102 protein-coding genes, 1 tRNA gene and 1 pseudogene (2 of these 104 cut by a window edge) are annotated in these 112,670 nt (G+C 69.2%); 64 read left to right on the top strand and 40 right to left on the bottom strand.

The window, feature by feature from the left end; genetic code table 11:
• Positions 1-431, bottom strand: the beginning of a protein-coding gene (gene carB, locus VIL76_RS07050) for a carbamoyl-phosphate synthase large subunit (RefSeq protein WP_332044292.1). Its footprint begins 2,860 nt before the window's first position; 431 of the gene's 3,291 nt are visible here — the first part of the coding sequence; it begins with the start codon at positions 429-431; the stop codon falls past the left edge of the window.
• A 262-nt stretch (positions 432-693) separates the two neighbouring features.
• On the opposite strand from carB, the gene VIL76_RS07055 reads away from it, so the two are divergent.
• The gene (locus VIL76_RS07055; RefSeq protein ID WP_332044293.1) at positions 694-918 is read left to right on the top strand and encodes a hypothetical protein; all 225 of its coding nucleotides are present in this window, start codon (positions 694-696) and stop codon (positions 916-918) included.
• Between the two features lie 33 nt (positions 919-951).
• A complete protein-coding gene (locus VIL76_RS07060) occupies positions 952-1,365 on the top strand; it encodes a cupin domain-containing protein (protein WP_332044294.1) in 414 nt (137 codons plus the stop codon).
• Positions 1,366-1,423: 58 nt separating this feature from the next.
• Here VIL76_RS07060 and VIL76_RS07065 read toward each other — a convergent pair whose 3' ends face one another.
• The gene (locus VIL76_RS07065; protein WP_332044295.1) at positions 1,424-3,466 is read right to left on the bottom strand and encodes an alpha/beta hydrolase family protein; all 2,043 of its coding nucleotides are present in this window, start codon (positions 3,464-3,466) and stop codon (positions 1,424-1,426) included.
• Between the two features lie 313 nt (positions 3,467-3,779).
• On the opposite strand from VIL76_RS07065, the gene VIL76_RS07070 reads away from it, so the two are divergent.
• From VIL76_RS07070 to VIL76_RS07090, 5 genes are all read left to right on the top strand, one after another.
• Positions 3,780-6,731, top strand: coding sequence for a TonB-dependent receptor domain-containing protein (locus tag VIL76_RS07070; RefSeq protein ID WP_332044296.1), 2,952 nt, complete (start codon positions 3,780-3,782; stop codon positions 6,729-6,731).
• Between the two features lie 152 nt (positions 6,732-6,883).
• A complete protein-coding gene (locus VIL76_RS07075; protein WP_332044297.1) occupies positions 6,884-7,399 on the top strand; it encodes a sigma-70 family RNA polymerase sigma factor in 516 nt (171 codons plus the stop codon).
• Positions 7,396-8,118: an anti-sigma factor gene (locus VIL76_RS07080; RefSeq protein WP_332044298.1), complete on the top strand. Its 723-nt coding sequence runs from the start codon at positions 7,396-7,398 to the stop codon at positions 8,116-8,118. Before VIL76_RS07075 ends, VIL76_RS07080 begins: the two co-directional genes overlap by 4 nt.
• Positions 8,119-8,196: 78 nt before the next feature.
• Positions 8,197-8,763, top strand: coding sequence for a fasciclin domain-containing protein (locus tag VIL76_RS07085; protein WP_332044299.1), 567 nt, complete (start codon positions 8,197-8,199; stop codon positions 8,761-8,763).
• A gap of 74 nt (positions 8,764-8,837) precedes the next feature.
• Positions 8,838-10,598 (top strand): DUF885 domain-containing protein, encoded by a 1,761-nt coding sequence (locus VIL76_RS07090; protein WP_332044300.1) that lies wholly within the window; start codon positions 8,838-8,840, stop codon positions 10,596-10,598.
• On the opposite strand, the gene carA is transcribed toward VIL76_RS07090, so the two are convergent.
• Positions 10,595-11,767: a glutamine-hydrolyzing carbamoyl-phosphate synthase small subunit gene (gene carA, locus VIL76_RS07095; RefSeq protein ID WP_332044301.1), complete on the bottom strand. Its 1,173-nt coding sequence runs from the start codon at positions 11,765-11,767 to the stop codon at positions 10,595-10,597. The genes VIL76_RS07090 and carA overlap by 4 nt on opposite strands.
• Positions 11,768-11,877: 110 nt before the next feature.
• Here carA and VIL76_RS07100 point away from each other — a divergent pair, with 110 nt between their 5' ends.
• The 14 genes from VIL76_RS07100 to VIL76_RS07165 all read left to right on the top strand — a co-directional run bounded on the left by VIL76_RS07100 (position 11,878) and on the right by VIL76_RS07165 (position 24,013).
• Complete coding sequence (locus tag VIL76_RS07100; protein ID WP_332044302.1) at positions 11,878-12,309, top strand: DUF1330 domain-containing protein; 432 nt, start codon at positions 11,878-11,880, stop codon at positions 12,307-12,309.
• A 51-nt stretch (positions 12,310-12,360) separates the two neighbouring features.
• On the top strand, positions 12,361-12,603 hold the full coding sequence (locus VIL76_RS07105; protein ID WP_332044303.1) for a DUF1272 domain-containing protein: 243 nt from the start codon (positions 12,361-12,363) through the stop codon (positions 12,601-12,603).
• A gap of 80 nt (positions 12,604-12,683) precedes the next feature.
• Complete coding sequence (locus VIL76_RS07110) at positions 12,684-13,271, top strand: TetR/AcrR family transcriptional regulator (protein WP_332044304.1); 588 nt, start codon at positions 12,684-12,686, stop codon at positions 13,269-13,271.
• Positions 13,271-13,987 carry an MBL fold metallo-hydrolase gene (locus tag VIL76_RS07115; RefSeq protein WP_332044305.1) on the top strand — a complete coding sequence of 239 codons (717 nt, stop codon included), beginning with the start codon at positions 13,271-13,273 and terminating at the stop codon, positions 13,985-13,987. The genes VIL76_RS07110 and VIL76_RS07115 overlap by 1 nt, the downstream gene beginning before the upstream one ends.
• A gap of 33 nt (positions 13,988-14,020) precedes the next feature.
• Positions 14,021-14,716 (top strand): HAD family hydrolase, encoded by a 696-nt coding sequence (locus VIL76_RS07120; protein WP_332044306.1) that lies wholly within the window; start codon positions 14,021-14,023, stop codon positions 14,714-14,716.
• A 55-nt stretch (positions 14,717-14,771) separates the two neighbouring features.
• Complete coding sequence (locus VIL76_RS07125) at positions 14,772-15,152, top strand: hypothetical protein (protein ID WP_332044307.1); 381 nt, start codon at positions 14,772-14,774, stop codon at positions 15,150-15,152.
• Between the two features lie 2 nt (positions 15,153-15,154).
• Complete coding sequence (locus VIL76_RS07130; RefSeq protein ID WP_332044308.1) at positions 15,155-15,706, top strand: hypothetical protein; 552 nt, start codon at positions 15,155-15,157, stop codon at positions 15,704-15,706.
• A gap of 10 nt (positions 15,707-15,716) precedes the next feature.
• On the top strand, positions 15,717-16,607 hold the full coding sequence (sigJ, locus tag VIL76_RS07135) for an RNA polymerase sigma factor SigJ (RefSeq protein WP_332044309.1): 891 nt from the start codon (positions 15,717-15,719) through the stop codon (positions 16,605-16,607).
• A 340-nt stretch (positions 16,608-16,947) separates the two neighbouring features.
• Entirely contained in the window at positions 16,948-18,213 is a 1,266-nt protein-coding gene (locus VIL76_RS07140) for a hypothetical protein (RefSeq protein ID WP_332044310.1), read from the top strand.
• 1 nt (position 18,214) lies between these two features.
• Positions 18,215-19,351, top strand: coding sequence for a DUF892 family protein (locus VIL76_RS07145; RefSeq protein WP_332044311.1), 1,137 nt, complete (start codon positions 18,215-18,217; stop codon positions 19,349-19,351).
• Between the two features lie 36 nt (positions 19,352-19,387).
• Positions 19,388-20,458: an aldo/keto reductase gene (locus tag VIL76_RS07150; protein WP_332044312.1), complete on the top strand. Its 1,071-nt coding sequence runs from the start codon at positions 19,388-19,390 to the stop codon at positions 20,456-20,458.
• A gap of 108 nt (positions 20,459-20,566) precedes the next feature.
• Entirely contained in the window at positions 20,567-22,471 is a 1,905-nt protein-coding gene (gene dnaG / locus VIL76_RS07155; protein WP_332044547.1) for a DNA primase, read from the top strand.
• A gap of 100 nt (positions 22,472-22,571) precedes the next feature.
• Positions 22,572-23,108, top strand: coding sequence for a peroxiredoxin (locus VIL76_RS07160; protein WP_332044313.1), 537 nt, complete (start codon positions 22,572-22,574; stop codon positions 23,106-23,108).
• 68 nt (positions 23,109-23,176) lie between these two features.
• Positions 23,177-24,013 carry an alpha/beta hydrolase gene (locus VIL76_RS07165; RefSeq protein WP_332044314.1) on the top strand — a complete coding sequence of 279 codons (837 nt, stop codon included), beginning with the start codon at positions 23,177-23,179 and terminating at the stop codon, positions 24,011-24,013.
• On the opposite strand, the gene VIL76_RS07170 is transcribed toward VIL76_RS07165, so the two are convergent.
• Positions 24,010-24,570: a phosphatase PAP2 family protein gene (locus VIL76_RS07170; RefSeq protein WP_332044315.1), complete on the bottom strand. Its 561-nt coding sequence runs from the start codon at positions 24,568-24,570 to the stop codon at positions 24,010-24,012. The genes VIL76_RS07165 and VIL76_RS07170 overlap by 4 nt on opposite strands.
• A 635-nt stretch (positions 24,571-25,205) precedes the next feature.
• Here VIL76_RS07170 and rpoD point away from each other — a divergent pair.
• Both rpoD and VIL76_RS07180 read left to right on the top strand, forming a co-directional pair.
• Positions 25,206-27,146, top strand: coding sequence for an RNA polymerase sigma factor RpoD (gene rpoD / locus VIL76_RS07175; protein WP_332044316.1), 1,941 nt, complete (start codon positions 25,206-25,208; stop codon positions 27,144-27,146).
• Positions 27,147-27,193: 47 nt separating this feature from the next.
• Positions 27,194-28,828, top strand: a complete 1,635-nt coding sequence (locus VIL76_RS07180; protein ID WP_332044317.1) for a M28 family metallopeptidase — start codon at positions 27,194-27,196, stop codon at positions 28,826-28,828.
• 86 nt (positions 28,829-28,914) lie between these two features.
• Here the strand turns inward: VIL76_RS07180 and VIL76_RS07185 are convergent, their stop codons facing one another.
• Positions 28,915-29,535 carry a TIGR02466 family protein gene (locus VIL76_RS07185; RefSeq protein WP_332044318.1) on the bottom strand — a complete coding sequence of 207 codons (621 nt, stop codon included), beginning with the start codon at positions 29,533-29,535 and terminating at the stop codon, positions 28,915-28,917.
• A gap of 132 nt (positions 29,536-29,667) precedes the next feature.
• On the opposite strand from VIL76_RS07185, the gene VIL76_RS07190 reads away from it, so the two are divergent.
• Together VIL76_RS07190 and VIL76_RS07195 are read left to right on the top strand one after the other, a co-directional pair.
• Positions 29,668-30,531, top strand: a complete 864-nt coding sequence (locus VIL76_RS07190) for a hypothetical protein (protein ID WP_332044319.1) — start codon at positions 29,668-29,670, stop codon at positions 30,529-30,531.
• Positions 30,532-30,673: 142 nt separating this feature from the next.
• Positions 30,674-31,129 (top strand): DUF6152 family protein, encoded by a 456-nt coding sequence (locus VIL76_RS07195; protein WP_332044320.1) that lies wholly within the window; start codon positions 30,674-30,676, stop codon positions 31,127-31,129.
• A gap of 79 nt (positions 31,130-31,208) precedes the next feature.
• On the opposite strand, the gene VIL76_RS07200 is transcribed toward VIL76_RS07195, so the two are convergent.
• Together VIL76_RS07200 and VIL76_RS07205 are read right to left on the bottom strand one after the other, a co-directional pair.
• Positions 31,209-31,685 (bottom strand): hypothetical protein, encoded by a 477-nt coding sequence (locus VIL76_RS07200; protein ID WP_332044321.1) that lies wholly within the window; start codon positions 31,683-31,685, stop codon positions 31,209-31,211.
• Positions 31,686-31,774: 89 nt separating this feature from the next.
• Positions 31,775-31,996, bottom strand: coding sequence for a flagellar hook protein FlgE (locus tag VIL76_RS07205; RefSeq protein ID WP_332044322.1), 222 nt, complete (start codon positions 31,994-31,996; stop codon positions 31,775-31,777).
• Between the two features lie 63 nt (positions 31,997-32,059).
• On the opposite strand from VIL76_RS07205, the gene VIL76_RS07210 reads away from it, so the two are divergent.
• Positions 32,060-32,425: a hypothetical protein gene (locus VIL76_RS07210; protein WP_332044323.1), complete on the top strand. Its 366-nt coding sequence runs from the start codon at positions 32,060-32,062 to the stop codon at positions 32,423-32,425.
• A 6-nt stretch (positions 32,426-32,431) separates the two neighbouring features.
• Here the strand turns inward: VIL76_RS07210 and VIL76_RS07215 are convergent, their stop codons facing one another.
• The 3 genes from VIL76_RS07215 to VIL76_RS07225 all read right to left on the bottom strand — a co-directional run bounded on the left by VIL76_RS07215 (position 32,432) and on the right by VIL76_RS07225 (position 34,727).
• On the bottom strand, positions 32,432-32,653 hold the full coding sequence (locus VIL76_RS07215) for a hypothetical protein (RefSeq protein ID WP_332044324.1): 222 nt from the start codon (positions 32,651-32,653) through the stop codon (positions 32,432-32,434).
• 61 nt (positions 32,654-32,714) lie between these two features.
• Positions 32,715-33,959 (bottom strand): serine hydrolase domain-containing protein, encoded by a 1,245-nt coding sequence (locus VIL76_RS07220; RefSeq protein ID WP_332044325.1) that lies wholly within the window; start codon positions 33,957-33,959, stop codon positions 32,715-32,717.
• A 210-nt stretch (positions 33,960-34,169) separates the two neighbouring features.
• Positions 34,170-34,727: a YbhB/YbcL family Raf kinase inhibitor-like protein gene (locus tag VIL76_RS07225; RefSeq protein WP_332044326.1), complete on the bottom strand. Its 558-nt coding sequence runs from the start codon at positions 34,725-34,727 to the stop codon at positions 34,170-34,172.
• A 269-nt stretch (positions 34,728-34,996) separates the two neighbouring features.
• Here VIL76_RS07225 and panD point away from each other — a divergent pair, with 269 nt between their 5' ends.
• Together panD and VIL76_RS07235 are read left to right on the top strand one after the other, a co-directional pair.
• Entirely contained in the window at positions 34,997-35,353 is a 357-nt protein-coding gene (panD, locus tag VIL76_RS07230) for an aspartate 1-decarboxylase (protein ID WP_332044327.1), read from the top strand.
• Positions 35,354-35,384: 31 nt separating this feature from the next.
• On the top strand, positions 35,385-35,822 hold the full coding sequence (locus VIL76_RS07235; RefSeq protein ID WP_332044328.1) for a hypothetical protein: 438 nt from the start codon (positions 35,385-35,387) through the stop codon (positions 35,820-35,822).
• Here VIL76_RS07235 and VIL76_RS07240 read toward each other — a convergent pair.
• Positions 35,812-36,552, bottom strand: a complete 741-nt coding sequence (locus VIL76_RS07240) for an SIMPL domain-containing protein (protein WP_332044329.1) — start codon at positions 36,550-36,552, stop codon at positions 35,812-35,814. The genes VIL76_RS07235 and VIL76_RS07240 overlap by 11 nt on opposite strands.
• A 106-nt stretch (positions 36,553-36,658) precedes the next feature.
• Between VIL76_RS07240 and VIL76_RS07245 the strand changes: the two genes are divergently transcribed.
• Both VIL76_RS07245 and VIL76_RS07250 read left to right on the top strand, forming a co-directional pair.
• Positions 36,659-36,734, top strand: a tRNA-Ile gene (locus VIL76_RS07245).
• 237 nt (positions 36,735-36,971) lie between these two features.
• Positions 36,972-38,489, top strand: coding sequence for a phospholipase D-like domain-containing protein (locus VIL76_RS07250; protein ID WP_332044330.1), 1,518 nt, complete (start codon positions 36,972-36,974; stop codon positions 38,487-38,489).
• 246 nt (positions 38,490-38,735) lie between these two features.
• Here VIL76_RS07250 and VIL76_RS07255 read toward each other — a convergent pair whose 3' ends face one another.
• A complete protein-coding gene (locus tag VIL76_RS07255; RefSeq protein ID WP_332044331.1) occupies positions 38,736-39,914 on the bottom strand; it encodes an acyl-CoA dehydrogenase family protein in 1,179 nt (392 codons plus the stop codon).
• Positions 39,915-39,988: 74 nt separating this feature from the next.
• Between VIL76_RS07255 and VIL76_RS07260 the strand changes: the two genes are divergently transcribed.
• The 3 genes from VIL76_RS07260 to VIL76_RS07270 are packed head-to-tail and all read left to right on the top strand — an operon-like array spanning position 39,989 to position 43,429.
• On the top strand, positions 39,989-40,852 hold the full coding sequence (locus VIL76_RS07260) for a hypothetical protein (protein ID WP_332044332.1): 864 nt from the start codon (positions 39,989-39,991) through the stop codon (positions 40,850-40,852).
• Positions 40,853-40,865: 13 nt separating this feature from the next.
• Entirely contained in the window at positions 40,866-42,815 is a 1,950-nt protein-coding gene (locus VIL76_RS07265) for a beta-galactosidase (protein ID WP_332044333.1), read from the top strand.
• Complete coding sequence (locus VIL76_RS07270) at positions 42,812-43,429, top strand: helix-turn-helix domain-containing protein (RefSeq protein ID WP_332044334.1); 618 nt, start codon at positions 42,812-42,814, stop codon at positions 43,427-43,429. The genes VIL76_RS07265 and VIL76_RS07270 overlap by 4 nt, the downstream gene beginning before the upstream one ends.
• On the opposite strand, the gene VIL76_RS07275 is transcribed toward VIL76_RS07270, so the two are convergent.
• From VIL76_RS07275 to VIL76_RS07290, 4 genes are read right to left on the bottom strand one after another with little or no spacing between them, the layout of a single operon-like run.
• Complete coding sequence (locus tag VIL76_RS07275; protein ID WP_332044335.1) at positions 43,426-44,205, bottom strand: alpha/beta hydrolase; 780 nt, start codon at positions 44,203-44,205, stop codon at positions 43,426-43,428. The two genes, VIL76_RS07270 and VIL76_RS07275, sit on opposite strands and share 4 nt — an antisense overlap.
• A gap of 49 nt (positions 44,206-44,254) precedes the next feature.
• The gene (locus VIL76_RS07280) at positions 44,255-45,217 is read right to left on the bottom strand and encodes an aldo/keto reductase (protein ID WP_332044336.1); all 963 of its coding nucleotides are present in this window, start codon (positions 45,215-45,217) and stop codon (positions 44,255-44,257) included.
• A gap of 22 nt (positions 45,218-45,239) precedes the next feature.
• A complete protein-coding gene (locus tag VIL76_RS07285) occupies positions 45,240-46,214 on the bottom strand; it encodes a phytanoyl-CoA dioxygenase family protein (RefSeq protein ID WP_332044337.1) in 975 nt (324 codons plus the stop codon).
• Between the two features lie 55 nt (positions 46,215-46,269).
• Positions 46,270-47,712, bottom strand: coding sequence for an MFS transporter (locus VIL76_RS07290; RefSeq protein ID WP_332044338.1), 1,443 nt, complete (start codon positions 47,710-47,712; stop codon positions 46,270-46,272).
• Between the two features lie 180 nt (positions 47,713-47,892).
• On the opposite strand from VIL76_RS07290, the gene VIL76_RS07295 reads away from it, so the two are divergent.
• Entirely contained in the window at positions 47,893-50,232 is a 2,340-nt protein-coding gene (locus VIL76_RS07295) for a TonB-dependent receptor (protein ID WP_332044339.1), read from the top strand.
• Positions 50,233-50,596: 364 nt separating this feature from the next.
• Here VIL76_RS07295 and VIL76_RS07300 read toward each other — a convergent pair whose 3' ends face one another.
• The 5 genes from VIL76_RS07300 to VIL76_RS07320 all read right to left on the bottom strand — a co-directional run bounded on the left by VIL76_RS07300 (position 50,597) and on the right by VIL76_RS07320 (position 56,095).
• Positions 50,597-50,905: a hypothetical protein gene (locus VIL76_RS07300; protein WP_332044340.1), complete on the bottom strand. Its 309-nt coding sequence runs from the start codon at positions 50,903-50,905 to the stop codon at positions 50,597-50,599.
• Positions 50,906-50,930: 25 nt separating this feature from the next.
• Positions 50,931-54,329, bottom strand: a complete 3,399-nt coding sequence (locus tag VIL76_RS07305) for an acetyl-CoA carboxylase family protein (protein WP_332044341.1) — start codon at positions 54,327-54,329, stop codon at positions 50,931-50,933.
• Positions 54,330-54,347: 18 nt separating this feature from the next.
• Complete coding sequence (locus VIL76_RS07310) at positions 54,348-54,539, bottom strand: hypothetical protein (protein ID WP_332044342.1); 192 nt, start codon at positions 54,537-54,539, stop codon at positions 54,348-54,350.
• Positions 54,536-55,186, bottom strand: coding sequence for a TonB-dependent receptor plug domain-containing protein (locus VIL76_RS07315; RefSeq protein ID WP_332044343.1), 651 nt, complete (start codon positions 55,184-55,186; stop codon positions 54,536-54,538). Before VIL76_RS07315 ends, VIL76_RS07310 begins: the two co-directional genes overlap by 4 nt.
• 255 nt (positions 55,187-55,441) lie before the next feature.
• The gene (locus VIL76_RS07320; RefSeq protein WP_332044344.1) at positions 55,442-56,095 is read right to left on the bottom strand and encodes a TetR family transcriptional regulator; all 654 of its coding nucleotides are present in this window, start codon (positions 56,093-56,095) and stop codon (positions 55,442-55,444) included.
• Between the two features lie 211 nt (positions 56,096-56,306).
• On the opposite strand from VIL76_RS07320, the gene VIL76_RS07325 reads away from it, so the two are divergent.
• Together VIL76_RS07325 and VIL76_RS07330 are read left to right on the top strand one after the other, a co-directional pair.
• A complete protein-coding gene (locus tag VIL76_RS07325; protein ID WP_332044345.1) occupies positions 56,307-57,323 on the top strand; it encodes an alpha/beta hydrolase in 1,017 nt (338 codons plus the stop codon).
• Between the two features lie 9 nt (positions 57,324-57,332).
• A complete protein-coding gene (locus VIL76_RS07330; protein WP_332044346.1) occupies positions 57,333-59,180 on the top strand; it encodes a PQQ-binding-like beta-propeller repeat protein in 1,848 nt (615 codons plus the stop codon).
• A 17-nt stretch (positions 59,181-59,197) separates the two neighbouring features.
• Here VIL76_RS07330 and VIL76_RS07335 read toward each other — a convergent pair whose 3' ends face one another.
• The 3 genes from VIL76_RS07335 to VIL76_RS07345 form a co-directional block, all read right to left on the bottom strand.
• Positions 59,198-60,559 (bottom strand): MFS transporter, encoded by a 1,362-nt coding sequence (locus VIL76_RS07335; protein ID WP_332044347.1) that lies wholly within the window; start codon positions 60,557-60,559, stop codon positions 59,198-59,200.
• Positions 60,560-60,588: 29 nt separating this feature from the next.
• A complete protein-coding gene (locus VIL76_RS07340) occupies positions 60,589-61,416 on the bottom strand; it encodes an SDR family NAD(P)-dependent oxidoreductase (protein WP_332044348.1) in 828 nt (275 codons plus the stop codon).
• A 73-nt stretch (positions 61,417-61,489) separates the two neighbouring features.
• Positions 61,490-63,898 (bottom strand): TonB-dependent receptor, encoded by a 2,409-nt coding sequence (locus VIL76_RS07345; RefSeq protein ID WP_332044349.1) that lies wholly within the window; start codon positions 63,896-63,898, stop codon positions 61,490-61,492.
• A gap of 291 nt (positions 63,899-64,189) precedes the next feature.
• Here VIL76_RS07345 and VIL76_RS07350 point away from each other — a divergent pair, with 291 nt between their 5' ends.
• Complete coding sequence (locus VIL76_RS07350) at positions 64,190-66,310, top strand: CaiB/BaiF CoA-transferase family protein (RefSeq protein WP_332044350.1); 2,121 nt, start codon at positions 64,190-64,192, stop codon at positions 66,308-66,310.
• Positions 66,311-66,316: 6 nt separating this feature from the next.
• On the opposite strand, the gene VIL76_RS07355 is transcribed toward VIL76_RS07350, so the two are convergent.
• From VIL76_RS07355 to fahA, 3 genes are all read right to left on the bottom strand, one after another.
• On the bottom strand, positions 66,317-67,870 hold the full coding sequence (locus tag VIL76_RS07355) for an acyl-CoA carboxylase subunit beta (RefSeq protein WP_332044351.1): 1,554 nt from the start codon (positions 67,868-67,870) through the stop codon (positions 66,317-66,319).
• A gap of 3 nt (positions 67,871-67,873) precedes the next feature.
• The gene (locus VIL76_RS07360) at positions 67,874-68,095 is read right to left on the bottom strand and encodes an acetyl-CoA carboxylase biotin carboxyl carrier protein subunit (RefSeq protein ID WP_332044352.1); all 222 of its coding nucleotides are present in this window, start codon (positions 68,093-68,095) and stop codon (positions 67,874-67,876) included.
• Positions 68,096-68,179: 84 nt separating this feature from the next.
• The gene (fahA, locus tag VIL76_RS07365; RefSeq protein WP_332044353.1) at positions 68,180-69,490 is read right to left on the bottom strand and encodes a fumarylacetoacetase; all 1,311 of its coding nucleotides are present in this window, start codon (positions 69,488-69,490) and stop codon (positions 68,180-68,182) included.
• A 130-nt stretch (positions 69,491-69,620) separates the two neighbouring features.
• Here fahA and VIL76_RS07370 point away from each other — a divergent pair, with 130 nt between their 5' ends.
• The gene (locus VIL76_RS07370; protein ID WP_332044354.1) at positions 69,621-71,816 is read left to right on the top strand and encodes a TonB-dependent receptor; all 2,196 of its coding nucleotides are present in this window, start codon (positions 69,621-69,623) and stop codon (positions 71,814-71,816) included.
• Positions 71,817-71,838: 22 nt separating this feature from the next.
• Here VIL76_RS07370 and VIL76_RS07375 read toward each other — a convergent pair whose 3' ends face one another.
• Complete coding sequence (locus VIL76_RS07375) at positions 71,839-72,516, bottom strand: TetR/AcrR family transcriptional regulator (protein WP_332044355.1); 678 nt, start codon at positions 72,514-72,516, stop codon at positions 71,839-71,841.
• A gap of 146 nt (positions 72,517-72,662) precedes the next feature.
• Between VIL76_RS07375 and VIL76_RS07380 the strand changes: the two genes are divergently transcribed.
• From VIL76_RS07380 to VIL76_RS07415, 8 genes are all read left to right on the top strand, one after another.
• A complete protein-coding gene (locus VIL76_RS07380; RefSeq protein WP_332044356.1) occupies positions 72,663-73,454 on the top strand; it encodes a cyclase family protein in 792 nt (263 codons plus the stop codon).
• Positions 73,447-74,709, top strand: a complete 1,263-nt coding sequence (locus VIL76_RS07385) for an MFS transporter (RefSeq protein WP_332044357.1) — start codon at positions 73,447-73,449, stop codon at positions 74,707-74,709. The genes VIL76_RS07380 and VIL76_RS07385 overlap by 8 nt, the downstream gene beginning before the upstream one ends.
• Positions 74,706-75,248 (top strand): cupin domain-containing protein, encoded by a 543-nt coding sequence (locus tag VIL76_RS07390; protein WP_332044358.1) that lies wholly within the window; start codon positions 74,706-74,708, stop codon positions 75,246-75,248. The genes VIL76_RS07385 and VIL76_RS07390 overlap by 4 nt, the downstream gene beginning before the upstream one ends.
• A 274-nt stretch (positions 75,249-75,522) precedes the next feature.
• Positions 75,523-76,968: a GAF domain-containing sensor histidine kinase gene (locus tag VIL76_RS07395; protein WP_332044359.1), complete on the top strand. Its 1,446-nt coding sequence runs from the start codon at positions 75,523-75,525 to the stop codon at positions 76,966-76,968.
• Positions 76,968-77,354, top strand: coding sequence for a response regulator (locus VIL76_RS07400; protein ID WP_332044360.1), 387 nt, complete (start codon positions 76,968-76,970; stop codon positions 77,352-77,354). The genes VIL76_RS07395 and VIL76_RS07400 overlap by 1 nt, the downstream gene beginning before the upstream one ends.
• Entirely contained in the window at positions 77,351-78,448 is a 1,098-nt protein-coding gene (locus VIL76_RS07405; protein ID WP_332044361.1) for a YaiO family outer membrane beta-barrel protein, read from the top strand. Before VIL76_RS07400 ends, VIL76_RS07405 begins: the two co-directional genes overlap by 4 nt.
• A gap of 2 nt (positions 78,449-78,450) precedes the next feature.
• The gene (locus VIL76_RS07410; RefSeq protein ID WP_332044362.1) at positions 78,451-79,497 is read left to right on the top strand and encodes a HEAT repeat domain-containing protein; all 1,047 of its coding nucleotides are present in this window, start codon (positions 78,451-78,453) and stop codon (positions 79,495-79,497) included.
• Positions 79,497-80,921: a glycosyltransferase family 2 protein gene (locus tag VIL76_RS07415; protein WP_332044363.1), complete on the top strand. Its 1,425-nt coding sequence runs from the start codon at positions 79,497-79,499 to the stop codon at positions 80,919-80,921. The genes VIL76_RS07410 and VIL76_RS07415 overlap by 1 nt, the downstream gene beginning before the upstream one ends.
• On the opposite strand, the gene VIL76_RS07420 is transcribed toward VIL76_RS07415, so the two are convergent.
• The 4 genes from VIL76_RS07420 to greA form a co-directional block, all read right to left on the bottom strand.
• The gene (locus VIL76_RS07420; RefSeq protein WP_332044364.1) at positions 80,908-81,174 is read right to left on the bottom strand and encodes an Hpt domain-containing protein; all 267 of its coding nucleotides are present in this window, start codon (positions 81,172-81,174) and stop codon (positions 80,908-80,910) included. The two genes, VIL76_RS07415 and VIL76_RS07420, sit on opposite strands and share 14 nt — an antisense overlap.
• A complete protein-coding gene (locus VIL76_RS07425) occupies positions 81,171-81,548 on the bottom strand; it encodes a response regulator (RefSeq protein ID WP_332044365.1) in 378 nt (125 codons plus the stop codon). Before VIL76_RS07425 ends, VIL76_RS07420 begins: the two co-directional genes overlap by 4 nt.
• Before the next feature lie 163 nt (positions 81,549-81,711).
• Positions 81,712-82,089, bottom strand: a complete 378-nt coding sequence (locus tag VIL76_RS07430; RefSeq protein WP_332044366.1) for a hypothetical protein — start codon at positions 82,087-82,089, stop codon at positions 81,712-81,714.
• A 312-nt stretch (positions 82,090-82,401) separates the two neighbouring features.
• A complete protein-coding gene (greA, locus tag VIL76_RS07435) occupies positions 82,402-82,884 on the bottom strand; it encodes a transcription elongation factor GreA (RefSeq protein ID WP_332044367.1) in 483 nt (160 codons plus the stop codon).
• Positions 82,885-82,998: 114 nt separating this feature from the next.
• On the opposite strand from greA, the gene VIL76_RS07440 reads away from it, so the two are divergent.
• From VIL76_RS07440 to VIL76_RS07465, 6 genes are all read left to right on the top strand, one after another.
• On the top strand, positions 82,999-83,328 hold the full coding sequence (locus VIL76_RS07440) for a hypothetical protein (protein ID WP_332044368.1): 330 nt from the start codon (positions 82,999-83,001) through the stop codon (positions 83,326-83,328).
• 133 nt (positions 83,329-83,461) lie between these two features.
• The gene (locus VIL76_RS07445) at positions 83,462-84,463 is read left to right on the top strand and encodes an NADP-dependent oxidoreductase (protein WP_332044369.1); all 1,002 of its coding nucleotides are present in this window, start codon (positions 83,462-83,464) and stop codon (positions 84,461-84,463) included.
• Positions 84,464-84,497: 34 nt separating this feature from the next.
• A complete protein-coding gene (locus VIL76_RS07450; RefSeq protein ID WP_332044370.1) occupies positions 84,498-85,640 on the top strand; it encodes a zinc-binding dehydrogenase in 1,143 nt (380 codons plus the stop codon).
• A gap of 9 nt (positions 85,641-85,649) precedes the next feature.
• Positions 85,650-86,327: a nitroreductase gene (locus tag VIL76_RS07455; RefSeq protein WP_332044371.1), complete on the top strand. Its 678-nt coding sequence runs from the start codon at positions 85,650-85,652 to the stop codon at positions 86,325-86,327.
• A 241-nt stretch (positions 86,328-86,568) separates the two neighbouring features.
• The gene (locus VIL76_RS07460; protein ID WP_332044372.1) at positions 86,569-86,880 is read left to right on the top strand and encodes a hypothetical protein; all 312 of its coding nucleotides are present in this window, start codon (positions 86,569-86,571) and stop codon (positions 86,878-86,880) included.
• A gap of 83 nt (positions 86,881-86,963) precedes the next feature.
• Entirely contained in the window at positions 86,964-88,766 is a 1,803-nt protein-coding gene (locus tag VIL76_RS07465; RefSeq protein WP_332044373.1) for a hypothetical protein, read from the top strand.
• Here VIL76_RS07465 and VIL76_RS07470 read toward each other — a convergent pair whose 3' ends face one another.
• Entirely contained in the window at positions 88,767-89,258 is a 492-nt protein-coding gene (locus VIL76_RS07470; RefSeq protein WP_332044374.1) for a hypothetical protein, read from the bottom strand.
• Positions 89,255-90,262, bottom strand: coding sequence for a LacI family DNA-binding transcriptional regulator (locus VIL76_RS07475; RefSeq protein ID WP_332044375.1), 1,008 nt, complete (start codon positions 90,260-90,262; stop codon positions 89,255-89,257). The genes VIL76_RS07470 and VIL76_RS07475 overlap by 4 nt, the downstream gene beginning before the upstream one ends.
• A 104-nt stretch (positions 90,263-90,366) precedes the next feature.
• Here VIL76_RS07475 and VIL76_RS07480 point away from each other — a divergent pair, with 104 nt between their 5' ends.
• The 7 genes from VIL76_RS07480 to VIL76_RS07510 are packed head-to-tail and all read left to right on the top strand — an operon-like array spanning position 90,367 to position 97,763.
• Positions 90,367-91,590 carry an MFS transporter gene (locus VIL76_RS07480; RefSeq protein ID WP_332044376.1) on the top strand — a complete coding sequence of 408 codons (1,224 nt, stop codon included), beginning with the start codon at positions 90,367-90,369 and terminating at the stop codon, positions 91,588-91,590.
• A gap of 16 nt (positions 91,591-91,606) precedes the next feature.
• Positions 91,607-92,542 (top strand): sugar phosphate isomerase/epimerase, encoded by a 936-nt coding sequence (locus VIL76_RS07485; protein WP_332044377.1) that lies wholly within the window; start codon positions 91,607-91,609, stop codon positions 92,540-92,542.
• Positions 92,539-93,657: a Gfo/Idh/MocA family oxidoreductase gene (locus VIL76_RS07490; protein WP_332044378.1), complete on the top strand. Its 1,119-nt coding sequence runs from the start codon at positions 92,539-92,541 to the stop codon at positions 93,655-93,657. Before VIL76_RS07485 ends, VIL76_RS07490 begins: the two co-directional genes overlap by 4 nt.
• Complete coding sequence (locus VIL76_RS07495) at positions 93,654-94,715, top strand: sugar phosphate isomerase/epimerase (protein WP_332044379.1); 1,062 nt, start codon at positions 93,654-93,656, stop codon at positions 94,713-94,715. Before VIL76_RS07490 ends, VIL76_RS07495 begins: the two co-directional genes overlap by 4 nt.
• A gap of 1 nt (position 94,716) precedes the next feature.
• On the top strand, positions 94,717-96,444 hold the full coding sequence (locus VIL76_RS07500) for a GMC family oxidoreductase (RefSeq protein WP_332044380.1): 1,728 nt from the start codon (positions 94,717-94,719) through the stop codon (positions 96,442-96,444).
• Positions 96,445-96,993 carry a gluconate 2-dehydrogenase subunit 3 family protein gene (locus VIL76_RS07505; protein ID WP_332044381.1) on the top strand — a complete coding sequence of 183 codons (549 nt, stop codon included), beginning with the start codon at positions 96,445-96,447 and terminating at the stop codon, positions 96,991-96,993. It begins immediately after the preceding gene.
• Positions 96,990-97,763, top strand: a complete 774-nt coding sequence (locus VIL76_RS07510) for a DUF1080 domain-containing protein (protein WP_332044382.1) — start codon at positions 96,990-96,992, stop codon at positions 97,761-97,763. Before VIL76_RS07505 ends, VIL76_RS07510 begins: the two co-directional genes overlap by 4 nt.
• Here the strand turns inward: VIL76_RS07510 and VIL76_RS07515 are convergent, their stop codons facing one another.
• From VIL76_RS07515 to VIL76_RS07540, 6 genes are all read right to left on the bottom strand, one after another.
• Positions 97,764-98,444, bottom strand: a complete 681-nt coding sequence (locus VIL76_RS07515; RefSeq protein WP_332044383.1) for a DUF1080 domain-containing protein — start codon at positions 98,442-98,444, stop codon at positions 97,764-97,766.
• On the bottom strand, positions 98,444-99,073 hold the full coding sequence (locus tag VIL76_RS07520; protein WP_332044384.1) for a gluconate 2-dehydrogenase subunit 3 family protein: 630 nt from the start codon (positions 99,071-99,073) through the stop codon (positions 98,444-98,446). Before VIL76_RS07520 ends, VIL76_RS07515 begins: the two co-directional genes overlap by 1 nt.
• Positions 99,070-100,779 (bottom strand): GMC family oxidoreductase, encoded by a 1,710-nt coding sequence (locus VIL76_RS07525; RefSeq protein ID WP_332044385.1) that lies wholly within the window; start codon positions 100,777-100,779, stop codon positions 99,070-99,072. Before VIL76_RS07525 ends, VIL76_RS07520 begins: the two co-directional genes overlap by 4 nt.
• A gap of 62 nt (positions 100,780-100,841) precedes the next feature.
• Positions 100,842-101,984, bottom strand: coding sequence for an N-acetylglucosamine-6-phosphate deacetylase (gene nagA, locus VIL76_RS07530; RefSeq protein ID WP_332044386.1), 1,143 nt, complete (start codon positions 101,982-101,984; stop codon positions 100,842-100,844).
• Entirely contained in the window at positions 101,984-102,991 is a 1,008-nt protein-coding gene (locus VIL76_RS07535; protein WP_414695419.1) for an SIS domain-containing protein, read from the bottom strand. Before VIL76_RS07535 ends, nagA begins: the two co-directional genes overlap by 1 nt.
• A gap of 71 nt (positions 102,992-103,062) precedes the next feature.
• Positions 103,063-103,809, bottom strand: a complete 747-nt coding sequence (locus VIL76_RS07540; protein WP_332044387.1) for a GntR family transcriptional regulator — start codon at positions 103,807-103,809, stop codon at positions 103,063-103,065.
• Between the two features lie 254 nt (positions 103,810-104,063).
• Here VIL76_RS07540 and VIL76_RS07545 point away from each other — a divergent pair, with 254 nt between their 5' ends.
• From VIL76_RS07545 to nagE, 5 genes and pseudogenes are all read left to right on the top strand, one after another.
• A complete protein-coding gene (locus VIL76_RS07545; protein WP_332044388.1) occupies positions 104,064-106,727 on the top strand; it encodes a TonB-dependent receptor in 2,664 nt (887 codons plus the stop codon).
• A gap of 91 nt (positions 106,728-106,818) precedes the next feature.
• Positions 106,819-108,912, top strand: a complete 2,094-nt coding sequence (locus VIL76_RS07550; protein ID WP_332044389.1) for a beta-N-acetylhexosaminidase — start codon at positions 106,819-106,821, stop codon at positions 108,910-108,912.
• Positions 108,909-109,358, top strand: a pseudogene (locus tag VIL76_RS19745) (PTS sugar transporter subunit IIA); the annotation flags it as partial. The gene VIL76_RS07550 and the pseudogene VIL76_RS19745, both read left to right, overlap by 4 nt.
• Before the next feature lie 27 nt (positions 109,359-109,385).
• Positions 109,386-111,431: a phosphoenolpyruvate--protein phosphotransferase gene (gene ptsP, locus VIL76_RS07555; protein WP_414695420.1), complete on the top strand. Its 2,046-nt coding sequence runs from the start codon at positions 109,386-109,388 to the stop codon at positions 111,429-111,431.
• On the top strand, positions 111,428-112,670 hold the 5' portion of the coding sequence (gene nagE, locus VIL76_RS07560) for an N-acetylglucosamine-specific PTS transporter subunit IIBC (protein ID WP_332044391.1). Its footprint extends 431 nt past the window's final position; the window shows 1,243 of its 1,674 coding nt (coding positions 1-1,243); it begins with the start codon at positions 111,428-111,430; its stop codon lies off the right edge, out of view. Before ptsP ends, nagE begins: the two co-directional genes overlap by 4 nt.

A 112,670-nucleotide genomic window follows, 5' to 3' on the forward strand; every position in this document is an offset into this window, starting at 1 on the left:
GGGCTCTCCAGCCCGATGGCGTCCATGGCGTCGCGGAATTTCTGGCGGTCCTCGGCCTTGTCGATCACGTCGGCCTTGGCGCCGATCATCTCGACGCCGAACTTCTCCAGGACGCCCATCTTCTCCAGCGCCAGGGCGGTGTTCAACGCGGTCTGGCCGCCCATGGTGGGCAACAGGGCGTCCGGCCGCTCCTTCTCGATGATCTTGGCCACCATGTCGGGCGTGATCGGCTCGATGTAGGTGGCGTCGGCGATCTCCGGATCGGTCATGATCGTCGCCGGGTTGGAGTTCACCAGCACGATCCGGTAGCCCTCGGCGCGGAGCGCCTTGCAGGCCTGGACGCCCGAGTAGTCGAACTCGCACGCCTGGCCGATCACGATGGGGCCGGCGCCGATGATCAGGATTGAGGAGATGTCGGTGCGTTTGGGCATCTTTTCTCGCGCGCGACGGCGGCCGCGCCATGGAGCGCGCCCGATGCCGGTCAGACCTGCAGGTTAAGCCGCCCGTTTAGAGAGGGAGTCACGGGCGCGCAAGCGGCGTCCTCGACGCCTCCCCCAAAGCGGGCCCGCCCGAACCATCGGATGTGAAAAAAAACAGGGCCTTCCCGCAACTAATCCGCTGCTTAGCCATATTGGACAGGTGAGGCGGCGCTTAGTGCGTTCAGCCGTCCCCGCAGTGGAGAGCCAAGCGTCCATGTCCCTGATCGAAAAAATCCCGACGATGAGCGACGAAGAGGTCATGAACCTGCTCGCCAATGCTCGCCGGCTACAGGCCCAGGGCGACGAGAAGCAGCAGGCGGCCGCGGCCGATCTGCTCCCCACCCTCGAAGAGGTCGCCGCCGAGCGGCGCAGCGCCCGGCAGCAGGCGATCCAGGCCAAGCGTGCGGCCGCCCGACGCCCGAAGAAGGTGGCCGCCTAGCGGCGGCGCCGAAGCGGCGCCATGGTGCGCCGCATGAAGGCTTATCTGATCATCGCCGCCGTTGTCGCGGCCACGCCCGCGGCAGCCCAGGCGCCCGCGCCCGTCTCCCGTCAGATCTCGGCCCAGGCGCGGACGATGTCCGGCCAGCCGATCCTGCTTCCGCAGGGACCGGTCCAGGTCACCTACACCGAGACCGTCGTGCCGCCGGGCGGCGCGCTGCCTCCCCACAAGCATCCCTATCCGCGCTACGCCTTGGTGATGTCGGGGCGGCTGAAGGTCACCAACCTGGTGACCGGGACGGTCTCGGAGGTGAAGGCCGGCGAGCTTGCCATCGACGCCATTGACCAGTGGCACGAAGCCGTCGTGCTGGGCGCCGAGCCCGTGCGCATGCTGGTGATCGACCAGGCGCCGCCGGGCGTGGTCAACACCGTCCGCCGCGACCCGTAGATGCGAAAACGCCCTCCACGCCGGAGCGGGGAGGGCGCCATTCGGCTCTGGGGGGAGACTAGAGGCCGCCGGGGCCGCAGTCGTTCTTCAGCCAGTTCTCCACCGTGGTCAGGACGACCTTGGCGTTGTCCGGGCTCCAGGTGTTGTAGGTGTGGCCCATGTCCGGGAGCTCGACGAGCTTGTAGTTGCGCCCGGCGCCCTTGAGCTTGCCGACCATGTCGACCGTCTCCTTGTACGGCACGATCTGGTCTCGGTCGCCGTGGTAGATGAACAGCGGGATCTCGATCTTCGAGACCTCCTTCATCGCCGACAGGCCCTTGATCGTCGGGCTCTGGAACTCGCGCAGCAGCGGATTGTCGTAGGTGCTCCGCTGGAAGTTCGCGGGCTCCGCCACGCCGGCGCCGGCGATGGTGCACTGGTAGAGGCCGTTCGGCCGCACCGCCGCGGCATAGGCCGCGTAGCCGCCGTAGGAGTAGCCATGCACGGCGATGCGGTTCGGCGCCGCCAGCCGCTGCTCGATCAGCCACTTGGCGCCGTCGTCCAGGTCGTCCTGCATCTTCTGGCCCCACTCGGCGTCGCCGGCGCGCCAGATCTTCTGGCCCCACCCCAGCGAGCCGCGGAACTGCGGCTGCAGGACCACGTAGCCGCGCGAAGCGAAGTACTGGGTCCAGCCGGTGACGTCCCAGCCCATCTCGTCGCGCGACCACGGACCGCCGTGAGGCACGATGATCGCCGGGTGCGGACCCTGGCCCGCCGACGCCGGGGGCGTCGTGAGGAAGGCGGGGATCACCAGGCCGTCGCGGGCCTTGTACTGGACGAGCGTGGTGTCGCCGAGCGAGCCGGGATCCACGTCCTGGCGCGACTTGCCCAGCAGGGTCAGCTTGCCGTCGGCCAGGAGGTAGTACTCGGGCGGCTGCCGGGGCCCTTCCTTGATCGCGAGGATCTTCGACAGGTCGTCTGACCAGCCGATGATGCGGGTGTCGAAGCCGTCGGCCACGTTGAAGGTGGCCGTCTGGCCGGCGCCGGGGTCGGTCCACTGGACGGGCCGGGTCTTCACGCCGAGTCCCTGCCGGATCGCGCGGTCTGCGGCGGCAAGCTTCTCATCGACCCAGAAGGTCTTGGTCGTTTCGGCGTTGTAGGCGAAGCCGAGCACCCGGCCACGATCGCCGGCGGCCTGCGAGAGGATCACGTCCTCGGCGTCGAACAGCTTGTGCTCGAACACCGGCTCCAGGATCTTCCGGTCCTTGATCGAGTATTCGTAGATGGCCGTCTTGTCCCGGCCCCGGTTGGTGGCCAGGTAGGCGATGTTCGGGTCGGGCGTGAAGCCGACGATCGACATCGGCTCGCGGTCCTTGGCGAACCAGCGGAAATGTTCTTCCCAGCGGTTGTTGGCCGGATTGCGGATCCACTGGGCGATGTAGGCGCGGCCGTCCTGATAGCTCAGTTCCTGCCGGGCGCGGACCTCGCCCTGCAGGTCGACCTGCTCCTCGCCGAACTTGCCCGAGCCCAGCGCCTGGCGCGAGGCCGTGCCGGTGTAGACGTCGACCTTGTAGATGTCGCGGCCGGAGGGGCCGCTGTCCTGCACGAGGATGTAGCGCGGATCGTTGGGGAGCGTGTCCACCAGGCCCGGCGGGCTCAAGGCTTCGGCGAACTCGACCTGCTCCGAACGGCTGTTGGTGCGCGGCAGCAGCGGCTTCACGTCGGAGCCGTCGAGGCTCATCAGCAGCGGCCGGATGAAGTGGGTGCGGGTGCGGCTGCCCTGGAACGAATAGTCGACCAATTGCTGCACGCCGACGATCAGCCGGTCGTTCTTCACGAAGTCCAGGAACCACAGCTCCTGCCCCTTGCCGGACGGCGTCAGCTTCGGCGGCTGGTTCGGGTTGCTGGTCTGCCAGACGGCCACGAAGGTCTGCTTGCCGTCCGGAGAGACGATGCCGGCGATGTGCTTGCCATCGGGCGACAGCTGCAGGCTGGTGACGGCAGGGCGGTTGGCGAACACCTCCGCCGCCGGCGGTGCGGCCGCTGCGGGCGTCGTCATCGCGAGCGAGGCGCATGCGGCGAGCGCCACTGCCGCTGCGCTGGAGATCAGTCTCTTGAGCATGGTCTACTCTTTTCGCGCGCATCGCGCGTCTGGGGCTGGGTTCAAGGTCGCCTCGCAGGAGGCGTTGCATCCGTTGTAACGGGCTGAGCCTCCCCGGCGTCAAGTGCTCGATTTCGCCGCGGATTTTTCAGCCATGCAATCATTTGCCGGCGCATTTTTCGATCGGCGTTACGCTTAGATGTGACGAAAATGTCGCAACTCTGGCGAGAATTGGACAAAATCCACCGAACATTGCGTCTGCTTGTCGCAGAGGGGGTGCAGGCTTGGCCGGACAGTGATTGGTTGCCGCCACGCCTCCATCCAAGGGATTCCCATGACCTCTACGAAGTCCAAGCTGCTTGCCGGCTCGCTCTTCACCAGCATCGTGCTGGCCGCGTCGGCCGCTTCGGCTCAGACGCCGGGCGAACGCCAGCCGGGCCCGCCTCCGGGGCAGCCGCCCGCCGCAACCGCCGTCGACGAACTGATCGTCACCGGCTCGCGCATCCGCCGCAACGAATACACCTCCGAAGCGCCGCTCACGGTCGTGACCTCGGAGAGCGCGACCCTGCAGGGCCTGGTCGACACCGCCCAGCTGCTGCAGACCCAGCCCATCGCCTCGGGCTCCGGCCAGACCAACAACATGCTCACCGGCTTCGTCGTGAACGGCGGCCCGGGCGTGCAGACCGTCTCGCTGCGCGGCCTCGGCGACCAGCGCACCCTCGTCCTGCTGGACGGCCGCCGGCTCGGCCCGGCCGGGGTGCGCGGCACCGTCGGCCCCGTCGACCTGAACGTCATCCCGCAGTCGATCATCGAGCGTATCGAGATCCTGAAGGACGGCGCCTCGTCGATCTACGGCTCGGACGCCGTGGCCGGCGTGGTCAACTTCATCACCAAGAAGCGCCTCGATGAGGGCATGCTCTCGATCTACGCCAGCCAGCCGTTCGACAACGGCGGCGAGGAGTACAAGGTCTACGGCTCGTGGGGTAAGACCTTCGACCGCGGCTTCATCAGCGCCTCGGCCGACTACACCCGCACCAACCCGCTGGCGCTGAGGGACCGCGACTTCACGGCCTGCGCCGAAGACCGCGCCTACGACCCGCAGACCTTCCAGCGCCTCGACCACATCGACCCGCTGACCAACGCCCCGAAGTGCTACAACGTGCTGACCAACGCGGCGATCGCCGCGGTCACCTACGGCGGCATCTTCCAGTACTCGGTGCCCGGGATCACCTACCCGGGCGCGGCGCAGGGCAACAACATCGCCACGATCATGCCGGGCCCCGCGGCCCTGGGCTTCGTCCGAGCCGCGCGCGCGGGCCAGCCGGCCACCTTCCCTTATGCCAACTACGACAGCCCTTGGTACGGCCGGACGACGGCGATCAGCCCGTCGGACCGCTTCACGTTCTTCGTGAACGGCGGCTTCAACCTGACCCCGGGCATCGAGCTCTACGGCGACCTGCTGCTGAACCGACGCGAGTCCGAACAGCGCGCCTTCCAGCAGATCTTCCCCACCGTCGCGGGCAACAACCCGAACAACCCCTTCATCGACAACACCGGCGCCCGCATCCCGATGCTGCCCGTGATCGCGGTGAAGAGCGACGGCGCCCAGGAGGTCAACTACTATCGCGCCGTCGGCGGCGCGCGCGGCAAGCTGCCCGACCTTCCCGTCGTGAGCGGCTGGGACTGGGACATCTTCGCCCAGTACTCGAAGTCGGACGCCAAGTACCAGGTGGACTACGTGCCGCTCGATCGCCTCGAAGCGGTGACCGCGTTCTCGACCGCCTGTAACCAGGCCTGGATCACCGAGAACCCCGCGACCTGCCCGGCCGGCGGCATCCCGTTCTTCAGCCGCCGCGTCCTGGGCGGCACCTTCACCCCGGAAGAGGCCGACTTCCTGTTCGAAGTTGCCCACGGTACGACGGAGTACACCCAGGTCGCCCTCGAAGGCTCTATCACCGGCGACATCATGCAACTGCCGGCCGGTCCGCTCTCCGTGGCCGTCGGCTTCCACATCCGTCGTGACGAGATCGACGACACGCCTGACGAGCAGGAGCAGATCGGCAACCTGTACAACCAGACGGCCGCTGGCCGGACGGCGGGCAAGGACACCGTGAAGGAACTGTTCGCCGAGCTCAGCGCCCCGGTGTTCCGCGGCACTCGGGTAGGCGACTTCGACATGACCGTCTCGGGCCGTCTCACCGACTACGACAGCTATGGTTCGAACTCGACCTACAAGCTGGGCTTCAACTGGCAGGTGATCCCTGCGTTCCGCATTCGCGGCACGCACGGCACCTCGTACCGCGCTCCGGCGCTGTACGAGCTGTTCCTGGCTGACCAGACGGGCTTCCTGTCGCAGACGGCGATCGATCCCTGCATCCGCTACGAGAACTCGTCGAACCAGACGCTGCGGACGAACTGCGCGGCCTCCGGCGTTCCCGAGGGCTACGCGGGCGGCGGCTCGGGCGCCACGATCTTCACCGGCGGCGGGATCGGCCGCCTGGAGGCGGAGACCTCGAAGGCCAGCACCTTCGGCGTGATCCTCACCCCCGACTTCTCGACCTTCGATTTCTCGATCGCCCTCGACTATTTCGACATCGAGATCAATGAGGAGGTCCGGCGGTTCGGGGCGCGGAACATCATCACCCAGTGCCTGCTGCGGGAATTCCCGAACGGTCCGTTCTGCGAGCTGTTCGAGCGTGACCCGACGACGGACGCCATCCTTACCGTTCAGAACAACTTCATGAACGTGGCGAACCAGGTGAACCGCGGTCTCGACCTGAACATGCGCTACCAGCAGGAGTTCGGGTTCGGCACCCTGACGGTGGACACCGAGGCGACCTGGCAGTTCGAGGACGTCACCCAGCTGCTGGGCGAGTCCGAGCCGGAAGACTTCAACGGCTCGACCACCGAGTCGGACTTCACCGCCCAGGTGGAAGCCCGCCTGCAGCGGGGCGACTGGACCGCCTACGTGGCCGTCGACATCATCAGCAAGGCCTCGGACTCGGACCAGGAAGCCTTCCAGTTCACCGACGTCCACCCTTCGAACGTCTACGGCGTCGGGCGGCCGGTGTACTACAAGCAGTTCACCGAGTTCCAAACCTACACGCACATCAGCGTACGGAAGATCCAGGACAAGTGGACCTTCTGGGCCGGCATCCGGAACCTGTTCGACGACGATCCGCCGGCTCTGTCGGGCAATGAAGGCTTCCGCATCGGCTACGGCGCCATCGGCCCGTTCGACTTCCGCGGCCGCCGGGCGTTCATCCAGATCGACCGGACCTTCTAAGTCCGGGCGACCGGAACGAGCTGGGGAGGGCGGCCTTAGGGCCGCCCTTTTCATTTGGGGTGCATCCGCCACCGCGGCTTCGACGTAAGCTACCTCGTAGCTTCCGCCGCGAGACGCCGTTGCCCGCAGCCCCCGCCGACCTGCAGCCCTTGATGACGCGTATCGCCGCCGGCGATCGCGCGGCCCTGCGCCAGCTCTACCAAGCGACCTCCGCGAAGCTTTTCGGCGTCGCCCTGCGTATCCTCTCCGACCGTGAGGAGGCCGAAGACGTGCTGCAGGAGGTCTATGTCACCGTCTGGCGCCGCGCCGACCGCTACGATGCGGCGAAGGCCGGCGTGATGACCTGGGTGGCGACCATCGCCCGCAACCGCGCCATCGACCGCCTGCGGGCGCGCGGTCCGATGGCCTATGCCGAGCCGGTGGAGGACCTGCAGATCGCTGACGGCGGGCCCGGCGCCGAAGCCCTGCTCGAGGCGGCCGGCGACGCGGCGCGGCTGCAGGGCTGCCTCGGCGAGCTCGACGGGCGGACACAGGCGGTGATCCGCACTGCCTTCTTCGAAGGCGTCACCTACGAGGCGCTCGCGCACCGGATGTCCGAGCCCTTGGGCACGGTGAAGAGCTGGATCCGCCGCGGCCTGGCCAAGCTCAAGGGGTGCCTGGAGCGATGAGCGAGCCCCACGAGCTTTCCGAGCTGGAGGCGCTGGCGGCCGAGCACGCGCTGGGAGTGCTCTCCGCGCGCGAGCGCGCGGAGGCCGAGGCGCGCATGGCCAGCGACCCGGCGTTCGCGGCCATGGTCGAGGCCTGGCGCGGGCGTATGACGCCGCTGCTCGACGCGGCGCCTGAGGTGGAGCCGCCCGCGGAGCTGTGGCCGCGGATCGAGCGCAGGCTGCCGGCCAACGACGACGTGCGGGCCGTGGGCCGCCTGCGGTTCTGGCGCGGCGCGGCGATCGGCTCGCTCGGCCTGCTGGCCGCCAGCCTCGCCGCGGTCGTGTTCCTGGCCAGCCAGGTTACCGGCCTTCAGACGCCGGTTCAGCCGGCGCCGATCCTCAACGCCAGCCTGACCCCCGGCGCGGCCGGCGCCCAGCCGCTGTTCGTCGCCGCCTTTGACCCCCAGCGGCAGGCGCTGATCGTCACCTCGCTGGTCCCGCCCGGCGCCGATCCGCTGCACGTCCACCAGCTGTGGCTGATCCCGCAGGACGGCAAGCCGCGCTCGCTCGGCTTCGTCGAGCCGGGCGCCTCGCGCGCGCTGCCGATGCCCCAGACCATCGCCCAACTCGCCGCCGCCGGAACCTCGCTCGCGGTGTCGGTCGAGCCGCCCGGGGGCTCGACCAACCCGGAAGGTCCCTCTGGCCCGATCGCCGCGTCCGGCAAGCTCACGCCGATCTGAGGCTGCATCCGCGGCGGGAAAGCGTCCGTACCTTCGCCGCCGCCAAGCCTGGCGGCCACAACAAGGGACGCAAATCTCATGCGCAAGCTCATCTCGGCCGCCGTGCTCGGCGCCATCCTCGCCGCCTCGGGCGCCACCGTCGCCGGCGCCGGCATGGCGAAGGAAAAGACTGTCACCGTCGGCGGTGCGCCAATGTATCCATCGAAGACCATCGTGCAGAACGCGGTGAACTCGAAGGACCACACCACCCTGGTGGCGGCGGTCAAGGCCGCCGGCCTGGTGGACACGCTCTCCAGCGCCGGGCCGTTCACGGTCTTCGCCCCCACCAACGCGGCTTTCGGCAAGCTGCCGGCCGGCACGGTGGACACCCTGGTGAAGCCCGAGAACAAGGGCGCGCTCACCAACGTGCTGACCTATCACGTGGCCCCCGGTCGCTACTCGTCGGCCGACCTGATGAAGGTGGCCAAGATGGGCGGCGGCAAGAACACCCTGAAGACCGCACAGGGCGAGACCCTCACCATCAAGGCGCAGGGCGGCGCCATCTGGGTCATCGACGGCAAAGGCGGCATGTCGCGGGTCACGATTCCGAACGTCAACCAGTCCAACGGCGTGATCCACGTCGTCGACACCGTGCTGATGCCGTAAGGCTCGAGCGAGCCCCGGGCGCGTCGTGCGCCCGGGGCTCGCGCCCGCCTGCGGGCCGTGCTTCAAACGCGGCCATGCAGACCCCGACCCTGACCCGCCGCGCGCTGACGGCGCTGGGCTTCGCCCTCCTCGCGACCCCGGCCGCCGCCGCCTCGGCGGCCGACGGCCGGTTCGCGCGGCTCGCCGCCCGCTATGTCGACCAGCTCGGCCGGCTTTCGCCCATCGGCGCCACCACCCTCGGAGACCACCGCTTCGACACCGAGCTCACCGACCTCTCCGCCGCCGGCCGCGCCCGGGTGCGGGCCGTGACCCGGGGGCTGCTGCGCGAGGCCGACGCCATTCGGCCCGGTGACCTCTCCCGCGAGAACCAGGTCGACCTGGCGCTGCTCCGGAACCAGCTCCGCTACGACCTCTGGACGGACGAGGTCCTGCAGTCCTGGGCCTGGGACCCGCAGATCTACAACGGGGCCGCCGGGGGCGCGCTCTACGGCCTTATGGCCCGCGAGTTCGCGCCGCGCCCCGCCCGCCTGCGCTCGGCCATCGCCCGGATGGAAAAGCTGCCGGCGCTCTTCGCCCAGGCGCGCAGCGAGCTCGTGCCGGCCCGGGTGCCCCGCGTCCACGCCGAGACCGTGTCGCGCCAGAACAAGGGCGTGCTGGCCATCGTGGAGGAGATGATCCTGCCGCACGCCGGCGAGCTCTCCGCCCCCGACCAGGCGCGGCTGAAGGCCGCCGACGCCAAGCTCCGGGCCGCCGTCGCCGAGCACCAGGCCTGGCTCGACAACACCCTCGTCCCGCAGGCGAAGGGCGACTTCCGCCTTGGGGCCAGGCTCTACGACCAGAAACTGGCCTTCGCGCTCATGTCGCCGATGTCGCGCGCGGAGATCCGTGCCGCCGGCGAGACCGCGCTGAAGGCCGCGCGGAGCGAGATGTACCGGCTGTCGCGGCAGGTGACCGGGCAGGGGCCGGAGACGCCCGACGCGGCCACGGAGCAGCGGATCATCGAAGCGGCGCTGGAGCGTTCCTATCGCGACCACGCGCCGCGCAACGGCATCGTCGAGCAGGCCCGCGCCTCGATCGGCGAAGCCACTGACTTCGTGCGCCAGAAGGACCTGATCACCCTGCCGGACGCGCCGGTGGACATCATCCTGATGCCGGAGTTCCAGCGGGGCGCCGCGGTCGCCTATTGCGACTCGCCCGGGCCACTGGAGCGCCACCTGAAGACCTTCTACGCCATCTCGCCGATCCCCGACGATTGGAGCGCCGAGCAGGCCGAGAGCTTCCTGCGCGAATACAACCGCCGCATGGTGCACGACATGAACGTGCACGAGGCCATGCCCGGCCACTTCGTGCAGATCTGGCATTCCAACCGCCATCCCTCGACCCTGCGCGCGGTGCTGGGCTCGGGACCGTTCGTGGAGGGCTGGGGCGTCTATGCCGAGGACCTGATGGCGCGGTCCGGCTTCCAGGGCGGCGACCCGCTCTATCGACTGACGCAGCTGAAGATGCGGGTGCGCTCGATCACTAACGCGATCCTGGACCAGATGGTGCACGTGGACGGCGCCTCTGAAGCCGAGGTGATGCGGTTCCTGACGGTGACGGCGTTCCAGCAGGAGCGCGAGGCGGCCGGCAAGTGGACGCGGGCCAGGCTCTCGTCGGCCCAGCTGCCGAGCTACTTCGTCGGAGTGGCGGAGCACGACGCGCTGCGGGCGGAGACCGAGCGTCGGTGGGGCTCGACCTTCAGCCAGAAGCAGTACCACGACACGGTGATGTCGTTCGGGTCGCCGCCGGTGAAGTACGCCCGCGCCCTGATGCTGGACGAGCCGATCCCGGCCTAGGCCTTGGCCTTGTCCATGAAGCCGGCGAAGCGTTCGAAGAGGTAGAGGCTGTCGGTCGGGCCGGGCGAGGCTTCCGGGTGGTGCTGGACGCTGAACACCGGGCGGTCCTTAAGCGCGATCCCGGCGTTGGTCCCATCGAACAGGGAGACGTGGGTCTCCACTACCGGCGCCGGCAAGCTGTCGCGGTGTACCGTGAAGCCGTGGTTCATGGAGACGATCTCCACCTTGCCGGTGGTCAGGTCCTTCACTGGGTGGTTCGCCCCGTGGTGACCCTGGTCCATCTTCACGGTCTCTGCGCCCAGCGCGCGGGCGAGCATCTGGTGGCCCAGGCAGATGCCGAACACAGGCGTCCCGCTCTCCACCAGCTTCTGGATCTCAGGGACGGCGTACTCGCCGGTGGCGGCCGGGTCGCCGGGGCCGTTGGAGAGCAGGATCCCGTCGGGCTTGCGGGCGAGGATGTCCTCGGCGCTGGTCGAGGCCGGGACCACGGTGGCGCGGGCGCCGACCGAGGTCAGGGCTCGCAGGATGTTGCGCTTCACGCCGTAGTCCAGGACCACGACCTCGTACTTCGGCGGGTCGCCGGGCCTGGCGTAGCCGTTCGGCCAGGCCCAGAGGCCCTCGTCGTAGGTGAACGGCTGCAGGCAGGAGGCGTCCTTCGCCAGGTCGAGGCCGACCAGGCCGGACCAGGCGCGGGCCTTTTCGACCAGGGCGTCGAGGTCGAACCGGCCGTCGGGCGCGTGCGCGATGACGCCGTGCGGCATGCCGTGCTCGCGGATGCGGCGGGTGAGCGCGCGAGTATCGACGCCGGCAAGACCCACGACGCCGCGGCGGGCCATCCAGGTCTGCAGGTCGGCGTCGGCGCGCCAGTTGGCGGGCTTGGTCGGCACGTCGCGGAAGATGGCGCCGCGGGCAGCCGTCTCGGCCGAGCCCGACATCTGCTCGATGTCCTGCACGTTCGTGCCGACGTTGCCGACGTGTGGGAAGGTGAAGGCGACGATCTGGGCCATGTAGGAGGGGTCCGTGAGGATCTCCTGGTAGCCGGTCATGGCGGTGTTGAAGCAGACCTCGCCCACCGCATCGCCGACGGCGCCCACGCCGATGCCCTGCAAGATGGTCCCGTCGGCGAGGGCCAGCACGCCGGTCGCGCCGGGCAGCAGGTCACGGCTCATGGGCGGCTCCTTGGGGTCGGGAAACTGAGGCGAGATGCGCCCGCGCAAACGGTCGCGTAGGTAGTGAGTCACGCCCATGCGGTCAATGCGGCGAGAAGGGGAGGGAGTCCATGGCCCACATCGATCCGGACCGTGAGGCCTGGGAGCTGTTCAAGTCGCTGCCGAGGGACCAGCCGATCCAGATGCTCAACCTCATCCGGCTGAAGCCCAAGGCCGAGTACCCGCCCGACCATCCGGACCACGGCAAGGGCCTGTCGGGCCTGGACGCGTACCGCGCCTACGGCCGGACCACGGCTCCGATCTTCGGCCGGCTGGGTGGGCGGCAGGTCTGGGCCGGCAAGCCGCAGGTGATGGTGACCGGGCCAGCCGAGGAGCAGTGGGACCTGGCCTTCATCGCCGAGTACCCCTCCGCCGACGCCTTCATGGCCATGGTGCGCGATCCCGACTACCGCGAGTTCGTGAAGCACCGCACGGCGGCGGTGGCGGACTCCAGGCTGCTGCGGCTGGCGCCTCTGACGCCGGGCGAGGGCTTCGGCGAATAAAGAAGGGAAGTTGTCATTGCAGCGAGGGTCGTCCGGCGCGAGCCTGGCTGCATGCTGAACCTCAAGCCCAACTGCGAGTGCTGCGACCGCGACCTGCCGCCCGGGGCGGAGGCTCGCATCTGCAGTTTCGAATGCACCTTCTGCCCGGACTGCGCGGAGGCGCGGTTCGCCGGGACCTGCCCCAACTGCGGAGGCGGACTGGTCGCGCGGCCGGTGCGGCCGGCGGGCCTGCTGGCGAAGTATCCGCCATCGACGGAGCGCTTCACCAGGCCCCACGCGGCCTGCGCCGCCTGATCGGACCCTTCCCAAACAGCTTGACCGTCCTGGCTTCACCAATTAATTGAACGAACGTTCAGTCAAATATGGGGAGCAGCTTGGCTCGCGGCTATGAGCAGAAAAAGCGGGGCGAGGCGGCGGAGGAGACCCGCCGCCGGATCGTCCAGGCGACGTTCGAGCTGCATTGCGAGCAGGGGGTGGCGGCGACGACTATGAAGCAGATCGCAGAGCGCGCCGGCGTCAGCGTCGGCTCCGTCTATCACCACTTCCCGACCTACGACGACGCGATCCAGGCCTGCGGCGCGCACGCCTTCTCCCTGGCGCCGTCGCCGGAGCAGGACCTGTTCGGAGGGATCCCGGACCGGGGCGAGCGCGTCCGGCGGCTGGCCCAGGCGCTGTTCGGCTTCTACGCCCGGGTGCGCGGCTTGGCCTATGTCATCGCCGAGCAGGACCGGATGCCTGTGCTCAAAGCTTTCGCCGATCAGGAGCGCCAGGTGCGCGCCCGCCTCGCCGGGGCCGCCGTCGGCGACGAGGGCGGGGCCAAGGTCGTGGCGGCCCTGCTGGACTACCGGACCTACGACGCCCTGCGCGATCAGGGTTTCGATCCCGACTCGGCTGCCGCCAGGGCGGCCGAGGTCGCCAATGCCTGGCTCGACCAACCTCCAGAACGGAAGGACCCCCACTGATGGAAACGCGTGTCCATGAGATCGCCGACGGCGTCTACCGGCTCTCGACCTTCGTCGACGCCGTCACGCCCGAGGGCTTCACCTTCAACCAGTTCCTGATCGACGCGGACGAGCCGATGCTGTTCCACACCGGCATGCGGGGGCTGTTCCCGCTGGTGTCGGAGGCGGTGAGCCGGGTGATGCCGGTCGAGCGGCTGCGCTGGATCGGCTTCGGCCACGTGGAGGCCGATGAGTGCGGCGCGATGAACCAGTGGCTGGCCGCGGCGCCGCACGCGCAGATCGCCTATGGCCAGCTTGGTTGCGACGTGTCCCTGAACGATCTGGCCGACCGGCCGCCGCGGGCGCTGGCGAATGGCGAGGTGCTGGACCTCGGCGGCCGGCGGATGCGCTGGATCGACACCCCGCACGTGCCGCACGGCTGGGAGGCGGGCGTGTTCTTCGAAGAGGCCGAGGGTGTGCTGTTCGCGGGGGACCTTCTCACCCACGGCGGCGACCCGGCGCCGGTGACGGAGATGGACGTGATCTCCCCGGCCTTGGCGATGGAGGAGGCGTCGAAGTCCATGACCATGGCGCCGGCCACGGTGCAGACCCTGCGCGAGCTGGCGGCGCTGTCGCCGAAGGCGCTGGCGCTGATGCACGGGTCCTCGTTTCGGGGCGACGGGGCCGGACAGCTGCGGGCGCTAGCGGACTGGTGCGAAGGCAAGGTGCCGGCCTAGCGGGCGGCGGCGGGCGGGCTTAAGAGCCCGCCCATGCGCATCACCACGGTCGGCCTCGATGCCGACGACACGCTCTGGCACAACGAGACCATCTTCCGGCTGACCCAGGACCGGTTCCGCGGCCTGATGGCCGAGGTGGCGCCGCCCGAGCAGCTCGACGCCAAGCTCGCCGAGATCGAGAAGCGCAACCTGCGGCTCTACGGCTACGGGGTGAAGGGCTTCACCCTCTCGATGCTCGAGACCGCGATGGAGCTCACCGGCAACGAGCCGCCCGGCCGGCTCATCGCCGAGATCCTCGCCGCGGGCCGCCAGATGCTGACCGAGCCCGTCGAGCCGCTGCCGGGTGTGGAGAAGGCGCTGGCCGAGCTCTCCCGCGACTACCGGCTGGTCCTGATCACCAAGGGCGACCTGCTGCACCAGGAGCAGAAGCTGGCAGCCTCGGGGCTCGGCGATCTCTTCGCCGCCGTGGAAATCGTCAGCGAGAAGGACGCCTCGACCTACGAGCGCGTCTTCGCCCGCCATGGGACCGGCGCGGCGGAGGCGGTGATGTGCGGCAACTCCATGCGCTCGGACATCCTGCCGGCGCTGGAGGCGGGCTGCTTCGCCGCCCACGTGCCCTATCCGCTGACCTGGGCGCACGAGATGGCGGACGCGCCGGAGGGCCATCCCCGGTTCGCCGAGCTGCATTCGATCGGCGAGCTGCCCGGCTGGATCCAGTCGCTGGGCTGATGTCACAAACGCGGCGGCTCGGCCGTCCTGGTCTCAGAAGATCGGGAGTGGGAGCATGTCGCGGATCATAGCCGCCATCCTGGCGCTGCTGCTGGGGGCCAATGCGGTCTTCCAGCTCGTCCTGCCGCTCGACTGGTACGACGCCGTGCCGGGCGTGCCCGCGACGGGGCCATTCAACCCGCACTTCGTGAGGGACATCGGCGCGGCCTACCTGGTCGCGGCGGCCGGGCTCGCCTGGTTCGCGTGGCGCCCGCGGGAGGGCTGGCCGGCGCTCGCGGCCGGCGCGCTGTTCCTGACCTTGCACGCCGCGATCCACGTCTACGACGCCGCCTGCGGGACCAAGCCGCTGGCCGACGTCACTCGCGACTTCGTGGGCGTCTACCTGGTGGCCGCAGTCGCCCTGGTGCTCGCCCTTCGCCGTCCGAAGGAGACCTGAACATGCTGGAAGGCTTCATCGACCGCTGGCTCGACAGGTTCGAGGCGCAGTGGAGCTACGACGCGAGCTACATGCGGGCCGTGGCGCGCGCCAGCCCGGCGAGCTTCGTGAAGTTCGCCATGGGCACGCGCTCGCCGGACGTGAAGGCCGCGCCGGCCGAGGCTCTGGTGGCGGCGGGGCTGGTGGGGACCCTGGCCGAGGACTGCGGGCCGTGCACCCAGATCGGGGTGGACATCGCCACCGCGAACGGCGTGCGGCCGGAGGTGCTGCGGGGCATCCTGGCCGGCGACGAAGGCCAGATGGGCGAGAAGGCCTGGCTCGCCTACCGGTTCGCGAAGGCCAGCCTGGCGCGTGACATGGAGACCTGCGACCCGCTGCGTGACGAGATCGTCGCCCGCTGGGGCGAGAAGGCGCTGGTGGCGATCAGCCTCTCGCTGATGGCGGCCCGGATGTACCCGACGCTGAAGTACGCCCTGGGCTACGGCAAGGCCTGCTCGAAGGTGGTGGTGGCCGGCGAGGCCACGCCGGTCGCGCACCTGGCGCAGGCGGCGTAGGCTGAAGGTCATGGACGCGGTCCTCACCGACGCCTTCGAGGCCAACCGGCCGCGGCTCAAGCGGCTGGCCTACCGGATGCTGGGCTCGGTGGCGGAGGCCGAGGACGCGGTGCAGGACGCCTGGCTGCGTTGGACCCGGGCGGGGGAGGGCGTCACCGACCCCGCCGCCTGGCTGGTGCGGACCACGACGCGGCTGTGCATCGACCGGCTGCGGGCGGCGAAGGCGGAGCGGGAGGCCTACCGCGGGCCGTGGCTGCCGGAGCCGCTGATCGAGCCGATGACCGAGGATCCGGTGGAGCGGGCGGAGGACGTCTCGGTGGCCTTCCTGCTGGCGCTGGAGCGGCTCTCCCCGCTGGAGCGCGCGGTGTTCCTGCTGCACGAGGTGTTCGAGGAGGACTACGCCGCCGTCGCCGACACCCTGGGCCGGTCCGAAGCGGCGGTGCGCCAGCTCGCCAGCCGGGCGCGGGAGCATGTCCGCGACTCCAGGCCCCGGTTCGCGGTGAGCCAGGAGAAGGTGCAGGAGCTGGCCGGCGCGTTCCTCGTGGCCTCGGCGACGGCCGACTTCTCGCGGCTGAAGAGCCTGCTCGCGGAGGACGCCGTGCTGGTGACCGACGGCGGCGGCAAGCGCAAGGCGGCGCTGCGGGTGCTGGTCGGACGCGACGACATCGTCCGGCTGATCGAAGGACTGATCTGGCGCGGCGGGATCCCGGAGACGCTGGACCTCAAGCCGGCGCGCATCAACGGCCTGCCGGGCTTCGTGCTGGTGCGCCCGGACGGACCCGAGACCATGGCGTTCGAGCCGGGCGCCGACGGGCTGATCACGGCCATCTACCAGGTGCGCAACCCCGAGAAGCTGGCCCACGTGGCCCACGCGCTCGCGGCCCAGGCGACGACGGGCTGAGCGACATCGGATGACAGGCTTCCGCGCGAGCGCGCACCGCGCGCGCAGGCGTGCGGGCGTGTGTGCGAGAATTCACTAGTCAAAGAGCGAGCGACACGTGGCAGGCGGTATCAGCCTAAGGTCGCTCCTGCCGATACTCCAAAAAATTGCGGGGCCTATTTTTTTTGCGGCGCCGCTTGAGCATTCGTCCTCCGGTAATGCACGCATATTGCGGAATGTTACTTTCGCCGAAGCCGCGAACTTGGTTCCTGATCAATTGAACAAAGTCGTCTCACAATAAGCTGACAGCCGTTGGCAAGCATACGGGCTATGATCAACGCTTCCCCGGAGGTCGTGTCGCATGTCTTTCAATCCGTTCCAGGAGCGTGGAATCCCGCTCGAGGACCAGCTCCGCAACTGGTCGGAGCTGAACGTCCAGCCGTACCGGAAGGAGGAGATCCATCCCTTCAGCCGCGCGCGGGCGATCCTGGCCAACGGTGTGGAGGTGGAGAGCGTGCTCTTCTCCCACAACATGGCGCGCAACACGCTGGACCCGGACCTGAAGAAGCAGCTCGCCTTCGTCCGGCGCGTCGAGCACCAGCAGCAGCGGACGATCAACTGGCTGATACCGGCGGACGAGACCACGCTGGAGGTGACCCTCGGCTACGAGCAGATCGCCGTGGAGATGACCGCCTGGGTCGCGCAGAACGAGCCCGACCCGTACCTGCGGCAGGTCTACGAGTTCGGCGTCCTCGAGGACTTCGACCACCTCTACCGGTACGCGAACCTCTACGACATGATCGAGGGCAAGAAGGCCGAGGCCATCGTCGGCCATCTCACCGAGATCACGCCCGGCCGCCCGACCATCTTCGAGCACCGGCACCCCTACGACGAGGTCCGCCGGCCGATGACGGCCCTGGCCGCCGATCCGCAGTCGCTGGTCAACAGTCTTACGGTGCTCTGCGCCGAGCAGCAGGTGCTCAACTACTACAACACCATCGGCAACCGCTTCCAGGAGCCGCTGGCCCGCGCGCTCTACTCCGAGATCGCCGAGGTCGAGGAGCAGCACGTCACCCATTACGAGTCGATCCTCGACCCCACCTCCACCTGGCTGGAGAACTGGGTGCTGCACGAGTTCAACGAGTGCTGGAACTACTGGTCCTACCTGCAGGAGGAGCCGGACCCGCGGATCCGTTCGATCTACGAGCTGCACCTCAACATGGAGATCGAGCACCTGCGCATCGCGGCCGAGATGATGCGCAAGATCGAGAAGCGCGAGCCCGAGGCGCTGATGATGGCGGGCGAGCTGAAGCCGCTCTCGATCCGCGAGAACAAGGCGTGGATCCGGCGCATCCTGGCGACCCAGGTGGACCTGACCTCGAAGGATTCCAACTTCGTCGCCGTCACCGAGCTCACGCCGGAGGACCGCTATTTCGCCTACAACCGCAAGGTCAACGACCAGTGGGTTCCGAGCGAAGAGGTGATCCGCGAGCACAAGGCCGCGCAGGGCGACGAGTACCGCGACGAGACGGACGGCCCCAACCCGGTGCCCGGCCTGCGCGGCGAAGAGGCCCGCGACGGCCAGTCCACCGCCTATGCCGATCGCATCCAGCGGCAGGCGGCCTGAGATGCGGCACGAGAAGATCATCGTGGCGGACCGGGGCGCGGCCGAGCCGATCTCGTTCGGCGCCTCCGTACGGGCCGGCAAGAAGGTGCGGCCCGACGCCATCGGCCTGCTGGTGCTCGACCACGTGGAGGCCATGGCCTTCTTCGACCGCTACGAGCGCTCGGACGACCCGGCGGAGAAGCTCTCGGTGGTCGAGCGGCTGTGCATGCTGCTCATGGCCCACATGCAGGTGGAGGAGGAGATCTTCTACCCCGCCGCCGGGTCGGCCACCGGCGACGAGCCCATGGTCGACCATGCCCGCGACGAGCACCAGGAGGCCAAGGGGGTGATCGACGCGATCCGCGCACGCTCCGAGGCCGACAGCCAGATGGACGAGCTCGTGGCGACCCTGCGCCTCGCCATCCAGCACCACGTCGAGGGGGAGGAGACCAGCCTCTTCCCGGAAGTGCGGCAGGCCGGCCGGGTCGACCTCTACGACCTCGGCGCGCACCTGGCTGCGCGGCGCGTGGAGCTCCTCTTCCATATGAACGGAATGACGCCCAGGGAGGGCGCGATGCAGACCAGCAGCGACATGGACGTGGCGACCACCGGCAACCTGGCCGCGGAGACGATGGCGCAGCCGGTCTCCCCCGAGGAGGCCCGCAAGATGTTCCTGGTCGGCCTGAGGAACGCGCACGCCACCGAGCAGAACTGCCGCACCATGGTGACCCGGCAGATCCAGCGGCTGGAGAACTATCCCAAGCTGAAGGCCCGCCTGGAGCAGCACCTGACGGAGGTGGAGGCCCAGATCGCCCGGCTTGACGTGATCCTCGAGCGCATGGGCGAGGACCGCTCCGGACTCAAGGACGCGGCCATGTCGATGATGGCCAACATGAGCTCGATGATGAACGCGGCGGCCGGCGACGAAATCCTGAAGAACAGCTTCGCCAATGCCGCCATGGCCCAGTTCGAGATCGCCGCGTACAAGTCCCTGCTGATCATGGGCGAGGCCGCCGGCGAGACCGAGGCGCTCCGGCCGCTGCAGCAGTCCCTGAACGAGGAGCGGGCGATGGCCGCCTGGCTCGAGGAGAACCTGCCGGGCACGGTGATCGGCTACCTGCAGCTTCGCAGCCAGGGCGGCGTGGACCCCAGCCACTAGGGAACGCGTCCTCCCTTGTGGTAGCCGACGCGGCGGGTGCAGATCACCCCCGCGGAGGACGCCATGAAGTACAAGCAGCTCGGCCGGACCGGCCTGTACGTCTCGGAGATCTGCCTCGGCACCATGACCTTCGGCGGGACCGAAGGGAGCATGTGGCGGGCGATCGGCGCGCTGCAGCAGGGCGAGGTGGACGCCATCGTCGGGCGCGCGCTCGAGGCCGGGGTCAACTTCATCGACACGGCAGACGTCTATTCGTTCGGGGAGTCCGAGCGGCTGACGGGACAGGCGCTGAAGAACCTGGGCGCAGCGCGCAAGGACGTGGTGATCGCCACCAAGGTCTATGGCGAGATGGGGCCGAAGCCCAACGACCGCGGCGCCTCGCGCGGGCACATCATGGACAGCGTGCAGGCCAGCCTGGAGCGGCTGCAGACCGACCACATCGACCTCTACCAGATCCACGCCAACGACCCGGTGACGCCGATCGACGAGACGCTGCGGGCGCTGGACGACCTCGTGCGTCAGGGGCTGGTCAGGTACGTGGGCGTCTCGAACTGGCAGGCCTGGAAGATCGCCAAGGCGCTGGGGATCAGCGAAGCGAAGGGATACGCGCGTTTCGAGACCCTGCAGGCCTACTACTCCATCGCCGGCCGAGACCTGGAGCGCGAGCTGGTCCCGATGCTGATGTCCGAGGGGCTGGGGCTGATGGTGTGGTCGCCGCTCGCCGGCGGGCTGCTGTCGGGGAAGTTCGGGCCCGGCTCGAACAACCCGGAGGACGCGCGGCGCACCAACTTCGACTTCCCGCCGGTGGACAAGGACCGCGCCTGGGCCTGTGTGGCCGCCATGCGCGAGGTGGCCGAGGCGCACGGCGCCTCGGTGGCGCGGGTGGCGCTGGCCTGGCTGCTCGCCAAGCCGCACGTGATGAGCGTGATCATCGGGGCCAAGAGCCTGGAGCAGCTCGACGACAACCTGGCGGCGGCGGAGCTGACCCTGAACGCGGAGGAGGTCGCGAAGCTCGACGAGGTCAGCGCGCTGCCGGCGGAGTACCCCGGCTGGATGATCGGCCGCCAGGGCGCGAACCGCGTGCCGAAACCGTTCGTGAAGCGATAGCCGGGCCCAGCGACCGCATTTGTCGCAGAATCCGTCCACAGTCCCGCGCGATGCATCCACAGCTTCCACAGGGCTGATGCGGCTGGGGCAGGCTACCGGTTCATGGCCATGCGGTTCGACGAACGCTTCCTGGACGAGATCAAGTCGCGGCTTCGGCCGAGCGACGTGATCGGCAAGACCGTGAAGCTGCGCAAGCAGGGGCGGGAGTACGTCGGGCTGTCGCCTTTCACCAAGGAGAAGACGCCGTCGTTCTACGTGAACGACGACAAGGGCCAGTTCTTCGACTTCTCGTCCGGCAAGACCGGCGACCTGATCACCTTTCTGCAGGAGACCGAGCGGCTCTCGTTCTCGGAGGCCGTGGAGCGGCTGGCGGCGGAGGCCGGCGTGGCGCTGCCGGCGGTGGATCCGCGGGCCGCGGAGGTGGAGAAGAAGCGCCAGGGGCTGGCGGACTGGCTGGAGCTGGCGGCGCAGTGGTTCGAGGCGGAGCTGAAGCGGCCGCCGGGGCGCGAGGCCCGGGCCTACCTGGAGAAGCGCGGCCTGCCTGAGAAGGAGTGGGCGCGGTTCCGGATCGGCTTTTCGCCGGGCGGGCGGACGGCGCTGAAGGACCACCTGGTCACCAAGGGCGCGCGGCCGGCGGAGCTCGTGGACACCGGGCTGCTGATCGCGCCGGAGGAGGGCGGGGCGCCCTACGACCGGTTCCGCGACCGGATCATCTTCCCGATCCTCGATCCGCGCGGGCGGGTGGTGTCGTTCGGCGGCCGGGCGATGGATCCGCAGGCCCGTGCCAAGTACCTCAACGGCCCGGAAACCAGCATCTTCCACAAGGGCCACCACCTCTACGGCCTGTCGGAGGCGCGCAAGCTGCTGGCCGCGGCGCCGGCCGGCGAGGAGCTGCCGCTGCTGGTGGTCGAAGGCTACATGGACGTGATCGCCTGCATCCGGGCGGGCGTGCCTGCCGTGGCCCCGATGGGCACGGCGCTGGGCGAGGACCAGATGGAGATGCTCTGGCGGCATCACCCCGAGCCCACCCTGTGCTTCGACGGCGACCGGGCCGGCCGGCAGGCGGCGGCCAGGACCATGGACCGGGCGCTGCCGCTGCTGAAGCCCGGCAAGAGCTTCAAGTTCGCGATAGTCGAGGGCGGCAAGGATCCGGACGAGGTGCTGCGCGAGCAGGGGCCGGCGGCGCTGAAGGCGCAGGTCTCGAAGACCACGCCGTTCGTCGAGGCGCTGTTCATCCGCGAGCGGGACCTGGAGCCCTACGACACGCCGGAGCGGAAGACGGCGTTCAAGGCGCGGCTGCGCAAGGCCGCGGCGGCGATCGCCGACAAGGACCTGGCGCAGGCCTACAAGGAGGACCTGCTCGCCCGCTACGAGGCGCTGTGGCCGACCCGCGAGCCGGTCTACACGGTGGGCGCGGCGGCGCGGGAGATGTCGCGGGCGCGCTGGGACAAGCGCAAGCCGGTCAAGGCCGGGGCGACGCCGGAAGCCAAGGCCGCCACCGAGAAGATGCGCCGCTCGCCCAAGCCGCTGGCCGCCGCCCTGGCGATCGCGGCAGTGCGCGACCCCCACGTGCTGGACGACGCCATCGAGCTCGTGGACCGGCACGGGTTCGGCGACGAGAAGCTGGACGGGTTCGCCCAGGCCCTGGTGCGCCTGCGCTACGAGACCGACCACCTGGAGATGGACGTGGCCGTCCGCCGGCTGCTGGCCCAGGGCATGGACCCGTCGTTCCTTGCGACCCTGGAGAAGGACGCCTCGCGGGCCGGCGTGGCCGCGCCGTTCCTGGAGGGGCCGGTGGACCGGGCGCGGGTCCTCTGGCGCGAGGCCTTCGACCTGCTGATCCGGCTGGAGAGCCTGGAGCGGGCGGTGGAGGAGGCGACACGGGACCTCTCACGCGACCGCGACTCCTCGACCCTGATCACGCTGAAGTCCGAGCGCGACCAGCTGCGCAAGCTGATCAACTCCGACTGGTCCAGCGGCGACCCGGACGCGCGGCCGCCCCTGCCGCACTAGGGGAGGCGGTCGGCGCCCGTCACACCGGAACCCTCGTCGCGGCGCTCCGTTGGGCCATCGCCGCCCGGAGGGGGCGGCTTCCTCGAACGGAGCATCATCCATGGAAGGCCGGACGGTCCCCGACGTCGTCTTCAGGACGCGGGTTCGCGACGAGAGCGTGGGGGGCGACAACCCCTTCCGGTGGGAGGACCTGGCCTCCCGCGACCTGTTCGCGGGCCGGCGCGTGGTCGTCTTCTCCCTGCCAGGCGCCTTCACGCCGACCTGCTCCAACGAGCAGTGTCCCGCCTTCGAGCGGCTCTACGACGAGATGCGGGAGGCCGGCGCCGACGAGGTGGTCTGCATCAGCGTCAACGACGCGTTCGTCATGTACCAGTGGGGCAAGCACCTCGGGATCGAGAAGGTGCGCCTGATCCCGGACGGGTCGGGACACTTCACCCGCAGGCTGGGGATGCTCATCGACAAGGACCACCTGGGCTTCGGCTACCGTAGCTGGCGCTACATGATGGTCGTGAACGACGGCGTGATCGAGCGATGGTGGCAGGAGCCCGGCATCAACGACGAAGGGTCGGACGACGACCCCTATGTCGAGACCCTGCCGGAGAACGCCATCGCCTACCTGCGCGGCGCCGGCGCCTAGGGAGGCGCAGCCTGCCGCAAAGCGGCCGGATCTGGGGAACATCCGCGGGGCCGGCGGCTTTCGGCACGATGCTCACCTACAACCACGATAGCGTCGGCCTCGGCGATGCCGCGCGGGTGGCCTTTACCCAGACCGGGGCCGGCGCTGACGTCGTGCTGATCCATGGCGCCTTGGCGACACGGGAGGACATGCTGCTGTCCCTCTGTCCGGCGCTCGCGCCCGAGTTTCGCGTGACGGCGGTCGACCGGCCTGGTCACGGCGGCTCCACGCGCAGCGGCTGGACCGGCTCGCCCTGGCGCCAGGCGGCGGCGGTGCATGAAGCTTCCGAGCGCCTCGGCCTTCGCCGGCCGGTCATCGTTGGCCATTCGCACGGTGGCGCGGTCGCGCTCGCCTATGCGCTGCAGTTCCCGGCGGATGTGGCCGGCGTCGTCGCCCTTGCGCCGATCACCTTTCCCGAGTTGCGCCTGGAGCACGTACTGTTCGGGCCGCGCGGGGCGTGGCCCGCAGGGCCCGTGCTCAACCAGGTCGTGTCGTCGACCTCGGACCCGGTGCTGCTTCCCTTGCTGTGGCGCGCGATGTTCCTGCCGCAGGCGATGCCCGCCAGATATGCGGCGGTCTTCCCTTTCGCGGAGGCGGGAAACAGCGCCCACATGGAAGCCGAGGGCGAGGACGCCATCCTGCTCAACCTCGGGCTGGCGCGCAGCGCCATGATGTACGGCGCGTGCAGCGTCCCGGTGCGGATATTCGGCGGCGACCGGGACCTGGTCGTGAACAACGCCCTGCACGGCAGGCTGGCGGCGAGCCTCATCCCGGACGGACATTATGCTTCGCTCCCCGGGCTAGGGCACATGCTGCATCACTTCGCCCAGGAGCCCATCGTCGAGGCCGTGCGCGGACTGGCCTAGCGGCTGCGGATGGCGCGGTTCGGCTGCAAGCGGCGGCCTGCGCTGGCCACCAGCCTTGCCGTCGCAGTCTCGGCCATCAGCCCGATCGCCGCGCCCGCCGCCACGTCGAGCGGCCAATGGGCGCCCTTGCTGACCCGGCTGACCCCGAGCGCCGCCGCTGTCAGAGCGCCATATGGCGTCGTGCCCGGAAAGCTGCGCGCGATCGCCGCCGCCGCGGCCGTGGTCCCGGCCATGTGCCCGGACGGAAAGGACTGGGCGGGCTTCTCGTCGGAGCCGCCCGGGCCCATCTCGTAGCGGCCTTCGTCCAGGAGCACGTTCGGGCGCGTACGCGTCAGGCTCTTCTTGAGGGCGCTCTTCGCCGCGTCGGCTGCAGCGACCGCAAGGCCCACGCGAAGGCCGGCCATGGCCAGACCGGGCCGCCTCGTGACGGCGCCCAGAAGGACGAGGCCGGCCGCCAGGGCGTAGAGCGGCTCCTGATCCCCAAGCTTGCCGGCCTGGGCGGCGAGCCTGGACAGGGGATGGTCGCGGGTCTGGGCCAGCCGGCGACCGACCCTCACGTCGGCGCGTTCGACGGCGTGTGCGGCAGAGCTGAGGGTCGCTGCGAGCGGCTGAGATTCCATCCGGCCGCAACGCCGCCGGCGCAGCGAGGTTCGAGCTTGGCTGTCCCGTGGGGGCTCGACCGAGGTCGTCGCGGGCGCGGAGCGGAACGGCGCCGACGGCCTGGCGGAACACCGTTGCGACAAATTCGCGTGAGCATTTCAAGACGTTAGATAGGACGTATTGCGACCTACGGGGCCGGCTCGCCTTGACAGAGGCCATGTCGAACGCCATCTGGCGTTTGCGGATTTAGCGCGCTTTCGACAGACATCATTGGGCCGCCGCGAAATTCGGGCGCGCCCCCCACGCGGATGAAGATGTCTCCCTCGCTACGCGGAAATCCAGCGGTCGCGCGGTTGCGCCGGCTTCAGGGCTGGCGGCCGGACGAGGCCATGGCGCTGCGGAGGGCAACCTTCGCGGTTGTTTTTCCATGGACACGTCCGCAGTGCGCAGGCCGCTGAGAGCATGACCAGAACGGGAACGAATTAGGGGCACGACGGGTCGTATCGTCGCAACCACATAGCGACCGGCCGTCAGACACCAATTTCTCGGCCCGCGCCTTGCAGGGGCGCGGATGCCGATTTCGGAGAATTCGATGAGCACCAACACGGCCGAAGCGGAAACCCCCGAGACCACCGGTGGCGATGGCCCGCTGCTCGACCTGACGGATGCGGCCGTCAAGAAGTTCATCAAGCAGGCCAAGGCCCGCGGCTACGTCACCATGGACGAGCTGAACAAGGTGCTGCCCAGCGAGGAAGTGACCTCCGAGGCCATCGAAGACACGCTCGCCATGCTCTCCGAGATGGGCGTCAACGTCGTCGAGGCCGAAGAGGACGCCGAGGGCACCGAGGTAGCGACGCGCGAGGAAAGCGCCGTCGTCGAGACCACCAAGGAGCCCGCCTACGATCGCACCGACGACCCCGTGCGGATGTACCTGCGCGAGATGGGCTCGGTGGAGCTGCTGTCGCGCGAGGGCGAAATCGCCATCGCCAAGCGCATCGAGGCCGGCCGCGACACCATGATCCGCGGGCTGTGCGAGAGCGCGCTCACCTTCGAAGCCATCATGGTGTGGCGCGACGAGCTGGCGAGCGGCCGCATCCTGCTGCGCGAGGTGATCGACCTCGAGCAGACCTATGGCGGCCAGGTGGCCGGCGCCGCGGAAGGCGCGCTTGCCGAGACCCAGGCCGAAGCGGCCGAGGAGAAGGAAGAGGCCGAGGCCGTCGAGGGCCAGCCGGAAGGCGAGAGCGACGACGACTTCGACGACGGCGCCGGGCCCACCATCAGCGCGATGGAAGCCGAGCTGCGCGAAGGCGTCATGGCCACCCTGGACGCCATCGCTGCGGAGTTCGAGAGCTTCCGCCTGCTGCAGGAGAAGCTGGTCGCCCAGAAGCTGAAGGGCGAGGACCTGTCCGACAAGGACCGCAAGGCCTACACGGCCGCCACGGGCGCCATCGTCCAGCACCTGAAGACGCTGAAGCTGAACAACAACCGCATCGAGGCGCTGGTCGAGCAGCTCTATGCGATCAACAAGCGCCTGATGGGTCTGGAAGGCCGCCTGCTGCGCCTGGCCGACAGCTACGGCATCAGCCGCACCGAGTTCCTGAAGGCCTACATGGGCCAGGAGATGCGCCCGGACTGGTCCGAGCAGGTGAAGCCGCTGGGCGTGCGCTGGACCAAATTCGCGGAGAACGACGGCGGCCAGATCGCCGAGATCCGCAGCGAGATCGCGGGCCTGGCGCAAGAGACCGGCGTGCCGATCGACGACTACCGCCGCATCGTCCAGACGGTGCAGAAGGGCGAGCGCGAGGCGCGTCAGGCCAAGAAGGAGATGGTCGAGGCCAACCTGCGCCTGGTGATCTCGATCGCCAAGAAGTACACCAACCGCGGCCTGCAATTCCTTGATCTCATTCAGGAAGGCAACATCGGCCTGATGAAGGCGGTGGACAAGTTCGAGTACCGCCGCGGCTACAAGTTCTCCACCTACGCCACCTGGTGGATCCGGCAGGCGATCACCCGCTCGATCGCCGACCAGGCCCGCACCATCCGCATCCCGGTGCACATGATCGAGACGATCAACAAGATCGTCCGCACCAGCCGCCAGATGCTGCACGAGATCGGCCGCGAGCCGACGCCGGAGGAGCTGGCCGAGAAGCTGGCCATGCCTCTGGAGAAGGTGCGCAAGGTGCTGAAGATCGCCAAGGAGCCGATCAGCCTCGAGACGCCGATCGGCGACGAGGAGGACAGCCACCTGGGCGACTTCATCGAGGACAAGAACGCGATCCTGCCGATCGACGCGGCCATCCAGTCGAACCTGCGCGAGACGACTACGCGCGTTCTGGCGTCCTTGACGCCTCGCGAGGAGCGCGTGCTGCGCATGCGCTTCGGCATCGGCATGAACACCGACCACACCCTGGAAGAGGTCGGCCAGCAGTTCAGCGTGACCCGCGAGCGGATCCGCCAGATCGAGGCCAAGGCGCTCAGGAAGCTGAAGCACCCGAGCCGCTCGCGGAAGCTCCGGAGCTTCCTCGACAGCTAACCTGCCGATCTTCTAAGACTCCCCGGCCGCAAGTCCGGGGAGTTTTCATGAGTCCGTCCAAGGTGATCGCCGCCGCTCTTGCCGCGGGCCTTGTGGCGACCGCCGTGCAGGCTCAACCGCTCGACCGTTCCGCCGAGAACATCCGGGCGCACATGGCCTTCCTGGCCAGCGACCTCCTGGAAGGCCGCGAGGCCGGCAGCCGGGGGTACGACATCGCCGCCGAGTACGCGGCCGCGGAGTTCCGCAAGCTGGGGCTGAAGCCGGCCGGCGATGGCGGGACCTATTTCCAGCGCGTGCCGATGGTCTCCTACCGGGCCGCCGACAAGGGCCAGTTCGTGCTGAAGGGCGCCGACGGCCGCTCGATCGAGATGGTCTGGGGCGAGGACCAGGTGGTGAGCCGCAACGCGGCGCAGGCCGAGACCCGGGTCTCCGCACCGCTGGTGTTCGTGGGCTATGGCGTCGTGGCGCCGGAGCGCGGGCGCGACGACTACGCCGGCCTGGACGTCCGGGGCAAGATCGTGGTGGCGCTGGACGGGGCGCCGCGCGGCTACCAGACGGAGGAGCGGGCCTACTACCGCTCCGGGCGCACCAAGCGCCTGGAGGCCGAGAAGCGCGGGGCCGTGGGCTTCATCTCCGTGGAAACGCCCACCAGCGAGAAGCTGTCGCCCTTCGCCAACATGACCCGCAGCTGGCAGAGCTGGAGCATGAGCTGGCGCGAGCCGTCGGGCGCGGCCTTCGTGATCGCGCCGGCCACGCCGCAGCTGGCGACCGTCAGCGTCAAGGGCGCGGCCAAGCTGTTCGCCGGCGCGCCGGTGGGGCTGGAGCAGGTCTATGCGGCGGCCGAGAGCGAGGCGGGGGATCCGCCGCGCTTCGCCCTGCCGCGCACCGCCGAGGTGGTGATGCGCACCGAGCGGCAGGACAGCGAGAGCCGCAACGTCGCCGCCCTGCTGGAGGGCTCGGACCCCAGGCTGGCGCGCGAGACGGTGGTGCTCTCGGCGCACCTCGACCACGTGGGCGTGCGCCGCGGCGAGGAGGCCGACCGGATCAACAACGGCGCGCTGGACAATGCGGCGGGCGTGGCGACCACCTTCGAGGCGGCGCGGGCGTTCGTGGACTCCGGCAGGCGGCCGAAACGCTCGGTGCTGTTCCTGCTGGTGACGGCGGAGGAGAAGGGGCTGGTGGGCGCGGAGTACTTCGCCCGCAACCCCACCGTGGCGCGCGAGGGCATGGTGGCCAACGTCAACCTCGACATGCCGATCCTGACCTACGACTTCGTCGACGTGGTGGCGTTCGGCGCCGACCGCTCGGCGATCGGTCCGGCGGTCCGGCGGGCGGCCGGGCGGATGGGGGTGAAGCTGTCGCCCGACCCGATGCCGGAGGAGGGGCTGTTCACCCGCTCGGACCACTACCGGTTCGTGGAGGCCGGCGTGCCCTCGACCTTCCTGATGACCGGCTTCGGGAACGGCGGCGAGGCGCAGTTCCGCGGCTTCCTGGCCAAGTGCTACCACAAGCCCTGCGACGACCTCTCCCAGCCGATCAGCTACGCGGCCGGGGCGAAGTTCGCGAAGATCAACTACGAGATCGCCCGCGAGCTCGCCGACGCCCCGCAGCGCCCCGTCTGGAACCCCGGCGACTTCTTCGGCGAGAAGTTCCGGCGCCGCGGGCAGGCCGCCGACCGCTGAGCCACGCAACCGGCGGTCACGAGATTGGCGGCCGCGGTCATGGCGGCTCGCCGCGGGCTGGCTAAGCTGGCCCCATGTCCGAGCGCTCAGCGCCAGCCGTAGTTGAAGCTCACCGAGATCCGCGGCTTGCGGGCGCGGTTGGCCGGCACCTCGTGCCTGAGCCAGCTCTCCCACATCAGCACCGTGCCGGGCGCCGGCTGCAGGTAGACGAAGCTCTGGGCGGCCTCGGGCGCGTCCGGCAGGCGAGGGGGCGCGGCCATCATCATCGGCAGGCGCGGGTCCTCGACCTTCAGCGCGCTGGCGCCCTTCGGCGTCGAGACGTAGACCGTGCCGGAGATCACGCTGTGCGGGTGGATGTGGCCCGAGTGTCCGGCGCCGGGCGCGAGCACGTTGACCCACAGGCTGTCGAGCCGCAGCCGGCCGCGGCGAAGGTCGAGGTGCAGCTGTTTCGCGAACGTTGCGGCATGCTTGTCGAGCTTCTTCTTCAGCTCGGCGAAGACCGGGTCGCGGAGGGGCAGATCGTCCAGCGAGGCGTAGGATGTGTAGCCGCCGTAGCTGTGTTCGCGGCTCCAGGCCTGGCCCGCCGCATCCTCGTCCGCCAGCATGCGGCACGCAGTTTCCAATTCGACGTTGAAATTTTCGAACAGAGGGTGCGTGCTAAGCGTCGCCTCGTAGATCGCAGTGGGAAAGAGAAGCCTCAGCGCCATGGAGCGGCGCTAATCGTCCCGGGCCGGAATGTCAAAGCGGCTTCACGGCTGGCGCTGCGGACGAACGATTGTTAGACAGTGATTTGAAAAGACGGCCCGCCGAGTGAAGGCGCAGGCCCGGGGGAGCGAAGAATGATCAGGACTGTTGCGGCGCTCGCCGTGGTTGGGATGGTGCTCGCGGGTGCGGGCCAGGCGGAGGCGCAGGCGCGCCGACCCGCGGCGGCGGCCTACAAGGCCCCGCGTGGCCCGGACAAGGTGCACCCCGACCTGAACGGCGTGTGGCAGGTGATGAACACCGCCAACTGGGATATCGAGCCTCACGCGGCGCGCGCTGCGCTGCAGATGCGCCCGGGTCCGGTGGTGCCGGTGCCGGCGAAGGAAGTGGTCGCCCTGGGCGCCGTGGGCTCGGTCCCGGCCGGCCTGGGCGTCGTCGAAGGCGGCGAGATCCCCTACACGGCGGAAGCCCGCAAGATCCGCGACGAGAACCGTCAGGACTACCTGAAGCGCGATCCGGAGGTGAAGTGCTACCTCCCGGGCGTCCCGCGCGCCAACTACATGCACCTGCCCTTCCAGATCTTCCAGTCTGAGAAGGCGATGCTGATCGCCTACGAATACGCCGGCGCCGTGCGCAACGTGCTGTTCAACGACCCGGGCCCGGCCCCGGTCGACAGCTGGATGGGCCAGTCGGTCGGCAAGTGGGAAGGCGACACCCTGGTGGTGACCGTGACCGGCCAGCTGGACCGGACCTGGTTCGACCGGGCGGGCAACCACCACTCCGACCAGATGAAGGTCGTCGAGCGCTGGACGCCGGTCGGCCCCAACCTGATGCGCTACGAGGCCACCATCACCGACCCGGGCACGTTCACGCGGCCCTGGAAGATGAGCATGAACCTCTACAAGCGGCAGGGCGAGGATGCCCGCCTGCAGCAGTTCAAGTGCGTCGAGTTCGTCGAAGAGCTCATGTACGGGCACCTGCGCAAGGAGCCGCTGAAGTAGGACGCGAGGCGCCCGGGACCCCCGGGCGCACCTTTCCGCTCAGGTTTCAATGTTGTAGAAACGGTTTCGAACGGACTCAGGAACGGTTCATCCCGGCCCAGTCATCTTAAGAAACTGAGATAGTCCGCGCTGGAGGCGCTCCATGAATTTTCGTCGGTTTATCGCTCCTACCCTCATCGGCGGCGCCCTGGTCGCCGCAGCCGCTCTCGGCGTGCAACAGGCTTCGGCCCACCACGCCTTCGCGGCCGAGTTCGACGGCAAGTCGCCAGTGCTGCTGCGCGGCAAGGTGACCAAGGTCGAGTGGATCAACCCGCACGCCTGGGTGCACATCGACGCGGTGACGCCGAACGGCGTCCAGAAGTGGATGGTGGAAGGCGGCACGCCGAACACCCTTCTGCGCTCGGGCATCAACCGTGACTCGCTCAAGGCCGGCACCGAGATCGTGGTGCGCGGCTACCAGTCGAAGGACAAGGCCTGCACGCCCATCTGCAAGGCGAACGGCCGTGACGTGACCTTCCCCGACGGCCGCAAGCTGTTCATGGGCTCGTCCGGCACCGGCGCGCCGAAGGACGGCTCGGACCCGACCGAGAAGAAGTAGGCTCGGCGCACAGCCAGATACGAAGAGGCCCCGGAGAGCGATCTCCGGGGCCTTTTTCGTCTTCGCCGAAGGGGCCGGGCTATTTCTTCTCCGCCGCCTCCTGCGGGGCGATGATGAACTGCTGGTGGCAGGCGACGCAGACCTCGTAGAGGCGCCCGCCGGTGTCGAACACGCCCTTCTTGTCCTTCGCCTCGGCGGCCTTCTTGGCCTCCAGCGCGCGGACCGTCATCAGCTTGGCGTGCCTGTTCCAGTCGGCGACGGGTTCGCGCGCCCGGTCGGGGAGCATCAGCAGGTTGCCGGCCTCGGCGACAATCACCGCGCCGTCCTCGACGACCTTCCAGCCCTCCTCGGTGGTGGGGGACAGGTCCCGCTCGCCGGCCTCCGTCACCTCGGTGCCGGCCCCGCGCCAGACCATGAAGGCGCCGGGGTCGACGACGTGGGCCATCAGCTCGGCCATGTCGACGCTGGAGGTGTCGTACTGGGTCTTCTCGGCCTTGGGCGAGCAGGCGGCGAGCGCGAGAACGGCTGCGCCGGCGAGCAAGGGCAGGATACGCATGTGGGCTTCCCCTGGACGGACGCGCGTGACCCGCGTCTTCAAGGCGGCGATTTTGGCCTGCGCCGTATGCGGGGTCCAGCCCCGCGGCCTCACCGCGACTGGATCGCGAGGAGCGCGCGCCACATGTCGTCGGCGAAGCGGATGACCTGCAGGTTGGCCCGGAACTCCTGCTTGGCGGTGACCTGCTCCACGGCCTCGTGCACGTAGTCGACGCTCTCGTCGAAGCCCATGCGCGAGACGCGCTCGGCCGAGGCGGCGAGGCGATTTCCGGCGGCCACGAGGCCGCGACTGGCGGTTGCGAGCACGTCCATGATGCAAGCCTGCCGCAATGGGGTTAAGGGTTCGCGTCGAGGGATGGTGAACGGAGACGAGCTATGAAGCCTTGGACGCCCCTGGCGCTCGGGCTGGCGCTGACCGCCGGCGCCGCCTATGCCCAACCCATCAACGAGAACCCGCCGACCACAACGATCCAGTGCATCGACGTGAGCGGCCGCAGCATCCCGGCGCGCTGCCAGGTGCCGGCGAGCCGCATCGACCAGCGCGAGGACATCTGCCTCTGCGACGACGGCCAGCGGGTAGAAGCCTCGATCTGCCCGGCCGGGGTCAGGGAGCCGGCGGAAGGCGTCGCCCTGATGCGGGCGCGCCGCGAGGCCCTGCGGACGAACCGCAGCCTGGTGGGCGCGACCTTCCGCGGCCAGCCGATGTGCGTGGCCCCGCGCCAGAACGGGACGCGGCGCTAAGCGCAGCTAGGGCCGGTCGGCGTGGCTGGTCTCGCCGCGCTTGCGGCCGCCAGGCGCGGGCTTCTCCTTGTGGACGGTGGTGCTGCCGGCGGGGTTCGCGCCGGACGCGCCCGACTTGCCCTTGCCGCCGCCCGCGCCGGCCGACTTGGCGTTGCCGCCGCCGGTCTGCGCCGCCTTCTTCGAACCACCCTTGGTGGGGGTGTCGGGGGAATCCTTCCGCTGAGCCATGCGCTCGCCTCCTCGAATGGGTTCGAGGGACAAACCGGCGAGCACGCGGGGCGTTCCGCGGCTACTGCCCGAGCGCGGCGTAGACCTGCTTCTGGAACATCGGCAGCAGCATGCGCCCGTTGGGCCGCGCCTGGCTGGCCATCTGGGTGACCGCCTCGGGCCCCAGCGGCATGGAGTCCTGGATCAGGTAGATCGCGACGACCTCGTTCACCGGATCGGCCTGCCACCAGGTCCCGAAGGCCCCCGGCCAGCCGAACGAGCCGGCGGGGCCCGCGCCGAAGAAGCCGATGTTGGCGGGATCGAGGATCATCGACACGCCGAGGCCGAAGCCCTGGGCGGTCCAGAACGGCAGGCCGAGGAAGGGGATCTGGCGCTGCGCTTCGGTGAGGCGGTTCTGCGCCATCAGCTCGACCGTCTCGGCCTTCAGCAGGCGCACGCCGTCCTTCTCGCCCTTGCCCAGCAGCATGCGGGCGAACTGCAGGTAGTCGTCGGCCGTGGAGATCAGGCCGCCGCCGCCGGCTTCGAAGGGGATCGGCTGCTCGGCGTGGGGGTAGGAGACGTCCTTCAGCCCGTGCTCGCCCAGCTGGTACAGCTTCGCCAGGCGCTCGCGCTTCTCCGGCGCGATCCAGAAGCCGGTGTCCTTCATGCCGAGCGGGCCGAAGATCCGCGCCTGCAGCACCTCGCCCAGCGGCTTGCCCTCGATCCGCGCCACCAGGAAGCCCAGCACCTCGGTGGCGTGGCTGTAGTGGAAGCGTTCGCCCGGGGGATAGGTGAGGGGCAGGGAGCCCAGCGCCGCGAGCCATTGGTCGACGGTGAGCGGCGTGCCGAGCGGCGGGCCCAGCGCCTCCTCGTGGGCGTGAGCGATGGGGCCCTCGGAGGTGAAGGCGTAGGCCAGGCCCGCGCGGTGGGTGAAGAGGTCCTCCACGGTGATCTCGCGAGGGGAAGGGTAGGTAGCCTCCACCGGACCGGTGGGGTCCTTCAGGACCTGCATGTCGGCGAACTCGGGGAGCCACCTGGTGATCGGGTCCTCGAGCCGGAGCTTGCCCTCCTCGATCAGCATGAGGGCGGCCACCGAGGTCACCGGCTTGGTCATGGAGGCGATGCGGAACAGGGTGTCGCGCTGCATCGGCGCCTTCGTCTCGACGTCGCGATAGCCGGCGGTGTTGAGCTGGACGATCTGGCCCTTGCGCCAGAGCAGCGTCACGACGCCGGAGAGCGCGCCCTGGTCCACGAACCCCTGCAGGGTCGGCGGGATCTGCGCCAGTCCTTCGGGCGTGAACCCGCCCGGAGCGTCTTCGCCGTACATGCTGCCTCCTGATCGTCGTTCAGGAGGAGCATGCGCAGGGCTGACGCAGGGGCGTCAAGCCGGGCGTTCCCCACGGCGGCGCCAGCGGCGAAGCCGTTCTTCAACACGAAGACCACAAAGGACACGAAGAGCACGAAGGCGCCCCGCGCGCCTTCGTGAGCTTTGCGGTCTCCGTGGTCTTCGTGCCCGGTTGCGCTGACGCGCGGCGGTTCACTGCTCGGTGGGCGCCTCGTAGGTGGCCATCATCTCGCCCTTGGCGATGGTGCGGGCCTTGAGCGCATTGAGCAGCTCGTTGTGCGGGGTGTCCGGGCCCATCGGGATGGTGTCGTTTAGCGCGAAGACCTGGAAGTAGTAGCGGTGCACGCCGTGGCCGGCGGGCGGGCGTGGGCCGAACCAGCCGTGGCCGCCCATGCCGTTGCGGCCCTGCACGGCCGACTGCGGCGAGACCAGCTCGCCGTCGTTGGCGAGGCCCTCGGGGAGCGCCGTGACCTCGCCGCGGATGTTCCAGATCATCCAGTGGATGAAGGGCAGCTCCTGCGGGGCGTCAGGGTCCTCGACGATGATCGCCCAGGCCTTCACGTCCGGGACGTTGGTCCAGTTCAGCGGCGGGGAGATGTTGTCGTGATAGGCGGAGTGGCGGTCCTCCAGCCGCCCGTCCGGCCGCTGGGCGGTGGAGGTCACGACGATCCCGGTGTCGAGGATCGGGTCCACCCGCATGATGGTCAGGGACTCGCCGGAGTGCTCCGGATGATGCTCCTGCTCGCTCATCGCCGTCTCCCTTGTCCGAGGCTTGCCCGCAAAACCGGCGGGCGAGGGGAGAGGTTTCGCGCGCCGTCTCGCGCGGCGTGCTGCGGCGCAACGGGGCCTTGGCGAGGGCAGGGCCATGTGAGCGCCGAACCGCTTACGACATGAGGCGTTGAACCCTCGGACTGACGCAAGGTCAAGATTGTTGCGGCGCGACATTGAACGCCGCCGCCGCCGTGCGTATATGCGCCCGATCCGGCCCGGGGGCCGCCGACGACGAGGATCTCGCCGCCATGCTCTTGACCCTCATGAAGGCCAAGCTGCACCGGGCCACCGTCACCCAGGCCGACCTGGAGTACGAAGGCTCGATCGCCATCGACCGGGACCTGCTGGACGCCTCCGGCATCCTGCCGCACGAGCAGGTGGACGTGCTGAACATCACCACCGGCGCGCGCTTCACCACCTACGCCATCGAGGCGCCGCGCGGCTCGCGCACCATCGGCGTCAACGGCGCCGCCGCCCGTCTCGTCCAGAAGGGCGACAAGGTGATCGTCGTGACCTATGGCATGCTGCCGGCGGAAGAGGCGCGCAACTATGCGCCGACGGTGGTGTTGCTGGACGATGGGAACGAGATCAAGAAGGCGGCCTGAGGGCCTCATCCCGCTCATTGCGGCCGGCGCCGTGGCGCTCGCCGCCTGCTCCCCCGGGGCGCCGGAGGGCGTAGATCGCGCGACCCTCGACGACGCGATCTCGCGGGCGATCGGCCTGCCCAACACCTGCCTGATGATCGCCGAGCTCGACGGCGGCGACGTCGTCTACCGCTACAACTCGGCCACGGCCTGCGCCAACGCCTGGCCGAGCTGCGAGCCCGCGGGCGGGACGCGGAAGCTGAAGGACCTGCTGGAGCAGACGGTGAAGGACCGCCAGCCCAGGACCGCCTCCTGCGACAGCCGCGACCCGGCCCGCAACGTGGCCTGGGCCGCCGGCCCCATCGCCGGCAAGCCCCTGGTCTACGCCGCGGTGATGGAAGGGGAGCCGGAGCGCACCTTCCCCGGCATGATCATGGCCGACCGGATCGCCGCCGCCTTCCGCCGCGCGAAGCTCACCCCTAGCGGGTGACCTCGTAGAGGCCGGTCACGTCGACGCGGACCTTCATCTCGCCGGCGGAGACCACCGTGTCGGCCTTCTCCATGCGCATGGCCGCGACGGCGCCCACCGCCATCGGCGGGGGCATGGGGTAGGAGGCCGTGCCTTCCGACAGGGTCACCAGGCGGGCCACACGGTGGCCCGTGGCGCGCGCGTAGAGCTCGGCCTTGGCGGCCAGCGCCTTCACGGCGGCCTCGCGGGCGGCGTTCTCGGCGGCGGTGGGGTCGTCGAGGCCGAACTGGATGCCGTGCACCTGGTTGGCTCCGGCGGTGACGGTGGCGTCCACCGCCTTGCCCAGGCCCGTCAGGTCGTGGACCGTGACGGTGACCATGTTCTGCGCCTGGTAGCCGGTGAGCCGCGGCGGCTGGTTCTGCTCGTAGGCGTACTGCGGGTTGAGGTTGAGCCCAGAGGTCTGGATGTCCTTGGCCGCGATCCCGGCCCGCTTCAGGGCCTCGACCACCTGGGTCATCTTCAGCGCATTGGCCTGCATGGCGGCCTGCGCGGTGCGGCCGGAGGTCATGACGCCCAGCGAGATGGTGGCCATGTCCGGCTGCACGCGGGTCTCGCCGTAGGCGGCGAGGTTCAGGGTGGTGGCGCGGAACATGGTCTCGGCGGCGGGCGGCGGGGCCTGGGCGAGCGCCGCGGCGGGTGCGGCGCAGGCCAGGAGCGCGGTGAGCGCCGCGGCGCGCATGAGGGTGTTCATCGGGATCTCCCAGGAGGACGGTGATCCCAGGGTGGCAAGCTGGACCTGAACGCAAGCTTTAAGGGCCGTGCAGCCCATGGTAACCGCCGGTGCGCCTTCGCTGCTGGGGCCTGTAGCTCAATGGTTAGAGCCGGCCGCTCATAACGGTCTGGTTGCAGGTTCGAGTCCTGCCGGGCCCACCAGCGTACCTCGCCCCAAGCGCCGCGGCCGGCCTCCCAAGAGAGCAGCTCGCGCCAGCTTGTTGCGATGCCTTTGCTGTTCGTCGCACTGCGTCGGGCGAGGAAGCGTGCTGGCGTGAGCACATCGAGCAGCACTCGAGCGGTGCGATCGTTGATGGACCGACTGGCGCCGCTGGTGCGCGGGTTCGGAACCCCTGAGCGGCCTGTGGCATTCCAAGCTTCGCCATAAGGAGACGTGGATTGCTACTGGAGCCCGGGACGACGTGCTGGCGCGTTGAGCGCACCCCACGCGCCGCGGTGATCATCGACATGGCGGACTACTTCACCGCCGCCAAGGCGGCGATGTTGAAGGCGCGCCGCTCCATCTACTTCTTGAACTGGGCTTTCGATCCTGACACCGCCTTCGATCCGCAGCCGGGTGGCGAGAATCCCGAGAGCGATCTCATCGGGGCGTTCCTGAAGCAGCTGGCCGAGACGAAACCGGAGCTCGACATACGGCTGCTCTGCTGGAAGGCCTCGCTGCCGATCTCAGCAACCCAGAACTTCTTCACCTTGAAGGACCGAAAGTGCTTCGTCGGGACCACGGTCTCGATGAAGCTGGACGGCAGCCTGCCGCTTGGCGCCAGCCATCATCAGAAGATGATCGTCATTGACGACTGCTTCGCCTTCTGCGGGGGCGGCGACATCGTCCCGGACCGTTGGGACACGCCATGCCATGAGGACGGGGATGCTCGACGCTTGCAGAAGAAGCGCAAGTGTTACCCCTCGCGCCATGAGCTGATGAGCGCCGTGGAGGGTCCGGCGGCCAGGGCGCTGGGCGAACTATTCCGTGAGCGATGGAAGCGAGCCACAGGAGAGGAGATCGCGCTGCCCGAGAGGCCCCTGAGGTACTCTCCCTGGCCTGCCTGCCTCAAGGCGAACCTCGGACCTGTCGCCGCCGGGATCTCGCGGACCCAATCTGCCTATCGGGATGCGCCAGAGCTGCGGGAGAATGAGGCGCTGTTCCTGGCGATGATCGCCCAGGCCAGGAAGCTCATCTACATCGAAAACCAATACATGACCTCGCCGATCATGGCCGAGGCCCTGGCCGCGCGGCTGGAGGAGCCCGATGGGCCCGAGGTCGTGCTCATCTCGACGCTGCACTGTCCAAGCTGGTTCGACCAGATGACGATGGACCGGACGCGGAGCGCCTTCCTGAAGCGCCTTGAGCTCTCCAACAAGCACCGGCGGCTGCATGCGTTCTGCCCCGTCACGGCGGGGGGCAAGATCATCATCGTTCACGCCAAGCTGGCCATCATCGACGACGACGTCGTGCGCATCGGGTCCACAAACCTCAACAACAGGTCCTCCGGGTACGACACCGAATGCGATCTGACGCTGGAGGCGTCTGCACCAGGAGCGGCCACTGCTCGGCTCCAGATAAAGGCGCTCCGCAACCAGGAGATCGCCCACTGGCTGGGAGTCCAGGCCAAGGACGTGGAGGCCGCGGTAGCCAAGGGGGGAGGCCTGGGACCTGCGATCGCCCTGCTCCAAGCGGGCGGCGCGCCGCGTCTGCAGCGGCTGGAGCCGCAGCCCCTTGGGCCGCTCGCGACTTTCATCGCGGCGCATCACATAGGCGATCCGATCGAGCGCGCAGACGCGTGGCGCCCTTGGCGACGAAGGCGCGCCATGGCTGCGAAGCTAAGGGCGCAGAAGCGGAAGCTCGCGTCCGCTGGTCTGCGCACACCGCGTACAGGAGCAATCAAGCGGGTCGTCTGATCCTGGCGCGGCCAGTTGGTCAACCGGTCGTGAGCTGACATGGACCCGCTGATCTAATCCGGACCTCGGGCACCCGGGCGTCGACTTGAGGGGCGTGAAGCGCGACCGCCGCGTCCGATAATCCACCGGGATCGCGGCCGAGCCGTTCTGAATCGCTTCAGGAACTCGGCACGGTTCGACCCGTGCCAGCGCCCACGCGTAGCTCAGGGCCTTGCGGCGCTCGCGAAGCCCGCAAGCCTCGTCGGATCAGAGTCGCAGGACGTGCTTGGCGATGATGTTGCGCTGGATCTCGTCCGATCCACCGGCGATGCTGGCGGCGCGGCCCTCCAGGTAGCGAACCGTTTCCGGCTGGGCCCAGTCCGGCCCCACAGTCTCCGGACGCCCCGTTATTTCAGGAAACCAGGGGGCGGCGTACGGGCCTGCACACTCGACGAAGAACTCCGTCATGCGCTGGACGATGTCCGTCCCTTTGAGCTTGAGGAGGGAGGATTGGGCTCCCGGCGCGGCTCCCGCCTCGACCTCGGAGAGCGTGCGAAGCTCGGTCATGGCCAAGGCCTCAAGCTCGATCTCCGCCCAGGCCAGCCGGGCGGCGAAACCCGGATCGTGCAGCAAGCTACCCTCGCCACGGCTGCCGGGTAGCCCCGCGGCCGCCTCGCGGATGCGCCTCACCAGGTCGAGTGAGAGGGAGACGAACGCCTGGCCGGTTCGCTCGTGGGTGAGCAGGCCCTTGGCGACGGTCCAGCCTTCTCCCTCCCGGCCAACCCGGTTCTCGAGCGGTACGGCGACGTCGTCGAAGGTCACCCGGTTGAACATGTGCCGGCCGTCGATGGAGACGATCGGATGCACCTCGACGCCTGGGCTATGCATGTCGAGGAGCAGGAAGGTGATCCCGGCCTGCTTCTTCGGCTCGTCCGACGTCCGCGTGAGGCAGAACATCCAGTCCGCCTGGTGCGCGTTGCTCGTCCAGATTTTCTCACCCGTCACCAGGTATCGATCACCCTGCAACACGGCGCGGGTGCGCAGGGAAGCCAGGTCGGACCCCGCTCCCGGTTCGGAGTAGCCCTGGCACCAGCGGACCCGGTTGTGGAGGATGTCGGGAAGGAAGCGCGCCTGCTGCTCCGGCGATCCATAGGCGAACAGGATGGGCGCCAGCATTCCCATGCCCATCCCGCCGACCTGCGACGGGAGGCCGGCGGCGGTCGTCTCCCGTTCCCAGATGAAGTGCTGGGTGGCTGTCCAACCCGGGCCGCCGAACTCCACGGGCCACTTGTTCGCCGCCCAACCGCGGGCGAGCATCGCGGCGTGCCAACGCGCTTCGTGTTGCGATGTGCCCTCGTACGCCTCGCCGTCCGGGAAGGTCTCGACGATCAGCTCGCGCACCTGGGCGCGAAAGGCCAGGTCATCGGCGGAGAGGCTAAGGTCCATAGACGAGGTCGCTCGGTTATTTTATAAGTCGTCAATAGGCGCTTGCGCGCCGTGGTCAAGACAGGAGCGGGCCCATGAGCGCCACTGAAGCGTTCGCTGCGGAGGAGCTCGACGGGGTCCTCGTGGGGCCGGTCAGGCGCCCCGTGAACGTCTCCCGGGCCGACAAGGGGTCGATCCACGACGACGACACGGCCCAGGCGCTAGGCTTCCGGGGTGGCACGGTAGCGGCCAATATCCATTTCGAGCAGTTTCCGCCTCTGTTGCTGAAGCGCTTTGGACCGCAGTGGTGGCGCACCGGTGGACTGTCGCTGCACTTCCTCAGCCCGACGACGCACGGGGAGCCCGTCAGGGCATTCGTAGGTCCCTCCGAAGCGGGCCAACTGCCGCGCGCGACCGCCTGGATGGAGACGGCCGAAGGCGTACCTGTCTGCGAAGGCACAGCCTGGGCAGGGGGCGACGATCCCAATTCGGCCCTCAGGCAGCGGCTGGCTGGCCTTCGGCCCGCCGCCGATCTGCGGATGCTCGCCGCCTCCAAGGTGGGTGACGAGGTCCACGACGTGCCAAGCCGCCTGGACAGTGTCCGCGCGCTGGCCCGCCTTGAGGGCATCACCGAACCCCTGCCCGAATATCGGGAGCGAAAGGTGGCCGCTCCGGCCGTTGCGATCGATGCGCTGCGCGCGGTCGAAGGCCCGCTATTCCGCTCCGACGCGGAGGCGGTCGGCATGTTCGGCGCGATCGAGCTGCAGTTTCTCGATGGCCCGATCCGGCTGGACCACGACTACCTCGCCGATGGCCGCGTCGTGGGCCTGTCGGAATCGCCGAAGACCGAGATCGCCTGGTACGAGAGCGTTCTTCGGGAGGCCTCCACCGGCCGCCGCGTCGCGCGCCTCCTCATGATGAGCCGCCTGCTCAAGGCCTCCTCGCCGCTCTGGGCCTGAGCGAGGCGCGGCGATGAAGCTTGGCGTCTGCTACTATCCCGAGCACTGGCCGGAAGAGCTCTGGGCCGATGACGCGGCCCGCATGGCGCAGCTCGGGATCTCCTGGGTCCGGATCGGCGAGTTCGCCTGGAGCCGCATCGAGCCGCAAGCGGGACGCTTTGACTGGGATTGGCTGGACAGAGCCGTCGACACGCTGGCTTCAGCCGGCTTGAAGATCGTCATGTGCACGCCGACAGCCACGCCGCCCAAATGGCTCGTCGACAGGCATCCGGACATGCTGGCGGTGGACGCGCAGGGGCGACCGAGGCGGTTCGGTTCGCGGCGCCACTACTGCTTCTCGAGCGAGGCCTATCGCGCGGAGTGCAAGCGCATCACCGAGGCCGTCGCGGGCCGCTACGGCCGCCACCCCGCAGTCGGGGCCTGGCAGACCGACAACGAATTCGGGTGCCATGACACCACCATCAGCTACTCGGCTCATGCGGCCCAGCGGTTCCGCAGCTGGCTCAGTCGGCGCTACCAATCCGTCGACGCCCTGAACAGGGCGTGGGGGGCGGTGTTCTGGTCGCAGGAGTACCGCACGTTCGAAGAGGTCGATCCACCCCTCCTGACGGTCACGGAGGCCAATCCCAGCCATCGGCTGGATTACAACCGCTTCGCCTCCGAGGAGGTGGCGAGCTTCAACCGGCTTCAGGTGGAGATCATCCGCCGCCTGTCTCCAGGGCGCGACGTCACCCACAACTTCATGGGCTTCTACACGGAGTTCGACCACTTCGACGTCGGCCGCGACCTCGACGTCGCCACGTGGGACTCCTACCCGCTCGGATTTCTGGAGCAGTTCTGGTTTTCCGCCGACGAGAAGCAGCGCTACCTGCGGCAAGGGCATCCCGACATCTCGGCCTTCCATCACGACCTTTATCGCGGCGTCGGCCGCGGCCGGTGGTGGGTGATGGAGCAGCAGCCCGGGCCCGTGAACTGGGCGCGGTACAATCCCGCGCCGCTGCCCGGGATGGTGCGGGCCTGGACCTGGGAGGCTTTCGCGCACGGCGCGGAAGTTGTCTCCTACTTCCGTTGGCGCCAGGCCCCCTTTGCGCAAGAGCAGATGCATGCGGGCCTGAACCGACCCGACAACGTGCTCGACCAGGGCGGAGTCGAGGCGAGGGAGGTAGCTGCGGAGATCGCAACGCTGGGTTCGTCCGGGGCTTCGCGCCGTGGCCATGTGGCCCTGGTCTTCAGCTACGAAGCCGATTGGCAGTTCAGCATCCAGCCACATGCGCAGGGGTTCAGATGGCTGCAGCTGGCGTTCGAGATGTACGCCGCGTTGCGGCGCCTCGGTCTCGACGTGGACATCCTGCCGCCGGAGGCGGACTTCAGCGGCCATGCCTTGGTCGTGGCGCCCTCGCTGCCCATCCTCGACGATCAGACCCTCGACGCCCTTGCGGCGTCCGGCGCGGTGGTCCTTTTCGGGCCGCGGACCGGCTCCCGCACCCGGGAGGGGCACATCCCGCAGACCCTGCCGCCCGGCCCGCTGCAGCGCCGGCTGCCGCTGCGTGTCGTCCGGGTCGAAAGCATCAGGCCCGGTGCAGGCCCTACAGTCGAGCATGGAGGCGCCGAGTATGGCGCGCGGCTGTGGCGAGAAGTGCTGGAGTGCGATCTTCCGGCCCTTGCGATGTTCACAGAGGGCGGCGTGGCATGGACGCGCAGCGAGTCGTGGCATTATCTCGCCACCTGGCCGGAGACCGCCTTGCTCGACATCGTCATCGCCACCGTCGCACAAGAGGCCCGCCTTCCCCTGCAGCGGCTGGAGGAGGGCGTCCGGCTGCGCCGGCTCGGCGATGTGCAGTTCGCTTTCAACTTCGCCCCGGAGGCGCGCCGCACGCCGGCTCCGGAGGACGCGAGCTACGTTCTGGGTGGACCCGAGCTGCCTGTCGCCGGGGTCGCGGCGTGGCGGGTCGAGGCGGCATGACGGCGGCGCAGGCCCGCAAGCGCACGCGGCTGGCGCCGGAGGCGCGACGCGAACAGATCCTCGACCAGGCCGCGCGGGTCATTCTCGAAGAAGGACTCTATGCCGTGAGCATGGAGCGCCTCGGGCGTGACCTGGGGATCAGCAAGGGGCTCGTCTACAACTACTTCCCGACCCGCGACGCGCTGCTGACGGCGCTGCTTTCCCGCGCACAGGCGGAGCTGCGCGACCGCGGCATGGAGAGCGCGTTGCAGGCCGAGAGCTATGTGGACCTAATTCGTCAGACGACCCGGCTGTACCTGGAGCAGACCCGTGATCGCGGAGCCCTCATCGCCGCCCTGCTGTCCGATCCGTCCGTGGCCAACCTGATGGAGGCGGAGAGCCGCGCGGACCGGGACCGGACCATGCGCTACTTCGTGAAGGCGACGCGCGAGGCCTACGACCTGCCGCGCCCGCTGGCTGTGGCCGCTGTGGAGATGCTGTCGGCGGTCACCGATCGCGCCGGCAAGCTGGTGGCCGAGGGGCAGATCGACGTCGACGCGGCCACCGAGCTTTGCGTCGAACTCATCACCTCGGGGCTGTCCGGCCTGAACCGAGACCGCCCCCTCAAGGGCTAGGCCGACGACGCGACGCCGAGGAAGGCGCGCACGGCGGCCAGATAGTCCGGGAAATTTTCGCGACGCACGTTGTGGCTCGCGCCCGCGATCTGCACCGCGCGAATGTTCGGGTTCAACGCCAGGGCCTCGGCTGCCGCAGACGCCGACACCAGACTGCCCAATGCCGGTTCGCCGTGGATCAGCAGGGTGGGAACGGCGATGCGATCGATCTCCGACTGCCAGGGCTGCGTGTAGGTGGGCATGGCCTCCGGATCGACCTGACGCTTCGCGGCAGCCCACGCAGGGAAGTCTTCCGGGCTCCAGCTTGGAGAGGTGGCCTGGCCGCCGGCGTAGATCTCGGCCTCGGTCATCGACTGGAAGCGCGCGACCTGTGCGCGGAACTTGCGATCGCGGGTTTCGACCTCCTCCGCCGAGGCAAGGGGGAGCAGGGGCGGGTCCTCCAGGATCACCTTGGCGACTTCGCCGGGGTGGCGGTTGGCGTACGCGGCCGTGGCGCGGGCGCCGACAGAGTGGCCCATGACAATGGGCGCCTGCAGGCCCAAGCCCGCGACGGCGTCGGCGATGTCCTGTGCAGGATCGCACGACGCGGCCGTCGAGATGCGGGAACTGTCACCGTGCCCTCGGGCGTCCAGCATCACGATGTCGAACTCGGCCTCCAGCGCAGCGGCCAGGCGGGTCCAGCACAGCCCGTTATCGGTGAGCCCGTGGGACAGGACCAGAGGAGGCAGGTCGCCGCCGGTGCGGTGATAGGCGAGGAAGCCGCTCTTGACGGGCACGAGGCCCTTCAGCCACGGCCTCATGAGCTGAGGGGCGAAAGCGTGGCGGCTACCAAGCGTAGGCCTCGGGCGCGGGTCCGCAGCCGGGGAAGATCTCCTCGATCGCGGCGACGGTCTCCTCGTCCAGGCAGACCTCCGGGACGTGAAGGACAGAGGTGAGCTGGGTGAGGCTAGCCGGCCCGATGATGGTGGCGGTGACGCCCGGTTGCCGCAGCAGCCAGGCCAGCGCAACAGCGCCGGGGGGCTCGCCGAGCCTTTCGCAGAGCTCGCTGAACCTGGCCAGTTGAGGAGCCAGGGCGGCGGCGGATTGCAAGGCGCTTTCCGATCGCCGCCGTCCGCCCCCCTCCGGCGGGCCCGCGAGGAGGCCGCCCGCCAGGGGGCTCCAGGTGATCACCCCGACGCCGTAGGCGCGGCAGGCGGGGATCACTTCGAGCTCCGCGCGGCGCTCGATCAGGTTGTAGAGGCTCTGTTCCGAGACGAGGCCCAGCCTATGGCGGGCGATAGCCTTCTCGTTGGTCCTGGCGATCGCCCAGCCCGGGAAGTTGCTCGACCCGACGTAGGTGATCTTTCCCTGGGCGATCAGGGTGTCCATGGCCTGCCAGATTTCCTCGACCGGCGCTGAGCGGTCGATGTGATGCATCTGGTAGAGGTCGATGTGATCGACCCCCAGCCGCTGAAGGCTGGCGTCGCAGGCTTTCTGGATGTGGCGGGCGGACAGGCCTCGGTCGTTGATATCGTCCGACATCGGCTCGTAGGCCTTAGTAGCGAGCACGATCCGATCGCGCCGGCTTCGGTCCTCTGCCAGCCAGCGGCCGAGAAGGCTCTCCGTCGTTCCCACGCCCAGCTGGCCGCCGTACTGGTCGGCGGTGTCGACGAAGTTGATCCCGGCATCCAGCGCAGCGTTCAATATGGCGAAGCTGTCCTGCTCCGATGTCCTGGGCCCGAAGTTCATCGTGCCGAGGCAGAGCTCGCTGACCTTCAGCGCGCTGCGGCCGAGCTGCCGGTATTTCATGCCAAGCCAGTCCCGAGGCGCATTAGGGCGCCCTCAGCGTTGGACCCGTGACCAGCGTCTCGCTGGAATCCGCCACGCAATGACGCACGATACGCTGTGCGTGCTCAGAAAGCCGCTTGTAGTCGGCATACGAGATGCCCGGCACGATCGGCTCCCGGAACCACGGCGCATAGAATTCCAGGTTCGGGATTGAGCGTATGGCGTCGGAAACGTTCGGCGTGCCCCCGTGCCAGGCCCTTACGTCGCGCACCATGATGGCGCCCGCTGGGGCCGGACAGACGGTGCTCAGGCGCATCCATTCCGGCTCTTCCTCGAGCGTCGGAATGCGGGTGCGGGAGTGCTGCGTGCCGGGAATCTGCCGCGTCGGGCCATTCAGGCGGGTGACGTCCTGCGGCAGGAAGTTCACGCACACATAGGGGCACGGGAGGTCGCGCACGGTGACTTGACCCCGTGGGTCATGGAAGGCGCTGAACGGCGTGGTGGTCTTGTCACGCCAATCGCCGACGTCGGAATGCAGCGGCTGATATTCCACCGCGCCTGGAAGACAGAAGTCGCCGCTCGCGGCCCGCAGCACATAGTCCGGCGACCCGAAAATTGCGCTGACCACCTCGTGCACCACGGGCACGTCGAGGAGCATCTGCCACTCGGGGCGGTGCAACTGGCTGCGGGTGAGGCTGGATCCGCCGAACGAGTAGCGGTGCGAACCGCGGTTGCCGCGGCGCCCTTCGTCGAGAGCGAGGATATCTCCGGCGACGGCAGCGCAGCCGTTGGCGAGGATCTCCACTTGTGCGCTGTCCAGCACGTCGGCGATCACGACGAAGCCGTCCCGGCGGAAGAGCTCCACGGCGTGGCGGACGTCGCCCGGCTCGAGGATGTCCAGGCCGCGGATGCCGTTGTTCGCCTCCAGGTAGGCCTGGAGCGCGGCGATATCCCGCTCATTTGTCGAGGCGTCTGCCGCCGGCATCGGCTTCAAGGGGCTCTCCATGATCTCGCTCATGATGCAGACTTCAACACGCTATTATACAATCCGTCAATAGTAGCCGACGTTACCGTTAGACGGCCGCCTCCTCACCTTCGGCGATCCGCTTCTCCCGTAGCGCGGCGGCGATCTCGGCGTGCCTCGCCCGCGTGATGCGGTAGGACCAGAAGATCACCATGGAGATGACCGCGACAATGGCGGGGAAGGGGCCCCAGACGAGGACGAGGCCAACCTTCACGTCATGCGGCAGCGCCGCGCCCACCTTTTGTCCAATGTCCTCCGGGAAGCGGATGATATCGAGGGCGACGCCCGCCAGGAGCACGCCGACGCTGACCGCCGCCTTGTTGGCGAAACCCAGGCCGGCGAAGTAGAGCCCTTCGCGCCGACGGCCGAACAGATGCTCGTGTTCGTCGGCGGCGTCGGCCATCATCGAGGGATAGGCGACGCTCACGAAGCCCAGTCCGATCCCGGCGACGAACGAGTTGAATTGCATCGGCCCGAGCGCCGCCGCTCCCGTCGGCATATAGAGACCGAGCAGCCAGGACCCCTGCATCACCAGCCAATTCGCGATCAGCAGCGACAGGCCGATCAGAACCACGCTCTTCTTCTCGAGCCGCAGCTGGATCTTCGGCGCCAGGCCGACGCCGATCAGCAAACCGACCACGAAGGCGTAGGTGATGAACTGGATGCTCTCGCTCTTCAGCAGCCACACGAACACGAAGGAGTGGCTGTTCAACGTCGCGTTCAGGCCCTGCGCGACGTAGGTGATCACCGCCGAAATGAAGAGCAGGCGGAACGAGCGGTTGGCGAAGATCTCCCCGACCTCGCCCGGCAGCCGCCGCCACATCGGCTGCGGAATCTGCTCCGGCTGGGGCAGCGACGGGGCGTAGCGGCGCAGCCCAATGCAGCAGGTCGTCATGCAGACCAGGATGATCGCTGCGGCAGTCCAGCCGAAGCCGGGATAACCCTCCGCACGCTGCAGCCCGCCGTCGGCGAAAAACGCCGAGAACCCGAGCGCGGTGATGGCCAACCCGGCGAGTATGCCAGCCGCTGACCGGTAGACGACGACGCTGGTCCGCTCGGCGTAGTCGTCGCTCAGCTCGGCCCCCAGGGCGACATAGGGGACGTGGAAGAGCGAAATCGCGCTGCGCGCTGCGATGGCCAGCACGGCAAGCCAGGCGAACAGCAGAGGCTTGCTCAGGCCGGCCGGCGGCGAGAACAGCAGGCCGACACATACGGCCGTAAGCGGGATCGCCAGGATCATCAGGGGCAGGCGCCGGCCGAGCCGGGATTTGATGTTGTCCGACCAGGATCCGATCACCGGGTCCACCCCGGCGTCGAAGGCCAGGCCAAGTGACAGCGCCGCGCCGACCAGCGTGCCGGGCAGACCGAGCACCACCGAGTAGTAGAAGAAAAGGAATCCTACAGCGGTGTCGAAACCGCCCGACTGCGCTGCCTGCCCGAGGCTGTAGAAGATCTTGTGGCCCACCGTTGGGCCGGCCGCGGGTCGGGACACACGAACGCGAAGGTCCGTTGCGGCTTCGCTTGCAGGTGTCGCCACGGCGCTGCTCCCCTTATTGACGGATATTATAATTGAGGCTTGACGCCCCGCCTAGCGCCGCTTTAGCTATTGACGATAGTTAAAATAAAACGGCCGGCGAGCAAGGGAAAACCCCGCCGGCTCCTGGAGAGCAAGATGAGAGCCTGCCGTTTCAGCGCCATGGCCGCAGCGTCCACCCTCGCCCTGCTGGGGGCGTGGCCGGCGGCGGCGCAGGCCACCAACGAGCTCGAGGAGCTGGTCGTCACCGCGCAGAAGCGCGAGCAGAACCTGCAGGACGTGCCGATCGCCGTCAGCGCGTTTTCGGAAGCCACGCTGGACCGGGTGCAGATCGAGGACGCCACCGACATCCAGCTGTCGATCCCCAATGCCGTGCTCACGGGCAATGACCGCTTCACTCTGCGCGGCGTCGGCAACAACGCCCTGGGTGCGGTGGACCTCGGCGTGCCGTCGTTCGTGAACGGCGCAGCCATCGGCTATCCGCCGCAGAATGAGTTCTTCGACATGGCGCGGATCGAGGTGCTGCGCGGGCCGCAGGGCACGCTCTACGGGCGCAACACGACGGGCGGCGCCATCAACTTCATCACGCGCAAGCCCGGGAAGACCTTCGGCGGCGACGTCAGCGCGCAGTTCGGGAATTTCTCGAACGTCCGTTTCGGTGGGGCTGTGGACATTCCGCTGGGCGAGCGGGTGGCCGTCCGGCTGGCGGGCTACAGCCTCGACCGCGCCGGCTACACGGAGAACGTCTCGACCGGCAACGACGTAGATGGCCGCAACCAGTGGGGCGCCCGCGGAACCGTGACCTTCGACCTGGGGCCGGCGACCAGCGCTACTCTCGTGATGAGCAAGTTCGAGGAGGACAGCTCGCGAGCCCGTGAGGGGAAGCGGCTGTGTAAGGCGCACCCGGTGCTGGGCTGCGACCCCAACGTGCTGGGCTTCGACTCGCCGAACGCCAACACCACCATCCTGCAGACCCTGTCGCGGTTCTTCACCCCGTTCCCGGCGGGCGGCAACATCTATGCCGGTGCGCCCAACCCAACCGATCTGCGCAAGATCGCCGCCGACACCGACCCCACCTACATGTTCGACCAGAGCACGGTGTCGCTGGACTTCGAGCACAACTTCGGTTCGCTCACCCTGTCGGCGATCGCGGCCTATTCCGAGTTCTCAACGGAGCAGAACACCGACTGGGACAACGCCGACCTGCCGTTCCGCTTCAGCCAGCCGATCACTTACTTCAAGGATCGCGACACCCAGGTCACGACTGACCGGCTGCTCACCACCGACAGCTACACCTCGCGCGGCACCACCAAGACCGGCGAACTGCGGCTCGCCTCGCAGTTCGAGGGCCGTTTCGACTTCCTGCTGGGCGCATTCTACCTCGAGGGCACGGGCGGGGGCGGCTTCGAAACCTGGCACCCCGCGATCGAAGCCTTCCAGAAGGCGCAAGGCCGGCCGCAGGAGAGCTGGCGGGTGTCGACCCTGTCGCGCAACGGCAAGAACGCCACCTGGGCGCTGTTCGGCGAAACCTACCTGGAGATGGCCGAGAACCTGCGCCTTACCCTGGGGGCGCGCTATACCGACGAGGAGCGTTCGGGGGAGACCCGCTCCATCGTGCTGTCGCCCGTCGGCCCCTGGATCTTCTCCAGGTTCGAAGGCAACAAGGCCACCTACAAGGTCGCGGCGGACTGGACGCCGGACCTCGCCTTCACCGAGCAGACCCTGGTCTACGGATCCATCGCCACCGGCTACAAGGGCGGCGGCCAGAACTCAGGGGCCGCAACGGGGTTTGGGCCAGAGACGGTCACGGCCTACGAGATCGGGACCAAGAACACACTGGCCGGGGGCGCCGTGCAGGCGAACCTCACGGCCTTCTACTATGACTACACCGGCCTGCAGCTGGGCCAGCGGATCAACGGCGGGGTCGTGACCCGCAACGCCGACGCGACAATCTATGGCCTGGAAGGGGAGTTCCTCTTCGCGGCGGGGGAGCACTGGCTGTTCGACGCCAACCTGTCTTACCTGCACACCAGTATCGGAACCTTCTTCAGCGAGGACGCCGCCAACCCTGCGCAGAGCCTGACCGCGACCACGCCTCCCGTGCAGATCAACCTCGAGGGCAATGAGCTGCCGCACTCGCCGAACTTCAAGGCCAAGCTCGGCGCCCAGTACCAGACGAGCCCGCTGCGCGGAGACTGGACAGCGACCTTCCGGGTGGACGCGACCTGGCAGGACTCCTACTTCGCGCGGGAATACAACACGCCCACCGACAGGATCGACTCCTGGGGCGTCATCGACCTTCAGCTTCGGCTCGAGAACGACCCGGCTGGCCTTGGCGTGCGCTTCTTCGTCAAGAACCTCACCGACGACGACAACATCACCAACATCATCATCGAAGACGCCCTGATTGGCCGCTACCGCAACGCGCGCCTGCTTGAGCCGCGGACATTCGGTGTGATCTTGCAGAAGCGGTTCTAGGCCTTCTTCGTCGGCCCGGCCTTTGGCGGCAAAGGTTTGCCGCCAGGCCGCTCCGAGTGGGGCTGCTCCGGTCAACGGATGACCCAAGCCACTGACGTAGTTTCGCGATCCCCGAAAGTGTTGGTACGGTTGTTGGTAGGTGCTTGGTCTGCCAGTGCTAAGCGCTGAAATTTTCAGTAGTTCTTAGCGAGATTTAGGTCCTGCCGGGCCCACCAGCCAACATCGCGCGAGGTTCGCGCGAGGACGAGCACGCCGACATTTTGGTGCTGCAGCAGCCAGTTGGCGCCGGCGCGCGTGGAGCCTCAACTCGTCGTCCCCTCGTCACGGCGGCCGAGCGCCAGCCGTTCGGGGGCGCCGCACGGGCCTAGTCCGAGGACGGCAGCTTCTTGGCGTCCTTCGCTCCGATCGCCTGGGCGTTGACCGAGATCGAGCCGGCCCCGCCCTTGGAGCAGAGCACCTCCAGCCCGCTCTCCTCGTCGGAGAACCGCTTGCCGGGCTGCGTGCCGGCGGAGTGGTCGGGCGACAGTGCGAGCCCCTCCGGCTTGGCTTCGGTGTGGGCCAACACCGGATGGCCGCCGACCTCCAGGCTCACCGGCGCCTTGGGCGGGCGGACCACCACCAGCTCCGTGTCGCAGACGGCGCTCTTCCAGCGCGATCCGGGCTTCAGCTCCATGCGGTGTCTACTCCTTCGCTGCGGGCTACCAGGTGTCGACCCACGCGTGCTTCTTGCCCGCGCGCGGCGGCGGGGGCGGGACGGACTCCAGCCCCATGGCCAGCCAGGCCCGCGTGTCGGCGGGGTCGATGACGTCGTCGACCTGGTTGATGGTGGCGTGGTTGAGCGCCTTGGCCCAGCTGTAGGCCTCGGCCACCAGCTGCTCGTAGCGGGCACGGCGCTCCGCCAGGTCGGTGATCGCCAGCAGCTCGGCGCGGCGGCCGAGCTTGATCGAGCCTTCCAGCCCCATGCCGGCGAACTCGCCGGTCGGCCAGGAGATGGTGAAGAAGGTCTCGTTGAACGCGCCCGTCGACATCGCCAGCGCCCCGAGGCCATAGGCCTTGCGCAGCACCACGGCGAACAGCGGCACGGTCAGGTTCGCGCCGGCGACGTAGAGGCGGGCGTTGTGCCGGATGAGGGCGGTCTTCTCGGCGTCGGGGCCGACCATGTTCCCGGGCGTGTCGATCAGGGACAGGATCGGAATGTCGAAGGCGTCGCACAGCTGCATGAAGCGGGCGGCCTTGTCCGACCCATCGGCGTCAATCGCGCCGCCGGTGGGTGAATTGGAGTTGTTCGCCACGACGCCGACCGGGCGGCCCTCGATGCGGACCAGGGCGGTGACCATGGACAGCCCGAAGCGGCGGCGGAGCTCCAGGACCGATCCCGCGTCGGCGAGGGTCTCGATGACCTTGCGGATGTCGTAGACCGCCCGGCGGTTCTCCGGAACGGCGTGGCGCAGGATCCGCTGGTCGTGGGCGCGCCAGCCGGTCGTGCGACCCTGGAAGTAGGAGAGGTAGGTCTTGGCGACGGAGGTCGCCTCGGCCTCGTCTTCGACGACGATGTCGATGACGCCGTTCGGCTCCTGTACGGACACCGGGCCGACCTCGGCAGGAGCATAGGCCCCGAGGCCACCGCCCTCGATCACCGCAGGCCCCCCGACGCCCAGGCTGGAATCCTTCGTGGCGATGATCACGTCGCAGGCGCCGAGCAGGACGACGTTGCCCGCGAAGCAGTAGCCGGAGTTCACGCCGACGAGCGGGACGAGCCCCGACAGCTTGCCGAGTTCCCGCCAGGTGGGCACGTGCAGCCCCCCCGTACCCACCGGCCGGCCGCCTGGCCCGGGAACGCCGCCGGTGCGGCCGCCGCCGCCCTCGCTGTAGAGCACGACGGGGAGCTGTGACTTGTACGCCAGGCGCAGCATGCGGTCGGTCTTGTCGTGGTTGCGCGACCCCTGGGTGCCGGCGAGCACGCTGTAGTCGTAGGACAGCACGGCGCAGCGCGCGCGCTCCGGCCCGAACAGCTCGCCGTTCACCCGGCCGATTCCCATCACCATGCCGTCGGCCGGGGTCTTGAGGAGGCGGGCCTCCAGCTCCTCCGGCGTCTCGTCCCGGTAGCGGACCGGCGTCACGATCGGGCCGAATTCGACGAACGATCCCGGGTCGCAGAGGTCGGCGATGTTCTCGCGCGCCGTCCGCTTGCCGGCGGCGTGGCGCTTCTCCGTCGCAGCCTTGCGCGCCTCGTCCCGGGTGAGCTGGTGGTAGTGGAGGACCTCGGCCACGTCGCGACGCAGAGCGTCGAGGTCGATCTGCGTGTCTTCGCGGTAGACGCCGCCTTCCACCTCGGCGGGTTCGACGAACAGGATCGGCGTGCCCTCGTAGATCACGTCCCCCACTTCGAGCACGATTTCGCGGACGACGCCTGCCTCGGGGGCCGGCACGACGTGCTCCATCTTCAGGGCTTCGAGCAGAGCCACCGGCTGGCCCTGCCGCACGGTGTCGCCCGCCTTCACCTGGATGGCGTTGATGATCCCCTGTAGCGGCGCCTTCACCGCGACGGCGCCCGGCGGCCCCTCGGCGATCTCGGGCTCGGCGGCGGGTTCGGCCTCCTGCGGCGCAGCGGCCTGCTTCAGGTCGAGAACCGCGAGGGGATCCAGGGTGTCCACCCGCCGCCCGGCGGTCCGCGGCTTGTTGGCCGCCGGTTCGAAGTAGCGCGGCGGGTCCGGCTCGTCGGCGAGCAGGTCCGCGATATGCTCCTCGACATAGCGGGTGTGGAGCCGGCCCTCGCCAAGCGCCGGGCTCTTCAGGATCGCCTGCAGGAAGGGGATGTTGGTCCGCGGGCCCGCGATCTTGAACTCGCTGAGCGCGCGCCGCGTGCGCGCCACGGCGGACGGCAGGTCGTCCGCATGGACGATCACCTTCGCGAGCAGGGGGTCGTAACGGACGCTGGTGGCGTAGCCGGGGTAGCCGAAACCGTCGACCCGGACGCCCGGGCCGTCCGGTGGCTCGTAGGCGGAGAGCACGCCGCCCTGCGGACGCGGCGAGCCGTCGTAAGCCATGGTCTCGAGGTTGACGCGCGCCTGTATGGCGACCCCGCGCGGCTCGGGCGGGGCGCGATCGAGGCCCAGCTCGCGAAGCGTGGCCCCGTCTGCGATGCGCAGCTGGGCCGCCACCAGGTCATGGCCGGTCACCGCCTCGGTGACTGTGTGCTCCACCTGCAGCCGCGCGTTGGCTTCGATGAACACCCATCTGGGCGTCCCATCGGCGCTGGCGTCGACGAGGAACTCGATGGTGCCCAGGCCGCGGTAGGCCGCGGCCTGGGCCAGGCGCGTGGCCGCCGCCAGCATCTCGTCGCGGATGTTGGGCGGGAGGCCGAAGGCGGGCGCGATCTCGATCACCTTCTGCCGCTGGCGCTGCAGGCTGCATTCCCGATCCCACAGGTGGCTCACCGCGCCCGTGCCGTCGCCGATCACCTGCACCTCGATGTGGCGGGCGAACGGGAAGAACTCCTCCACGTATAGGGCGCCGGAGCCGAAGGCGTGCTCCGCCTCCCGGCTGCAGGTTGCGAAGGCCGCCTCAATGTCCTCGACGCGGGTGACCGGACGCATGCCCCGCCCGCCCCCGCCGCCAATGGCCTTGAGCATCACCGCGCCGCCGGGGCCGAGGCTCTGCAGGAAGCCGCGGGCGTCCGTGGCGGACACCGCCTCGCTGATCCCGCGCATGACGGGGATTTCCAGCCGCTCGGCCATGGCGCGCGCCTGCGCCTTGTCGCCGAACAGGCTGAGCGTTTCGGATCGGGGGCCGACGAACACGAGTCCCGCCGCTTCGCAGGCCTGGGCGAAGGCGGCGTTCTCGCTCAGGAACCCGTAGCCCGGATGGATGGCGTCGCAGCCGGCTTCGGCCGCGAGCCGCACCACCTGGGCGATGTCGAGGTAAGCGGCAGGTCCCGAACCCTCCAGCGCCAGCGCGCGATCGGCGCGGCGCGTGTGAAGGGAGGCTACATCGTCCTGCGCAAAGATGGCCGTCGTCTTCAGCCCCAGGTCCGAGGCGCTGCGCGCGATGCGGATGGCGATCTCGCCGCGGTTGGCGATCAGCAGGTCCTCGATCATGCCGGCGGACAACCTCGACTAAAGCGGCGGCAGAGCGCCATCGGGCGCCGTGGCCACGGCGTCGACGCGTAGGCCGCCGTCCGCCTCGGGCCACCCGAGGATGAAGACCTTCACGCCGACGCGGATGTTCTCGCGCCCTTCGTTGCTTATCAACACCACAGGCGTGCCGTCCGGCGCCACGATGTGGCGTTTCCCGCCAGGATAGGTCACTTCGAACTCGTGACCGCGCCCAGTGCGGGTGACCGGCCCGATGTCTCCGGATGTGAGGGTCGAACCGGGCGGACGGTCCCAGGGCTGGCGGCCGTCCCCCATCCGCACGCCGGGCTGGAAGCGGTGGATCTCGTGCGCGCGTCCGACACCCGCGTCGCGAACCCTTCGAATTCATTGGTCGGAGCGTTGGTGATGAAGTTCACCGCCCCGGCGGTGGCGTTGCGGCCGTAGAGCGTGCCCTGGGGGCCGCGCAGGACCTCCACGCGCGCCAGGTCCACCTGCGAGAGCGCCGTCTGTAAGCTGCGCGCCTGGTAGACGCCGTCGACGTGCATGGCGACGCCCGGCTGCCCAACGGTCTGGCCGACGTCGCGGATGAACAGGACGGTGGTGTTGAAGCCGGTGCCGGCCTGCAGGCTCGGCACCTGGTACTGCAGGTCCTGAGCGGTGCGGATGCCGCGCTCCTGCAGGGCATCGGCCCCCAGCGCCGAGATCGCGCCCGCCACGTCGAGCAGCGACTGCTCGCGCTTCTGCGCGGTCACGATCAGTTCCTCCACCGTGCCGTCGGTCTGCGCCAGGGCTGCCGGCGCCGAGAAGGCGAAGGCGGCGAACGCCGTGGTGGCGCAAAGCGCAGTCTTAGAGATGCCCATGTGTCGTTTTCCCCCTCGGGATTCCACGTCCCGAACGACATCAGCCTATGCCCAAGTTTGGGATCAATCAATCAGCTGATTGATTAAAGAGCGCGGGCGGGCCGGTGAGGCCCGCCCGCCAGTATGTAGGGAGGAATTGAGAGCTGCGCGTGCTTGCCGGCCATCACGCCGGCGTCAGACAGGCATGGTTCAGCGCTCCCGTTCAATCAATCAACTGATTGAGTACGGGTCAAGTATTGGGGCGGCGGTGATTCCCTACGGGGCGATCGGTCCGCAGAGGCGCTCGAAGCCGGCGGCAGCGTAGGCGACGGTGTCGCCGATCGCCTTCGACATGAAGAGCGGGTCCAGGCTGCGCTCACCCAGTCGGATCGGCGCGATCGCCATGTGCGCCACCGCCATCCGCAGCAACTCGTGGATGCGTCGGCGCGATACCTCAGGGAACAGCGGGTGCAGGGCGTCCACATAGCGCCTGCGTACCGGCCGGACCGCGGCGTCGAACAGTGCGGTCCCAGCATCCCAGACGCTCACCTGCACGGAGGCGAGGATGCGGGCGTAGTCGTAACCGTCCGGGGTGGTGGCGAGCTCCAGGTGCGGCGCGAGGTAGGCGTGAAGCAACCGCTCGAGCCGCTCGCGCCCGGTAAGGTTGGCCGGGATCTCCGCCAGCCGCGCCATCCGCTCGGCCTGGATCCGGTCCAGGAAGGGGGAGATCACCTCCTGGTAGAGGGCCTCCTTGGTGCCGAAGTAGTAATGCACCGTCGCCGGATTGACCTTCACCTCGCGCTGGATGGCGCGCACGCTGGTGCCGGCGAAGCCGTGCTCCGCGAAGTGGCGCGCAGCCACCTTGAGCACCCGCGCCCTGGTGTCCGGGCGGCGTTCTTCAGCGGGCGGATCGGCTTTCTTGACGGCCATTCTCTGCACGTGAGGTCCTGGAGAGGTAGGGTGCGCAGCAGGTCTGAGGCTGATGCAGGCGGTAGCTGCCCGTCCTGTCAACGCGCACCGTCTTCCTATGCCGTTGCACCGGAGCAATCAATCAAGTGATTGACATGCGCGCGCCAAGACGTGCGTAGTTCTTCCGTGCGAAGGGCGAAAGCCGCGCGCCAAAGAAGAAATGGAGGGAACGATGCGGAGACGAGGGATCGCAGTCCTGGCGTGGCTGATCGGCGTGACGCTAGTGGGCCATGCTGCGGCCCAGCCCGCCTCGCCGCCGCGGCAGCCTGATCCTGCGCGGGTCGTCCAGCAGGTGCGCTCGGCGGACTACAAGGCGCCCGCCGGCGTCAACTTCCGCTCAGTGACGATCATCTCCGAAGGGGTCCGGCTTCACGGCGAGGTGTTCACGCCCGCGAACGCCCCGGCCGGGCGCAAGCTGCCGGCCGTCGTGATGGCGCACGGCTGGGGGGGGACCGCCGCCGGGTTGCGCAACGACGCCGCCGACATCGCTCGTGCCGGGTACTTCGTCCTGACCTTCGATTACCGGGGCTGGGGCGAGAGCGGCTCCAATGTGGTGCTCTTGGATCCCGAGCCGCTGCACACGCCCGGCGAGGCCGAGCCGTTCAGCGCCCGGGTGAAGCCGCTGCGTGAATACGTCAATCCGCTGGAGCAGGCGGAAGACTGGTTCAACGCTCTCGACTGGATCATGGGCGAGCCGCAGGTCGACCCCAACCGTGTCGGCGTGCGTGGGTCGAGCTATTCCGGTGGCCACGTCATCTACGTCGCGGCCCACGATCCCCGCGTGAAAGCGGTGGTGAGCCAGGTCGCGGGTACGGATTCGCGGCCGCGTCCGGGCCAGGAAGGCCCAGGCCGCGAGATGGCGACCCGGATGGCCCGGGGCGAGATCGGTTACCCAGCGCCCCGCGCGCAGGCGATCCGCGGCCTCACCGGCTCTCCGATCGGCCGCAAGGGTGAGCGCTACGCTCCGGTCGTCGCGGCCGAGAAGGTGACCGCGCCCACGCTCATCCTCCTCGCCGAGAGTGAAGAATACGGCGGCAACCCGGCCGCGGAGACCGCCTTCAAGTCGCTTAAGGGCCCTAAGGAGCTCTACGTGATCCCGGGAATCACCCACTACGCGGTCTATTCGACCCACCGGGACGAGGTGATCCGGCGCGCGGTGGCCTGGTTCGACAAGTACCTGAAGCGGTAGGGCGCACCCATGATCCGCTATGGCTGGCTGCTGCTGAGCTTGATCGTCCTCGCGGCGCCGGCCGTCGCCATCGCGCAGGCCCCGCCGTCCCGGGCCGAGATGCAGGCGCGCGGGGAGGCGGTCTATAAGGCCCGTTGCGCGTCGTGCCACGACCGTGCGCAGGACCGCACGCCGGACAAGGGGCAGCTTGCGTCGCGGTGGGGCGACGAGATCGTGAAGGCGCTGACCCACGGGCCAATGGCGCCGATGGCCGTTGGACTCTCGTCCGAGGATATCCGGGCGGTCGCGCAGTACCTCTCCGGCTGGCCGCCCGGGTCGCCGATGCCGGCGCAAATCGATCCGCCCGCCTGCACATCCTCGCCGGCGTTCCGCATGACGCAGAGCGACTGGAGCGGCTGGAGCCCGGATCACCGCAACTACCGCTACCAGGCCCAGCCGGGATTCCGCGCCGCCGACATCCCGCGGATGAAGGTGAAGTGGGCGATGAGCTATATCGGCGCGCGCTATGGCCCGCCGACGGTGGTCGGCGGGCGGCTGTTCGTGGCCAGCTCCACCGGCATCGTCTACGCGCTCGACCCCAAGACGGGCTGCAGGCACTGGCGCTTCGATGCGCCGGCCGGCGTCCGCACAGCCGTCAACGTGGGCCGCGCGAAGGCCTCGCCCAGCGGCTACGCTGCTTACTTCGGCGACTACCAGCGCAACGTCTATGCGGTGGACGCGGTGAGCGGGAAGCTCATCTGGAAGGCCAATGTGGAGGCCCATCCCAAGGCGGTGCTGAGCGGGACCCCGGTGCTCCATGAGGGCCGCATCTATGTGCCGGTCTCCTCCTGGGAAGAAGTCATGGGAGCGGCGGTTGCCTACTCCTGCTGCAGCTTCCGTGGCTCGCTGGCGACACTGGACGCCGAGACGGGCAAGCTCGTCTGGAAGACCTATGTCATCGAGCAGGAGCCGAAGCCGTACCGCAAGAACGCCGCGGGCACGCCGATGCTTGGCCCCGCCGGCGCGGCGATCTGGTCGGCGCCCACCATCGATCCCAAGCGCGGCCAGATCTACGTGGCCACGGGTGACAGCTATACCGACGTGCCGGAGACCTCGTCGGACGCGGTGATCGCCCTCGACCTCGCCACCGGGAGGATCCGGTGGAAGAACCAGGTCACGCCTGGCGACAACTACCTCATGGGCTGTTCGCGCGAGCCCAAGGCGATCAACTGCCCGCACAACGTCGGGACGGACGTGGACTTCGGCGCGTCCCCGATCATCATGCCCCTCGGCGGCGGGCGTGACATCCTATTGGCGGGTCAGAAGTCCGGCGTGGCCTTCGGCTTCGATCCCGACACCGGCAAGAAGCTTTGGCAGACGCGGGTGGGGCAGGGCGGGGCCTTGGGCGGCATCGAGTGGGGCTTCGCCACGGACGGGAAGACGGCATACGTGACCAATGCCGATCCGTTCGAGTCGCCGAAGGTGCGCCGCGGCCTGGCGGCGCTCGATCCGGCGACGGGTCGGGAACTCTGGTTCACGAGGACTCCCCAAGCGCCCTGCGGCTGGACGGCCGGCACCCGCTGCGTGAGCGCCAATTCGGCGGCGCCGACCCTGGTCCCCGGCGCGGTGATCTCCACGAGCATCGACGGGCGCATCCGCGCCTACGATCCGGCCACTGGGCGCATCACCTGGACCTTTGACACCGCCGGTCAGAAGTACCAGACCATCAACGGCGTGAAGGACCAGGGCGGCGGCGCCCTCGACCAGGCGAGCCCGACTGTGGCCGACGGGATGATGTTCGTGATGAGCGGCTACACGGCCAACATGGGCGGCGTGCCAAACAACGTGCTGCTGGCGTTCTCGGTGGACGGCAAGTAGCGGGAGAGGGTGGGCGCCTAGCTCACCATCTCCTCACGGATCCGCTTGCGGGCGAGCCAGAACAGCACCGCCGAGATCAGCCCGAAGTAGGCCGAGGCAAGCAGCGCCCAGCGCACGCCTTCGGCCGGGCCGAAACCGAAGTCGAAGTTGAACAGGTCGGACAGCGCCCCCACCACCAGGGCCCCGAATCCCAGGCCCATCATGTTGATGATGAAGAGCATGATCGAGGCTGACGTCGCGCGCATCTGCGGCGGCACCAGTCCCTGGGCGGAGGCGTAGACCGGCCCGTACCACAGCGCCCCGAACAGGTAGCTCGGGATCAGGAAGGTGAGGGCGATCACGGCGCTGTCCGACAGGATTGCGATGGTGAAGGTCGGGATCGAGAGCAGGGAGGCGACGGCCGGCACGGAGGCGTAGGCGCGCAGGTCGCGTCCGCCGAACCGGTCGGCGATGACGCCGCCGGCATAGCTGGAGATGGTCCCGAACACGCCCGACAGAAGGCCGAGCGCGATACCGATGAAGCCGATGGGCTTGAGGCCGAAGGTGGACGCCAGGCTCGCGATCTCGTCGCCGTGGACCCGCATCAGGAAAGCCGCAGTGAACGGGGCGTGGCCGTAGCCGATGAACGACTTGATGGAAGCGCCGAAGGCCATGAACCAGAAGGTGCGCTTGGCCGCGAGATAGCGCACCGTGGCGCCGAAACTCATCTGGGCCGAGCGGTCCGTGGTCCGCGCCTCGACGGTCATGGCGTTGCGGGGCTCCTTCAAGGTGGTCATCACTAGGAAGGCCAGCAGGAGCCCGGGTACACCGGCCACCAGGAACGCCGTGCGCCAGCCGTAGGCGTCGGCGATCACGCCTCCTAGCGCCATCCCCAGCAACGACCCGATCGGGGTGCCCATGGAGAAGAAGGCGAGCGCGGACGCGCGCTTGGCCTTGGGCGTGTAGTCGGCGATCAGCGCGTGGCTGGTCGGAACGAAGCCCGCTTCGCCGACGCCGACCCCGACGCGAGCCGCCACGAGGGTGGCGTAGTTGGTGGCCCGGCCGCAGAGCAGGGTGAAGGCGCTCCAGAGCGCCAGCGAGCCGGTGATGATCCAGACCCGGTTCACGCGGTCTGCGAGCCGGGCCAGCGGCAGCCCGAGCCCGCAGTAGACGAGACCGAAGGCCAGCCCGGTGAGGATGCCGAGCTGGGTGTCGGAGATCTTGAGCTCGTTCTTGATCGGCTCCGCCAGGATCGTGACGATCTGCCGGTCAAGGAAGTTGACGGTGTAGAGCAGCATCAGCAGCAGGACGGCGTAGCGCCTGTACCCGTCCGACACCGGCGGAACCGCCGAGACCATGCTGGGCGAGGACCCGCCCTCGGGCGAAACCGTCCTGGTCATCGGCTCAACTCCTCACTGGACGAAATACGCTAGACCGGCGCGCCGGCGGCCGTCGTCTCGTAGTTGGTGCGGCCGCCCGAGATCATGCCGCCGTCGACCACCAGGTCATGGCAGTTGATGTAGGCCCCCTCATCGCTGGCGAGGAACAGGGCGGCCCGGGCAATGTCCACCGGCAGTCCCGACCGCTGCAGTGGCGTGGCCTTGGCGAGGTTGCGGGTCAGCTTCTGCAGCTTCGCGTCCGCGTGTGCCGGATCGAGGCCGCTGGCGGCCTTGGAGCCGCCGAAGAAGATCGGTGTGGCGATGGCGCCGGGCGAGATGCAGTTGACCGTGACCCCGTACTGGCCGAGTTCCATGCCCGCCATTTCGGTGGCGCGTTTCACACCGGCCTTGGCGATTGAATAGAGGTAGCCGCCCATGTGTCCGCGCAGGGCGGCGACCGACGAGTTGTTGATGATCGCGCCGCGGCCCTGGGCCTGCATGATCGGGGCGGCGTGGCGGATGCCGAACACGACGCTGCCCAACAGCAGGTCCATGGCGTAGCTGAAGTCGGCGGGCGTGACCGTCATGGCGTCGCCGCGGGTGGGGCCGCCGGCATTGTTGAACAGGCAATCCAGACGGCCGAACGCCTCGACGGTGGCGTCGATGGCAGCCTTGATTTGCGGCTCCTGGGTCACGTCGCAGGCCACGAACGACGCCGCCCGCCCCAGAGCCTCCACCATCTGCCGGCCCTTGTCCGCATTGCGGCCGGCGATCATCACCTTGGCGCCTTCGGCGACGAACAGTTCGACCGTCGCCTCGCCAATGCCGCTCGTGCCGCCTGTGATCAGCGCCACCTTTCCATCAAGCCGTCCGGCCATCTGCTACTCCGAAGGAAAGAGACGCCGGAGCAGGTCATGCTCCGGCGCCAGGCGGCCTGGGGGCCGCGGGAGGTTAGAATTCGTAGCTCGCGCGGATCGTCCAGCGGCGCGGGGGCGCCGGGAAGCCGATGCGGGTGCCGGTCTGCGACGGCGCCTCGAACTCGAAGAAGTAGTAGCGGTGGTCCAGGACGTTCTGGATCAGCAGGCTGACGTTCCAGCGGTTGCCGTCCGTCGGCCGCAGCGTAGCCGAGAGATCGAGCAACTCCACCGGCGGCTGCACGATCGTCGGGTCCAGCGCCGACTGGCCGCGCGCACGGAAGGTCGCGTCGCCGCGGAATAGCACCTCCAGGCTCTCGCCCAGCGGCTGGACGTAGCCCGCCCCTAGGGAGGCGGTATAGCGAGGCGCGAAACGCTTGCCGTTGAAGTCCTGCACCGGACGCGTCGCGGCGGGGTTGGTCGCGGTCGGCGCGGGTATCAGGAAGCAGCCGGGCTGGCCGAAGTTGAGCTGGGCGATGTTGCAGGCCGCCAGCACGCTTTCGGTATAGCGCGCATCGACCAGGCTCACAGCACCGGAAAGCTGCAGCCGCTCGGTCGCCTGCCATCGGACGTCAGCTTCGAAGCCCTGCGAGCGCGCGGCGCCCGCATTGGTCAGGAAGAAGCCGTTGCCTTGCCAGATCGACAGTTGCAGGTCCTCGAAGTCCTGCCGGAAGACCGCGAAGTTGACGTTCATCGTGCGGTCCAGCAGGCGCGCCTTGCCGCCCGCTTCGTAGCCGGTGGCCGTCTCCGGGCGGAAGCCGAAGTCCTGGGCGTTCTGGGTGTTGGAGTTGGAGTTGAAGCCGCCGCCCTTATAGCCCCGGGTGGCGCTGGCGTAGACCATCAGGTCATCGTTGATGTCCCACGAGATCTTCGCCTCGGGAATGATGTTCTCTTCGGTGGATTCGCCGCTGAAGGCGTGGCGGGTGTTGGCGATGCCCGGGTTCAGCGCACGCGCCACCGTGAGCAAGGCCGCGTCCGCCGGATTGTTCTCGTCAAGGTATCGGGTGGTGCCGAACGCGGCCAGGTCGAGACGGTCGCTGGCCGTCTTGGTCTCGCGCATCCAGCGGGCCCCCACCGTCAGGTGCAGCACGTCAGGGATGATGTGGTAGGTGCCCTGTGCGTAGGCCGAGTAGGTCTCGGCCGTCTGGTCGAGGAACCTGAGGGTGGAATATTTGCGGTCCGCCCGGTTTTCGATGGGTGAGAAGAACAGGTTGATGTCCACGTCGGTGCGGCGGTCGACGTAGAAGTCGGTCTTGAACCAGTAGAGCCCGGCCACGTAGTCGAACCGGTCGCTCACGTCGGAGACGATGCGGAACTCCTGGCTCCATTGGTCGAAGCTTTGGGTGATGGGCTCGAACAGGAATGGCGTCGGGCTCCAATCCACGTCGCGCTGGTCGTTGGACTCGAAGGCCGAGTAGCCGGTGATGGAGCGCAGCGTGCCGAAACCCACATCGTAGCTTACGTCCACGACGGCGTTCTTGGATTCCACATGCGCTGATTCACGCTGCTTGGAGGTGGTGTAGTCGAGGCCCACGTCGAAGTTCGGGTCGTAGAAGCGATAGGTGGAGAGCCGCTGCGCGAGGCCGACGTCTGCCGGGGCGATGGGCAAGAGCGTGGTGGGGCTGGTTATAAACGGACGCCCGACGGCGAGGCCGCTGATCTCGGATATAACGAAGTTGCGGCCGATCCGGTCGTACTCCGAATACTCCAGCTTGGTGCGGACGGTGAGCTTGTCGGTCGGCTCCCAAAGGAGCGTCCCGCGGACGATCTTGTCCTCCTCCTGCTCCTCTTCTTCGCGGGTCAGCGTATTGTAGATATAGCCGTCGTCCTTCGACCAGCGCACCGCCGCGCGGCCTGAGAGCGTCGAGGTGATCGGACCGTTGACCACGGCCTCAATGGCCCGCCGGTTGGTTGTCGGGCTGTATTCACCGCGGACGGTTAGCGAGGGGTCCTGCGTCGGCTGGCCCGTTGCGATGATGATCGCGCCGGCGATGGTGTTCTTGCCAAAAAGCGTGCCTTGCGGGCCCTTCAGAACCTCAATTCGCCCGATGTCGAGGAAGGTCGAGCGAAACTGGCGTTCGCGCCCGGCATAGATCTCGTCGATGAACAGGCCGACCGACTGATCGATGCCGAAGTTGAGCGAGGCGCCGAAGCCGCGGATCGAGATACCGGTCTGCTCGCCGCCCTCGGTGATGGTGAGGCCGGGGACATACTGAGAGAGCTCGTCGAGGTTCTGGATCGAGAGGTCCTTGATGGTCTCGCCGGTGACCACGGCGACAGACACCGGCACGTCCTGCAGGGTCTGTTCGCGCTTGCCGGCCGTGACGATCACCTCTTCGACGGTGCCGGGACGGCTGGATTGGGTTTGCGCCTGGGCGTTCGCCGCCATGGGCGTAAGCAGGGCGCCAGCCGCAGCTAGCGCCAGGATCGAGCAACTGGTCCTCATCGGAGCCCCCTGTCCGTGAGCCCGCGGGCGCGGGCGAATGAAGCGTTTCCTGGTGGCGTCATTCCTCCGTCGGAGGGCGCGCTCTTGTTGTCATGACATTCGGCAGGGTTGAGCGCGGCGTCAAGCTTCTCAATCACCTGATTGACCGACCGCTGGATCAAAGTGAGGATAGATTCAATGGTCGAGCTACAAACCGGCCGCTGAATTCTTGCTCGCGCACGCCGCGACGTCAGTGGGTTGATGAGGCGGACGAATGGCGCATGCTGGCCCGGATCTCAGTGTGGAGGAGCGATGCGCGGGCCGCTTGAGGGACTTTCCATTCTGGAACTGCCGGGCGATGTGGCCACCCGCTACTGCGGCCGCCTTTTCGCCCAGCTCGGCGCGCGCGTAACCTCGGCGGGCGCTACGACCGACGACACCCGCATCGGCTATGCGGGCGCCGCGGGCGCCGCCTTCGGTCGCTGGCTGGATACGGGCAAGGTCCGCGCCGCCAGCGCGCCGGGTGGGAGGTTCGACCTCGTCATCGCAGGCCAGGACCACGCCGCCGTCGCGGCCGCGGAACAGCTCGACCTGACGGCGCCGCTTCTGGCGCTCACCTGGTTCGCCGACGAGGGGCCCTACGCCGGTTGGCGCGGCACAGACGAAGTGATCCTCGCCCTGACCGGTCTGGCCTATGGCTTCGGCACGCCCGCGGGACCGCCGATGATCGCCCAGGGCCACGGGCCGCAGCTCTGCGCCGGGCTTACCGCGTTCAACGCTGCGATTGCGGCGCTGATCGCCGAGCCCGAGCAGCGGCCGCAGCGGATCGAGGTCAACGTCTTCGAGGCCGCCATGTGCTTCACGGAAACCGGGGCGATCTCGACGAGCGTCGACGGCATGAAGTCTACCCGGCTGGGGGTGAACCGGTTCGTGCCGACCTACCCCTGCTCGACCTACCGGACCAGCGACGGCTGGGTGGGCGTCACCGCGCTGACGCCAGCGCAGTGGACGGCGCTGACCAGGCTGATCGGCCGCCCCGAGCTCGCCGCAGAGCCCCGCTTTGCGACGGCCTACGAGCGGCTGATGCTAGGCGACGAGGTCGACGAGATCCTGAAGCCGCTGTTTCCTCAGCGGACCACTGCGGAGTGGGTGGCGCTGGGAGATGCGAACCGCATCCCCATGGCGCCGGTGCTGCGGCCCGGAGTGCTGCCGCGCGCGGCGCACTGGATTGAACGGGAAGCCTTCGGCCCCTTCGACGAGAGCGGCGTCCTGGGGCCCGCCTTGCCCTTCCGTCTCATCTTCGACGGCGTCGCTGCGCCGTTCTCTCCGACCCGCCACGGGGGGCCGCTCGCCGGCTTAAAGGTGGTCGACTTCAGCATGGGCTGGGCCGGGCCGTTGTGTGCGCGCACGCTGGGCGACCTCGGCGCGGACGTGGTGAAGGTGGAGTCTGCCGCCCATCCCGACTGGTGGCGCGGCTGGGAGATCGTACCCGATGCCGATCCACCTCCCACCGAGGTGAAGGCGAACTTTTGCGCCGTGAACCGCAACAAACGCGATGTCGCCCTAGAGCTCACCACGGCCGGGGGGCTCGCCGGGGCGAAGGGCCTCATCGCCCAGGCCGACGTCGTAGTGGAGAACTTTGCGGCCGGCGTGATGCAGAAGCTAGGTCTTGGCTTTGCGACGCAGCGGGCGCTGCGCCCCGGCCTTGTCAGCGTCTCGATGGGGGCGTTCGGGGCGGAGGGCCCGCTATCGGGCCTGCGCGCTTACGGCTCCACCGTCGAGCAGGCCTCAGGGCTGCCGTTCATGAATGGCGAGGCGGACTGGCCGCCCTGCATCCAGCACGTGGCCTACGGCGATCCGCTAGCCGGCCTCTACGCGGCCGCCGCGGTGCTGTCGTGCCTGTACGGCCGTAGCCGACTGGGGGGGGCGGACATCGATCTGGCGCAGGTCGCCTGCCTGTTCCAGTTCGCGGCCGACGGGATCATTGCTGAACAGGTGACCGGCAAGCCGGTCCCGAGGACCGGTAGCAGTCGGGCGAGGGCGAACGTCGCGGTGGTCGGCGCGGCAGGTACGGACGCCTGGCTCCTGGTCTGCGCGGACAGCGAGGTGGCACGCGGCGGGTTGGCCCAGGTGCTGGACGGCCGCGACCTCGAGGTCTGGGCTCGGGAACGCGATGCTGCCGAGGCCGCGGCGGCGCTGCAGGCGCTCGGCGTCCCCGCGGCGCCCGTGCAGCCGACTCATGCGCTCAGCTATGATCCCCAGCTGATGGCGTCCGGCTTCTGGACCTTCCTGGAGCGCCGCTACGTCGGCTGGCATATGGTGGGCGAGGCGCCCTTCACCTACGACGGCAAGCGGCTGCCATTGCGACTCCCTGCGCCTACGCTCGGCCAGCACACCGACGAGGTTCTGGGCGCTTTGCAGGCCGCCGGTTGACCGCGCTCAGGGGCGCACGCCGAACGAAACCGGCCCCGGCCGCCGGAGCTTCGCCGTCAAGTTCGCGAACTCGCAGAGCAGGCGGCGCGTGTCGCGCGGGTCGATCATCTCCTCGATGAGGAAGTGCTCGGCGGAGCGCAATGGCGAGCGAACGGCGTTCAGCCTGTCCTCGATTTCCTGACGCTTCGCTTCCCGGTCGGGCGCAGCTTCGATCTCGGCGCGGTAGGCGGCCTCCACGCCGCCCTCGACGGGCATCGAACCCCAGTCTGCCGAGGGCCAGGCGAACCGGTACTGGACCCGCGAATGGTCGGTGTGACCGGCTCCGGCCACGCCGAATGACTTGCGCAGGATCACCGAGCACCACGGGACCTGCGACTGGTAGATCGCCGTGAGCGCGCGGCCGCCGTGGCGCACGGTGCCGGCCATCTCGGCTTCCAGTCCGATGACGAAGCCAGGGATGTCGACGAGGGTGATCACCGGCAGGTGGAAGACGTTGGCGAAGTCGACGAACCGCGAGACCTTCTGAGAGGCTTCCGCCGTCCAGCCGCCGCCGTAGACCATTGGGTTCGACGCCATGAGCGCCACAGGCCACCCGTCGAAGCGCGCTAGGCCGGTGATCATGGAGCCGCCGAACGCCGCCCCGATCTCGAAGAAGCTGTCCCGGTCGACCAATGCGCGCACGATACGACGCGCGTCATAGGCCTTGCGGCGATTGCGCGGGATGGCCGAGAGCAGCCAGTCATCGCGCCGGTCCGGCTGATCTGATGGCGCCGTCTGTTCTGGCAGCTCGTGCACCGAGGCCGGTAGGTAGGAGAGGAAGCGGCGGGCCAGCGCGAAGGCCTCTTCCTCGGTTTCCGCCACGGCGTCGCACGCGCCAGCCTTAGCCTGCAGATCGGCGCCGCCGAGCTCCTCCTTCGTGAAGGTCTGGCCCAGCCTGGCCATCACCGGCGGGCCGGCCATGAACATGTGCGACTTGCCGCGGACCATCACCGAGTAGTGGCTGGCGATCAGGCGTGCGGCATGGATGCCGGCGATCGTGCCCAGGCCGAGCGCCACGACCGGAACCTGGCCGAGGTTAGCCACCATGTGCTCCCAGCCCGGGTTGTCCGGGATGTAGGTGCGGCCGAGTGCGTCCTGGGTCCGCACCGAGCCGCCGAAGCCGTCAATCAGCCGGATCAGCGGGACCTTCAGCTCGAGCGCCAGCCGCTCGGCGGCGATGCTTTTCTTCCCGGCAGCCGGATCTGGCCCTGACGCCCGCACGGTGAAGTCGTTGCCGCCGACCACGACCGGGCGTCCGTCGATCCGCCCGCGGCCCAGCACGAAGCTCGAAGGCGTCAGCTTCGTCAGCCGGTTTTGCTCGTCGTATTCCGCATGTCCGGAGAGCCCGCCGATCTCGTGGAAGCTGCCGGGGTCGAGAAGGCCGGCAATGCGCTCGCGCACCGTCAGCTTGCCGCCATCCTTCTGGCGTTTGACACGCTCGGGGCCGCCCATCTCGGCGGCCATCGCCTCGCGCTCGGCGATCTCGGCGAGCTCTGGCGACCAGTCTTCTGCGCCCGCCATGCGTTAAGTCTCCAGCACGACGAGCGGCTGACGCTCCTCGACCGTCTGGCCCTCGGAGACCCGGATGCCTGTGACCCGGCCTGCCTTCGGTGACCCCACCGGGATCTCCGTCTTCATCGATTCGATGACCAGCAGTTCCTGATCGGCCTCGACCACGCGTCCGGCTTCGACTGAGACGCTCAGCACGATCCCTGCAAACTCCGCCCTGACCGTCAGCTCCGCCATCAGCTTTCTCCCCTCGCCGGCGCGTTGACCGCACTCCGCCGTCTGATTCGACCTTGGCGGCCTGTCTCCTCCCGGGCAAGGACCTCAGGCAGCGGGCGTGAACGCAACCGCGGGGATCACCCGCCCGGCGCAGGGGCCGAATCCGATGGGCCTGAAGCCTTCACGTTCGGCGCGGCCGGTTATCACCAGCTCGTCGCCGTCCTCGAGCCACAGCCGGGTTTCGCCGTTCGCGAGTTCGACAGGAACGCGACCGCCCGTCCGCTCCACGAGGCAGCCCGCGCTCTCCAGCGCCTCGTCCGACAGCGTGCCCGAGGAGAGCAAGTCGCCCGGCTCCAGGTTGCAGCCGCCGATCGCATGATGGGTGACCATCTGCTCGAATGACCAGGATCCTGCGTCGAAGCTGGTGTCGGTGAGCCGGAAGGGCTTGGCGCCCGCCTCCCGCATCGCGGAGGTAAGCAAGTGGGCCTCGAAGCGGATTGCGAGGCCGCCCTCGGCGTCGTTCGCGGCGCTGTGCAGGTGGACCGGAGGGCGGGGCGCATCGCCGGGCCGGGGTGGCAGAGGCTTGCGGAAAGGAGCCATGGCCTCGGCGGTCACGATCCAGGGCGAGACCGTGGTGCGGAATGCCTTTGCCTGGAACGGGCCAAGCACACTCTCCCACCACTGGAAATCGCGTGCCGACCAGTCGTTGAGGAGGCAATAGCCGAAGATGTGCGCGCGCGCGTCGTCGAGCCGGATCGGCTGGCTGAGCCGGTTGCCGGGGCCGATCACGCAGGCGAACTCCAGTTCGAAGTCCAGCGACCGCGTCGGGCCGAACCGGGCCTCCCCCTCCACGGGGTACTGGCCGTGTGGCCGCTCCAGCGGCGTGCCGGAGACCACCACGGAGGAGGCGCGGCTGTTATAGGCGATCGGCAGGCTCCAGAAGCATGGCGGCAGCTTCCCGCCTTCCGGCCGCGCGGGTCTCGACCCCGCAATATGCGGCGCCGAAGTCATGAAGTCGGTGAACGCCCCGATCCTGGCGGGCAGGTGCAACTCGGCCTCTGACATCGGCACGAGCAGCTCGGAGACCCGGCCCTGCTCAGGCGCGCCTTTCTCCAGCAGCTGCTGGATGCGGACGCGGAGCGCCGCTACCGCGTCCGGGGCGCTCTCCAGCAGGCTGTTGAGCTCGGGGGCGGCGGCCGCTCGGGCGACGTCCAGCAACTCGGCCCTGAAGAGCCCGGCGTCCAAGGCTGCGGCCATGTCCAGGATCATGTCACCGATCGCGACTCCGCCGCGCCTGGCTCCGCCCCGACTGAAGACGCCGTGCGGCAGGTTCTGCAGCGGGAAGTCCGTGTCGCCGTTCGCGGCCTCTATCCAGCTCCGCCGACCGGCCTCGTGCGTCCCGTTCAGCTGCGCCATCGATCGCTCCTCTCCATCCCTTCCCGTTGACAGTGACGCCAGTTCGCGTGTCAATCAATCGGTTGATTAAAATTGGAGTTCATCATGCCACTGCAAGCCGGCGCAGCGATCGGCGAAAAGGGGAAACGCGATGAGGAAGTTGTTCTGCACGACGGCGCTTGTGAGCCTCGCGGGTTGGGCCGGCGCCGCCGCCCAAACGGCGCCGGCGGGCTCGGCGGCGATCGAGGAAGTGGTCGTGACGGCACAACGGCGCGAACAGATGCTGATCGACGTGCCGATCTCCATTAGCTCGGTCTCGGCCGAGACTCTGGAGGAGGTGGGGGCCAAGACCGGCGCCTCCATCCAGGGCCTCGTGCCTGCGTTGAACATCAACGCTACGGCCAGCTACGGCGGTTCGCCCGTCTCCATCCGCGGCACCTCCGGCCTCGGCGGCGGGGAGGATCCCGTCGCCGTCTACGTCGACGACATCTACACCTCGTCGGGCCAATTCTCCGTGACCGCGCTGTCCGACGTGGCCTCTGTGGAGGTCGTGCGCGGGCCGCAGGGCACACTGCAAGGGCGCAACGCCACCGCGGGGGCGCTGATCATCCGCACTGCCGATCCGCAGCCGGAGTTCGGCGGGTTCATCCGAGGTTCGGTGGAGGACCCCAACGCCCACCGTATCGAAGCGGCGGCCACCGGCCCGCTGACCGAGACGCTCCTGGCGCGAATGTCGTTCGACTGGCTGAACGAGGAAGGGTGGGCGACCAACCTGTTCGACGGCCGGAACATGGGCGGCATCCGCATGCACAACGTGCGCACGGTGCTCCTGTGGGAGCCGAACGATGCGGCGCGGGTCCGCCTGGCCGTGAACTACCAGGACCGGATCGTGAGCCAGCCCACCGTGCGCTGGGCCCAGACCAATATCTCGCCCCCTCCGGGTCCGGTGACGCCGGTCGGCACGCAGACGCCGCACATCCCGTTGCCGCGGGACGTGGCCGACCGGTTCCTGGAAGGCAACCTGGTGAACCTCAACATCGAGCCGCGGAACCATCTCCGCACGCCCAGCGTGGCGCTCAACATGCAGTACGACTTCGGCCCGGTGGCGTTGGTCTCGGTGACCGGCGCGAGCAACTTCACCAACGAGGGGGTGAACGACTCCGACTCCCTGCCGATGACGGACCGCCAGGGGCGCAACTATGCGAAGTACACCGGCTCGTCGGTGAGCCAGGAGCTGCGGCTGCAGTCGAACGGTGAAAACCTCGTCGACTGGATCGTGGGGCTCTATTACGCCCGCTACCAGAACACGATGAACTTCCACATCGTGAACGAGCGCCTCTCGGTGGCGTTCAACCAGCTCTCCCATTTCGAGTCCCACCAGACGAACCCCAACTGGGCGGTGTTCGCGGACGCCACTTGGCACGTGACCGACCAGCTCTCCGTGACGGGCGGCGTCCGCTACACCGAGGACACAAAGGACTTCCGGAACGTCTGGCGCTCGCTCAACACCGACACCGGGGTCCAGATCAACCGGCTGGCGTTCGCGGCGCCGGAGCGGACCTGGACCGACACTTCTTACCGGGCGAAGGTCGCCTGGGAGCCCTCGGACGACCTGATGGCCTACCTGAGCTACAGCAAGGGCTTCAAAGGCGGCGGCTACAACTCCTTCGGTGTCGGTCCGCAGCCCGGCTACAGCCCCGAGATCATGATATCCTGGGAGGTCGGGGTGAAAGCCTACCTCTGGGATCGCCGCGCCTTCGTCGCCGCGGCGGCCTACGACAACGAGTACGACAACCTGCAGGTCACCAGCGGCGTCCCGACGGGCGGCGTGGTGATCACCAATGCCGCGGCGGCCAAGATCCAGGGCTTCGAGGTGGAGGGCGAGCTCCGGCCCACCGAAAACTGGGTGTTCACGGGCAACGTAGCCTACATCGACGGCGTCTTCTCGAGCTTCCCGCGGGCCCCCGACATCCTCGGCGTCCAGCGCGACGTCTCCGGCAACCGCCTCACCAACAGCCCGGAATGGCAGTATTTCCTGCAGGGCCAGTACCGCACCGAGCTCACCGACGCGTGGCGCCTGCGGGCCACAGTCAACTGGCGCTGGCGCGACGAGATCTTCTTCCACCCGACGGACCAGAACCTGCCGCACCTGCGCGGCGAAGCGAATGGCGAGCTCGGGGCCCGAGTGAGCTTCATCTATGAGCCACGGGACCTCACCTTGGCGATCTACGGCGCCAACCTGAACAACAGCCGGGTGGTGGCGAACCAGGGGCTCACGTTCAGCTACGCCCAGGCCTTCTTCAACCGCCCGCGGGTGATCGGCGTGCAGCTCGAGAAGCGGTTCTAGGAGAGTGGCGGGCCGTCGCTCGTCACTTGAGCGTCGGCTCCCCGCACATCGCGCGGAAGCCGGCTTCGCTGTAGGTGATGAGTTCCTCGATCAGCGCCTTGCGGCCCTTGGCGTCCTTCAGCTGGTCGCGGGCGCGGATCGGGGCCATCGCCATCAGCATGACAGTCATGTGCAGGGCCGTGTAGATCCGGGCCCGCGGCGTCTTGGGAAACAGCGCCTTCAGGGCGTCGACGTACATCTCGCGCACCGGGTTGACGGCTTCGTTGATGATCGTCGTCGCGGGTCCGGGACTGGTGAACTGGATGGCCGCCAGGATCCGCGCGTAGTTGTAGCCGCCTTCGGTCGCGGCCGTGTGGATGTGCGGGGTCAGGTAGGCGACGAGCAGTGCGTGGAAGCGGGTGGAAGCTCCGGCGGTGGCGTTGGCGCGGGGCAGGGCCGCAATGCGCTCGGCCTGGATGTTGCCGAGGTAGCGCTCCAGCACGGCGCGGTACAGCGCCTCCTTCGAACCGAAGTAGTAGTGGGCCGTCGCGGGATTGACGCCCACCTCCCTCTGGATGGCGCGCTGGCTCGCGCCTTCGAAGCCGGCCTCGGCGAAGTGACGAGCAGCCACCTCCACCAGGCGGACCTTCGGATCGGCCTTAGCGGCTTCTGCGGGGGCGGGGGGATCGAGGTCGACCCGAGTCAGACGTCTGGTGGCCATGCCGGGCTACATAGCATCCCGGACGGTCAAGCCGCCAAGGCGCTGAGGCCGCTGGGCGAGCTGCGAAGTTGGAGACTGTCCGAACTCCATGCAAAGTGCCCCACGGCGAAGTTGACTCTGGTGCAATCAATCGATTGATTAAACCCATGGCACGCCGTTACGTCGACCTCTCCGTCCCAATCGAGAACAACATCGAATCGGATCCGCCCGGAGCGGAACCGAAGATCGAGTACATACGACACGAGGAGTCCTGGCAGGGACTGGCGCGGTCCTTCCCCGGCCTCACCAAGGAGGACCTTCCTGAAGGGCAGGGCTGGGCCGTCGAACGGCTGCAGCTCTCCACCCACAACGGCACGCACATGGATGCGCCGTGGCACTTCCACGCCACCCAGGACGCCCTGCTCGAGGGCGGGCCGAAACGGGCGATCACCATCGACGAGGTCCCCCTGGACTGGTGCTACCGGCCCGGCGTGAAGCTCGACTTCCGTCACTTGCCCGACGGCTATGTGGTTACCGCCGGCGATGTAGAGGTGGAGCTGAAGCGCATCGGCTACGAGCTGAAGCCGCTGGACATTGTGGTCGTGAACACCGCGGCCGGCGGGAAGTACGGCCAGAAGGGCTACGTGGCGTCCGGCTGCGGGATGGGGAGGGAGGCGACCCTGTACCTTACTGAGCGCGGCGTGCGCGTGGTTGGCACCGACGGGTGGTCCTGGGATGCGCCCTTCGTGCACACCGCCAAACGTTGGACCGAGACGCGCGACCCCTCGATCATCTGGGAGGGCCACAAGGCTGGACGTGAAATCGGATATTTCCAGATGGAGAAGCTCGGCAACCTCGACGCGCTGCCACCCTTCGGTTTCGAGATCAGCTGCTTCCCCGTGAAGATCAAGGAAGCCAGCGCGGGGTGGATCCGGGCCGTGGCCATCTTCGATGAGTGAGGTTCGCCCCCAGAGCGCCGCTGGCGAGCTGAAGCGCCATTGGCCCACCCTGGCAGGCGCGACACTCGGCGCGGCGTTCGGCACGGCGGCCTTGCCATTCTACACAGCCGGCCTGTTCATCACCCACCTGCAGTCCGACCTCGGCTGGACGCGGTCGCAGCTGACCGCCATCGGGCTGGCGACGACCTTGTTGCTGGCCGTATGCGCTCCGTTCGGAGGCGCGCTGTTCGACCGGTACGGCGTCCGCGGTCCTGCCGCTATCGGCTTCATCGCGTTGGCGGGCAACTTCCTCTTCATGAGCCAGGTTGGCGACTCCCTGCTGATCTATGCGGTCGTCCACCTGGCTCTGGCGCCGTTGTCGCTCGCCACCGGCCCCATCGGTCTAACGCGCCCGGTGAACATGGCCTTCGACAGGATGCGGGGCCTCGCGTTGGGGATCACGATCGGGGGCATCGGCGCCATGGCCGCCATTGCGCCGCCGATCGTGGGCGAACTGATCGAGAGCCAAGGCTGGCGGGCCTCATATCGCACGCTTGCCTGGGTCGTCCTGCTCGTCGGGCCGCTCTCACTGGCGCTGCTCAGCTGGCGTCCTCCCACGCTGAAGGAAGGCCGGCCCGCTCCGATGGCGTCGCAGAGCGGCGGCGGCTTCCTGCGCACCTGGCTGTTCTGGCGACTGGCCCTAGCTTTCACCCTCGTCGCGCTCTCGGTGGCGGGCTTCGTCACGCACTTCGTTCCGATGCTGACCGACGAAGGCATGCCCCCGCTGCAGGCAGCGCGCATCGCGGGCCTTCTGGGTGTCGCCGTCCTCATCGGCAGGCTCGGGGTGGGCTACGTCGTCGACCACGTCTTTGCGCCGCTGGTCGCCGCCGGGGTGATGCTGCTGACCGCCGCTGGGCTGGTTATGCTCGCGGTGGGAGGTCCTGCATTCGCAGCGCCCGGCGCTCTGGCCGTTGGCTTGGCCATGGGAGCCGAGGTCGACCTGATCGCCTATATGACCGCGCGCTACTACGGCATGGCTCGCTACGGCCGAATGTACGGCCTGCTCTACGGCGCCTTCCTGATCGGAACGGGCTCGAGCCCATACATCATCGCGCTGATCCAGGAGCGGGCCGGGTCCTATACGCCCGCCCTCTGGCTCTCAGCCGGCATGCTGACCGCGTCTGCGCTCCTATTCGTGACGGCGCCGCGCTTCGACGCCAGGAGTTCGCAGGCTAAGAGCGTGGCTCCGCCCGAACCCGCTGCGACACGCACATGAGCATCCCCACGCGCCGCATTGTGACGGGTGTGGACGCCAAAGGACGATCGTTCGTCCTCTCCGATGGACCGACGCCCAACCTGTTCGGTCCGAAAGGCGAGCCTTATCTGATCAACTTCTGGGCGACCAAATCCGCCCCCGCGGATTACTCGGACGCCCGGGATCCTGCAGACCACGAAATCCCGCTCCACCCCTTCCCATCAGGCGCGACCTTCCGCTTCTTCCGGGTGCCGCCCGAAAGCGCCTTCGCCGGCCAGAGCGATGAGGAACGACGCGCGAGAACGGCGGCCTACTACGCCCAAGTGGGCGCGGCGGACGCCTTCGTACCTGAGGGCCGTCACCCCGCCTTCCATCGCACCAATTCAGTGGACTTCATCGTGTTGCTGGAAGGTGAGGTGACCCTGATGTTGGACGACGGCGACGTCGCGATGAAGCCCTTCGACGTGGTGGTCCAGAGGGGGTCCAATCATGCTTGGGTCAACTTTGGAGACAGCACGGCCTTGATGCTCGCGGTGCTAGTCGACGGACGGCAAGGCTAGCGGGTTAGCTACCCCAGTCCACGTTCCACGGCTGCTCGCCTGGGGCCGGGTCACCAATGAGCCAAATCACTGAAGACGGGCGGACAATCCTGCCGCGAGCCGGGTCCGAGGTCGATCCGGCCATCGCGGGCGCGCCACCTTGGGTGGTGGCGCGGAGCGAGGCAGCGTCCCGCGGAATAATCCGCCGTACGCGACTAACTTATGGTAGAGGTAGATCTAGTACGATGCTTGGAAATTAGTCGCACGCCCCGAGTTTAGTGGGGCCCCGGCGAAGATGTCAGCCGGACCAATTCAACGGCTTTCGCAGTTTCCACGGCCGAGCGGCCGACGACACGCAACGCCATGCCGGAATTCTCCGGAGTGGCCCCTGCTAGACTGTTCCAACCGGAGGCACGCGATCGAGAACGAGGCCGAACGCGTAGCCGCGCTGAGAGAGTACGAGATCCTCGACACCCCGCCAGAGGCGGCGTTCGACCGGATCACCGCACTGGCCGCGGACATATTCGAGACCAAGATCGCCACCGTCTCGCTCATCGACACAGAGCGGCAGTGGTTCAAGTCCCTGGTCGGCCTCGACAGCCGCGAAATGCCCCGCGACGCCTTCGCGGAACAGATCATCCTCTCCGACGGCGTGATGGTGGTGCCGGACGCAGTGCTCGATGAGCGGTTCTCGGCCCACCCGCTGGTGCAGACGGCGCCTCTGATCCGCTTCTACGCCGCGGCGCCGTTGATGCTGCGCAGCGGCCATCGGCTCGGCGCGCTCTGCATCATCGATCCGCAGCCTCGCGAGGAGCTCAGCAACCGCGAAAAGCGGCGGCTGGAGGCCCTGGCCGAGATCGTCGTGACCGAGATGGACCTTCGCCTGACCACCGAGCGCCTCTCGCTGGCCCGTCATCGCGCCGAGGCGGCGACCAAGTTCGCGCGCGCCGCCAGCAGAACCGCGGAGGCCGCGAGCAAGGTCGCCGAGCGCGCGAGCCGCGCGGCCGAGGCCGCCAATCAGGCCAAGTCGGAGTTCCTGGCGAACATGAGCCACGAGCTCAGGACCCCGCTGACCAGCATTATCGGCTTCGCCGACCTGCTCGGCGCCACGCCGTCGCTGGGCGACAAGGAGCGCCACTTCGCCCACAAGATCCAAGGCGCGAGCCGCAACCTGCTGGCGATCGTCAACGACGTCCTCGACCTGGCAAGCCTCGAGGCCGGCAACGTTGCGGTGACGCCGGAGCCGATGGATGTGCGCCCGGTGGCCGCCTCGGCCATCGAGCTGGTGACCGAACAGGCAAGCGCCAAGGGGCTCTCCGTCATCCTAGAAGCCGCCGAGACATTGCCGCTGGTGCAGGTCGACGGCGCGCGGTTGCGCCAGGTGCTGCTGAACCTGCTCGCCAACGCGGTGAAGTTCACCGTCCGCGGCGGCGTGGTGGTGGCCATCACGCCGCAACAGGGCTGGGTAAGTATCGCGGTCAGCGACACCGGTATCGGCATCGAGCCCGACCGGCTCGACAAGGTGTTCGAACGGTTCGTCCAGGCCGACGCCTCGGTCGCCAGGCGGTTCGGCGGGTCGGGCCTTGGGCTGGCGATCTCGCGTCGGCTCGCCGAGCAGATGGGCGGCGTGCTGACCGCCGAGAGTGTGCGTGGCAAGGGCAGCACATTCACCCTGCGGCTGCCACTGACCGGCGCCACCCCCCGCCATGTCCGCGAGTCCGCGTCGGCGGAGGCCGGCTGATGCCCGGCATGGACGTCCTCATCGCCGACGACGATCCGCTGCTCCGCGCCCTCCTCGAGCACAAGCTGGGCGCCGCTGACTATGTGGTGCGCAGCGTGGAGGATGGCCGGGCCGCCCTGGAAGCCCTGGAGCGCCAGCGTCCCGACGTCCTGGTGCTCGACGCCATGATGCCGGTGATGGACGGGTTCGAGACCCTGCGCCGCATCAAGGCCAATCCCGATCTCGCGGGCGTAGTGGTCGTCATGCTGACCGCCCTGAAACGTGAGGAGGACGTGGTGAGCGCGCTGAAACTCGGCGCCGCGGACTATCTCGCAAAGCCCTTCAATCCCGACGAGCTGGTAGCCCGGCTCGACCGGCTGACGGCGGCGCAACGGAGCGCCTCGTGAACGTCCGCGCCTTGGCGGCCTGCCTTGTTCTCGTTCCCGCCGCAGCACACGCCCAGCCCGCAGAGGACCCCTTCGCCCGCGGAGTCGAGCTGCGGCACGCCGGCCGGCCGGCCGAGGCGCTGCCGCTGCTGGAAGCGGCGTCCAAGCTGCACGGCAATGACGCCGACGTATGGCTGAACCTGGGGTTGGCCTACTCGGCCACCGGCCAGTTCGGACCGGCCCGGCGGGCGCTGGAAGAGTCGCTACGCCTGGCGCCCGGCTATCGCGACGCCGAAGTGGCGCTGGCGAGGCTTGCCTACTTCCGAGAGGATTTCCGCGGCGCCAAGCGCCTGCTGGGGCCGACGCTGTCCAGAGATCCAATGGACGCTGTGGCCAAGGACCTTGCCACCCAGGTCGCGGGCGCCGAGCGCGCCGTGGCGGCGAGCTGGCGTCTGGACGTGGCGCTCACGCAGGGCTTTCTGTCCGACGGCCTGCCGTCTTCCTCCGGCCAGGCCGTAATCGTCGGCCGAACCTTTGCGAGCGGCTTGAACCTCGTGGCCGGCATCGACCATCAGCGGCAATTCGGACGCGAGGACACCTACGTCGAGGTACGGGCCGCCGCGCGCTGGGGGTACCTGGGCCTCGGCGGAACGCCGGAGGCGGACTTCCGGCCGGAGTGGGCCGTGCTGGGCGGGTTGGCGGGTCCGTCCCGTCCGCTCGATCCCGACTGGACATACCAGCTGGGCGCCGACGCAGGCTGGGCCCGCTACCTGGTGGGCGACGTCCGCACCCTGACGCCGTGGCTCACCGTCGCGCGCGACGAGGGGTTCGACCTGACGGCCCGCTGGATCAACGTGCTGGACGAGCGCGACGAGCACCGGATGGGCTATGGGATCGCCGCCGCCTGGCGGCCAATGGCGCGGCTGGCGCTATTCGCCGGCTGGTCCGACGCGCCGGAGGCCACCGATGGGATCACGACCGACGTGCGCGCGGTGAGCCTGGGCGCCGCCGTCGACATCGGCGAAAGCACGACCCTGCGGCTGAGCAGTGTGCGCGAGGACCGCACCACCTATCAGCGCAACGACCTGACGCTCTCCCTGACGCGGCGGTTCTGAGAGTGGCGGCCCTTTCCCTAATCTGGCTGGCGGCCATCGTGCTCGCGGCCGGCGCCTTAGGATGGATGGGCGCCCTGATCCTGCTGCGGGTGCTGAACGAGCACCGGACCAAGCGCCATCTCGCCGACCGGCGGGCGGTGGAGAAGGCCCTGCTAGGCGTGCTGCGGGGGCAGACCAACCTCGCCGCGGCGCTGGGTCCCTACCGGCGCCGGGCCCACCTCATGTCCAAGGCGCTCCTGGACTTCCTGACCATCTTCCGCGGCGCCGACCTGGAGACCATCGTGGAAGCCCTCCGCGTCGCGGGCATCGAGCGGGTGCTGCGCGACGGCGCCATGCGCGGCTCGGCGGACGGCCGGCTCGCCAGCATCGAGGCGCTCGGCGCGTTCGGCGGGGCCCAGACGCAGTTCATCCTCCTGCGCGCGGCGGGACGAGGCCCCGGCCAGGTCCGGCTGGCGGCGCTGCGCTCGCTCTTCCAGGCCGGCGGCGAGGTGTCCGTGGACAGGATGGTGGAGCACCTGCGCCGCGGACACCTGCCTCATTCCGGTCCGACGGCCGACTTCATGCGGCTGGTGGTGGAGCGCGACCACGCCGCGGCCACCGAGTCGCTGGCCGAAGACGGACTGCTGTTGGGCTCTCGGGTGATGCTGCTGGAGGCGCTGGGCGCGGCCGGAGCCTACGGGGCCATCCCGGCGCTGACCGAGAACATCGCTGCGGCCCGCCCCGAAGTCCGGGCGGCGGCCGCGGTCGCGCTCGGCAAGCTGATGCATCCCGCGGCCGAGCCGTGCCTTCGCCGCGCGCTGGACGATCCGGCGCCGGAGGTGCGCTCGGCGGCAGCCGAGGCCATCGGGGCCGCCGGACTGAAGACCCTATCGAACAAGCTGGAGGAGGGCCTCGACGACCCCGTCTGGATCGTGCGGTTCCAGTCCGCGGCGGCCCTGGCCAAGCTCGGTCCGAGCGGGCTGGGCGCGCTCCGCAAGGCGGCGCTCGCCTCCAGTAAGGCCGCGCGGCAGGCCGCCAGCCTGGTGCTGGCGCAGCAGGCCCAGGCCTGATGGACCTCATCGACGCCGCCGAATGGCTAAGCGGCTTCGCGCAGGTCATCGCCATCTTCGTCATCGGCGCCGGCGTCGGCCAGGGCGTGTTCCACCTGTGGCAGCTGGCGCTGGCGGGCCGCGCCCTCAGCCGATTTGGCGCGCCGGTCGAGCCCGCCCAGCTATGGCGCCGCTACGCCGAGACCGCGCCGCCGATCACACTGCTGGTGCCCGCCTACAACGAAGAGATGACTATCGTCGAAAGCATCCGCTCGCTGCTGGCGCTGCAGTACCCGAGCTTCGAGGTGGTGGTGGTCAACGACGGCTCCAAGGACCGGACGCTCGAAGTGATCACGCAGGCCTTCGAGCTCGGTCCGGTGCAGCGCAGCTACGAACTGGTCGCGCCGCACGCGCGCATCCGAAGCCTCTACGGCACGTCGAACCAGCCGCGCCTGATCGTCGTCGACAAGGAGAACGGCGGCAAGGCGGACGCGCTGAACGCGGCCCTCAACCTGTCGCGCGCGCCGGTGGTCTGCTCAATGGACGCGGACAGCCTGCTTGAGCCGGACGCCCTGTTGCGCGCCGTGCGGCCCTTCATCGAAGATCCGGAGCGCGTCATTGCGGTGGGCGGGACGATCCGCATCGTCAACGGTTGCGAGATCAGCTCGGGACGTGTCATCCGGGTCGGGGCGCCGAAGAACTTCCTGGCGCTCCTGCAGACCGTCGAATACCTGCGCGCCTTCCTGATGGCCCGCCTAGCCTGGAGCGAGGCCGGATGCCTCATGATCATCTCCGGGGCCTTCGGCCTCTTCCGCCGTGACGCGGTCATGGAAGTCGGCGGCTACAGCCTGAAGACGGTGGGCGAGGACATGGAGCTGGTGGTCAAGCTGCACCGCCACTTCCGCCGCGAGAAGAAGGCCTACCGGGTGGCCTTCATGGCCGAGCCGGTCTGTTGGACCGAGGCGCCGGAGGACCTCACCGTGCTGGGCCGTCAGCGCGCGCGGTGGCACCGGGGCGCGCTGGAAACCTTCGTCCGCCATGCAGGCATGATGGGCAACCCCCGCTACGGCCGGATCGGCACACTGGGGTTTGGCTACATCCTCCTCGTCGACGTGCTCGGGCCGTTCATCGAGATCGCCGGCTACCTGCTGATCCCTGCCTTCTGGCTGCTGGGCATCCTGCAGACCGACTACCTCTTCGCCTTCCTGGCCATCAGTTTCGGCTTCGGCATCGTGATCAGCGTGGGCGCGCTGGCGCTGGAGGAGACGGTCCTGCGCCGCTTCCCCGACGTGGAGACCCTGATGACCCTGATGGCGGCGGCCATCGCGGAGAACTTCGGCTACCGGCAGCTCAACAATCTCTGGCGGCTGGTGGGCACGTGGCAGTTCATCAGCCGCCAGCACTCCTGGGGAACGATGACCCGGCGCGGCTTCAGACGGGCCTGACGACGGCGGCTTGCAGGGCGGCGGCCAGGGCGTCGACATCGGCCGTCTGGAGCCGCCCTTCGTGGATCTGGACGTCCACCTCGCCGGCCAACTCGCCGAGCTCGAGGAACCCGAACATGGCCGCCGCGCCCGCCAGCCGGTGCACCACCAGCTCGAAGCCGACGCCCGCCTTCGGTCCGGCGCGCACGACCAACAGGTCATTTGTCAGTCGATCTTTGAAACGATCTGCGAGCGCCGCCACCGGATCGCTCATGCGGCCTCCGCGAGCCGCCGGACCTCGCGCGCCAGTCGAAGCGCGTCGAATGGTTTCGTGATCACCCCGAGCGCGCCCAGCGCCTTTAGCCGTTCTACCTCGGCGGGCAGCGCGCGAGCTGTAATGAAGACCGCGTGCGGCTGCGGCCCCGCGGCGTCCGAGCGGATGGCCGCTAGCAGCGACGGGCCATCCATCTGCGGCATCATCACGTCCAGCAGGATGACATCAGCCTTCCAAGCGGACAGCACCTGGAGGGCCTCCGCGCCGGATGCGGCGATACGCACTTCCAGGGTCGGGTCCATCTGCAGGGAGAGCTCGGCCAGCTCTCGAATGTCCGGATCGTCTTCGACGTAAAGCACCTTCAGTTGGGTCAAGTGGGAGCCTCGTGGGCTTGCTTTCGGAACACCGGCCTTCCGCATCGACGTCTGAACTGGTCGTGGAGAGCCGCTCGCGCCGCCCGCTGCGATTGCTGCCAACGCCGGCATAAGGTGGATGCGCGCGCGGTCCACCCCAGCCGACTCCGGAACACCGACCCCACTAGCGCGGCTCGGACGGCGCAGGGGCCTGCCCGTTCGGGGTTTGACCGGCGCTTTTCAGGGCCTGGCCGGCGTCGTGGGCGGCGTCACGAACCATCGGTTCCGCCCGATCAGCCGCCACGGCTAGGTCCCGGTCCAATCGCTCGCCGCCACGGCCGAACGAGCCGGAGTAAGCCGCGTAGGCCAGTACGGCGACACCGGCGCCGGCGGCCAGGAACAGGAACGTCATCCCGAGGGGGTGGCGTTTGCGCGCTTGCAATGCATCGCGCCGGCCGCGCTCGTAGGCCTCGCGAAGATCTCCCGAGCCCGGAGCGTCCAGGCCTGGCTCAGCTTCGATCGGATGGGCAGCCTGCCGGCGAAAGGGATTGCTCAGAGCCATGTCCGCACCGTCTGTGTGCTTGTAAGCGCGCGGCGCACGTCCATCGCCGCGCTTGGAGCCCGCTTACTTCACAGCTGGGATCATGACCCCTGCGGGCGAATTGGAATAAGCTTGGCATTCGAGAGATAACACGCGCGCGGTCCGCGCCCTATGAGAATTCCATTAGTGTCGTGCTGCGCCAAAGCGCCCTTCCGTTCGAGGGCTAGCCGGGAGCGCGCCTTGGGTCCGGACATTGGATCTCGGCCCAGCGAAGACGGCTCGCGAAGCCCGGTAGTGCGCCAACGTCCGTCTGCTTGTGTGGTCCGACCCCATTCAGGCGCGGACGGCGACGACCTCGACCTCTGCGCCATTGACGCTGGTCACCTCCCCCACAGACTTGCCCAGGAGCGCACGCGCCAGCGGCGACACGTATGAAATGCTTCCCTTCGCCGGGTCGGCTTCGTCTTCGCCGACGATACGGAAGGCCTGGCGCCTGCCATCCTCCCGTTCGATTTCGATGGTCCGGCCGAACTGCACCTTGTCGGGTGGGCCGCCCGGCTCGGTAAGCTGGGCGTTGGCCCGCCTTGCGGACCAGTACCGCAGGTCCCGGGTGGCTCGCGCCATGGCCGTTCGGTCGGTGCTGACTTCGCCCTGGGCCTGCGCTGCGGCGTAGGCGGCGCGGGCGCTGGCCAGTTGCTGGTCGAGTTCCGCCAGGCCCGTGGCGGTGACCAGGTTCGGATGCGGCGAGACTGGGCGGTCCGGCAGGTCAGCGGCCTGCGCCTCGTAGTCTTCTTCCCGGGTGAACGCGACCGCCATGCCGGCAAGTTAGGACCTCCGCCCGCCCGATGAAACCGGCGAACGTGCTCCGCTCCCGGGGGCAGAGGCCCTGCGGGGCTGGATCGGGCGCGCCCGCGGGGATAACCCGCTCCCATGGCACGAACGAAACTGAGCGCCGAGTTCGACATCGAGGTCGGTGGGGAGCCCTATGTCTGGCGGCTCCAACGCGCGCCCAGGTGGTCCAGCGATGTCGCGGAGCGACGCGGCATGGCCATAGCGGTGCGGCATCGGGAGGGGCAGCGCGAGGCAGTGCTGGAGTTTCCGGTGGGCCCACAGCCCAGGTTCGGCGCACCGCAACTCCAGGCTTCCCGCATCGACCCAAAGCTCGTCGCCAAGGCGATCTCGTCGGCCGTTGCGGCAGGATGGGAGCCGCTGTCGCGGGGAAAAGCGGTGACCATCGTGGTGGATGCAGCTGGAGGATGAGGACGCGTGTACGGCGCCTTCCAGCCCCGCCTGAGCCCGCAGGCCAGGTGCAAATCGGCACTATCCGGCGAGGCTGGGGCAGGGCTATGTCGGCCGAGGCCGCCACCGGCCTGGCCGCAAGCCGGAGACGTCGATGAGCACGTCGCGCCAGATCCACCTGGTCCGCCGTCCGAAGGGCACGCCCGAGCCGGCCGACTTCGCCGTCGTGGAGGTGGAGACGCCGGACGCCGGCGAGGGCGAGGTCCAGGTGGCCGGGGTCCTGATGTCAGTCGATCCCTACATGCGGCCGCGGCTGGACGCCGACCAGGCCCTGGGCGAGCCGCTGCTGGGCGGCGGGATCGGGCGCATCGTGCAATCGCGCAATCCGAAGTTCGTCGAAGGCGATCTCGTGCGTCACGGGGCGGGCTTCCGGGAGCGGTTCGTCTCCGACGGGCGCGGGCTGGCGGTCCTGAGGCCGGACCCTGACCTGCCGCTGACGGTTCACCTGCATGCGCTGGGCGGCACCGGGCTGACAGCCTACGGCGGGCTTCTGCAGGTGGGCGCGCTCGCCGACGGCGAGCAGGTGTTCGTCTCCACGGCTGGCGGAGCGGTGGGATCGACCGCCGCACAGATCGCGAAGCTCAAGGGCTGCTACGTCGTGGGTTCCACCGGTTCGGACGAGAAGGCGCGCTGGCTGCGCGACGACGTCCGACTGGATGCGGTGATCAACTACAAGCAGGAGCCCATCGGCGAGGCCCTGGCGCGGGCGACGCCCAAGGGGATCGATGTCTACTTCGAGAACGTCGGCGGGGCTCACCTGGACGCCGCCCTGCCGCGCATGAACGTCCGCGGCCGCATTCCAGTTTGCGGCATGATCTCGGTCTACAACGGCGGCGGCGAGCCCGTACGCGGACTGTTCAACCTGATCTACCGCCGCGTGCGCATGGAAGGCTTCGTGGCGAGCGACTTCACCCACCTGAACGCCGCGTTCCAAAGCGACATGACCGGCTGGCTCAAGTCCGGGCAGGTGAAGTACCAGGAGACCGTCCTGGACGGGTTCGAACGCGCGCCGGAGGGGCTGATCGGCCTGTTCGAGGGCCGCAACACCGGCAAGATGCTCATCCGCCTCACGGACGACGGGGGTGATGCACTTTGAAATGCCGTCCGATACTGCAGGAAGGGTTACGTCCATGAGCGACCAAGCGACCATCGAGGGCCTGCAGCTGACCTCAAACGTGCGGTCCAGCGGACAGGTCGAGGTGGCGCTGGCCCGCGTCCCGCAGCCCGATCCGGCGCCCGATGAAGTGACGGTCCGGGTGGAAGCGACCCCGATCAACCCGTCCGACATCGGGCTGCTGTTCGGCCCCGCGGACCTCGCCAGCCTGCGGACCACCGGAAGCTCCGACCTGCCGGCCGTGACGGCCGACATCCCGCCGCGCGCCATGACCATGCTGGCGGCGCGGGTCGACCAGGCCCTGCCGGTCGGCAACGAGGGGGCCGGCACGGTGGTCCGGGCCGGGGCCTCGCCCGAGGCGCAGGCGCTCATGGGGCGCCGCGTGGCCATGCTCGGCGGGGCAATGTACGCCGAGTACCGGACGCTGAAGGTGCGGGACACCCTGCCGCTGCCGCAGGACGCAAGCGCCGCCGACGGCGCGTCGTGCTTCGTCAACCCGCTCACCGCCCTGGGCATGGTGGAGACCATGCGCCGCGAGAACCACTCGGCGCTGGTGCACACCGCCGCAGCGTCCAACCTGGGGCAGATGCTGAACCGCATCTGCCTGCAGGACGGCATCGGGCTGGTGAACGTGGTGCGCAGCGACGAGCAGGTCGCGATCCTGCGCGACGCAGGCGCCAAGCACGTCGTCAACTCGAGCGCGCCCGACTTCATGGCCAGCCTGATCGCGGCGATCACCGAGACCGGCGCGACGATCGCCTTCGACGCCATAGGCGGCGGCCGGCTCGCGGGGCAACTGCTCACCGCCATGGAAGCCGCCGCGGTGGCGCGGATGACCACCTACAGCCGATATGGCTCGGACACCTTCAAGCAGGTCTACATCTACGGCGGGCTCGATCCCGGGCCGACCGAGCTCAACCGCGCCTTCGGCTTCTCCTGGGCGCTGGGCGGCTGGCTGCTGACGCCCTTCCTGCAGAAGATCGGCCCGGAGCAGGCCGGCAAGCTGCGCGAGCGGGTGTTGCGCGAGCTGAAGACCACCTTCGCCAGCCACTACACGAAGGAGATCTCGCTGCGCGACGTCCTCGATCCGGAGGTGATCAAGGGCTACATGCGGCGCGCCACGGGCGAGAAGTACCTGATCAATCCGTCCCTCGCGTAGCGGTCATCCATGCAGTTCGACGACGTCATTCTCGGCCGCCGGAGCATCCGCGGCTACAAGCCCGACCCGGTGCCCCGCAAGCTGATCGAGGAGATCATCGGCCTGGCCATGCGGGCTCCGTCGTCGATGAACACCCAGCCGTGGAACTTCTATGTGGTCACCGGCGAGCCGCTGGACAGGATCCGCGCCGGCAATACCGAGCGGAACCTGGCGGGCGTGCCGCACTCGCGCGAGTTCCGCATCGGCCAGCCGTTCGCCGGCCAGCACCGGGAGCGGCAGATCGGCGTCGCCAAGCAGCTGTTCGCCGCCATGGGCATCGCCCGCGAGGACAAGGAGGGCCGCCACGACTGGGTCATGCGCGGCTTTCGCCAGTTCGATGCGCCGGTCTGCGTGATCGTCACCTACGACCGCGTGCTCGACGGCAGCGACGACACGCCCTTCGACTGCGGCCAGGTGACCAACGCGCTCGTCAACGCCGCCTGGTCCCGGGGACTGGGCTGCGTCATCAACAGCCAGGGCATCATGCAGTCGCCGGTGGTGCGCGAGCACGCCGGGATCGCCGACGACCAGGTCATCATGAAGAGCATAGCGCTGGGCTGGCCCGACGAGACCTTCCCGGCCAATGCGGTGGTCTCCGAACGCAAGTCGGTCGCCGAGGCGACCGTGTTCGTGGGTTTCGACGACTAGGGCGCGGCGCGGCGGACCGCCCGGGCGGAGACGGGTGACCGGCCAAGCTGCGCGCCGCGGCATTGGGGCTATAGCCCGCGGCACCGTTCCTGGTCGGCGCCCTCGACCCAGTGAGCCGGAGGGGAGGGCGCCTCGCGTCCGTGCGAGAAGTTGTGGATGCGGCGACGTGGCGACCTCATGGGGCCTCGACGGATGCCGCCGCGTCTTCCATAGGCATATAGGGGACGCGCGTTGGTGCAGTATGAAAGAGTTTGTCGATCTTCCTGGCGCCTCGGGCGCGACCTACCGGTTCAAGCTTCTTCCCAAGGGCGCGACGCCGCTGCGGATCGCTGGGAACTATGCGCTCCTGCGCACGAAGCCTGACGGTTATGCGTTGGCGCACCTGGGCGTGACCAACGACCTGTCGAAGGTGCGCGAGGAGGCGCCGGCCCTTGCGGGCCGCGGGCCGCACCACCTCTACATCCGCCTGAACGTCGCCCGCAGCTCGCGCGAGAACGAGCACGCCGATATCGCCGCGGCGCACCGGATCACCGAAGCGGCCGCGGCGGAATAGCCGACCCAGCCCAGCGTCACCCACCAGGCTTTGCCCGGGTGAGCGCGGCTGTATGGTGGGCCGGCATCCGGGGGAAGGTCATCATGAGGCTGATCAAGCGCGGCGTCGTCGCCGCCGTGTCGACAGTGCTGGCGTGCTTCCTGGCTGCACCCGGGCTCACGCAGCCGAAGCCTGCCGCCACGGCAGAGTGGAGCCCCCTCCAGGCTCAGGCCATCCTGGACAAGACCCAGACGCTTACGCTGAAGCCGGACCTCTCCCACCTCAGTCCCGGCGAGCAGACGGCGGTGCACAAGCTCGTCCAGGTCGGCGGGATCTTCCAAGACGTCTATGAGCTGCAGCGCCATCGCAGCGCGCTGGCCGTGCGCGCGGCGCTCGCCAAGCGCACGGACGCGCATGGCAGGAGCCTCGCCACCCTCTACGACCTGTTTCAGGGGCCGATCGCCACGACGCTCGAGAACCGCCGCGTCGCCTTCGTCGCGACCGATGCCGAGGCGCCGGGCAAGAACGTATATCCGTGGGGCCTCACCAAGGCCGAGATCGAAGGCTTCATCGCCGCCCATCCGGCCGAGCGGGCGGCGCTGACGGATCTGCGCTCGGTCGTCCGGCGCGCCGACGCCGCGTCGCTGCAGCGCGATCTCGCCAAGCTTCGCCAGTACCCGGTTCTCGACACCCTGCACCCCGGGCTGCGGCGCCGGCTAGAGCGGCTCGCCCGCCGGCCCGACGCGAAGGTCCTCTACGCCGCGCCCTATTCGCTGGCCTATGCCGACCAGATGATCCGCGCCCATGCGCTGCTGAACGAGGCGGCGGAGGCGGTGGAGTCCGGCGACTGGGCGTTCGCGAAGTACCTGCGCAACCGCGCCCGCGACCTGCTCGCCGATGACTACGAATCCGGCGACGCGGCCTGGCTGAAGGGGCGGTTCAAGAACCTCAATGCCCAGATCGGCGCCTACGAGACCTATGACGACGAGCTCCTCGGAACGCGGGCTTTCTACAGCCTGAGCCTGCTGGCTGCACGAAACGAGGAGGGGGCGGCGCTGCGCAAGGCGATGCAGGGGATCCAGGCGCTGGAGGACAGCCTGCCCACCCGGCGCCACAGGAAGGTGCAGGAGGACATCCCCGTCGGCGTCTACGACGTGATCGCCGACTTTGGGCAGGCGCGCGGGGGCAACACCGCCACCAACCTGCCGAACGAGCCGTATCTGGTGGAGCGCTACGGCAGCATCATCCTGCTGCGCACCAACATCATGCGGAACCCGGACATCTTCGGCAGCTCCGGGGACACCTTCGCGGCCGCCGTGGCGCCGGCGTTCGCGAAGGACCTCACGGCCGACGCCACGTTCTACCGGACGCTCTGGCACGAGGTGGGCCACTACCTGGGGCCGGACCTGACGAACTCAGGAGAGGTCCTCGACGTCGCCCTGGGCGCGGACGCGGGCCTGCTCGAGGAGATGAAGGCGGACCTGGTGTCGCTCTACGTGGCCCAGGAGCTGCGCCGGCGCGGCTACTACACGGAGGCCCAGCTCCGCTCGGTGTACGCGGGCGGGGTCCTGCGGGTGCTGCAGAACAACCGGCCGCGGCGCGAGCAGCCCTACAACATGATGCAGCTGATGCAGTGGAACTGGTTCCTCGACCGCAGCGTGCTGAGCTTCGATCCGGCGACGGCGAAGATGTCGATCGACTACGGCCGCTACCATGACGCCGTGCGCGACCTGCTGCAGCAGGTGCTGGCGCTGCAGGAGAGCGGCGACCGCGCCGCAGCTGCGGCCTTCATGCAGCGCTGGGGCGCGTGGGACGAGAACCTGCACGGCCGGGTGGCGGCGAACATCCGGGCGCAACAGCGTTATCGATTCCGGCTGTTCCGCTATGCGGCGGTAGGCGCTCAGTAGCTAGCGCGCGTCGGCGGCCGAATAGGCCTCCTGCACGACGCTGAAGGGGCGGCGATCCGCACCGACGAGCACGGTGCGGTGGCGCAGCACGGCCAGCGGCTGCCCGGGGCGCTCGATGCGCAGCGTGCGGCGCTTGAAGCCCATGCCGCCGACCGCACGCCCGAATGGGGTCTGCGTCGTGAGCAGCTCGCCGTTCATCCCGGGCGTGAGCCGGGCGGGCAGATACCAGTTGTCGGCGCGCGACAGCACCTCCGCCCCGCAGACCAGCTCCACGCGCCGGTAGTGCACGGGCTCGCCGCGGCCAGGCTTCAGGGATGCGCGCACCCATGCCGGCGGCCGAGGCTCGGGGCGATTGTCCAGCCGGCGGACCTGGATGGGGACGTCGCAGAGGGTCTGCAAGACGGCCGTGGCGCTGTCGCCGTGCAGCAACCGGTCGTTCAGCCGCTCCACCGGACCGGCGGCGAGAGCGGCTGCGAGGAGGAGAGGCGTCATCCTCGGGTCGGCGCGGCCGTGCTGGCGCGGATCACCAGCCGGTGCGCGAGCGTGACGTGGCGCACGGTGTCGACGCGGCCGGCGAGCACGTCGAGCAGCAAACGCACGACCTCGTGGCCAATGGCGGGCATCGGCTGGCTTACGGTGGTGAGCGGCGGGTCGAGGTGGCGCGCATAGCGGATGTCGTCGAAGCCGACGAGCGAAACGTCGGCGGGGCACTTCAGGCCGCGCCGGCGGATGGCCTCCAACGCGCCCATGGCCATCTCGTCGCTGAAACAGAAGACGGCGGTCGGGGGCGGGTCGGCGTCGAGCAGGCCCAATGTCTGCTCCAGCCCGGACTCGATGGAGAAGTCGCCCTGCGCCACCTGCAGCGCCCAGCGGCCCCGGCGGGCCGCGGCGGCCTGGACGCCGGTGAGGCGGTCGCGGCTGAGCGGGCTCGCCAGCGGGCCGGTCACCACGCCGATGCGGCTGTGGCCCAGGCCGTAGAGATGCTCCATGGCCTCGGCGGCGGCGCGTTCGTTGTCGATGTGGGCGGAGGGCACGCCCAGCTCCGGGCTGAACTCGCAGCCGTTGACGATCGGCGCGCGGGGGCCGAGCGCGGCCGCCAGCTCGGCGAGGGAGTCCGGCAGGCGGTGGCCGAGGAAGATCAGGCCGTCGGCCTCCTTGCGGCGGAGCATGGCCGCGTACTGCTCCTCGCGCTCCTCCTCGTGGCGGGTGTCGCCCAGCAGCACGGAATAGCCTGCTGCGCTGGCGGCCTCTTCCACGCCGCGGATAACCTGCGAGAAGAAGGGGTTGGAGATGTCCGGAACCGTGACGAGGATCTTGCCGGTCCTCAGCGTTCGTAGGGACTTCGCCGCCGTATTCGGCGCGTAGCCCAGCCGCTCGACAGCCGCCATGACGCGGGCCCGGGTGGGCTCGGCCACCCGCTCCGGCGCGCTCAGCACGCGCGAGACTGTCGCGGTGGAGACGCCGGCGTCGCGCGCTACGTCCTGGATCGTCGCCATGGGCCTGTTGCGTACGGTTGAGGTTCGTGTAATCGATTACATCGGACGCGCGGAGCCGTTCAAGGAGCTTCGCCGCCCAGGGAAACGCGGGGAGGCGATATCCCATGACGGTTCAGGTCAGGCTGTTCCTGATGATGGTGCTCCAGCTCGCCGTCTGGGGCGCCTGGGCGCCGAAGCTGTTCCCCTACATGGGCATGCTGGGCTTCGCGCCCTGGCAGCAGTCGCTGGTCGGCAGCGCCTGGGGCATCGCCGCTGTGCTCGGGATCTTCTTCTCCAACCAGTTCGCGGACCGCAATTTCGCCGCCGAACGGTTCCTGGCAGGGAGCCACCTGCTGGGCGGCCTGGCGCTGCTCGCCTGCGCTTTCCTCACCAGCTTCTGGCCGTTTTTCGCCGCCTACCTCGTGTTCAGCCTGCTCTACGTGCCGACGCTGTCGGTTTCCAACGCCATCGCCTTCGCCAACCTAAGGGATCCGGCCAAGGATTTCGGGGCGATCCGGATGGGCGGCACCGTCGGGTGGATCCTGGTCAGCTGGCCGTTCATCTTCCTGCTGGGCGGCCAGGCCGACGCGCACCAGGTGCGCTCGATATTCATCGTCGCGGCGATCGTCTCGTTCGCGCTCGCCGCCTACAGCCTGACCCTGCCGCACACCCCGCCCAAGCGCGGCGACCAGGCGGCGGACCCGCTGGCCTGGCGCGAGGCGATCAAGCTCCTCGGCGTGCCGTTCGTCGGCGTGCTGTTCCTCGTCACCTTCATCGATAGCGTGATCCACAACGGCTACTTCGTCATGGCCGACGCCTACCTCACCCAGCGCGTGGGCATCGCCGGCAACGTGTCGATGGTGGTGCTGAGCCTGGGCCAGCTGGCCGAGATCGTGACGATGTTCCTGCTCGGCGGCGTGCTGATCCGGCTGGGCTGGAAGATCACCATGATCGTCGGCATCCTGGGCCACGCGGCGCGGTTCGCGGTCTTCGCCTTCTTCGCCGACAGCATCCCCACGATCATCGCCGTCCAGCTGCTTCACGGCATCGCCTACGCCTTCTTCTTCGCCACCGTGTACATCTTCGTCGACGCGGCGTTCCCCAAGGACGTGCGCTCGTCGGCCCAGGGGCTGTTCAACCTGCTGATCCTGGGCGTCGGCAACGTGGCGGCGAGCTTCCTCTTCCCGACCCTGATGGGCTCGATGACCATCGCGGGGCCCGACGGCGCCGCGGCGGTGGACTACCGCAGCCTGTTCATGGTCCCGACCGGCATGGCGGTGGTCGCCGCCCTGATCCTCGCCCTGTTCTTCCGCCCGCCTGAGAAGCGCCCCAGTGCGGTGGCCGCGTGATCGAAGGAGACCTGCCGTGGCTCAACAACACCTCGACCGGCGGACGTTCCTGGCGGCCGGCGCGGCGGCGCTGGGCGCGACGGTGACCACCGACGCGCACGCTGCGCCGTTCTTCGCGCGCACCCGCCTGCCGATTGGCATCCAGCTCTATACGCTCGCCCCGGACGCCCAGAAGGACCTGGACGGCACGCTCGCGGCCGTCGCGAAGATCGGCTACCGCGCCATCGAGCTGGCGGGCTTCGCCGGTCGTACGCCGGCGCAGTTCAAAGCCGCCCTCGACCGCGTCGGCCTGAAGGCGCCCAGCGCCCACATTCAGGCGCGCGGCGCGACCGGCAGCTTCGAGTCCGACCTGGGCAAACTTGCAGAAGACCTCGCCACCCTCGGCGCGACCTACGCCGTGATGCCGAGCCCCTATGTGCCCGACCGTGTCTCCCAGGCGGCCGGCGGCGACTACCGCAAGATGATGTCGGCGCTCACCGCCGACGATTGGAAGTTCAACGCCGAGTACCTGAACAGGAACGCCGCGGCGCTGAAGCGCTCCGGGATCAAGGTGGGCTACCACAACCACAACTTCGAGTTCGCGCCGCACGGCCGGACCACGGGCATGGACATCCTGCTCGCCGAGACCGACCCCTCGCTGGTCACCTTCGAGGCCGACGTCGGCTGGATGGTCGCGGCCGGCGTCGACCCGCTGGCGTACCTGCAGAAGCACAAGGGCCGCTTCACGCTGATGCACGTGAAGGACGTGAAGGCCACGACCCTGACGAACTTCGCGCTGCGCATGGATCCTACGGAGGTGGGTTCGGGCACGATCGACTGGAAGCGCCTGCTGCCGGCGGCGCACGCCACGGGCGTCCGAGGCTTCTTCGTCGAGCAGGAGCCGCCGTTCGCCCATCCGCGGATCGAGTCCGCCAAGATCAGCCACGACTTCCTGGCGCGCGTGAACGCATGAGACCGATCCGCCTGGCCATGGTCGGCGGCGGACCGGGCGCCTTCATTGGCCCGGTGCACCGGATGGCGGCTGAGCTGGACGGGCGCATGCGGCTGGTCGCCGGCGCGTTCAGCCGCGACGCGCGCAAAAGCGAGGAGGCCGCGCGGACCTGGGGCGTGCGAGGCTACGCCGACTGGCGCGAGATGATCGCCGCGGAAGCCGGGCGCGAGGACGGCGCGGAGGTGCTGGCGGTGGTGACGCCGAACCACCTGCACTTCGAGCCGGCGCGGACGGCGCTCCAAGCCGGGCTGCACGTCGTCAGCGACAAGCCGGCCACCCGCGACCTGGCGCAGGCGCAGGCGCTGGCGCAGACGGTGGCGGCCTCGGGGCGGCTTTACGGGCTCACCTACACCTACACCGGCTATCCGATGGTCCGCGAAGCCCGCGAGATCGTGCGGCGGGGCGAGCTCGGCGCGGTGCGCAAGGTCATCGTGGAATATTCGCAAGGCTGGCTCTCCGAGCCCGTCGAGCGGACCGGCGCCAAGCAGGCCGAGTGGCGGACCGACCCGGCGCAGGCCGGCGCGGGCTGTATCGGCGACATCGGGGTGCACGCTTTCAACATCGCCGAGTTCGTGACGGGTATGCGGGTGCAGAAGCTCTGCGCGGACGTCTCCACCGTCGTGCCGGGCCGGGGGCTCGACGACGACTGCAACGTGCTGATGCGGTTCGAGGGCGGGGCGCGCGGCGTGCTCGTCGCCTCGCAGATCTCGGCGGGCGCCCGCAACGGGCTGCGGCTGCAGGTGTTTGGCGAGCGGGGCGGCCTCACCTGGTGGCATGAGCGGGCGGGCGAGCTCACCCTCGATTGGCTGGATGCGCCGAGCCAGACCATGCACGCCGCATCGTCGTACCTGACGCCCTTAGCGCTTGGCGCCTCGCGCATACCGGCCGGCCATCCGGAAGGATTCATCGAGGCCTTCGCCAACCTCTATCGCGACTTCGCCGACGCGGTGACGAAGGGGAGTGCCGAGGCCGGCCTCGTGCCGAGCATAGCCGAGGGCGTGCGCAGCATGGCCTTCGTGGAGGCTGCCGTGGCTGCGAGCGGCAAGGGGTGGGTCGACCTGCAGGTGGCGGCATGAAGACGATCAAAGGACCGGGCATCTTCCTAGCCCAATTCCAGGGTGCGGAGCCGCCGTTCGACAGGCTGGAGACGCTCGCCGACTGGGCGGCGGGCCTGGGCTATGTGGGGCTGCAGCTGCCGACCGGCGTGGGCGGCCTCTTCGACGTGGAGAAGGGCGCCCAGAGCCAGGCCTACTGCGACGACGTCAGGGGCATGCTCGCGGACAAGGGACTGCAGGTCACGGAGCTTTCCACCCACCTGCAGGGCCAGCTGGTGGCGGTCCATCCCGCCTATGACGAGCTCTTCGACGGCTTCGCCCCGGCGAACTTGCGCGGCAAGCCCGCCGCGCGCCAGGAATGGGCGGTCGCCCAGGTGAAGGCCGCGGCCAAGGCCAGCCAGCGGCTGGGGCTGACGGCGCACGCCACCTTCTCCGGCGCGCTCGCCTGGCCCTATTTCTACCCCTGGCCACAGCGGCCGGCGGGGCTGATCGAGGAAGCTTTCGCCGAGCTCGGGCGGCGCTGGCGGCCGATCCTCGACGTCTTCGAGGAGGCCGGCGTCGACTGCTGCTACGAGGTCCATCCCGGCGAGGACCTGCACGACGGGGCGACCTACGAGCGGTTCCTGGAAGAGGTCGGCGGCCACGCGCGCGCCTGCCTGCTCTACGACCCCAGCCACTTCGTCCTGCAGCAGCTGGACTACCTCCACTACATCGACCGCTACCACGAGCGCATCCGCGCCTTCCATGTGAAGGACGCCGAGTTCCGGCCGAACGGGCGCGCCGGCGCCTATGGCGGCTATCTCGGCTGGGTGGACCGGCCGGGCCGCTTCCGCTCGCTGGGCGATGGCGAGATCGACTTCGGCGCGATCTTCTCCAAGCTCGCCCAGTACGACTATCCCGGCTGGGCGGTGCTCGAATGGGAGTGCGCGCTGAAGCATCCGGAGGACGGCGCCGCCGAGGGCGCGCCCTTCATCAGGAACCACATCATCCGCGTGACCGAGCGGGCCTTCGACGATTTCGCAGGCTCGGGCGCGGACGCCGCCGCCAACCGGCGGCTCCTCGGCCTAGGGGGCAAATGAGATGGCCAACCTCAACATCAAGGCGCGGCAGGAGAACACCTACGACGCCCTCGTCGTGGGCAGCGGCATCACCGGCGGCTGGGCGGCGAAGGAGCTGACCGAGCGGGGGCTGAAGGTCCTGGTGCTCGAGCGCGGCGGGCCGGTGAAGCACATCGAGGACTATCCAACCGCGAACACCGCGCCGTGGGAGACCAAGTACCCGCGCGGGCGGCTTCCCTCGAAGGAGATGAAGGCGCGCTATCCGGTGCAGCAGCGCACCGGCTATGCGCTTACGGAACACACCCGGCACTTCTTCGTCCGCGACGACGAGAACCCCTATGCGGAGACCAAGCGGTTCGACTGGATCCGCGGCTACCACGTGGGCGGGCGCTCGCTGATCTGGGGGCGGCAGAGCTACCGCTGGTCGGACCTCGATTTCACCGCCAACGCCCGCGAGGGCATCGCGGTCGACTGGCCGATCCGCTACGCCGACCTGAAGCCCTGGTACGACCACGTGGAGCGCTACATCGGCGTCTCGGGGCAGCCCGAGGGCCTGCCGCAACTCCCCGACGGTGTCTTCCAACCGCCCATGGAGATGAACTGCGTCGAGAAGGCCTTCAAGTCGAAGGCCGAGCAGCGCTTCCCCGACCGTCGGATCACCATCGGCCGCACCGCGCACCTGACCGCGCCGACCGAGGAGCAACTCGCGCTCGGACGCGGCAAGTGCCAGTACCGCAACCTCTGCATCCGAGGCTGCCCTTTCGGCGCCTATTTCAGCTCGAACTCCGCGACGCTCATCTCGGCGGAGCGGACCGGGCGGCTGAAGATCCGGCCGAACTCCATCGTGACCGAGATCGTCTTCGACGAGAAGAAGAACCGCCCGGACGGCGTCCGCATCCTCGATGCGCAGACCGGCAAGACCGAGGACTTCTACGCCAAGGTGATCTTCGTCTGCGCCTCGGCGATCCCGACCGCGTGGCTGCTGCTGAACTCCAGGAGCAGGCGTTTCCCCAACGGCTTCGGCAACGGCAGCGACCAGGTGGGCCGCAACATCATGGACCACCATCTTGGCGCCGGCGCGCGGGCCGACGTCGAGGGCTTCGACGACATGTACTACTCGGGCCGGCGGCCGAATGGCCTCTACGTGCCGCGGTTCCGCAATCTGGGGGACGCGAAGACGAAGCGTCCCGACTACATACGCGGCTTCGGCTACCAGGGTGGGGCGGGCCGCGCGGGCTGGGACCGCGAGCCCGGCGGCTTCGGCGCGGACCGCAAGCAGGCGCTGATCAATCCCGGGCCGTGGAACATCGGCCTGGGCGGGTTCGGCGAGATCCTGCCCTACGCCGACAACCGCATGACGCTGAACACCGCGGTGAAGGACAAGCACGGCCTGCCGACCATCACCTTCGACGCGGCGATCCGAGACAACGAGAAGGCCATGCGCAAGGACATGGCGGCGTCTGCCGCCGAGATGCTGGAAGCCGCGGGGTTCAAGAACGTCCGGCCGTACGACGGCGATTACGCCCTGGGCCTCGGCATCCACGAGATGGGCACGGCGCGGATGGGACGCGACCCGAAGACCAGCGTGCTCAACGCCCGCAACCAGATGCACGAGTGCAGGAACGTGTTCATCACCGACGGGGCGGCGATGACCTCGGCCGCCTGCGTGAACCCGTCGCTGACCTACATGGCGCTCACCGCGCGGGCCGCGGCCTTCGCGGTCGAGGCCGGCAAGAAGGGAGACCTCTAGATGAACGCTCCCATGCTGAACCGCAGAGAGACCTTCCTCGGCGGGGTCGCGGCCATCTGGGCTGTGCCTGTGGTGACCTCGGCCCAGGCCGCGCAGGCGGTGCTGACCTGGAACCCGCGGGCGCTCTCGCTGGAGGAGGCGCGCACCCTGGCCGCGGCGTCCGAGCGGATCATCCCCGCGACCAGCACGCCCGGCGCGATCGGCGTCGGCGTGCCGCAGTTCATCGACCGCGCGCTCGCCGACTGGTGCGAGGCCGACGACGTGCAGCGGCTGAAGCTGGGGCTGCGGGACCTCGGCGCGGGCTTCGCCGCACTGCCGGCAGCCGAGCAGGACGTGCGGCTGCGGCAGGCGGAGGCCGAGGCGCGGACGTTGGCGACCCAGCGCCCGCCGAAGCCGCATTGGTTCCTGACGCTGAGGGAGCTGACGACGGTGGGCTACTTCACCTCCCAAACCGGCGCCACCAAGGTGCTGCGCTACGATCCTGTGCCAGGTGAGTACCGCGGCTGTGTCCCGGTGAAGGAGATCGGCGTCGCCTGGGCGACGTCATGAGGCGCGCGCTGCTGGTGCTGGCGCTGGCCGCCATCGCTTCCCATGCGGGCGCAGCCGAGCGCTGGCGCCCAATCTTCAACGGCCGTGACCTCACAGGCTGGACCCCGAAGATCAACCACCATCCGCTGGGCGAGAACTGGCGCGACACCTTCCGGGTGAAGGACCGCAAGCTGGTCGTCAGCTACGACAAGTACGACCGCTTCAAGGACGAGTTCGGGCACCTGGTCTACAAGACCCCGCTTTCGTCCTATCGGCTGCGGCTGGAGTACCGGTTCGTGGGGCCGGACACGCCGGGCACGCCGGCTTGGGCGATCCGAAATTCCGGCGTCATGTTGCACGGTCAGGCGCCGGGCGAGATGGCGCTCGACCAGCCGTTCCCGATTTCGCTGGAAGCCCAGTTCCTGGGCGTCGTGGCCGGCGAGGCGCGGGGCACCGGCAACCTCTGCACGCCGGGGACCACCGTCACCGTCGCCGGCGAGGTGATGAAGGAGCACTGCCGCAACTCGCCGGCCAGGCCCATCGCGGATGGCGAATGGGTGCGCTTCGAGGCGGAGGTGCGCGGCGGCAAGGTCATCCGCCACTTCGTCAACGGCGAGAAGGTGTTCGAGTACGGCGACGTGCGGCTGGAGCCGTCGGAGTTCAAGCGCTTCGCCAACGTTGATCCGGGCGCGCGGACCGCTGCGCCGCTGACCTCCGGCTACATCTCGCTGCAGGCCGAGGGGCACCCGATCGAGTTCCGCAAGATCGAGGTGATGGAGCTGAAGGACTAGCTACTTGAGCGGCCGGATCTTGATGTTGCGGTACCAGACCGGATCGCCGTGGTTCTGCAGGGCGATGTGGCCGGAGCGGGACCGCGCGAACGGCGGCCAGGCCCTGAACTTGCTGGCGGCGACGCGGGCCGTGAACTCGGCGGAGTCCATGTCGTAGGCCACCACCTTCTGGCCGTTCAGCCAGTGCTCGACCTTGCCGCCGCGCACCACGATGCGCCCCTGGTTGAACTCGCCGACAGGACGCGTGGCGTCGGTCGCGGGCTCATAAAGATCGTAGAGCGCGCCCGCGCGCTGCTTCGGCGGCTCGCCGCGGCTGTTGTCCAGCACCTGGTACTCGGGCCCGCTGTGATAGGTCTCGCCGCCGTCCTCGGTGACGCGGAACATGACGCCGGAGTTGCCCTTCGGACTGATCTTCCAGTCGAAGGCGAGTTCGAAATCGCCGAACGTCTCCCTGGTCATGATGTCCTTGGACGTCTTCGGGTCGGGCGACAGCACACCGTCCTTTGCCGTCCAGCCCGGGTCCGGCGCCGGCGCCTTGAAGCCGCGCCAGCCGGCGGTGGACCTGCCATCGAACAGCAGCTTCCAGCCGGCCCGCTTCTCGGCCGCCGTCAGGGTGTTCTCGGCTGCGGAGGAGGCGGTCGCCATCGTCGCCAGCACCAGCCCCAGTACGATCGCCTTCATCAAAGCCCCAGCGCCTTCAGGCGTTGCTCCAGCACGGCCTTCACCTCGGCGGAGGGGCCGGGATCGGAGCCGCGCGCCTCGTTGCCAATGTAGCCGATATCCTTGAACCCGACCTCGGTCGTGTAATAGGCGCCGACCACGAGCCGACGGAACTTGCGGAAGAACTCACGGTCGTCGCCCGTCGAACGGGGCAGGGCGGAGAGCGCCGCAGTACGCTTGGCCGCATCGCCGCGCACGATGTCCGGGATCAGCTTTTTCAACCCGTCGCGGACGATCGGCCGGTCCTTGACCTGGTCCGGGTAGGGGGCGCTCACCCACTCGTCGATGAAGTCGGGAATGCCCAGCGCGCTCGCCGCCGGGGCGGTGGCCGTGGCCGGCAGGATGAAGTCCGCCAGGACGGCGGTGGCCTGCAGCTCGTCCTTGGTCAGGATCCGGGGCCAAGGCGCCGGCGCCGGTTTCACCAGGTTGGGGTCAGTGCCGTAGCCTTTGACGGATTCGGGCTTCGGGACCTTCGGGCCGAACACCACCGCCGTGCCGGCCATGCCGGCCGCCGCGGCCGCGGAGACCCAGATCAGCGCCGTGCGGCGGTCGACGGTCGAGACATAGGCCTTGGGCGCTTCGTCGCTCATGACAACGCTCCCTGCCTGGCGAGCGTGGCGAGGTGGTCGCTGGAGCGCCAGGCAAGCGCCAGGATCGACAGGGTCGGGTTCTTGTCGGGGCTGGAGACCAGCACCGCCCCGTCCGTGACGAACAGGTTCGGCACCGCCCAGGCCTGGCCGTACTGGTTGACCACTGAGTCGTTCTCCGAGGCGCCCATGCGCACCGTGCCCACCTCGTGGATCATCTCGCCGCCCTTCGAGATCGCCTTGCGGCCGTCGGTCTCCGGCTTGCCCAGCACCTTGCCGCCCAGCCGCTCGATCACTTCGGTGAAGGTCTGCACCATGTGCCCCGCCTGGCGGGTCTCGGCCTCGCCCCAGCGCCAATGGAAGCGCAGGACCGGAATGCCCCACTTGTCCTTCACGCTCGGGTCGAGCTCGCAGTAGCAGTCGTCGTTGGGGATCATCTCCCCGCGGCCGTTGAAGCCGATGCGGCTGCCGTAGCGGCGGCGCAGGTTGGCGCGGAGCTCGTCGCCCACGCTCATGTCGTCGTCGGCGAGCAGGCCCGCCGTGCCCATCGACGGCATGCCGCGGCCGCCGCCGATCTCGATGTGGTAGCCGCGCGGGAAGCCCAGCTCCTTGTGCCTGTCGTAGCCCCACCAGGGCACATAGGTGTGCTCGACGCTCATGCCGTCGTCGTTGGTGGGCGGCAGGTCCTCCAGGGCGGGGAACTGGCCGGACACGTTCAGTCCCACCGTGTCCATCAGATAGCGGCCGACCATCCCGTGGGTGTTGCACAGCCCGTCGGGAAACTTCGCGCTCTTGGAGTTCAGCAGGATGCGCGCTGTCTCGCCGGAGCCCGCCGCCAGCACGACCGCGCGAGCCGTGACCGCGTGGTGCTCGCCCGTGCGGCGGTCGACGTAGGAGACGCCCTTGGCCTTGCCGGCTGCGTCGAGGTCGACCTGGTAGGCCAGGGCATTGGTGACGATGGTCAGGTTACCGGTCTTCATGGCCGGCGGCAGGAGCACGGTGGTCGACTGGAAGTTCGCGCCGATCGAGCAGCCGCGGCCGCACGGCGTGGCGAAGACGCAGGTGTTGCGCCCGTTCATCTCCTCGACGGAGCCGGTGAGGACCGCGCCGTGCATCGGCACGACCGGGATGCCCATGGCTTCGAACCCACGGGCGTAGAACATCTCGAACGCGCGCGGAGGCGGCGAGGGCAGGAGGCAGCCGGGCGGGGAGTCCGGCGTATTGGTCAGGCCCAGCGCCGGCCCCGCGCCGGTGACGCCGATCAGCTTTTCGGTGCGATCGTACCAGGGCGCCAGGTCGTCGTAGGTGATCGGCCAGTCGTGGCCCAGGCCGTCGCGACTGCGCGGCTTGAAGTCGAGCGGTCCGAAGCGCAGCGAGATGCGGCCCCAGTGGTTGGTCCGCCCGCCGAGCATCCGTGGCCGCCACCAGGTGAAGGGCTCCGAACCCTCTGCGACCGTGTAGGGCTCGTTGGGCACCTCCCAGCCGCCGTCGATCGTGGCGTCGTAGAAACCGAACGGCTTGTCCGGGGTCGAGGTGGCCCTGAGCGGCGCCTGCGCCGGGATGTTGTACATCGGCGTCTCGGTGACCGGATCATAGTTCCGGCCCGCCTCCAGCATCAGCACCTTCAGGCCCTGGCGCGTGAGGTGGTAGGCGCTCATCCCGCCGCCCGCGCCGGAGCCCACGATGATCACGTCGTAGGGTTCAGCCATGCGCCCCCCTTGGCCGGCTATCCGCCGGGAGAGTGGCGCCAAGCTGCGGCGTGGGGAAGCGCTCAGACGGCGCGCTCTCCGCCGATCCAGGTGGCGACCACCTCGGCGGCGTCGTCGAGCAGCACCAGGTCGGCCCGCAGGCCGGGCGCGATGCGGCCCATCAGGTGGTCGACCCCTAGGAAGCGCGCGGGATTGAGGCTGGCCATCCTCAGCGCCTCCACCGGTTCGACGTCCAGCAGGGCGGTGGCGTTGCGGACCGCCCGGGCCATGTCGAGGTCGGAGCCGGCGAGCGTGCCGTCGGGCGCCACGCAGACGCCGTCCTGCACGGTGATGCGCTGGCCCTGCAGGGTGAAGGCCTTCTCCTTCATGCCCACACTCGGCATGGCGTCGGTGACCAGCATGAAGCGGTCGAGCGGCTTGGAGCGCAGGGCGATGCGCAGCACGGCCGGGTGGATGTGGCGACCGTCGACGATGATCCCGCAGTAGCTGGCCTGGTCCTCCAGCGCGGCGCCCACGGCGCCCGGAGCGCGGCTGGCCAGCGGGGACATGGCGTTGAACAGGTGGGTGAAGCCGCTGACGCCGGCCTCCAGGGCGGCGCGGATCTGCTCGTAGCTGGCGTCGGTATGGCCGGCGGCGACGACCACGCCGGCGTGGGCGAGCGCGCGGATCATGCCGGGCTCGGTGCGCTCCGGCGCCAGGGTGACGAGGGTGCGGCCGGCCTTGAGCGAGGAGAGCAGGGTGCGGGCCTTCTCGTCGAGGACGCGGAACTTCTTCTTGTCGTGGATGCCGGCGCGGGCGGCGTTGAGGAACGGCCCCTCCACGTGCACGCCGAGCACGCCGGGCACCCCCGCGGCGATCGCCGCCTCGACAGCGCGCAATGCACGCTCGATAGCGCCGAGGTCCTCGCTGATGAGCGTCGGCATGAAGCCGGTGGTCCCGAACCGGCGGTGCGCCTCGCCGATGGCGGCGATCGCCTCGACAGACATGTCGTCGTTGAAGAGCACGCCGCCGCCGCCGTTCACCTGGGTGTCGACGAAGCCCGGCGCGAGCCGGCCGCCGCCGAGGTCGTAGCGCTGGTCGCCGTTGGCGAGGGCCTCGGCTTCGCTCGTGACCGAGACGATCCGGCCGGCGTCGATCACCACGCCCAGGCCGCTGACGAAGCCCTGGCCGTTCAGAACCCGGCCGCCGACGAGCGCGACAGCCATCAGAGCGTCCTCGTGACCTTGGAGAGGCCGGGCGGCCGGTCGGGATCGAAGCCGCGGGCCCGGGAGAGCGCCTCGAGCATGGGATAGGCGCTCTGCACGAGCAGGATCGGCTGGAGCAGCGGATGGGCCGAGAGGGCGGGCAGCGAGATGGCGCCCTGCGCCGATCCGCCGGCGATCAGCACGGCAGCGCCCTGTGCGGCGAGGTCGGCGGCCAGCGCCTCGACCCCTTCGCGCGTGGCGTCGTCCTGGGCAAGGGCCAGCACCGGGAAACCGTCGCGGGCGATGGCCATCGGCCCGTGGCGCACCTCGGCGGCGCTGAACGCCTCGGCGTGCAGGCCGCAGGTCTCCTTGAATTTCAGCGCGATCTCCTGGGCGGCGGCGAAGCCGGGCCCGCGGCCGACCACGTACAGGCTGCTGGCGTGGGCCAAGGCTTGCTGGGCGACGAACCAGTCCGAGGCGTGGGCCTTGGCCATGAGGTCCGGCAGCTCGCGGAGCGCGGCGTCGAGCTCTGCGTCCTCCGTCCAGGCGCCGACGAATTGGGCGATGACGGCGAGCGAGGCGAGGAAAGATTTCGTCGCGGCGACGCTGAGCTCGGGTCCGGCCCAGAGCGGCAGCTCGGCGTCGGCCATGGCCGCGAGCGGTGACCCCGCGGCGTTGACCAGGGCGACGAGCTTGGCGCCCGCGTCACGCGCAGCTTCGGCGGTGGCGAGCAGGTCCGGGCTCGCGCCGGACTGCGAGATGGCCAGGCAGAGGACGTCCGCGGCCTCCGGCGCCGCAGCGTAGACTGAGCTCACCGACGGCGCCGCCGAGGCGGTGATCAGGCCGGTGCGGGTCTCGATCAAGTACTTGGCGTAGGTGGCGGCATGGTCGGACGAGCCGCGGGCGCAGGTGAGCACCGCGCGCGGCGGGCGGGCGCGCAGCTCGGCGCCCAACGCCCGCGCCGCCTCGGCATTTCGCTCCAGCAGGTCGCGCACCACGGCCGGGGCCTTGGCCGCCTCCTGCGCCATGGCGCTGATGTGGGGCGGGCGATGTCCGGTCGCCTCGGGCGTCACGTGGGGCAACTCGGCTCCTTCACCGATCAGGAGGTGAGCGCGTTGAGCTCGGCCACGAAGTCGTAGGCGTCGCCGCGATAGTAGGACTGGGTGAACTCAACGGCCCGGCCGTCCTTCAGGAAGCCGCGCCGCTCGATGAGCAGGCCCGCGTCGCCGGGCGAAACGCGCAGCAGCTCGGCCTGCTCCGCCGTGAACAGCACCGCGCGCAGCCGTTGCAGGGCGCGGGTCGGCCGGCAGCCCGCCGCGTCCAGCGCCTCGTAGAGCGAGGGACCCACGGCCTCCAGCGACGGAAGCGAATAGGCGGGCACGGTGGAGTACTCGAGCGCCATCGGCAGGTCGTCGGCGTAGCGGATGCGGTTGAAGCGGTAGACCGGACTGCCCGGCGAGAGGCCCAGGACCAGTGACTCCTCCGGGGTGACCCCGCCTTCGGTCCGCTTCAGCCATTCGCTGCGTGGCGTACGCCCCCGCGAGATCATGTCCTCGCTGAATGACGACAGCTTCGAGAAGTTCTTCTCCACGCGCGAGGCGACGAAGGTGCCGGCGCCTTGGCGGCGCATCAGCAGGCCTTCGGTGACCAGGCCGTCCAGCGCCTTGCGCACGGTGATGCGCGAGACCTCGAACTCCTCGGCCATGTCGCGCTCGGGCGGCAGGGCCTCGTCGGGCGCGAGCACGCGGTTGCGGATCGCTTCGCGGATCGCCTGCTGGAGCTGCTGGTACAGCGGCCCTCGGCCGCGCGGGTCCAGCGTTCCGATCAGTTCTGCAAAGGCTGGCACGACGCCCCCGAGGCTCTGGCAGGCCGCAACATGGCCTCTCTCCTATAGGTCACGCTACAAACCAATTCCATACCAATTTTATAATCACCCTCAATTGGTCTTACTTTTCGCTTGCACATCCTAGCGTTTCGGTGACAGCTAAGGTCCGACCCCAGCGTGTTCAGGGGTGTTTTCGCCCGAGTCGCGCCTCGATTGGTGCGGAATTGGTCGCATGGGAACGCGAGCCGACACGGCCGCTACAGGGGAGAAGAACCATGGGCATCAGGAAGAGGCTTCTGGCCGCGTCGGTAAGCGCAGCCGCCCTGGCCTGGCACGGCGCCGCCCAGGCCCAGACGCAGGAAGTGGACGAGGTGGTCGTCACCGGCATCCGCGCCTCGCTGCAGCAGTCGATCGACGCCAAGCGCACGGCCGATAGCCTCGTGGAGGTGATCACCGCCGAGGACGTGGGCAAGTTCCCCGACAAGAACGTCGCCGAGTCGCTGCAGCGGATCACCGGCGTCACCATCCAGCGCGATTTCGGCGAGGGCGAGCGGGTGTCGATCCGCGGCACCGCGCGCAACCTCAACTTGACGCTGCTGAACGGCCACGCGGTCGCGACCGCCGACTGGTTCATCCTCGACCAGCTGAACGCCAGCCGCAGCTTCAACTACCTGATGCTGCCGTCCGAGATCGTCGGGCGCGTGGAGGTGTTCAAGAGCCCGCAGGCCGACCTGGAGGAGGGCGGCGTTGGCGGCACGATCAATGTGCTCACCCGCCGGCCGTTCGACCTCGACCCGTTCTCCGTCTCGGCCTCGGCGCAGGTCGCCTACAGCGATCTGGCCGACGAATACGACCCGCAGCTTTCGGGCATGCTCAGCTGGACCAACGCCGACAAGACCTTCGGCGTACTCGTCGGGCTGATCTCCCAGAAGCGCCACCTGCGCCGCGACGGCGTGGAAGTGCTGGGCTACGGCTCCAACAACTTCGGCGGCGCCATCGGGACGGTCGACTACCCTGTCCTGATCGGCTCGGCCTTCTTCCAGCAGGAGCGCGACCGCAAGGGCGTGAACTTCGCCGCCCAGTGGGCCCCGACCGACGCCCTCGAGGTAAATCTGACCGGCCTCTACAGCCACATGGACGCCGACAACTTCAACCAGAACTACATGGCCTGGATCTCGAACAAGGTCGGCAACGGCGCGGCTCTGACCGGGACGGAAGTGCGTGACGGCACCCTGGTGCGCGGCACGTTCGGCCAGGCGGGCGGGTTCGGCGCGGTGTTCGACGCCGTCGACCGGGTGGCCTCCACCGAGACACGGTCGATCGACCTCGACGCCACCTACAGCCTGGGCGACGCGTGGACACTGCACGGCCAGATCGGCTTCACCGACGCCGAAGGCGCGACCGAGGCCCAGCCGTTCTGGGAGACCATCGGCGTCACCGGCGTGAGCTTCGACCTGACCCAGGGCGTGCCCCGGGTGAGCTTCGCGAACCTGGACCCGACCAGCGCCGCGGCCCTGCCGGAGCTCGGCTGGACTTCGCTCGACAGCATCGGCAACACCGACCAGGAGTTCTATGTCCGCGGCGACGCCGACAGGAAGGTGGACTTCGGCCCCTTCAGCTCGATCAAGGCCGGGCTGAAGTACACCGACCACGAGCGCGAGACCCTGCACATCGCCGGCCGCCTCGGCTCCCTCTATCCCTGGACCGGCGGACTCTGCAGCGGCCACGTTTGCGGCCTCGCCGACGTGGCAGGCGGGCTAACCCCCGGCGACTACCTGGACGGCATCGGCGGCACGGGCGTGGTCCGCGCCTATCGCCAGGTGGACCGCGCCCGCCTGGAGCAGCTGCTGCTCGGCAAGACCCTGGTGGAGTGGACGCCGTCCACGCCCGGCTCGGCCGACTACAAGTTCCTGTCGCCGTCCGACAGCTACACGATCACCGAGAAGGCCCTGGGCGGCTACGTCATGGGCGTCTTCGGGGGCGAGGGCTTCCGCGGCAACCTCGGCGTCCGCGTGGTGCAGACGGAGCAGACCGCCGAAGGCTGGCTGGTCGGCGCCGGGGGCGGGGTCCCCAATCCGTTCGGCGACATCCAGCGGGTGACCTACGAGAAGAGCTACACGGACGTCCTGCCCAGCTTCAACATCGCGTTCGACCTCACCGATAACCTCGTCCTCAGGTTCGCGGCGGCCAAGGTCATGGCGCGGCCGGACTACGCCAAGATCGCGCCGCAGATCTCGCTGACACCCTCGATCTACACCGGGATCGGCGGCAACCCGGACCTGGACCCCTATCGGGCCTCGCAGTTCGACGTCTCGGCGGAGTGGTACTACGCGCCCGAGAGCCTGCTGTCGGTGGCGTTCTTCTACAAGGACATCCAGTCCTACGTGATCAACGCGACCAACGAGGAGCTGCAGCGGGTCGAGACCAACACGCCCGACATGAGCCGCTGCACCCCGGTGAGCGGCAACCTCTACACCTGCCGGTTCGACGTCACGCGGCCGACCAACGGTCCCGGCGGGCACAACCAGGGGGTCGAGATCAGCTGGCAGCAGCCGCTGATGGCGGGCTTCGGGGTGCTGGCCAACTACACCTACTCCGACGCCGAGGCGACGAACGGGGATCCGATCCCGGAGAACTCCCAGCACAGCTTCAACCTGACCGGCTATTTCGAGAACGAGCGGATCAGCGCGCGGCTGTCCTACAACTACCGCTCGGAGTTCTTCGTCGACATCGACCGCGCCTCGCAGCTGAACAGCGCGGCGGTGAAGTCGCTCGATGCCTCGGTGAGCGTCAACATCACGGACAACATCGCGGCGACCTTCGACGCGCAGAACCTGACCGATGAGATCCTGGAATTCTACTCCGGCACGGAGAGCCGGCCGCGGGCCTTCTACCGCAACGGCCGCGTCTTCTACGGCGGGGTGCGCGTGAAGTTCTAAGGGTACCTCCCCCAACTTTGGGCGCGGCTCGCTCTTTTCCGCGCCCATTTCCTTTTTCATTGTACAGCTGGGCGTACGGCCGGAGGAAGTGATGCGGGCGAGGGCGCGACCGTGGATCGGCCGGCTGGCGGCCGCAGCCTTGGCCCTGCTGGGCGCGGCCTGCGCGACGGCGTCCCCGCCGCTCCGCGCCCAGATCACTCCGGCTCCCGTGCAGCTCGTCGAGGCTCCGGGTCTGCTCGTCGTGCGCAACGGCTTGGGAATCGCGGCGCCGCCCGGCGATGCGCCAGCGCGGCGAACGGCGGAGATCCTGGCGGACCTCACCGCCCGCGCCGGCGGGCCCCGCCTGCGGGTCGTCGAGCGCGAGGGCGCGATCGTGCTGCGGCGGACGCCGGGCCTGGGCCCCGAGGCCTACCGCCTGGAGGTCACCCCGGCCGGCGCCGTCGTCACCGCCTCGACCGATGCAGGGCTGTTCCATGGGGCGATGAGCGTGTGGCAGCTCGTCACCGCCGACGGCGGGCGCATCCCGTCGCTGCGGATCGAGGACGCGCCGCGCTACGGCTGGCGCGGGCTGATGCTGGACTCCGCGCGCCACTACCAGTCACCGGCCTTTATCCGCTCGCTGATCGACGCCATGGCGGCCCACAAGCTCAACGTGCTGCACTGGCACCTGACCGACGACCAGGCCTGGCGGCTGGAGATCAGGAAATATCCGCGTCTGACAGAGGTCGGCGCCTGGCGTGTGCCGGCCGGCGAAGGGCCGGCGCGCGACGTCGATCCGGCGACGGGCAGCCCGCGTCTCTACGGCGGCTTCTACACCCAGGACGAGGTCCGGGCGCTGGTGGCCTACGCCGCCGAGCGGCAGATCACCATCCTGCCCGAGATCGAGATGCCGGGGCACGCCACCGCCGCCGTCGTCGCCTACCCGCAGCTCGCGGCGACCTCCTCTCCGCCGAAGGCCGTGCCGGCGGACTGGGGGATCTACCCCAACCTGTTCGCCACCGACGAGGCGACCTTCGGCTTCCTGCAGGATGTGCTCGACGAGGTGATCGCGCTCTTCCCGTCGACGTACATCCACGTGGGCGGCGACGAGGCGGAGAAGCACCAGTGGAAGGAGTCTCCTGCCGTGCAGGCGCAGATGCGCGCGCTCGGAATCCGGGACGAGAAGGCGATGCAAGCCTGGTTCACGCAGCGCATCGAGAAGCACCTGGCAAGCCGCGGCCGCCGGCTCATCGGCTGGGACGAGATCCTCGACGGCGAGCTTCCGCCTCGCGCCACGGTCATGTCCTGGCGTGGCATCGCCGGTGCGCTGGAGGCGGCGAAGCGGGGGCACGACACGGTCCTGTCGCCAGCCCCGATCCTCTACTTCGACAACCGCCAGGCGGCCGGGCCGGCGGAACCCCCCGGCCGCGGCTGGATCATCAGCCTGAAGGACGTCTACGCCTTCGATCCCGCCCCGCCTCAGCTGACGCCCGAGCAGCAGGGCCACATCATCGGCCTGCAGGCCAACCTCTGGACCGAGCACATCCGGACCGAGGCCCGGGCGGCGCACATGCTGTTCCCGCGCGCGCTCGCCGTGGCGGAGGTCGGCTGGTCGCCGGCGGCCCGCCGAGACTGGAAGGACTTCGCCACGCGTGTGCCCGCGGCCGTCGCGCGGCTGCGCGCCCTCGGCTTCCCGGCCGCGCAGTCCCCCTTTGACGGCAAGCACACGCCCACCGATCCGCGTCGGCGGGACAGCCGCGAGCTGAAGACCTGCAGCAACGCGATCACTCTGGCGTTGGAGGACGATGCGCCGGCGAACGGCCCTCGCGCCGTCTTCCTCACGGACATCATGAACCCGTGCTGGATCTGGTCCGGCGCGCAGCTGGACGGGATCTCCACGATCGAAGTCGACGTCGGCCAGCTGCCGTTCAATTACCAGATCGGAGAGGACATCAAGAAGGTCACCGTCCCGCGGCCCCGCACGCCGGAAGGCGAGCTGGAGGTGCGCGTCGGCGGCTGCAAGGCGGAGCCCGCGGTGGTGGCCCCGCTGAAGACGGCCGCCGCGAACCCCGCTGTCACGACGCTCAAGGTCCAGTTGCCGCCTACGGCCGGCGCCCAGGACCTCTGCTTCACCTTCACCCGGCCCAAGATCGAGCCGATGTGGGCGGTGGCGGCCGTACGCCTGCTGCCGGGTCCGGCGCGATGAAGCCGTTGGAGAGCCCGCCGGCGCCTGGCGTGAGCGAGGTCCTGGTGGTGCAGGCGCCGGTCGCGGGCTGGGCCGCGCCGCTCGACGAGGCGCCGGATCCGGTGTTCGCCGGCCGCATGCTGGGCGATGGGGTCGCCATCGATCCCACGGCGGAGACCGTGCACGCGCCCTGCGACGGGGTCATCATCGCCCTGCCACGCACCCGCCACGCGGTGACGATCCGCGCCGACAACGGCGCCGAGCTGCTGATCCACGTGGGGCTGGAGACCGTGGCGCTCGCGGGGGAGGGGTTCACGGCGCACGTGGACGAGGGCGCCCGCGTCCGCCGCGGCGAGAAGATCCTGACCTTCGATATGGATTTCCTCGCCGGCCGCGTGCGGAGCCTGCTCACGCCGGTGGTGATCACCAACGGGGAGCGCTTCGAGATCGTGCACCGCGTCACCGGGCGTGAGGTGCGCGCGGGCGAGGCGCTCATGCAGCTTCGCCCGCTGGCGGGCGCAGCGGCCGTCACGCATGCCGGCGAGACGGTCAGCGCCGAACTGCTCCTCGACCTGCCGCACGGGCTGCATGCCCGGCCTGCGGCCCGGGTTGTGGCGACGGCGCAGGCGTTCCAGGCGGAGGTCGAGCTGGCCGCGGGTGGGCGGCGCGCCGACGTGCGTTCCGCCGTGGCGATGATGGCGCTGGGCGCGAGCCCAGGAGCGCACCTGACGGTCACCGCCCGAGGTCCGGAGGCTGCGCAGGCGGTCGAGGCCATCCGGACCCTGCTCGCGGTGATCGCGGAGGAGGAGAGGGCGGCCGCGCCGCTGGCGCCCACCCTTGCCGCCCTGGCGGCGCACACGAAGGAGGCAGGAGTGCTCACCGGCGTCACCGCCGCGCCCGGTCTCGCCATCGGCGTGGCGGTGCGGCTCACGCCGCCCGAGCCACCGCTGGTCGAGGCGAGCCGCGGCGCGGAGGCCGAGTCGCACGCACTCGCCGGCGCGATCGAGGAGGTGCGTGCGCGCGTGGCGGGATCGGGCGTCGGTGGCGCCCAGCGCGACATCCTGGCGGCGCACCAAGCCTTCCTGGCCGACCCGGAGCTGAGGGCCGCCGCCGAGCGGGGCCTACGCGCCGGGCTCAGTGCGGGCGTCGCCTGGCGCGCAGCCCTGCGCCGCGTGGCCGCCGACCTACAGGCGCTGGACGACCCTCATCTGGCGGCCCGCGCGGACGACCTCCTGGACCTGGAGCGACAGGTGCTCTGGGCGCTGTCGGGCGAGACCCCGCCGCCACCCCGCCCTCCCGCTGGCGCGGTGCTCATCGCCGAGGAGCTCCTGCCGTCCCAGCTTGTCGCCCTCGAGGGCGCGCGTGTGGCGGGCTTCTGCACCGCCCGAGGGGGAGCCACCTCGCACGTCGCCATCCTGGCGGCTGCGGCCGGCGTACCGGCGCTCGCCGCCATCGGTCCGGACCTGCTGCAGGTTCCGGAAGGCGCCACGGTGATACTCGATGCCGACGCCGGGACGCTGCGCGTGGCGCCGGACCGCGCCGCCCTCGAAGCCGCTCAGGCCGCGCTCGGCGCCCGGGAGTCGCGCCGCCGCGCCGATCGCGCGGCCGCCGCCGAACCGGCCGCACTCGCCGACGGCCTCCGGATCGAAGTGATGGCCAACCTCGGCGCCGTTGCGGAGGCGGCGGAAGCGGTGGCGCAAGGCGCGGAGGGTTGCGGCCTGTTCCGCACCGAGTTCCTCTACCTGGACCGCACCGTCCCGCCAGATGAGGCCGAGCAGGCCGGCCTCTACCAAGCGGCCGCCGAGGCCCTCGGCGGCCGGCCGCTCACCATCCGCACCCTGGACGCCGGCGGCGACAAGCCGCTCGCCTTCGCGCCAGCGCCGGCGGAGACCAACCCCGCGCTAGGCCTGCGCGGCCTGCGCGCGGCGCTGCGCACGCCGGCGCTGCTCAGGACCCAGCTCGCGGCCATCCTGAAGGTGCGCGGACCGGTGCGTATCCTGCTGCCGATGGTCAATGACGTGGCCGACCTGCGCGCGGTGCGCCGGATGCTGGACGAGCTCGCGCCGGCCGGCGCGCCACAGCTCGGTGTGATGGTGGAGACACCCGCCGCGGCGCTGCTGGCCGACCAGCTGGCGGCTGAGGCGGACTTTCTGTCCATCGGCACCAACGACCTCACCCAGTACGTCCTGGCCATGGACCGCGAGCACCCGGAGCTCGCGCCCCGGCTCGACGGCCTCCACCCCGCCGTCCTGCGCCTGATCGCCCAGGCGGCGGCGGCCGCCGCGGCTGCCGGCAAGCCGGCGAGCGTATGCGGCGGCCTGGCTTCCGATCCCCTCGCGGCGCCCCTGCTCGTCGGGGTTGGCGTGCGTGGTCTATCCGCCGCGCCCGCCGCGGTGCCCGCGCTCAAGGCACGCCTGCGCGGGCTGACGCTCGACGCCTGCAGGGTCGCAGCGCATGCGGCCCTCGATCTTCCCTCTGCGGAAGCCGTGCGCGCGCTGGTGCGCGAGCGGTTGCCGCCGGCTGACGGAGCCTCGTCATGAAGCTCTCCCTGAGCGGCGTGCAGCAGCTGGGCCGCGCGCTGATGCTGCCGATCGCTGTGCTGCCGGTGGCGGCCCTGATGCTGCGGCTCGGCCAGCCCGACCTGCTCGGTGCGCCGGCGCTGGCGGACCTCGGCGGCGGCGCCTTCGGCGTGCTCGCCCAGGCCTTCGCCGCTGCCGGCGGCGCGGTGTTCGGCAACCTCGGCCTGATCTTCGCGGTGGGTGTTTCGGTGGGCTTGGCGCGGGAGAACCACGGCGCGGCGGGGCTCGCAGGCGTGGTCTGCTTCCTCGTCGCCACGGAGGGCGCCAAGGCCCTGCTGCACGCCCCACCCGAGGTCACCGGAGACCTGGCGGTCGCCGCGTGGAAGACCAAGGAGGTGGGCAAGCTCAGCATCCCCGCCGGCATCCTCTCCGGCGTGATCGCCGGGCTGATGTACAACCGCTTCTCCGACATCCGGCTGCCGGAGTACCTGGCCTTCTTCGGCGGCCGTCGGTTCGTGCCGATCGTCTGCGGGCTCGCCGGCGTGGTGCTGGCGCTGGCGTTCGGCTTCGCTTGGCCGGCGCTGGAGCGCGGGATGGACGCGCTGAGCGCCGGCGTGATCGGCCTGGGGCCCGCGGGGCTGTTCCTCTACGGCCTTCTCAACCGGCTGCTGATCGTCACCGGCCTGCACCACATCCTCAACAACCTCGCCTGGTTCTTGCTCGGCGACTACCAGGGGGTGACGGGGGACCTGAACCGGTTCGCGGCGGGCGACCCCACCGCCGGGGCGTTCATGGCCGGCTTCTTCCCGGTGATGATGTTCGGTCTGCCGGCGGCGTGCCTGGCCATGTACCACTCGGCCCCGCCGGAGCGGCGCAAGGCGGTGGGCGGGATGCTGTTGTCGGTCGCGCTGACCTCCTTCCTGACGGGCGTCACCGAGCCGATCGAGTTCAGCTTCATGTTCCTGGCGCCGGCGCTCTACGCCATCCACGCTGTGCTGACTGGCGTCTCGATGGCGCTGATGGACGCGCTGGGCGTGAAGCTCGGGTTCGGCTTCTCGGCGGGGCTGTTCGACTACCTCCTGAACTTCAACAAGGCCACGCGGCCGTGGCTCCTGATCCCGGTCGGGCTCGCCTATTTCGGCGTCTATTACGGCTTCTTCCGGCTCGCGATCCGGGTGTTCGACCTGAAGACGCCCGGCCGCGAGGACGCGCCGGCGGTCCAGGCCGCGGCGCCCGCCGGCTCGCGCGGCGAGGCCTTTG

It is taken from the genome of Phenylobacterium sp. (assembly GCF_036563285.1).
Lineage (GTDB): Bacteria > Pseudomonadota > Alphaproteobacteria > Caulobacterales > Caulobacteraceae > Phenylobacterium.

Coding starts and splice junctions, on each gene's coding strand:
- VIL76_RS07055 (WP_332044293.1), top strand. CDS start 694: ATGTCCCTGATCGAAAAAATCCCGACGATGAGCGACGAAGAGGTCATG.
- VIL76_RS07060 (WP_332044294.1), top strand. CDS start 952: ATGAAGGCTTATCTGATCATCGCCGCCGTTGTCGCGGCCACGCCCGCG.
- VIL76_RS07065 (WP_332044295.1), bottom strand. CDS start 3,466: ATGCTCAAGAGACTGATCTCCAGCGCAGCGGCAGTGGCGCTCGCCGCA.
- VIL76_RS07070 (WP_332044296.1), top strand. CDS start 3,780: ATGACCTCTACGAAGTCCAAGCTGCTTGCCGGCTCGCTCTTCACCAGC.
- VIL76_RS07075 (WP_332044297.1), top strand. CDS start 6,884: ATGACGCGTATCGCCGCCGGCGATCGCGCGGCCCTGCGCCAGCTCTAC.
- VIL76_RS07080 (WP_332044298.1), top strand. CDS start 7,396: ATGAGCGAGCCCCACGAGCTTTCCGAGCTGGAGGCGCTGGCGGCCGAG.
- VIL76_RS07085 (WP_332044299.1), top strand. CDS start 8,197: ATGCGCAAGCTCATCTCGGCCGCCGTGCTCGGCGCCATCCTCGCCGCC.
- VIL76_RS07090 (WP_332044300.1), top strand. CDS start 8,838: ATGCAGACCCCGACCCTGACCCGCCGCGCGCTGACGGCGCTGGGCTTC.
- carA (WP_332044301.1), bottom strand. CDS start 11,767: ATGAGCCGTGACCTGCTGCCCGGCGCGACCGGCGTGCTGGCCCTCGCC.
- VIL76_RS07100 (WP_332044302.1), top strand. CDS start 11,878: ATGGCCCACATCGATCCGGACCGTGAGGCCTGGGAGCTGTTCAAGTCG.
- VIL76_RS07105 (WP_332044303.1), top strand. CDS start 12,361: ATGCTGAACCTCAAGCCCAACTGCGAGTGCTGCGACCGCGACCTGCCG.
- VIL76_RS07115 (WP_332044305.1), top strand. CDS start 13,271: ATGGAAACGCGTGTCCATGAGATCGCCGACGGCGTCTACCGGCTCTCG.
- VIL76_RS07120 (WP_332044306.1), top strand. CDS start 14,021: ATGCGCATCACCACGGTCGGCCTCGATGCCGACGACACGCTCTGGCAC.
- VIL76_RS07125 (WP_332044307.1), top strand. CDS start 14,772: ATGTCGCGGATCATAGCCGCCATCCTGGCGCTGCTGCTGGGGGCCAAT.
- VIL76_RS07130 (WP_332044308.1), top strand. CDS start 15,155: ATGCTGGAAGGCTTCATCGACCGCTGGCTCGACAGGTTCGAGGCGCAG.
- sigJ (WP_332044309.1), top strand. CDS start 15,717: ATGGACGCGGTCCTCACCGACGCCTTCGAGGCCAACCGGCCGCGGCTC.
- VIL76_RS07140 (WP_332044310.1), top strand. CDS start 16,948: ATGTCTTTCAATCCGTTCCAGGAGCGTGGAATCCCGCTCGAGGACCAG.
- VIL76_RS07145 (WP_332044311.1), top strand. CDS start 18,215: ATGCGGCACGAGAAGATCATCGTGGCGGACCGGGGCGCGGCCGAGCCG.
- dnaG (WP_332044547.1), top strand. CDS start 20,567: ATGCGGTTCGACGAACGCTTCCTGGACGAGATCAAGTCGCGGCTTCGG.
- VIL76_RS07160 (WP_332044313.1), top strand. CDS start 22,572: ATGGAAGGCCGGACGGTCCCCGACGTCGTCTTCAGGACGCGGGTTCGC.
- VIL76_RS07165 (WP_332044314.1), top strand. CDS start 23,177: ATGCTCACCTACAACCACGATAGCGTCGGCCTCGGCGATGCCGCGCGG.
- rpoD (WP_332044316.1), top strand. CDS start 25,206: ATGAGCACCAACACGGCCGAAGCGGAAACCCCCGAGACCACCGGTGGC.
- VIL76_RS07180 (WP_332044317.1), top strand. CDS start 27,194: ATGAGTCCGTCCAAGGTGATCGCCGCCGCTCTTGCCGCGGGCCTTGTG.
- VIL76_RS07185 (WP_332044318.1), bottom strand. CDS start 29,535: ATGGCGCTGAGGCTTCTCTTTCCCACTGCGATCTACGAGGCGACGCTT.
- VIL76_RS07190 (WP_332044319.1), top strand. CDS start 29,668: ATGATCAGGACTGTTGCGGCGCTCGCCGTGGTTGGGATGGTGCTCGCG.
- VIL76_RS07195 (WP_332044320.1), top strand. CDS start 30,674: ATGAATTTTCGTCGGTTTATCGCTCCTACCCTCATCGGCGGCGCCCTG.
- VIL76_RS07200 (WP_332044321.1), bottom strand. CDS start 31,685: ATGCGTATCCTGCCCTTGCTCGCCGGCGCAGCCGTTCTCGCGCTCGCC.
- VIL76_RS07205 (WP_332044322.1), bottom strand. CDS start 31,996: ATGGACGTGCTCGCAACCGCCAGTCGCGGCCTCGTGGCCGCCGGAAAT.
- VIL76_RS07210 (WP_332044323.1), top strand. CDS start 32,060: ATGAAGCCTTGGACGCCCCTGGCGCTCGGGCTGGCGCTGACCGCCGGC.
- VIL76_RS07215 (WP_332044324.1), bottom strand. CDS start 32,653: ATGGCTCAGCGGAAGGATTCCCCCGACACCCCCACCAAGGGTGGTTCG.
- VIL76_RS07220 (WP_332044325.1), bottom strand. CDS start 33,959: ATGTACGGCGAAGACGCTCCGGGCGGGTTCACGCCCGAAGGACTGGCG.
- VIL76_RS07225 (WP_332044326.1), bottom strand. CDS start 34,727: ATGAGCGAGCAGGAGCATCATCCGGAGCACTCCGGCGAGTCCCTGACC.
- panD (WP_332044327.1), top strand. CDS start 34,997: ATGCTCTTGACCCTCATGAAGGCCAAGCTGCACCGGGCCACCGTCACC.
- VIL76_RS07240 (WP_332044329.1), bottom strand. CDS start 36,552: ATGAACACCCTCATGCGCGCCGCGGCGCTCACCGCGCTCCTGGCCTGC.
- VIL76_RS07255 (WP_332044331.1), bottom strand. CDS start 39,914: ATGGACCTTAGCCTCTCCGCCGATGACCTGGCCTTTCGCGCCCAGGTG.
- VIL76_RS07260 (WP_332044332.1), top strand. CDS start 39,989: ATGAGCGCCACTGAAGCGTTCGCTGCGGAGGAGCTCGACGGGGTCCTC.
- VIL76_RS07265 (WP_332044333.1), top strand. CDS start 40,866: ATGAAGCTTGGCGTCTGCTACTATCCCGAGCACTGGCCGGAAGAGCTC.
- VIL76_RS07270 (WP_332044334.1), top strand. CDS start 42,812: ATGACGGCGGCGCAGGCCCGCAAGCGCACGCGGCTGGCGCCGGAGGCG.
- VIL76_RS07280 (WP_332044336.1), bottom strand. CDS start 45,217: ATGAAATACCGGCAGCTCGGCCGCAGCGCGCTGAAGGTCAGCGAGCTC.
- VIL76_RS07285 (WP_332044337.1), bottom strand. CDS start 46,214: ATGAGCGAGATCATGGAGAGCCCCTTGAAGCCGATGCCGGCGGCAGAC.
- VIL76_RS07295 (WP_332044339.1), top strand. CDS start 47,893: ATGAGAGCCTGCCGTTTCAGCGCCATGGCCGCAGCGTCCACCCTCGCC.
- VIL76_RS07300 (WP_332044340.1), bottom strand. CDS start 50,905: ATGGAGCTGAAGCCCGGATCGCGCTGGAAGAGCGCCGTCTGCGACACG.
- VIL76_RS07305 (WP_332044341.1), bottom strand. CDS start 54,329: ATGATCGAGGACCTGCTGATCGCCAACCGCGGCGAGATCGCCATCCGC.
- VIL76_RS07315 (WP_332044343.1), bottom strand. CDS start 55,186: ATGGGCATCTCTAAGACTGCGCTTTGCGCCACCACGGCGTTCGCCGCC.
- VIL76_RS07320 (WP_332044344.1), bottom strand. CDS start 56,095: ATGGCCGTCAAGAAAGCCGATCCGCCCGCTGAAGAACGCCGCCCGGAC.
- VIL76_RS07325 (WP_332044345.1), top strand. CDS start 56,307: ATGCGGAGACGAGGGATCGCAGTCCTGGCGTGGCTGATCGGCGTGACG.
- VIL76_RS07330 (WP_332044346.1), top strand. CDS start 57,333: ATGATCCGCTATGGCTGGCTGCTGCTGAGCTTGATCGTCCTCGCGGCG.
- VIL76_RS07335 (WP_332044347.1), bottom strand. CDS start 60,559: ATGACCAGGACGGTTTCGCCCGAGGGCGGGTCCTCGCCCAGCATGGTC.
- VIL76_RS07340 (WP_332044348.1), bottom strand. CDS start 61,416: ATGGCCGGACGGCTTGATGGAAAGGTGGCGCTGATCACAGGCGGCACG.
- VIL76_RS07345 (WP_332044349.1), bottom strand. CDS start 63,898: ATGAGGACCAGTTGCTCGATCCTGGCGCTAGCTGCGGCTGGCGCCCTG.
- VIL76_RS07350 (WP_332044350.1), top strand. CDS start 64,190: ATGCGCGGGCCGCTTGAGGGACTTTCCATTCTGGAACTGCCGGGCGAT.
- VIL76_RS07355 (WP_332044351.1), bottom strand. CDS start 67,870: ATGGCGGGCGCAGAAGACTGGTCGCCAGAGCTCGCCGAGATCGCCGAG.
- VIL76_RS07360 (WP_332044352.1), bottom strand. CDS start 68,095: ATGGCGGAGCTGACGGTCAGGGCGGAGTTTGCAGGGATCGTGCTGAGC.
- fahA (WP_332044353.1), bottom strand. CDS start 69,490: ATGGCGCAGCTGAACGGGACGCACGAGGCCGGTCGGCGGAGCTGGATA.
- VIL76_RS07370 (WP_332044354.1), top strand. CDS start 69,621: ATGAGGAAGTTGTTCTGCACGACGGCGCTTGTGAGCCTCGCGGGTTGG.
- VIL76_RS07375 (WP_332044355.1), bottom strand. CDS start 72,516: ATGGCCACCAGACGTCTGACTCGGGTCGACCTCGATCCCCCCGCCCCC.
- VIL76_RS07380 (WP_332044356.1), top strand. CDS start 72,663: ATGGCACGCCGTTACGTCGACCTCTCCGTCCCAATCGAGAACAACATC.
- VIL76_RS07385 (WP_332044357.1), top strand. CDS start 73,447: ATGAGTGAGGTTCGCCCCCAGAGCGCCGCTGGCGAGCTGAAGCGCCAT.
- VIL76_RS07390 (WP_332044358.1), top strand. CDS start 74,706: ATGAGCATCCCCACGCGCCGCATTGTGACGGGTGTGGACGCCAAAGGA.
- VIL76_RS07395 (WP_332044359.1), top strand. CDS start 75,523: ATGTCAGCCGGACCAATTCAACGGCTTTCGCAGTTTCCACGGCCGAGC.
- VIL76_RS07400 (WP_332044360.1), top strand. CDS start 76,968: ATGCCCGGCATGGACGTCCTCATCGCCGACGACGATCCGCTGCTCCGC.
- VIL76_RS07415 (WP_332044363.1), top strand. CDS start 79,497: ATGGACCTCATCGACGCCGCCGAATGGCTAAGCGGCTTCGCGCAGGTC.
- VIL76_RS07420 (WP_332044364.1), bottom strand. CDS start 81,174: ATGAGCGATCCGGTGGCGGCGCTCGCAGATCGTTTCAAAGATCGACTG.
- VIL76_RS07430 (WP_332044366.1), bottom strand. CDS start 82,089: ATGGCTCTGAGCAATCCCTTTCGCCGGCAGGCTGCCCATCCGATCGAA.
- greA (WP_332044367.1), bottom strand. CDS start 82,884: ATGGCGGTCGCGTTCACCCGGGAAGAAGACTACGAGGCGCAGGCCGCT.
- VIL76_RS07440 (WP_332044368.1), top strand. CDS start 82,999: ATGGCACGAACGAAACTGAGCGCCGAGTTCGACATCGAGGTCGGTGGG.
- VIL76_RS07445 (WP_332044369.1), top strand. CDS start 83,462: ATGAGCACGTCGCGCCAGATCCACCTGGTCCGCCGTCCGAAGGGCACG.
- VIL76_RS07450 (WP_332044370.1), top strand. CDS start 84,498: ATGAGCGACCAAGCGACCATCGAGGGCCTGCAGCTGACCTCAAACGTG.
- VIL76_RS07455 (WP_332044371.1), top strand. CDS start 85,650: ATGCAGTTCGACGACGTCATTCTCGGCCGCCGGAGCATCCGCGGCTAC.
- VIL76_RS07460 (WP_332044372.1), top strand. CDS start 86,569: ATGAAAGAGTTTGTCGATCTTCCTGGCGCCTCGGGCGCGACCTACCGG.
- VIL76_RS07465 (WP_332044373.1), top strand. CDS start 86,964: ATGAGGCTGATCAAGCGCGGCGTCGTCGCCGCCGTGTCGACAGTGCTG.
- VIL76_RS07470 (WP_332044374.1), bottom strand. CDS start 89,258: ATGACGCCTCTCCTCCTCGCAGCCGCTCTCGCCGCCGGTCCGGTGGAG.
- VIL76_RS07475 (WP_332044375.1), bottom strand. CDS start 90,262: ATGGCGACGATCCAGGACGTAGCGCGCGACGCCGGCGTCTCCACCGCG.
- VIL76_RS07480 (WP_332044376.1), top strand. CDS start 90,367: ATGACGGTTCAGGTCAGGCTGTTCCTGATGATGGTGCTCCAGCTCGCC.
- VIL76_RS07490 (WP_332044378.1), top strand. CDS start 92,539: ATGAGACCGATCCGCCTGGCCATGGTCGGCGGCGGACCGGGCGCCTTC.
- VIL76_RS07495 (WP_332044379.1), top strand. CDS start 93,654: ATGAAGACGATCAAAGGACCGGGCATCTTCCTAGCCCAATTCCAGGGT.
- VIL76_RS07500 (WP_332044380.1), top strand. CDS start 94,717: ATGGCCAACCTCAACATCAAGGCGCGGCAGGAGAACACCTACGACGCC.
- VIL76_RS07505 (WP_332044381.1), top strand. CDS start 96,445: ATGAACGCTCCCATGCTGAACCGCAGAGAGACCTTCCTCGGCGGGGTC.
- VIL76_RS07510 (WP_332044382.1), top strand. CDS start 96,990: ATGAGGCGCGCGCTGCTGGTGCTGGCGCTGGCCGCCATCGCTTCCCAT.
- VIL76_RS07515 (WP_332044383.1), bottom strand. CDS start 98,444: ATGAAGGCGATCGTACTGGGGCTGGTGCTGGCGACGATGGCGACCGCC.
- VIL76_RS07520 (WP_332044384.1), bottom strand. CDS start 99,073: ATGAGCGACGAAGCGCCCAAGGCCTATGTCTCGACCGTCGACCGCCGC.
- VIL76_RS07525 (WP_332044385.1), bottom strand. CDS start 100,779: ATGGCTGAACCCTACGACGTGATCATCGTGGGCTCCGGCGCGGGCGGC.
- nagA (WP_332044386.1), bottom strand. CDS start 101,984: ATGGCTGTCGCGCTCGTCGGCGGCCGGGTTCTGAACGGCCAGGGCTTC.
- VIL76_RS07535 (WP_414695419.1), bottom strand. CDS start 102,991: ATGGCGCAGGAGGCGGCCAAGGCCCCGGCCGTGGTGCGCGACCTGCTG.
- VIL76_RS07545 (WP_332044388.1), top strand. CDS start 104,064: ATGGGCATCAGGAAGAGGCTTCTGGCCGCGTCGGTAAGCGCAGCCGCC.
- VIL76_RS07550 (WP_332044389.1), top strand. CDS start 106,819: ATGCGGGCGAGGGCGCGACCGTGGATCGGCCGGCTGGCGGCCGCAGCC.
- ptsP (WP_414695420.1), top strand. CDS start 109,386: ATGCAGCTTCGCCCGCTGGCGGGCGCAGCGGCCGTCACGCATGCCGGC.